The organism is Pedobacter endophyticus, assembly GCF_015679185.1.
In the GTDB taxonomy this organism is placed as follows: domain Bacteria; phylum Bacteroidota; class Bacteroidia; order Sphingobacteriales; family Sphingobacteriaceae; genus Pedobacter; species Pedobacter endophyticus.
This window is the reverse complement of the sequence record NZ_CP064939.1, coordinates 5,075,095-5,190,437: the sequence shown is the minus strand read 5'-3', so window position 1 is coordinate 5,190,437 and position 115,343 is coordinate 5,075,095. Positions and strand designations below refer to the sequence as shown.

The following is a 115,343-nucleotide window of genomic DNA, read 5'->3' as shown; positions in this document are numbered from 1 at the left end:
TTTGCCATAGCTGCGACGGATGTTTTTAATTCGGCTTTCTAAAGTTTCTTTATCTGCCTTAACTACATATTCGGTAAATTTATCTTTTGATGATAAATCGATCTCTAATGCCGGTGCTAAACCCAATTCGTAATCGAACTCGAACTCATCGGTATAATCCCATTTAAACTCACGCTCGTCGTCCATTTTTGGCAATGGTTGACCCAAAATCTCTAATTTTTGCTCAGCAATGTAGTTGGATAAGGTATCGTTTAACAAGTTGTTCACCTCTTCTACCAAAATGCTTTTACCATACATTTTTTTGATGTGAGCAGCAGGAACCATCCCTTTGCGGAAACCAGGCAGTTGTGCTTTTTTAGCCTGATCTTTGATGGCCTTCTCTACTTTTTCACTATAATCAGCCGGTTCAATTTTGATTTTTACAACAGCATTTAAGTTGCCGGTTTTTTCCTGAGTAATATTCATTTTTTTATGAGCTATGAGTATTGTGATATGAGATGTGAGACAGAAGACAGGAGAAATTTTCAATCCAATAGCTATCGAATCTATACCATGTCTCAAATCTAGTGTCTAGTATCTCAAATCTATTTTTAATCAATGTTTTCTAAAAACAAAACCGTTCCGACTTTTTAAATCGAAACGGCCTTTATCTTGTTGTGCGGAAGAAGGGACTCGAACCCCCACGCCGTGAAGCGCCAGATCCTAAGTCTGGTGCGGCTACCAATTACGCCACTTCCGCAGTTAGGATGTATTAAGGACTGCAAAGATAGAAAACAGATTGAATTATCAAAAGGGATTTGCGATAATTTCTTAATTATTTTTCGTCGTTACAGCTAAGTTGCTAATTTTTAGCGAGAAAGATTTTCGCCATAATTAATTATTTTTTGCGGTGCTACTTCATCACTACTTCGGAAACCTCAATTAAGTCGGGTCCGCCCTCTAAAGGATAACCAGAAACCTTATTGCCTCTAAGCGTTACCTGCTTATCAACCCAGGTGTCGAGGTTTAGCGAACTGCTTTTTAAGGCGTAGGGTTTTCCACCCGAGTTAATGCTATGTGTTCCATATTGGTAGGTTGTGGTGTTTAGTTTTTGCAGGTTGCCGGTTAACGATACGGCATCGCCGCCAGCGGTGTTTTGCGTGATACTGCAACTGGAAACAGCAACTACAAAGAGCGCTAGAATAGAGAATTTTTTCATGGTTTTGATTTTTAATTGCTTATTAGTTGTCCGTTGAATGAAGCCAACGGCAATGAACAGCAAAATATCAACAGCACAAAGCGAATAAAGTTCTGTTTGGAAATGAAAAATAATTACCCGTTGTCCGTTGGCTGAAGCCAACGGCAATGAAATGCAAATAGTTAAAAGAAGCTAACAAAACTTTTTTCAACAACTACCCGTTGGCTGAAGCCAACGGCAATGAAAGGCAAATAGTTAAACGAAGAAAGCTAACAAAACTTTTTTCAACAACTACCCGTTGGCTGAAGCCAACGGCAATGAAAGGCAAATAGTTAAAAGAAAAAAGCTAATAAAACCTTTTTCAACAACTATCTGTTGGCTGAAGCCAACGGCAATGAAAGGCAAATAGTTAAAAGAAAAAAGCTAATAAAACCTTTTTCAACAACTATCCGTTGGCTGAAGCCAACGGCAATGAAATGCAAATAGTTAAAAGAAGCTAACAAAACTTTTTTCAACAACTACCCGTTGGCTGAAGCCAACGGCAATGACATGCAAGAAGACTGAAGCCAACGGCAAATACAAAATCTAAAACAACAAGGTTAATATTTAATTAGGGTAACTCTGATTAGTTCTGGTCCGCCATCAACTGGATAACCTTTCACCTTTCTACCCGTAATTTCAACCTTTCGATTGAGAAATTTATCAAAATCAATACTTTCACTTTGGATAGCATAAGTTTTATCTTCAGCTTTTAGTACATGTGTACCATATTGATACGATGTCACACCAGGTTTTTCTATTACTCCAGCAATCTTCAATACACCTTTGCCAAAACTACTGCTGTTGTTAACAGCGCTGCATCCTGAAATTACAGCGATAAAGAGTGATAATATTGCGATTCTTTTCATAAAGGATTAAATTTGAATGAAGTTAGCATTAAACAACAACTAAAGAAACAAAAGACTAATGAAGTGCTTTTTTGGAATTCAAAAAAAATCCTTTCCCCCGTTGACTGAAGTCAACGGCGATGAAGCTAATAGAGGGCTTTTTGGAGCTCAAAAAAATATTGTACAGCTTTAACCAGCCTGCTCCCATACCAACTGAACATCTCGCCGTCTACCAGCAAAACCTTTGCCCCCGGAATTGCTTCTTTGATTTCGGCTATGTGTTTTTCTTTAAAGGGATAGGGCTCTGACGACAGTAAAATCAAATCGCAATTGCGCATTTTCAGTTCTTCAAGACTAATCTCGGGATACCGTTCTTGCCCAATAACGTTCGTCATCCCGTTGGTTAATAACACATCATCGATAAAAGTATTTTTACCGGCAACCATGTACGGCTTGCGCCATATTAGATAAGCCACTCGTTTATGAATGTTATTTTGAGCTGCGAGAAGTCTTAAATCGTTAAAACCAACGCCGATTAAATGGTTAAGATAGGCGGCTTCGGGCTCACGATCGACTAATGCACCTATTTGCTCAATGGTTTTAATGGCGCCATCTAAGTTGTAAATGTCGCTCATCCAAATGGGGAAATGCTCGGCAAGTTCTTCGATATCGCTTTGTGTATTTTCCTCTTTGTTGCCGATAATCAGATCAGGCTTCAAATCTTTTATTAAATCGATGTTTAGTTTTTTCGTTCCCCCAACTTTTGTGCGGGCAGCAAATTTCTCAATGGGATGAATGCAGAATTTGGTCAACCCGATCACTTCCGAATCCAGCCCCAAAGCAAATAAAAGCTCGGTTTGCGAGGGCACAACTGAGATAATTCTTTTTGGGGGGAAATTGATGGTCACTTCCCGCCCCATTTGATCGGTGAAAGATTTTTGCATTTAGCAAAGGTAGGAAAAGTCGGGAGTCCGAAGATATTGCGCATTAACCCGCAACCTCGGTTAATTACCAAATCAGGTTGTTTAATTGCTCGATTGTTCGCCATAAGTCATCCGATGAATATAGGCAGCATGTTCATATTCATCGGATGACTTGCTTGCCAGTTGCTCTTTGCTACTTGTTAATTGTTTATTTGTCATTGAGATCAAAGTCATCCGATGAATATAGGCAGCATGTTCATATTCATCGGATGACTTGCCTTGCCAATTACTCTTTGCCAATTGTTGATTTCTCCTTTCGGTCAACGCTCACATCCTCCTTAACTACGCCATCGGCAATATGCAGAATGCGATTGCCGTAGCTGGCATTTTTTTCAGAATGTGTAACCTGAATAATGGTCATGCCATCTTCCTGATTTAACTTTTTAAACAAATGCATAATTTCATCTGCCTGCGCCGATTGAAGATTGCCTGTCGGCTCATCAGCGAGAATGATTGATGGTTGCGCCGCCAAAGCCCTAGCAATGCCTACCAATTGCTGTTGGCCACCAGAAAGTTGATTAGGGAAGAGGTCTTTTTTGGCCACAATGTTGAAACGATCTAAAAGATCGGCGATTCGGCTTGCCCGTTCTGAGCCACCCACCTTTTTGTACAGCAATGGAGCTTCGATATTTTCGTAAACGGTCATTTCATCAATCAAATGGTACGCTTGAAACACAAACCCAATGTGGTTTCGATACAATTCTATGCGCTTTCGCTCGTTTAAGGTGGTTACATCTTCGCCTAAAAAGTCGTAAGTGCCGTAAGTTGGTTCTTCTAACATCCCCAAAATGTTAAGCAATGTTGATTTGCCGGCGCCCGATGGGCCCATAATGGAAACAAATTCGCCTTGTTTGATATTTGCCGTTACATGCCGTAACACATAATGCTTTACACCTTTACTGGCATAATATTTTTCGATGTTTTTAATTTCTATCATTTTAATAAGGTATGGGGTTTAGGCGTATTAATTTATATGTTATCATTGTTTTTCTAGAGGCTTAAGCTTTGAGGTGTAAGGCATAGGGTTTGGGCGTTTTAACCTCAAACCTTTTACCTTAAGCCTTTTACCCTGTTTAGCCTCTCCCCCCGCCCTTCCGATGAAAATCGGAACAGGTCCTCCTTGAAGAGAGGGGGCCGGAAGTGCTGGTTTGTTTGGTTTTGTGGTTATAAAATTAGTCTCTCCGCTCATCATCGGTTTTTTGGATAATTGTTGTATTGCTAAATTGTTGCACGGAAACTGCAAATTACCCTTTGCCAATCGCTTACTGCAACTTGCTATTTGCTCCTTGCCGCTCCTCCCCTCTGGGGAGGCTGGGTGGGGCTTCTACTCATACTTCAAAGCATCAACAGTGTTTGCGACCGCAGCTTTGTACGAGCGGACGCTAACTGTAAGTAAGGTAATCAACATCGAAATTCCCATGGCCAGCAAAAACGGCCACACGCTAATGTCGATGCGATAGGCAAAGCCCGAAAGCCATTTGGAAATAAACAGATAAGCGAGCGGCCACGCCACCAGATTGGCAATAAATACCATCACTAAAAACGATCCATTCAGCATTTTTACCAGCTCGATGGTTGAAGCGCCCAGCACTTTTCTGATGGCTACTTCGCGGGTTCTTTGTGCAGCAACGAACGATATAAGGCCGAACAGCCCGATAAAGGAGATGAAAATGATTACACCGGCGAACACCTTGAAGAGTATGCCCATTATGCGCTCGCTTTCATAATAACTGTTAATCCTTTCGCTCACAAAATGCGAGTAGAATATGCCGCCTGCAAAAGTGTTGTTCCAAATCTTGTTGATCTCTTTCATTGCCGGTGCGAGGCGTTCACTATCCATTTTTATGGCAGCTTTCCAATACTCATCTTTACCCGGAAAAATGGCCAGTCCAGAGATATTCTCCTTCAACGAAAGGTCGTGAAAATCTTTTACAACTCCAGCTATCGGAACGGTGTTTCCACTTGCATAAATTACTTTTCCGATGGCGTCTTGAGGGTTTAAAATCGACATTTTTTTCAAGAAAGTTTCGTTAACAACGCAGGCATTCGCGGTGTCGCTTTTGCGGAAAACCTTTCCGGCAATCAGCTTTAAGTCAAACAATTTGAAAAAGTGCTCATCTGCACGCATGTACCGCAGTTCAAAATCCTTATTCTTTTTACCGTTGTAAGTAAAATCGCTCGAATTGATGTTGTTCGATAACGGTTCTGACTGGCAAAAGCTGAGGTCTTTTACGCCGGGAATCCTTAACACGCGTTCGCGAAAGGTGCTATACTTATTTTTACTCAAACTATCGGACAGAACGCTCACCATAGCTACGGCACTCGGGTTGAAACCCAACGATCTGCCCCGAATATATTTCATTTGGTTAATAATTACCAGCGTTCCGATAATTAATGCAACCGTTATTGTAAACTGAACGACAACCAACACTTTGCGGAAACTTAAGCCGCTGCCATTTAACGCAATTTTATTTTTGATGGCGAGCACCGGATTAAAACCGGAGATTACGATAGCGGGATAAAAACCAGCCAGAAAGCTTACAAAAATAACTAGGACTGCCATAAACAGAAAAATGGACGGATGGCTGAACAAGCTGAATGTTATTTCATCTTTAAAAAGATTTTGCATTGGCGGAATGGCGAGCTCGGTAATAACGCAGGCAATGAGCAGGGCTATTAAACTTATGGCAAGCGTTTCGGTTAAAAATTGCGCCACCAACTGCTTCCTTTTTCCACCGATTACCTTACGCACACCAACTTCTTTTGAGCGGTTTACCGATTGGGCGGTTGCCAAATTGATAAAGTTGATGCAAGCGGTTAGTATCAGGAAGATACCAATAACGGCCAAGCCGTAAATCTGACTGCGGCTGATGTTCGAATCGGCAAAGTTATCGTACTTCTCACTAAAATGGATATCTCTTAAGGCTTGCAGTCGGTTGGTTTGGTTGCCGGCAACTTTTTCAATAGGATAATACTTCTGGTTAAAGCGGGTCATCGATTCTTGCACATCTTTGGCCGCTAAACCTTCTTTCAATAGCACATAGCTTGATGAACTCGAATTTACAGAATCCCAGTTATTGTTAAACCTGCCCGGGTAGCTTTCGTAGCTGATTACGATACCGAGCGGAAAGCTGCTGTTTTTGGGCATATCCTGTATAATTCCGGTTACCTTTAAATCGGTCGTTCTTCCCAGTCTGATCGTCTTCCCTATCGCGTCTTTTACGCTGCCAAAAAACCTGATGGCGTATGCTTTGGTCAAAACAACTGCTCCGGGCTCAGTTAATGCAAGGCTTGGGGCACTATAAATCCATTGAATATCAGAAAAGACATCGAAAAAATCGGGTTCGGCATAATAAACGGCTTCATCGCTTTTAAGCTTGTCTTTTCCACCCGCATCTTTTATACTGATCATTCCGCCTCTTTTAAAAATAGAGCCCACTTTTTCAAAGCCCGGAATCTCATTTCTGGCCGCAGCGCTAAAAGGCACAGGCACCCCGGCCGAAAAATCTTCGTAAGCATCGTACTTCCAATCGGTAACAATCCTAAAGATTCTATTCTCATTTTTGAAGCCCTCATCGAAGCTAAGCTGATACCGGATAAAAATGAAAATGAGAATACAGCTTGCCATCCCAATAGAAAGACCGAGAATATTAATGAGCGTATACACTTTGTTTTTCCAAAGGTTTCGCCAGGCTATTTTGAGGTTCAGTTTAAACATAAGGTGTAGGGTTTAGAGGTGTAGGGTTTGGGTGCATTAAACTTTTGCCCTAAAACATTGGTAATTCGCTTTAGTCTTTTCTTTTTGCTCTTTAAACTTCGGACTTCCGACTCCCGACTTCGGACTCCTTTTACTCATATTTAAGTGCATCAATTGTGTTTGCAACCGCAGCTTTGTACGAGCGGACGCTAACGGTTAACAGGGTAATTATCATCGAAATCAACATCGCCGCCAAAAAAGGCCAAACACTAATGTCGATGCGGTAGGCAAAGCCCGAAAGCCATTTGGAAATAAACAGATAAGCGAGCGGCCACGCCACCAGATTGGCAATAAATACCATCACTAAAAACGATCCATTCAGCATTTTTACCAGCTCAATGGTTGAGGCGCCCAGCACTTTTCTAATGGCCACTTCCCGGGTTCTTTGTGCGGCAACGAACGATATAAGACCAAACAGGCCGATAAAGGAGATAAAAATGATTACACCCGCGAAAACTTTAAAAAGTATACCCATAACACGTTCGGTTTCGTAATACTGTCTGATATCCTCATCCAGAAAGGTAGATTCGTAAATACTTTCCGGATAGGTGCTGTTCCAAATCTCTTCGATTTGATGCATTGCAGAGCGGATTTCCTTGCTATCTAATTTTACCCCCAGGTTGTGGTAACTATCTTTACGAGTAGTGATAATAATTGGCGAAATGGGCTCGTGTAAACTCAAGTTGTTAAAATCTTTTACTACACCAACTAATGTTCCGTTTTTGCCCCATAGTCTGATTTTTTTGCCCAGAGCATCGTTGAAATCAACTATATTGAGTTTTTTCAAAGTGGTTTCGTTTACCACAAACTCTTTAATAGTATCACTTTTAGATAAGCCCCTTCCAGCCACGAGCTTTAAACCGAAAGTGTTAAAATAGTTTTCGTCAGCAGGTTTAGTATTTACTTGAAAATTAGCGTCGACAGTGCCATCATATGAAAAATTACTTTCATTATTATTGGTAGACGATGGCGCATTCGTACAAAAACTCGTAGTCAAAACTCCGGGAATTTTATTGATTCGCTCTTGCAAAATCTGATACTTCAACTGGCTCGAACTGTCTGCAGGAACGCTAACCATGGCAACGGCCAATGGATTAAAGCCAAGTGGTTTCTCTCGCATGTAATTCATCTGCCTTAACACCACCAGGGTGCCGATAATCAACACCACAGTGATTGCAAACTGAACAACAACCAATATTTTGCGTAAACTTAAGCCGCCGGTGTTCGCAGTAATCTTGTTTTTGATGGCAAGCGCCGGGCTAAAGCCTGACATAACCATTGCAGGATAAAAACCGGCCAAAAAGCTTACCACTATAACTAATAAAATCATAAAAACGAAAATGACCGGATGTTCAATAATGCTGAAAGAAATGTCGTCACTAAATAAGCTTTTCATCCCCGGCAAGGCAATTTCTGTTAAAACACAGGCAATAAGCAACGAAAGTACGCTTATCGTCAGGGTTTCGGTTAAGAACTGAAAAATGAGCTGTTTTCTTAAGCTTCCCATCACCTTACGCACACCAACCTCTTTGCCTCTACTCACCGCTTGGGCCGTGGCCAGATTTATAAAATTGATGCAGGCCGTTAACAATAAAAACAGCCCAATGACAGCCAAACCGTAAAGTTCCTTTTTGGCCATGATCTTCCCTGCAAAATTACCAAGGTCTTCGTTGTAATGGATATCCTTTAATGCCTGTGCACGAATTTCTTCTTTAGAAATGGCATCTTTCTTAAAATATTTGGCCGAAAACGTAGCTAATAAAATCTGTACCTCATCAATAGAAACACCATCCTTTAGTAAAAAATAACACTCATCAGTTGAAGATGTAGAGCCCCATGCGGTAAAATCAGCGCTATTGTTGTTTTTAAAAGTTTGATAAGAAACAACAATATTTAATGGAAATGAACTGTTTTGAGGCATCTCCTGCAAAATTCCTGAAACGGTAAAGTCTTGGTTATTGTCGAAATTAATGATTTTGCCTAAAGCCTTTCGCCAGTCGCCAAAAAGTTTATCGGCCATATCTTTCGCCAGAACCACGGTATTGGGCTTGCTGAGCGATTGAATGGGATTGCCCTGCAGCCATTTAAAACTCATGATTTGAAAAAACTCGGGTTCTGCATAGTAAATATTCTCAGCGGTCTTAATCCGCTCCTTCCCGTTTTCATCTTTTATCTTTATAATCCCCCCATCTTGACGAATGGCACCAACTGTTTCCATTTCCTTTTTAAAGTCGTTGCGCAAGGCCGCCACCGCAGGTTTGGGTACGCCTTGCGACTGAAAGAAACCGTCGGCAGAGGTAAAATTGGTAGTGATACGGTAAATCCTGTCATCATTTTCAAAACCTTTATCAAAGCTCATTTGGTAGCGAATAAAGATGAAGATTAAGATACAGCTGGCCATCCCAATCGATAGACCGAGAATATTGATAAGCGTATATCCCTTGTTTTTCCAAAGGTTTCGCCAAGCGATTTTTAAGTTTAATTTGAACATAAGGTTTAAGGTTTGAGGTGTAGGGTTTAAGGTTTGGGCGTTTTAACTATACGCCTTTTGCTTTAAGCCTTATACCTTTTTTATTCGTGTTTAATAATCCTTTTCTAAATCATCCCAAGTTGAGAGCATTTTTTGTTTATCGTAAGCCTCTCTTGAGGTGTAGAACATAGGGTTTGGGCGCTTTAACCTTAAGCCTTTTACCTTATGCCTTACACCTTGTTTACTCATATTTAATTTCTACTGTGGTCATTGTTTTTTAAAGCATTGATAATTCGCTTTAGTCTTTGGTCTTTCTGCTTTTGCGCCTTAAACTTCGGACTTCCCGACTGCCGACTTCGGACTCCTTCTACTCATATTTCAAAGCATCAACAGGGTCGCTCACAGCGGCTTTTCTGGCTTGAATGCTTACTGTTAAAACCGCAATTATAATAGAAGCAATGGTTGCAATAAGAAAGGGAATAACCGGCATCGGTATTCGGTAAGCAAATCCATCGAGCCATTTTTTTACGATAATGTATGCAATAGGCCAACTGGCCAAATTAGCAACGATTACCAAAACGAGAAACGATTTATTTAGGAAATTAATTATTTGCAAATTGGAGGCTCCAAGCACTTTTCGCACGGCAATTTCTTTTGTTTTGCGCTTGGCTACAAAGGTTGATAAGGCAAACAAGCCAAGTAACGATAACGAAACTGAAATAATACTGAACAGGATAATCATATTCATGAAGCGTTTATTATCTTCAAGAACGTTGTCAAACGCATCGTTCATAGTAACATAACTCATCGGATAATCTGGATAAAGCCTTTTCCATTCGTCGTTTATCTTCCTTAAAACCTCAGCATTGTTTTCGCTTTCAAAGCGAACAATTAAATTATTGGTGCTCGACATGCCACCCAAATGCGTCACCTTATAAACTGTTGGCAGAACGACCTTATCAAAGCCCTCGTTATGGAAATCTTTAATTACGCCAACAATTTGGAAAGTATGTTTTTTTTTATCACTTTTTGCATCGTACGTTTTGCCGACCGGATTTTTACCAATCAACCTGGCTGCGCTTTCATTCAGCACTACCGCATTTACGGTATCTTGCTTATATTCCTTAGAAAAAAGCCTCCCCTGCATCACCTTTACGCCAAGGGCTTGCAGTGCATCCATCGTTACCGTAACAGTGTTAACTGCCAGCTGGTTGTCGTTAAAAACAATCTCTCCGGGCATGTTAAAAGCATTGCCCATTACTTGCGTCGTTGTAGCCACATATCTAACGCCAGGAATTTTTCTTAATCTTTCGGCAAATTCTTCCTGATAATTGGATCTTATATTGATGAGATTTCCGCGATCAAAACCTAAATCTTTATTGCTTATGAATTGTGTTTGGCTGTACATTACCCCTATTGCAATGATAAAAGTTATGGAAATTACAAATTGGAAAACCACCAGAACATTCCTTAGTGCTACGCCCTTTAAGCTGTTTTGGTAATTGCCTTTTAACACCGAAATCGGATTGTAATTGGAGAGAATCCACGCGGGATAAAAACCTGCGCATAAAGTAACAATTGCAAACAGCGCGAATAGCTGACCAAGCAAAGGCACTATTTGAGGGTTATGCCAGAAGCTGAGTACTACGTTGAAATTTTGATTAAAAGCCGGCAGAACCATTTCGACCATTATCACACACAAAAACAACGACACAAAGCTTTGCAATGCTGATTCCATCAAAAACTGGCTAAGTAGTTGCCTTTTATAAACGCCCAGAACTTTTTTAACGCCTACCTCTTTTGCTCTTTGTACCGATTGGGCGGTTGCCAGGTTTACGAAATTAATTACCGACACCAACAGCAAAAAAATAGAAATGCCCAAAACAGGCTTAATTTTATCTTTCCAGCTGATTTGGAGGGGCGGATTGGCATGAACGTCGCCGAGTTGCAAGGCCATTAAACCTGGCGTTTTACCATCTTTATAGTAATCGCTGAAATTTATTTTTCTCTTAACGAAACTCGCTTTTGTATGGTCGAGATATATTTTTTGTAAAGTTTTGTTTAGCATTGCAGTGTCTATCGGTCCATTCGTTCTTGCATAAACTTGACAGAAACTTTTACTGTTGATTCCATCGGGGTCTTTATCTCGAGCACCTGTCCTCATAATGGCAGAAAAACCTACCGTTTGTGGTGTTTTTGGCTCGCTTACCACCCCTGTTACGGTTAATACTTGTCCGGGGTCGTCTCTCCACAATACTACCTTCAAGGTTTTACCCAAAACGTTTGTGCTGCCAAATAATTTTAAGGCTGTGCTTTCTTTTAATACGATAGATTTCGGGGTGTTTAGGGCCGTTTGGGAACTTCCCAGCAAAAACTGATGAGGAAAAACATGAAAAAAGCTGCTGTCTGCATCTTTTATGCTTTTGATTAAAATGGGTTCCGAATGCGCTACTTTTACTGATAATCCGTTACTCCAATTCCATTCTTGATCAACCTTTGTAGCGGCAACTACTTGCGGTATATTTTCTCTTACCAAAGCGGCCATTCTGCTATCTGTATTATCCTGCCAACGCTCCTTATTGTCGGGCGTGAAAAAGTCGTGTCGTTCTCTAATTTGATATACGTTTTTTAGCTCTGGCGTCCAGCTGTCGTAATTTTCTTCGTGGTTGATATACAAAAGCATCAAAACAAATGCGGTTAAACCAAGTGCCAGTCCACCAATGTTAATGGCCGCATAGCCTTTATTTTTCCAAAGGTTTCGCAACGCGATTTTTAAGTTTAATTTGAACATATGGTATTAGGTTTGAGGTGTAGGGCTTAAGGTTTCGGCGTTTTAACTATACGCCTTTCGCTTTAAGAATTACGCCTTTTTTAACCTCTCCCCCCGCCCTCTCCTTGAAGAGAGGGAGCTAGGAAGTGGTAATCTGTTTGTTTTTGTGGTTAATAATTTGATTTCTTCGCTCGTCATTGTTTGCTTGGGTAATTGTTGTATTGCTAGATTGTTGTATTGTTAAATTGTTGCATGCAAACGGTTAATTGCCAATTGCACTTGCTATTTGCTCCTGCCACTCCTCCCCTCTGGGGAGGTTGGGTTGGGCTTTACTCATATTTCAAGGCGTCAACCGGATTGGCTTTCGCGGCTTTTAGCGATTGCAAACTCACTATTAAAGCTGTAAGAAAAAGTGTAATCAAGCCGGCCAAAGCAAATGGCAAAACCGGCATGTCGATTCTAAAAGCAAAACCATTAAGCCATTCCCTTAAAATTAAATAGGCCATTGGCCAGGCAATGATGTTGGCCAAAATGACCAGTTTTGCAAAACCCTTGTTCAACAAACCCAAAATATCAAAAAGTGATGCGCCCAACACTTTTCGGATGTTGATTTCTTTAAAGCGTCTTTGGGTATTAAAAGCTGCAATTGCGAAAATTCCCATCAACGCCAAACCGATGGTTAGCAAGGATAGAAAGCCGATGATGCTCCTCAGTTGCGTTTGCTTTGCGAGCATTTTTTCGAAAGACCTGTCGAGTAAGGTGTACTTTATCGGGAAGTTCGGCTCGAGCTTAGTCCATGCACTTTCTATTTCTGCGATAATTTGCGGTGCGTTTGTTGATGAAATATTCAACAAAACATATCTCAGCGGATTGCCTTTCATGTATTGAAAAACAATGGGCTGATAGCTCTTTTCGGGGCTGTAATGGTTAAAATCTTTCACAAGGCCAATTACCCTGGCGTTGCTTTGGCGAAACTGAACAATTTTGCCAACCGGGTTCTTTAGGTTAAAAGTCTTAGCCGCAGTTTCGGTTAAAACCAGCGAATTTAAGGTATCGGCAGGGTTCGAAGCACTGTAACCTCGCCCATCGAGCAGCTTCATCCCCATGGTTTCAAAGTAATCAACATCTACGGTAATAAAGTTCGATGAATAAGATTTCCCTTCGTTGCCATAACTGTTCCCGCCCATATCTTCGCCCGGAATATGATCTGCCCGGCTTATGCTCAACACGCCCTCGATGTTTTTAAGGGTATTTTTTATGGCTCTGAAATGCTTTTCGCCATACTCCTGCATGGCTATTGCCACTACTTGTTGCGGCTTGTAGCCCAGGTCTTTCTGCTGCATGTACCTCAACTGGCTGTTGATGATCCAAATGCCCGAGATAAACAAAACCGCGATAACGAATTGAAGTACAATTAGTCCATTTCTTATCCAATAACCGCTGTTGCTGTTGGCAAAATTTCCCTTCAACACTTTGGCCGGAATCACCCTACTAATGAGTAGCGCCGGGTATAGGCCGACAACTAAGGTGATTGCAAGTAGTAAAATTAAGATCTGACCAAAAATCAGCCTGTAATCAGACAAGTTCTCTAATTGAATAGCCGAACCAACGGTGTTGTTAAATGCGGGTAGAAACAACTCTACCATGATGATGGCGAACATGAGGCTTAACAAGCACTGTACGCCTGTTTCTAAAATGAATTGTGTACCTATCTGAAACCGTTGCGCACCCAAAACCTTTCTAACACCTGTTTCTTTAGCCCTTTTAGTGGCAATTGTAATTGATAAATTGGTAAAGTTAACGGCTGCAATAATGAGCACCAAACCCGCTACCAGGAACATTAAATACATGTATTTGCCCATCCCGTTTCCCTGAAACTCGTATTCTACGTTCAGTTTACTAAGGTGGATATTTTTGATTGGCTGCAAATAAAGTGTATTCTCTTTGATGTATTCAGCAAAGTCTGCTTTCTCCTCGTTAGGGATTTTTGCCAGCTCAATATTTAAAAGCTCGGTTCTGTTTTTGTTAAGCATCGCCTCAGTTTGTACAATACTGCTTTGAGGATTCAACTTTAAATAAGTATAAAAATTATTGCTGTAATATTCGCCGTTAACGCTTTTCTTGAACCGACGAATCAGGTTGAAATGAAAATGTGCAGGAAATCTGGCTTCATCGATTACAGCGGTGACGGTATAGGACAGGTTATTATCGAGCACAACCGCTTCGCCCACGGGATTAACGCCTTTTCCGAAAATGGTTTCGCTCATTGTTTTGCTCAAAATTAAGGTTTGAGGTTTACTCAAGGCCGTTTTCCCATCGCCGTAAACCAGTGGATAATCAAAAACCTTTAAAAAATTGCTGTCAGCAAGCACTACATCGTTTACGTAAACGCTTTTAGCTTTTGTTTTAACTAACAAGTCGCCAAACCAATAATCTTGTATCCTCGTTGAAGCTTCTACAGCAGGGATTTTTTCTTTGCTGGTAGTGGCCATATTGCCGGGACTCAAGGCAACATCCTCGGTAGCCGACTTATAATTAACCCGATAAATATGCTCAAAACCCGGGTTCCAAGCATCGTAGCTTTTCTCGTAATTGGCGTAAAGCATGGTCAAAATAAAAATGGTTAGGGCAACTGCCAACCCAACGATGCTGATAAAAGCATAGCCCTTGTTGTTCCAGAGGCTTCGCAACGCGATTTTTAAGTTTAATTTAAACATAAGGTGTAAGGTTTGAGGTGTAGGGTTAAAGGTTTGGGCGTTTTAACTATACGCCTTTCGCTTTAAGCCTTACGCCTTTGCTAGATTGTTGTATTGTTAAATTGTTGCATGCAAACGGTTAATTGCCAATTGCACTTGCTATTTGCTCCTGCCACTCCTCCCCTCTGGGGAGGTTGGGTGGGGCTTTACTCATATTTCAACGCGTCAACCGGATTGGCCTTTGCCACTTTGACCGACTGTATGCTCACCGTTAAAACAGCTATAATTACCGATAATGTGATTGCAGCTATAAAAGGCATAGCCGAAAAGGATATTCGATATTCGAAAGCCGACAGCCATTTGTTAGTGATGATATAGGCCAATGGAAAAGCGATCAGATTTGCAATGCCAACCAGCTTAATGAAGTCTTTATTTAAAAGCGTGAGAATATTTGCGGTGCTGGCACCCAGTACCTTGCGAATGCTGATTTCCTTTTTACGTTGTTCGGCCATGAAAAGTGCCAATCCCAATAAACCCAAACAAGAAATGAAGATGGCAAAGCCTCCGAACCAGTTAGAAAGTGTTCCGAGCAGTTTTTCATCTTGAAACTTTTGTTCGAAAGATTCATCAACAAATTTCCGGTTAACCGGATAATCAGGTTCAATCTGTTTAACCAACTCATCAATTTTTGCTAATGAAGTGCTTATATTTTGGTTTGGGTTTAGACGTACGATCACAACTGCGGCCCCATCAAGGTAGCTCGGATAAAAAATCATCGGCGCCACCCTCTGGTACGCACTTTCTACCACAAAATCCTTAACAACACCTACATTTATCATCTTGGTATCGCCATAGGTAATGGTTGCTCCAACCGGATTTTTTAAACGCATCATTTTCACCGCAGCCTCATTAAGCATTACCTTGTTACTGTCGTTTTTAGATGTTGCCGAGAATTCGCGTCCAATAATTAATTCGGTGCCAATCGTCTTAATAAAATCACCACCTATTCCCCTATTGTTGAAGAGTATAGACTCATTAGGGCTTTTCCCCTCCCACGAAATACTGGTTGTATTGTTACCGTTTTCGGTAATATCTTTACTAAAAGTAGTAACATCAGTTGCCGCACCTGATTTTACCAATAAGGCCTTTAGCAGTTCCAGTTTGCTATCGTCTCCCATTTTGCCTTGAACCGCAATTTGAATAAGATTAGATTTATCATATCCAATCGGCTTATTTTTAACATAGGTAAGCTGTTGATAAATTACCGATGTGCAAACAATTAAACAGGCGGCAAATACAAATTGCACCACTACTAAAACCTTGCGGACAGAAACCGAAGAGTCGGATTTTATCTTCAGTCCTTTTAAAACCTTGATGGGCTCGAACGAGGAAAGATATAATGCCGGATAACTGCCTGCTATGAATCCTGTAAATACCATTAAGCCTAAAAACGTAGCCCAAAAAACGATACTGCCGTAATCTATTTGTAATTGGATATTTAACAGGTTGTTAAAGTAGGGTAAGCTGATTTCGACAAGAATGAAAGCGAGAACTCCCGAAAGTAAAGTGATAAACGTCGATTCCAGTAAGAATTGCCCTACCAACGATTTGCGAGTGGAGCCGATGGCCTTACGGATGCCTACCTCTTTTGCCCTACGCTCTGAGCGAGCGGTAGATAAGTTCATGAAGTTTACACAAGCAATTAAAAGAATGCAAAAAGCGAGCAAAAGGAATATTTTGAGCTGTTCTATCTTTCCTCCAACTGATTTCCCGTTCTGGAAATCGCTGTATAAATGCCATTTGGTTATGGGGTGCAGTAAAGCCTCGGCCGTATTTCCACTTTGGTTCCGCTTGTAAATTCCCTCCATATCGGCATTAGCCTGGGCGAAGAAATTATTATCCTTTAATTGAACCAAGGTGAGGCACATGTTATTTCCCCAATTATTTCCTTTGGCCCAGGGATTCTTTTTTTCAAATAATTCCCAGGGCATTAAACATTCAAACACAATACTATTATTGGCAGGAATATCCTCAATTATAGCCTCTACCTTTAACAGATCTTGATTATCAAGCTTCACGGTTTTATTGATCGGGTCTTCGTCTCCAAATAGTTTTTTGGCAAATGATTCCGTCAGGATAATTGTGTTTACACCCTTTAGTGCCTGCTCTGGATTTCCCTTTGTAAACCTGTAATCCAATATTTTTGGTAGGTATTGATCAGCAAAAACCGCCCGAGCTTTTATTTTGTTCTCACCAACTGTAATCAGCATTGGATTTGGATAGGTGGAATGAGAGGCATACTTAACCCCCTGAATTTTTACGGCCACTTCCTTTGCCATCGGGTTTGGCGTCCATGCCCAGCTAAAAGTTTTCCCGTTCGCAGCTGCGTTTTGGTAAACCACATACGTTTTATCTGCATTTGTATACTGCTTATCATAGCTCCATTCGTATGAAACGTACAGTAACAAAACCATGCAACTGGCGAGGCCAATGGCAAGTCCCCCAAGGTTAATCAAGGTAAAGCCCTTGTTTTTCCAGAGGTTTCGCAACGCGATTTTAAAGTTAAGTTTAAACATAAGGTGTAAGGTTTAACATAAGGTGTAAGGTATAGGGTTTAGGGTTTGGGCGTATCAACTATACCTCTTTTACCTAAATCTTACACCTATTTTTTGTTCTTGCTATTGCACTTGTTGTTCTTGCTACTACGATTAGTCTGCTGACTCCCGACTTCGGACTCCAGACTTAAATAAGCTCCTCGTTTCTACTTTTATTTACCTTTTCAGAGATTACGTGGCCATCCTTTAGGTTTACTATTCTATGCGAAAAACTGGCATCGTGGCTCGAGTGCGTTACCATTACAATGGTCGTTCCCGCCTCGTTCAGTTCACACAGCAGCTCCATTACTTCGTTACCGTTAGAACTATCGAGGTTACCCGTAGGCTCATCGGCTAAAATTAGTTTAGGCTTTGTAACCAACGCCCTCGCAACCGCAACTCGCTGTTGTTGACCACCAGAAAGTTGTTGCGGAAAATGCCCGCTGCGATTTACAATGTTCATCCGTTCAATAATTTCATTAACCCGCGTTTTACGTTCGCCCGCAGGAACCTTGTTGTAGATTAAAGGCAACTCGATGTTTTCAAACACCGTCAACTCATCAATCAGGTTGAAGTTCTGGAAAACAAAGCCCATATTCCGCTTGCGGAAATTAGAACGCTCTCGATCGTTCAACGTTAAAAGTTCCGTATCAACAAACTTATAACTGCCCCTTTCGGGCTTATCCAATAAACCCATTACATTTAATAGCGTGGATTTTCCGCAGCCCGACGGGCCCATAATGGAAACAAACTCACCTTCTTTTACATGAAGGCTGATCCCGTTTAACGCCGTAGTTTCTACTTCTTCCGTTTTGTAGACTTTTTCAAGATTTTCTATTTTGATCATAATGCTAGTATCAAGTATTTTGTATCAAGTATTAAGACTTGAGTGTTGTTTAATTGCTTAGTGTTGTATGGTTAGTTATTGCTTCGGGACTACCGACTATTGACTTCGGACTAACGACTTATTTCAACCTGGTCATATTGATTAAACTGATCGTACGATGATGTAATTACTTCATCCCCTTTTTGCAAACCGTCTAAAATTTCGTAATACAGGTAATTCTTTCTTCCGATTTTTACATTTCTCTTGGTCGCTTTACCATTGTTTACCACAAACACCCACGAACCACCGGTACTCTGAAAAAACTGGCCCTGCGCCAAAAGCAGCGACTTGCTGTTATCAGATAATGTGAGTTTTGTTTGGAGCGATAATCCACGGCGCAAGCCATCGGGAGCTGAAGTTTTAAATACCATTTCGATTTGAAACTGGCCTGCAGTAACTTCGGGAATTACTTTGCTAACCGTTAAATTGTAAGTTTTCCCGTTGAACTCACATGTAGACGTTTGCCCTTCTTTAACCCGATTGATGTAATACTCATCTACCCCGGCCTGTAGCTTGTAACCTTGCAATACATCGATCTTCCCGATCATTTCATTAGAATTATAAGATTTACCGATAACCGGATCATAAGATGATAACTTACCCGAAACAGGCGCTTTTATCGTCATGTTCTCTATATTTTTACGGATCATTTCTAAACTCTCGTTCATCTGCGCCATCGACTCGTCGATTTGCGACAGCTGCATTTTACGACTTTGGTTCTCTTGCTTTACCGCCTGGCGAACAATCTTCAGCTTGCCCTGATAATATTCGTAATCCTGGCTTGATTTATTGAACTCTTGTAATGTGATCACTTTTTTGCTGAATAAGGCGCTATCCAACCGATATTGACGGGCAGCAGTGCGCAAACTGTTCTCCACGTCTAAAACATCTTGATTCAGCACCCTTTGGTTCTGTTCCAAATCCAGTCTCGATTTTCGCAACTGGTTTATTTGTTCAGTGGCCGCGGTTTGGCTCGAAGTATAGCTCAGCATTGCATTAGAGTTCGAAATTCGTAACAACGGCGTTCCCTTTACTACTGATGCACCATTTTCGGTAAAAATTTCGGCAACCGTTCCGCCTTCCGATGAGCTTACAATTACCGATGTTAACGGCACTACGCTTGCATTTAGCAATACTACATCCTCGAAATCGCCGTACACAACTTTGCTAATTGTTAGTTTATCGACATCAGCGCTGTATGTCTTTTTTAGCGATAAAGTGTAACCATAAATTACAACTGCTAAAAAAGCAATTACCCCACCTACCATTAATAAGGTTTTAGTGCTAAATCTCTTCTTCTCTATTTTTTTATCCATTGTTCGGTTTTACTAAGCATGATAAAGGGCGGAAATATTTACCCGTAACCTGAGGCCCCTGAATCTACAAACCTGAATAAGCCAAGCTTGTGCCAAAACACAAAATCCAATTTAAAAACCTAGTAATCAATTATATAAAAGTTTTCACTAATTTTAAATGTTCATTTTCGAACAGTTTATGTGCGGGAGCGGACAGTTTCCTTAATTTAGCATCGCTACGCTTGATATGTCTTTTCAAAAGAGGCCAGCAAGGAGTAGAAAAGGAACAACCGCACCTCACTTTGCTAAGGAGAGGTAAAGTTATGGGTTCAAACCACTTTACCAACGTTTCCCTCTCTTCAAAGGAGAGGATTGCAGAAAATAACAACCACCGCTCACTTTGATAGGGAGAGGTTTTAACGCCCAACAATGGAAAAATACGGAGATGGACTTTTTAAAGGCGCAAGCCACAAGTTGTTTGAGTTTTCGAGAGTATTAAGAAAAGGCAGCACCGATGCCGAGGATATCTTGTGGCAAGCTTTAAGAAGGAAACAGCTTGATGGTTTCAAATTTAGAAGGCAACATCCAGTGAACAAATACATCGCTGATTTTTATTGTCATGATGCTAAATTAATTATTGAAGTTGATGGAGAAATTCATAACCAAGTCGAAAATAAAGAATGCGACCAAGGACGGACTTACGAACTCGAGGAGTTGGGGATAACCGTAATTAGATTTACAAACGAACACGTTAACACCGATTTAAATGCAGTTTTGAATGAAATTAGAAGCTATTTTCAAAAATAAAAACCTCTCCCCTTTATCCCCTCTCCTCGAAGAAAGGGGGCAAAGAGCAGGAAAAGCGAGGTGGTTAAAAAACGTTCGAAATTAAAACGTTAGGTTCAAACCACTTTACCAACGTTTCCCTCTCTTCAAAGGAGAGGGACTGCACCAAAAAAAACAACCCCCGCTCACTTTGATAGGGAGAGGTTAATTTATACACCATGCTAAACACCACTGTTTTAATCATCGACGATGATGATGACATTCTTCTAAGTGCTCGCCTGTTCCTCAAACAGCAGGTAAAACAGGTAATAACCTGCAAATCGCCGAAAGAGATTAATGTTTTGTTAAGCCGAAACGAAGTTGATATCATTCTGCTCGATATGAACTACCAAAAAGGGGCGAGCGATGGCCGCGAGGGCCTTTACTGGTTGGAGCACATTTTATCTATCGATAAAGATTACGTGGTTATTTTGATGACCGCTTTTGGTAATGTAGAACTTGCGGTAAAAGCCATAAAAAATGGAGCCACCGATTTCATCTTAAAACCCTGGGAAAATGAAAAGCTATTTGCCACCATCTCTGCCGCATCAAAACTTCGCGAATCGACAACGAAAGTGCAAAAGCTCGAGAAAATCCACTCCTCTTTGCAAAAGGATATGGCCCGAGGATTTGAGCACATTGTAGGCGAGGCCGAAGGCATTAAACAACTCCAAAACGTTTTGCTTAAAGTTGCACCCACCGATGCAAATGTGCTCATTTTGGGCGAAAATGGTACTGGGAAGCAAGTGTTTGCTTATGAGATTCACGGAAATTCGCAACGCAAAAATCAGGTATTTATGCACGTCGACCTCGGCTCGTTGAATGAAAATCTTTTCGAAAGCGAATTATTTGGCTACGCCAGGGGCGCCTTTACCGATGCCAGGGAAGACAAGCCCGGCCGTTTCGAACTGGCCGATGGCGGCACAATTTTCTTAGATGAGATCGGAAACCTTACCCTACCCCTTCAAGCCAAATTATTAAGCGTTTTGCAAAACCGAACTGTAGTTCGTTTGGGCGAAAGCAAGGAAAGAAAAGTGAATGTTAGGCTAATTACGGCCACCAACATGCCTTTGAACGACATGGTGGCAAAAGGCACCTTTCGGCAAGATTTGCTCTTTAGGATTAATACCGTCGAGCTGCTGTTACCGCCACTTAGAAAACGCGGAACCGACATTTTGCTCCTGGCCAATCATTTTTTGCAAGTGTTCAACACAAAATATCATAAAGAAATCCGAAGTTTAAGCCACAAAGCCGAAGATGTACTTTTAAATTACAAATGGCCCGGAAACGTTCGCGAACTGCAACATGTACTCGAACGTGCCGTAATTATGAGCGATGGAAAAGAAATTTTGGAAGACGATTTGCAATTAAGTCCACAGCGGTTTACACAAAATATCCCCGTTATTGATGAAATGGCCCTCGAAGACATGGAAAAAATGATGGTTGAAAAAGCAATCAACAAGCACAAGGGAAACATATCAAAGGCCGCCGCAGAACTCGGCCTCACCCGTGCCGCTTTGTACAGGAGAATTGAGAAATTTGGAATTTGAGCCGAAAGCTGAAAGAATAAAGAATAAAGCTTTAGACTTTTAGCTTTTAGCTTTTAGCTTAAAAAAATGTTTTATAATCGCTTTACATTTCGTTTAATATCGAGGCTGGTCATCATTAATCTGCTGGGTTATTTGTTGTTTTACCTCATTACCAACACCCAACTCTGGTTCACTATTATTGGGGTAAGTCTCATCCTGTTGGGTTCGATAATTTCACTCTATTATTATATTAATGAAATCCGCTCAGACATCAACCGTTTCATATTGGCCGTTAAAACCCGCGATCATACCTTAAATTTCAAAAACAAAGCCACCAAGGGCAGTTTCCCCGAACTGTATCAATCCTTTGGCGAAATCCTCCAGGTGCACAAGCAAATCCGGCTCGAGCAGGAAGCCATGTTCCAGTTGATAAAAACAATTTTGGAGCAAGTTCCAGTCGGGGTAATTGTAGTGAACAATACGGCGACAGCAAAAGAAGAAATTGCCTTCTTTAACCAGGCAGCTACAAACCTTTTGGCCGTTCCGGCCTATAAATACTGGCATCGTTTAAAGCAGCACATTCCTGATTTCGGTAGCGAGGTAGAGCAAATTGCCAAGGGTGGCAAAAAGTTCCTCGAACTCAAAATACAAGAAAAACTCACCCTGTTATCAACCGAAGTCATTCCGCTCAATCTTTACGGTAAAGATTATACCATCATCAGTTTTCAAAATATTAAGGACGAAATTGAGCAGAAAGAAACCGAGGCATGGAACAGATTGATCGGCGTCATCTCTCACGAAATCTTAAATTCCATTACACCTATCAGTTCCTTATCAGATACCCTGAACAGCATGGTAACCGATAAAGAAACCCTCAATTTAGATGAAATGGAAGATTTAAAAACGGCGCTTCAAACCATTAAACGTCGCTCAACAGGGCTTTTAGATTTTGTAAAAGATTATCGCCTAATTGCCGAACTGCCTACACCAAGTCTCGAATCGCACACCATTGGAGAAATATTAAAACACATCAAAATACTGATGCAGCCCTTCGCCAGGGTAAAAAAAGTGCTACTGGATGTCGAACAAACCTCGTCGAAAATTACAGTCAAACTCGATTTAAAACTTATTGAACAAGTACTGATCAACCTGATCACCAACAGTATTTATGCCGTTGAAGATCGTGACAACCCGCACATTTCAGTTAACTATCGGTTAGAGAATACCAGGGTTTACATTGATGTAACCGACAACGGCAAGGGAATCGAACCTGCTGATCTCGAGAAAATATTCGTTCCGTTTTATACCACACGGAAAAACGGCTCCGGCATTGGCCTCACAATAAGCCGCAACATTATGAAGATGCATCGCGGCAGCATCGAAGTCGTATCCGTTCCAAACGATTATACTACTTTCTCGCTCCTATTTAATTACATTTAGCGCCATGTTAAATCGTAGCGTGTCATGATGCGTGCCGCCCCCGAGCGTAGCCGAAGGGCAAATACATGAGGCTACTTTTCTCCTAGCTTAAACCGCACCAAACCCGCGATGAAAGCATTTGTTTTCAGCGCTCAAGCAGTCGCTATAACCAACAAACCCAAACTTCTAGTCAAAGCGCATTTTAGTGAAAACCTTCGTCAATCTTTGCAGCAGCCAATATTCGAAATCTCCAACAATGAGATTCAAAGAAGAACAGCTATAAATCATTGCCTGCATCGCGTTTTCACGACCGCAGGTTAATCATTTGAATGTTTTTTTACCTAAAAAATTCAAACAAAAACGAAAATAGTCGCTTTATTTAAGTGATGACATCCGTAAAAAGCATGAAAACAGTAATAATATCGAACAGACTTCCCGTTAAAATTATTGAAGAAAATAACGAATACACCTTTATTCCGAGCGAGGGCGGCTTAGCCACCGGACTTGGCGATGTGTACAAAACAGGCAACTCCATTTGGGTTGGCTGGCCCGGAATTGAAGTTCCTGAAGATCGACAAGAAGAAGTAATCCAAAAACTGAGCGAGCTAAACCTTTACCCCGTTTTTCTAACCCAGGAGGAAATTAACCTCTATTACGAAGGTTTTTCGAACGAGGTTTTGTGGCCCGTATTTCACTATTTGGTTACTTACGCACATTACGAGCAAAGTTATTGGGACTCGTACAAATCGGTAAACGAAAAATTTGCTAAAAGCGCCATGCAGGTGCTAAACAGAAGAGACAAAATATGGATACAAGATTACCAACTACTTTTACTACCAGGTATTTTACGCGAAAAATTACCGAGCGCTACCATCGGCTTTTTTCAGCACATTCCCTTCCCCTCTTACGAAATATTTAGATTGATTCCCTGGAGAGAAGAACTGCTGAACGGCTTGATCGGCTCTGATTTGATCGGCTTCCATACCTACGATGATGTGCGGCATTTCATTAGCACGGCAACCCGGCTACTCCCCGTAAATTCATCATCAAACGTACTTAATAGCAACGAGCGGCAAATTGTGATCGAAGCTTTCCCAATGGGAATCGATTTCGACAAGTTTTCATCATTAACAACCACTAAAGAGGTACAACAAGAAATTGATTACTTTAGAAGTGGAAAAGAAGACATGAAAATCATCCTTTCTATCGACCGCTTAGATTATAGCAAGGGAATTTTGGAGCGCTTAAAAGCGTTAGAACTGCTTTTACAGATGCACCCCGAATTTATAGGTAAACTGGAGCTTTTCATGATCGTTGTGCCATCCCGCGATACCGTTCCGCAGTATAGCGAACTCCGAGATCAGATTGATCAATTTGTTGGAAACCTCAACGCCCGCTACCGATCGATGGACTGGATTCCGGTAAATTACTTTTACCGCTCTTTCCCTATAGAAGTTCTATCCGCACTGTATTCATCAGCCGATATTTGCCTGGTAACACCCATGCGTGATGGCATGAATTTGGTAAGTAAAGAATACGTAGCAAGTAGAAATAAGGAAGATGGCGTACTCATTTTGAGCGAAATGGCCGGTGCTTCTAAAGAACTAACCGAGGCATTAGTTGTAAATCCGAACAATTTAGGCGATATTATGGAGGCCATTGTTGTAGCCCTCAAAATGCCATTAGAAGAACAACAGCAACGCATGAAAGCCATGCGGGCAATTGTAGAAAAATTCAATGTGAAACATTGGGTTAACAATTTTATTTTAAGGCTTAACGAAGTGAAAGATTCTCAAAAATCATTATTAACAAAACACGCTGTAAATTCAATTAACGAAGTTATTGCCGCAAAATATGCTAAAGCCAATAACAGGGTATTATTTTTAGATTACGATGGAACACTTGTAGACTTTACCGGAAATATAGATGATGCCTCTCCAGATGCAGAACTTTACGATTTGATTGAAAACTTAACATTAGACCCTTCAAACACCGTTGTTGTTATTAGCGGCAGGAGAAATGAAACCCTCGAAAAATGGTTTGGCCATTTAAACGTAGATATGATTGCCGAACACGGAGCATGGCAAAAAGCCTACGGCGACAAATGGAACTGCCTGCCCCTGCTTACCGACCAATGGAAAAGCGAAATTAAAGCGCTTTTAGAAACTTACACCGATAGAACTCCAGGTTCTTTTATCGAAGAAAAAAGCTATTCGCTGGTTTGGCATTACCGCAAGGCCGAAGAAGGTTTGGGCGAGTTGCGGGCAAATGAAATTGTAAGCCACATGAAGATTTTAGCCGCCGATAAAGGCCTGCAACTCATGCCAGGCAATAAGGTGATAGAATTTAAAAATATTGAAGTAAACAAGGGCAAAGCCGCATTAAACTGGCTTTACAACAAAAATCCCGACTTTATTATGGCGCTAGGCGATGACCATACCGACGAAGATATTTTTAAGGCTTTGCCGGATGACGCCATAACCGTTAAAGTAGGCAATAACCTTTCAGAAGCAAAGTATTACTTAAACGACTTTAAAGAAGTTAGAAAGTTGCTTTGGAGCCTGGTTAAGGAAGAGTTTGTAACAAAAAATTAATGCCTGCTGTGGTATTTTCTTTGATGATAGCTTTCAACGCTGTCATCAAAGATCACCGACGTTCTTTTTAGAATAATGCGCTTAAGAACGGTCGTCATTTCGCTCGCAGCCGAGAAATTTTTATCTTAAAATCAAGATCTCTCCTCTAAGGGAGCTCCTATGGATCAATCGGTCGAAAGAACGATCTTTATAGTATTCACGGAAACGTCAATGGCGGGAGTGCCCTGCCCCGATTCTCACGAAAAATCCGCGACCGATATATCATCTTGTTTACCCACTCACTCGCCTCTTTTGGCATTACAGTTTTAACGTTCTGGGCCAAATAGCCTGCAGATTCTTCGCTATGCGCAGAATGACAAAACGCACAAAAAAGGCACAAAAAAATCCCGCAGATTAAAGTGAAATTACGCAGAACAAATTCAGCGTCAATTCTTTCAATCTGCAGGAAAATAACCTGTCGTGCCTATAAAAATATTGGCCTATCTAATTTGATTGCAATCCGATAAGCCGCATTCATTAAACCTACGTGACTGTAGGCCTGAGGGAAATTACCCCATTGGCTACCCGTTTTCGCATCAACATCTTCGCTGAAAAGCAACAAGTGATTACAGAACTTTATAATGTTTTCGAACTCTTTAATCGCCTCATCCGTTCTACCCACACAAGCCAAAGCCTCAACATACCAAAATGCACAAATTAAAAAGGTAGTTTTCGGTTTGCCAAAGTCGTCAGCGTGCAGATAACGGTAAAACAATCCGTCTTCAGTTTTCAGTTCATTTTCTAACGCAATTAAATGGTCTTTTGCTCTTTGCGAAGCAGGATCCAGGTAATTCATCATAATTAACTGTAACGTGCTTGCATCTAAGTGCGGGCTGTCAACAGCATTGGTATAAACTTTTCTAACCGGATCGTAACAAGCCTCAATGTGCGCCGCAGCTTTATCGATCAAAATCTGCGCCCGGGTTTCAAAGTCGACGTTACCAATTGTTTTGGCCATTTTTAATGCCGCCTGCGCACCCGCCCATTGAAACAAATTGCTGTAGCAGTGTACATTGGCTATGTTTCTGAATTCCCAGATTCCGGCATCTTTCTCATCAATTGTACGCTCAATTTTTGAAAGTACACTCTCAATCCACCGAACAGAATCACTACGTTCCGAAAATACAAAACGGTGATCGGTGTACAATGGCAGCATCGATATTAATACCTGTCCGTAAATGTCGTTTTGAATATGCTCATACGCCTGATTACCAATTCTAATTGGCTGCTCGCCTTCGTAGCCCTCTAAATGATCTAAAGTATGTTCAGTAATCTTTCGTTCCCCCGCTATTCCGTATAAAGGTTGGTAGCGCGTATCTTCGGCATGAGAAATATCAGAAAGGTAGTTGAAATACTTTTCCATTTCCTCAAAATGGCCAATGTGATTAAGCGAGGTCAATACATAGTGCGAATCGCGGAGCCAGCAATACCGATAATCCCAGTTTCTGGTACTCCCCGGAAATTCCGGCAAACTGGTTGTGCTGGCGGCAATAATTGCGCCTGTATCTTCATATTGGTGAATTTTTAAAACCAACGCCGAGCGAATTACGAACGGCTGGTAAAAGCCAGCAATAGAAGAATGTTTGATCCATAAGCGCCAATAAACAATAGTTTCACGAAGAAATCTTTCTGCCGTACTAACCACCGGCGCCTCAAGGTTTTGCCCATAAGTCATCACCAGATATTTCGGTTCATTAAGCACAAATGCCTTTTGATCTAAAATGTACGTTAACGACACATTGGTGCTTAAACGAATATTTTCGTCGCAACCCAGGTAATCAATGTGGTTACTCCCCCTACTCGATCGCATTTTACTTTTTCCGTAATCGCAAACCGGCTCACACTTTATCGTTATCCTCGAGTGCCCTTCAAGGGGTTCAATCTTTCTGATAAACATGAGCGGCTTAAAATACCGTTCGTATAAATGAAAGCGAGGCGCAAAATCGGTAATCCGGTACTTGCCTTCCGAAGTTGTGATCTCCGTTCTTAAAACGTTCGTATTTTCAATGTAATATTGGGTCGAAGTGAATTCGCCTTGCGGTAAAATCGAAAATTCTCCGCCCTTTTTCTTGTCTAAAAGGCTTCCAAAAACAAAAGGACTATCAAAACGAGGCCAGCAAAGCCAGGATATGTCTGTATTTTTATTTACATGCGCCAAAAAAGCACAATTTCCTATAATTCCAGTTTGATAAAGGTGTTGTTCGGTCATAAGTTTATTTGTGTTGTCTTTTACTAACAAGCGTAGGCCAAAAATGTTGGCGAAAAAAGAATTTTAAGGGAATTTAACGATTATAATCGTAATGCGATAACTATAATTAAACAGTCAGGAACACTCATGAGGGACATCGTACAAATTTCTCCTCCAAAGGAACTCTTATTAAGCGCTCACGTCGAAATGACAATCGCTCCAAAGTCATCGCCTGATAAATTAAACATACAAAAACTTTATCAAACAAAAAAGTCCCGAATTACTTCGAGACTTCTTTTCTTTCCTTATCGGTAGCTAAACCAATGCATTTTGCTTAACCACCATTTTTACTTTTTCAATCACGTAATCAAGTTCTTCCTTCGTTGTATATTTACTGAACGAGAACCGAACCGATGGGCGATTTGGGTCGGCCTCAATACCGTTTAAAACGTGCGAGCCAATATTAGAGCCCGACGAACATGCACTGCCGCCGGAAGCACAAATGCCATTAATATCGAGATTAAAGAGCAACATATCGGCCATATCCATCTCAGGGAAAGATACGTTTAACACCGTATAAAGGCTTTTATCAGCATCAGTTTCGCCATTAAAGCCAATTCCCGGAATTTCCGCAATCAATTGTGCTTTCAAATAATCTTTTAAATCCTGAATGTAAACCTGGTGGGCGTCCATTTCCGCATAGGCAATTTCAAGCGCCTTGGCCAGCCCAACAATACCATACACATTTTCAGTTCCGCCACGCATATTGCGCTCTTGTGCGCCACCATAAATCATCGGCGGAATTTTGATATTGCTGTTTACATACAAAAAGCCCACGCCCTTTGGCCCGTGCAGTTTGTGTGCCGCACAAACGATAAAATGCGCTTTCAATTCGCGTACGTTGTGTGGGTAATGTCCCATCGTTTGCACGGTGTCCGCATGATAAATGGCGTTGTACTTTTCGCAAATATCTCCAACCTTAGCCATATCGGTAAGTGTGCCCAACTCGTTGTTGGCATGCATAAGCGATACAAAAGAACGCTCATTGTGTTGCAACAGTTCTTCCAAATGAGCATAATCTACATTACCCTTCGCATCTATATTAACAAAGCTCAGCTTATCAATCTCACCATGTTTAAGCATCATATTTAAGGTATGCTCAACCGCATGGTGCTCAATTTTTGAAGTAATGGCGTGTTTAATTCCATAAGCTGCAATGCCGCACCGAATCGCGGTATTATCGGCCTCTGTACCTCCTGAGGTAAAGAAAATTTCTGATGGAGAAGCACCTAGCAAATTAGCGACCGTTTTACGGGCCTTTTCTACAAGGGTTCTCACCTCCCTTCCCAGCGCATGAATAGCCGATGGATTGCCAAAGTAGTTCTCCATCACATTTGTCATTTCGGCAATTACGTCCCTATCTAGGGGTGTGGTAGCCGCATTATCTAAATACACTTTTTTCATTAGCTAGTTTAATTTTAATATTTCCTTAATGTCAGAAATGATTTTATTAGCCAGGTTTTCGGCAACTGTTTCGTTTTCAGCTTCACTGTAAATCCTTATAATTGGCTCCGTGTTCGATCTGCGTAAGTGCACCCATGTTTTATCAAACTCGATCTTCAATCCGTCTATAGTACTGTAAGGCTGTGTTTTATATTTTTCTTCCACCTGTTTTAATAAATTATCGATATCCATTTCCGGTGTAAGGGTAATTTTATTTTTAGAGATGTGGTACTGTGGATAGCTGCTTCGTAGCAATGATATCGACTTTCCAAACCTGGCCAAATGCGTTAAAAACAAAGCAATACCAACCAAAGCATCTCTGCCATAATGCGCTTCAGGATAGATAATTCCGCCGTTGCCCTCGCCACCGATTATGGCGTTGGTTTCTTTCATTTTGTTAACCACATTTACCTCGCCCACAGCCGAGGCATTATATACCGAGCCCGATCTCTCTGTTACATCGCGTAAAGCACGGGTCGACGAAAGGTTCGATACCGTATTGCCAGGGGTGTTCTTCAGTACATAATCGGCAACAGCAACCAAAGTGTATTCTTCGCCGAACATCGTACCATCTTCATTTACAAAACATAAACGGTCAACATCAGGGTCGACAACAATACCCAAATCGGCACTTTGCTTCTGCACTTCTTTCGAAATCTCGGTCAGGTTTTCCGGAAGCGGCTCAGGGTTATGCGGAAAATGCCCATCGGGCGTACAGTATAGTTCTGTAACTTGGGTTACGCCCAAAGCCTTTAACAACGCAGGTATAAAAATGCCACCGGTAGAGTTCACACAATCGATAACAATCTTAAAATCGGCCTTTTTAATCGCTTCAACATCAACCAAAGGTAGCGCCAAAACTTTGTCGATGTGTTTTTGCAGGTAAGTATCGTTCTTAATTACCTTGCCTAATTTATCAACATCAGCAAATTCGAAACTTGCACTTTCTGCCAGTTCCAAAACCTCTTTTCCGTCCAAATCGCTAATAAATTCGCCCTTGTCATTTAATAACTTCAGCGCATTCCATTGCTTAGGGTTGTGGCTCGCCGTTAAAATAATTCCTCCGCCAGCCCTCTCATCAGGCACCGCAACTTCAACAGTTGGCGTAGTAGAAAGTCCTAAATCGATTACTTCGATGCCAAGGCCCTGCAAGGTGCCGATGACTAAATTGTTAACCATTTCGCCCGAAATACGTGCATCGCGACCCAAAACCAGTCGTTTATTGCCTGTTTTCTTTACCACCCAGCTACCAAAAGCCGCTGTAAATTTTACTATATCAATCGGTGTCAAGCCGTTGCCCGCTTGTCCGCCAATCGTTCCTCGTATTCCTGAAATCGATTTTATTAAAGTCACTTTTGCGTATTTATTTGAAATTCAAAAATAAGAAAAAAAACAAGATGCCGGCTGTTTTCGGGAAGCTTTAACCACTTAATTTACATTGTTTTTATATCTATTTATACCATGTATTTAATAGAAATTAAGGGCTAACAGACTTTGAAACTGCTGCTTTCGGCACTACAGTCAGAGGCAAACTGTTGTTGGCAAACTCTTGCCAATCCGGCCATCTTCCATTTTTAAACGCTGGTATTTGATATACACACCCAATAGCAAAAGGATACAAAAACACCTATCAATGCAATAATGTTGCAATAAATGAGACAGGAGATTCTACATGCAAAGTAAAAGTTTATATTTGCGCAACTGTTATGGTTTTTTTGGCTCAGCACAGTGGCAACAAATTAATGTTCAGGTTAAATTAATCTATACGTTTAAGTCAATTTTATCTAAGTTTGCAACTTTTCAAAACAAAGGCTTATTTATATGCAGCGCAAGTGGTTTCAATATTGGTTTAATTCCCCATATTATCATATTCTTTACCAGGAAAGGAACAATGCCGAAGCCGAGTTTTTTATCGATAACTTAACAAACTATCTTGATCCCGTTGTTGATGCGAAGATGCTCGATATTGCGTGCGGTAAAGGCCGACACGCTATTTACTTGAATAAAAAAGGCTTTGATGTTACAGGAATAGACTTATCGGAACAAAGCATCAAATTTGCAAAAAAGTTCGAGAATGATAAATTGCACTTCCTTGTGCACGATATGCGGCGGTTATTTTACATCAACTATTTTGATATAGCGCTAAATTTATTTACCAGTTTTGGCTACTTCGATACCGAAAAGGAACATGTAGACGCATTAAAAACTTTTAGGAAATGTTTAAAGGCCAATGGTATTTTGGTAATTGATTATTTTAATACCGAAAAAATTATCGGAAATTTAAACCATTGCGAAACGAAGTCGCTCGATGATATTACCTTCAACATTACGAAAACCGTAGTTGACGGAAAGATTATCAAAAAAATTAATTTTGAGGATAAGCACAAGGTTTACAACTTCGAAGAACGCGTTCAGGCATTTACTTTCGACAATTTTGAGCGTATGCTTACAAAAGCGGGCATGGTGGTACAAAAGGCTTTCGGTAACTATGCACTCGATGACTTTGACAAGGCCAACTCAGATCGTTTAATTTTAGTTTGCAAAAAAGCATGATAGAAAGCATCCGGCAATTTGATGTTGAGCTCTTTTTGAAGATCCATCGCGGTCTTTCAAACGGTTTTTTCGATTGGCTGATGCCCTTAATGCGAAACCGGTTCTTTTGGTCGCCGTTATACGTTTTTATTATTGTATTTTGCATCAAACAGTATAAAAAAACAGGTCTCTATATCATCGGCATGATACTCGTTACCTTTGCCATGGGCGATTCGATCTCCTCAAAACTGATCAAACCAATGGTGGGAAGAGTAAGGCCATGCAACGATTTTCATTTATCAAACGATATCATCCACCGGGTACCTTGCGGCGGCGGAATGAGTTTTCCATCATCTCATGCCACAAATCATTTCGCTATTGCGGTGTTTTTGATCTGCGTTTTTTATAGCCGTTGGAAACCGATTTTGCCAATTGGATTGTTTTGGGCAATAATTATTTGTTTTGCACAAGTTTATGTGGGCGTTCATTTTCCGGTTGATGTTACCTCCGGCGCAATACTCGGAACAATAATCGGTTTTGTTTGTTCAATGATTTTTAAAAAACTACAACCCGAATTTTAATGGAAGCTTGGAAATTTGCCGTACTTTTTTTCTGCGCTTTTTTTGGAGGCACTGCAATATTTTTGGTTAAAAGCGATAAATCGAAACTGCTCAAATTGATTCTGTCTTTTAGCGGTGCCTATCTCTTTGCCATTACCGTTTTACATTTAATTCCTGATGCGTACAGCGGCCCCGATAAAGAGCAGATCGGGATTTTTATACTCGTTGGATTTTTACTTCAGATATTTTTAGAGCAATTTTCGGAAGGGGTTGAACATGGACACATCCATAAACACCACGATGGCCATGTGTTCCCATTTGGCATTATGATAAGCCTTTGTTTGCATGCCTTTTTAGAAGGAATGCCCCTTGCAAAAGATCAGCACAATGAACTGATTTTCGGCATTTCGCTTCATCATATCCCCGCAGCCTTTGCTTTGGCCAGTATTTTAATGCAAAATCATTTCAAAAAAGGCAGCATTCTCCTATACCTTCTTATTTTCGCACTAATGGCCCCGCTCGGCTTTTATGTAAGTGTTGGACTTAGTAACGGAACAATCGGTGGAATAGACGCTTATTTTAACAAAATAATGGGCATTGTTATCGGTATCTTTTTGCACATCTCTACCACCATCCTGTTCGAATCGAGTGCAGACCACAAAATCAATATCCGGAAAACCATCGCTGTATTGCTCGGCATTGGCGTAGCGTTAATCGGTTTTTTTGCTGGCCACTAGCTCGCTGCTCAGTCTAAAAGCTTAATGCTGTAATCCACTTCATCAAAAAAGCGATACTTTTTGCTATCTTGAGCTATGGAACACATTGTAAATGAGCCTGCCGTGGCCTATAACAAACGGCGTTTCACCATCGAAGAATACCTGGAGAAAGAAAAAGCCTCCGACGAAAAGCACGAGTACTTTGAAGGAGAAATCTTTGCAATGTCTGGTGCAAGTACAGAACATAACAGAATTTTTAGTAATGTTTTTGTACAAATCGGCGTCAAACTGAGGGGAAAGCCTTGTGAACTGTTTGGCAGCGATATGCGGATGCATATTCCTAAAAATACGCTCTTTACCTATCCCGATATTTCAATCTATTGCAATGAAATCGAGCACCTCCAAACCGATGAAGACACGAGTTTAAATCCCACAGTAATTATCGAAATCCTTTCGCCATCTACGCGAGATTACGATCGAGGGAAAAAATTTAAGCTTTATCGCGACATTCCATCGTTAAAAGAATACATCTTAATCGATTCCGAATCGGTAGCTATTGAAGCCTTTTACCTTAACGAAAACCAAAACTGGGAACTGATCGAATATCAGCAACTAACAGATTCGCTGAACTTTGCTTCCATGGGTTTTACAGTTGACATAAGCGATATCTACAACAATGTTCGTTTTGATTAAACTGAAAATTTCGGTACATTGTAATTTATGGAATTCATTGTAAATGAGCCTGCCGTGGCCTATAACAAACGGCGTTTCACCATTGAAGAATACTTAGAGAAAGAAAAAGCATCCGACGAAAAGCACGAATACTTTGAGGGAGAAATCTTTGCTATGTCTGGTGCTGGCGATAAGCATAACGAAATTTTCAGTAACGTATTCATTGAAATTGGCAACAAACTGAAAGGGAAACCATGTAAGCCGTACGGTAGCGATATGCGGATGCATATTCCGGAAAATACACTGTTTACTTATCCTAATATTTCCATTTATTGTAAGCATCCGAAAAAAAGTGGTGTAGACGAGGAAACTTTTATTGAACCTACCGTAATTATCGAAATCCTCTCGCCTTCAACCAGAAAATACGATAGAAGCCGTAAATTCGACCTTTACAAAGATATTCCTTCTTTAAAAGAGTACATGCTAATCGATTCAGAATCCGTTTTTGCTGAAGCCTTTTACATTAACGAGAAACAGATTTGGCAAGTTATAGAATATAAACAGTTAAGTGATTCGCTCAACTTTGTTTCGATGGAATTTGCCATTGCCTTAAGCGATATCTACGAAGATGTTAACTTTGATTAATTTGAGAATTTTGCTAAATTGTAATTTATGGAATTCATTGTAAATGAGCCTGCCGTAGCTTACAACAAGCGGCGTTTCACCATTGAAGAATACTTAGAGAAAGAAAAAGCCTCCGGCGAAAAGCACGAATACTTTCAGGGAGAAATCTTTGCTATGTCTGGTGCTAGCGATAAGCATAACGAAATTTTCACTAATATTTTCGGAGAACTTTATGTCAAACTGAAAGGGAAACCATGTAAGCCGTACGGCAGCGATATGCGGATGCATATTCCGGAAAATACACTGTTTACTTATCCTGATATTTCCATTTATTGTAAGCATCCGAAAAAAAGTGGTGTAGACGAGGAAACTTTTGTTGAACCTACCGTAATCATCGAAATCCTCTCGCCTTCAACCAGAAAATACGATAGAAGCCGTAAATTCGACCTTTACAAAGATATTCCTTCTTTAAAAGAGTACATGCTAATCGATTCAGAATCCGTTTCTGTCGAAGCCTTTTACATTAACGAGAAACAGATTTGGCAAGTTATAGAATATAAACAGTTAAGTGATTCGCTCAACTTTGTTTCGATGGAATTTGCCATTGCCTTAAGCGATATCTACGAAGATGTTAACTTTGATTAATTTGAGAATTTTGCTAAATTGTAATTTATGGAATTCATTGTAAATGAGCCTGCCGTAGCTTACAACAAGCGGCGTTTCACCATTGAAGAATACTTAGAGAAAGAAAAAGCCTCTGACGAAAAGCACGAGTACTTTGAAGGAGAAATCTTTGCTATGTCTGGTGCAAGTACTCAACACAACTGGATTTTCTCTAATACATTTGGTGCATTGTGCCAGAAACTTAAACACAGAAACTGCTATCCCTTTGGCAGCGATATGCGGATGCATATTCCTAAAAATACGCTATTTACCTATCCCGATATTTCAATCTATTGCAATGAAATCGAGCACCTCCAAACCGATGAAGACACGAGTTTAAATCCCACAGTAATTATCGAAATCCTTTCGCCATCTACGCGAGATTACGATCGAGGGAAAAAATTTAAGCTTTATCGCGACATTCCATCGTTAAAAGAATACATCTTAATCGATTCCGAATCGGTAGCTATTGAAGCCTTTTACCTTAACGAAAACCAAAACTGGGAACTGATCGAATATCAGCAACTAACAGATTCGCTGAACTTTGTTTCCATGGGTTTTACAGTTGACATAAGCGATATCTACAACAATGTTCGTTTTGATTAAACTGAAATTGAAAACTGCCAATTAATCTATTTCTTCTCTTTCTTCTTGCCATAACCCCAAGGACAGTGCTTACACTTGTTTTTGCAACAATACCCACGCTTTAAATGATAGTTCGCTGTAAATACCATCAAGCCCGCTTCGTTAAAATAGAAGTCCTCTCCTTCTTTCATAGTAATTTTGAATTTTTGAATGAATGAATTTAAAATTAGTGAGCTTTTGGTGGACTGCCCTTCGACTCCGCTCAGGGTGACATTCTCCCTTTGATCTTTCAGTCATTCCATCATTTTATCATTCCATCATCCTATCAACCCATCATTTTCCCAATCAATCATTCTCTCATTCTATCATTCTATAACTCTATCATCCCATCATTTTCCCAATCAATCATTCTCTCATTCTATCATTTCCCAATCAATCATTCAATATTTTAACCTCCAATTGATCTTTGAAGTGCGCTTTCAGTTGTTTGCCATCGCCATGTAGCGTCCAGATTTGTTTTGGCTGCACCTCTTTTACAGTCTCTAAAATTGCGTCCCAATCGGCATGGTCCGAGATATAAAGCGAAATGCCGTTTTGTTGCTGCAGGTTCTTCCATCCTGAGGCAAAGGCACGAACTACGTTTATGGCTTTGTGGTAACTGTGAAAAACCATCGGAGGTACAATGTAAACCTGGTTTTCGTGGTTGTTCTTCATCACCTTTCGATCGTACATTTTGTAGTTACCTACGCTTATTCCATAATCTTCGTAAATTTTTACAAACGGCATGATGCTGTGGTGAAGCATCACATTTCTTGTGGGGCAATGCTCGTTTAGCAACCAAATGATACGTTGCGCCTTTCCTAACGAATAGGCGCCCAGCATGATATTTAAGCTCGTTTCGTTAAGCTTTTTAATTTCATCATCCGGCGATGGGTGCTTAGTATCAGGATTTGCAAAAGTGCTCTCGGTAATTAAAACATCCGCCTTAACAAATTCAAACGGTTCGCAGGTAGCATCCGGCTCAATTTTGTAATCGCCCGTATAGAGATATTTTACCCCCTGAAACTCCATTAAAACCTGGGCCGAACCTAAAATATGTCCTGCAGAAAAAAAAGTAATTGCTACGTCCTTTATCTTAAAAGTTTCATGGTAGGCTTTCGTATAAAAATCTACCGCCGCAAACTTGCGATAACGGTGTTTCATAAAGCTCGCTGTAGCCGCAGTACAATAAACGTTCTGACTTCCACCAATCGCGTGGTCGCCATGAGCGTGCGAAACTACCGCTTCCCTTACAGGCTGTTGTGGATCTAAATAAAAATCGCCATAAACACAATACAAACCCGTTGGCGTAATGGTAATGAAGTCGTCTAAAATCATGATCGGGATTGGTAGGGTTTACGGATAAGGCAGGATTTCATCAAGAGGGTTAATCGGTTTATTGTTTAACTGGTTAATTGCTAACTGCTAACTGTTAATTGCCAACTGTTAACTGCCAACTCCGAACTGCCAACTCCCAACTGTCAACTCCCAACTGCAACCTACCCATTGCTCATTGACAAAAACTGTTGATGCAAGGCCAAAACCTGCGCTATTATGCCATGTTGTTCATCATTTATAACAAAGTGATCGGCCAGTTTTTCTTTTTCAACATCACTAAATTGTTTATCCATCCGTGCCTTTACCTGCTCGGCAGTAACGTTGTCGCGTTCAATTACGCGGTTTAATCGTAGCTCAGTCGGGGCAGTAACCAGAATCGTTGTATCGCACATTTTATAAGAACCGCTTTCGAAAAGCAGCGCTGCTTCCTTTAACGTATAGGGAACATTCGGGTTAACTACTGCTTCCCAGGCATCAAAAGCCCTGAAAACCGCCGGGTGTACCAGTGCGTTCAACTTTGCAAGCTCCGTTTCGTTATTAAAAACAATCCCCGCAATGTGCTTATTGTTTAGTTTCCCATCTGCAAAGTAACTTTCGTTACCAAAAGCCGATTTAATACCATCAATCAACACCGCATCGCCGATCATGATGTTCTTCGCTTCAGTATCCGCATAAAAAACCGGAATCCCCAGTACTTCGAAAACCTTACAAACAGTCGTTTTCCCGCTGCCAATTCCGCCCGTTATCCCTACTTTGTACATTACTTTTCTACTATAAAATCTACTTTTGCAGGCGTAATATTCACCAGCTTACAATAATCCGGAAACTCGGTAAGCGTTACCGTAAGTTGCTTGTGGTGAAGCGTTTGCCATTCATCCGTATCAACAGTTGCCGTAATAAAGTTCTCATCTACCTGCTGGTAATTGCTCAGCGCCACCAAAAACGTAACCTTAATCTTTTTGGGGTATAGCTTAATGCTGTTATAGTTTTTGTTGTTGATAATCTTTAACGGAACCTCAACGGTTTTCTCTGTAAACTCGTCGACACCCATTTTTACCTCGACGGATGACGGATAAATACTGATATTTTTATGAACGCTGTGCTGCAAGGCAATCCGTACCGTTGCGCTCGATTGAACGTTATCCAGCTTCAGCGTGTCCGTTGGCCACGAGTTAATCTTTTTTAACTCTTCAAGCGGGCCCGCAACTTTAACAAAATTCGGGTTCAGCAAAATCTCGTTGGCTATACCGTATTGCTTTACGAAATTAACACGCTGGATTAACTTAATGGGCACCTTTTTAACCACCCGCTTAGTAAAATCGAAGTATAAAGTATCGGGCTTTATAGAAATAACTTTCTGGGTGTTCTCCTCTACCTGCTGGTTGATACTAAAGAGCTGATCAGAGCAAACAATAAAATCCTTGCTGTTCAGCTGGCTTAAACTTATAGAAATAGAGGGCGGACTGATTCTTAACCGTGCAAACAGCAGCTGCCAGCCTGTACCTTCTACCTGCAAATCTACTGTGTCTGATTGCAAAGGATAAAAAGCCCGTTTTGTTGGCGAGTTTTTAAAAACAAGTACCGTTTTGGCGCTGTAAATGTATTTATTGCTTAATGCCATAAAAAACCAAGCCGCAACCGCAAGCGCTAAGCAGGCAAGCAAGCTTAATACACGGCGTCGTTCAATTTTGGTTAATCTGATAAAGGGCATAGCTTAATCTTTTCCTCGTTGTGATACAATATGATTGCCTCAACATCGCCAAATGTAATAAAACAAAAACAGTCCCGAAAATTTTCGGGACTGTTGATCGGTATCATTAAAACAATGACTAGGCTTTTGCTGGTGCAACAACCGCTTTTGTAGCATCTAATGAAACTGCAGATTTATCGAAACGGATCTTCGCACCGCTCTCTACCTCAATTAAGAAAGTAGCTTCATTCATATCTATAATACGGCCATGAATACCAGCTGTTGTTATTACTTTATCACCTTTCTTTAATTCGGAGATTAATTTTTTATGATCTTTTGCTTTTTTTACTTGCGGACGTATCATGAAAAAATAAAATACCAGCGCAATTGCGCCCAGCATAATTAATTGTCCGTACTGCCCGAACCCGCCTGGTGCATCTAAAATTATTGTAGTAGTAGTCATTTCTTTATTATTTTGTTATTTGTTTAATGAATGATTTGTTGGTCGAACTGTTTAAACTGGTTAATCGTTTAAACTGGTTAACTGGTTAATTGTTCAAACTGGTTAATTGTCAACTGCGAACTGCCAATTGGTAATTGTCAACTGCCAAACTGAAACTATTTCTTTTCTAAAACCTCGCCAACCAAATGTACAGTGGCAATATTAGGGTTTGCGTTCGAAGTTACCGTAACCACTTTATCTTGCACCCCCATTTTACCTTCGCTATTAAAAACCACATTGATTTTTCCTTCTTTACCCGGTAAAATCGGTTCGCCGGGAATTTGCGGCACCGTACAGCCACATGTCGCCGTGGCGTTGCTAATAATTAGCGGGCTCTTTCCCGTATTTCTGAATTTAAATTCGTGCAGCACTTTTTCTCCTTGCGCAATTTTTCCGAAATCGTAAACGTCTCTTTCAAATACAATAACAGGTGCATCGCCAGGAGCAATTTGTGCCTGCGCCGTAGTATCATTACCAACCGATACCAACGTAGATGTTTCATTCGAGTTATTTGCGTTACGGCACGATGCAAATGTGAGCACCGCAATCGCCATTAGGAAAACTTTCTTCATGTTAATCTTCAATTAATCCGCGACCTATTTTCTTAATCGTGTTGTTTTTCTTTAAATCGCCTAAAATTTTGTCCAAAATACCGTTTATAAACGAATTACTTTTCGGCGTACTGTAATCTTTTGATAAGTCGAGATACTCGTTAATGGTAACCTTAACCGGAATCGACGGAAAGTTGAGCAGTTCGCAAATGGCCATCTTCATTAAAATCGTATCCATTAAGGCTATACGCTCCGATTCCCAGTTTTTAGTACGTTCCGCTATCATTTCCTGATATTTAGCATCGTTTTGAAGCGTAAACACAAATAAATCTTGTACAAACTTGCTGTCCTCAATCCAATCCGCACTTATTTCCGTAAGCTTGTTCTTAAAAGGATCATCGTTCGTAAAGTTTTTAAGCGTTTTGGCAACCATCCCTTTCATTACTTCATGATCGACCTGCCAGTTGATAAACTTCTCTTCAAAAACCTGAATAATGCCCTGGTTTTTTAAAATGATTTTTCTGAAAATGTATTTGATAATATCTTTTGATGATTCGAGGCTTTCGTTTGGATCCACAAGATAATCCGCATATTCTTTTGAAGCCTTTAAAGAGTTAAACACCGTTTTACGAATTTCCGGATCAAAGCCCCAATCTACCTTAAACTTTTTAACCGAAGCAATATACTCAGGGTTTTGTTGCATTAAAACGCTAAACTTGTTGTGTAAAAGCTTCATGTTCGGATTAATGTCATCTGCCGTTTTCAGGTGCTTGTTTGCACGTTCCGCCGCATCGTTAGCGGTGAACTCAGTAACTTCTACCAATAGCGATAGCATCCAAATGTACATTTCGTACACACTATCGATACTTTGCATTAAAGTTTTTAGGTCGCCTTTAATGTCTTTTTTGTCTGCCATGTGCCAAGCAAAAATATTTTGCAAAGCTTTAATTCTTAAGTGCCTTCTGTTTAACATGAATGTAAGAACGAGTGAGGGTTTTTAAACCTGTGTTTAATAATTAGTTAATATGATGATTTTATTTTCTTAACGTCTGCAATGCGCTTTTCGGCAATGCGGTTTGCAGCAATGTTTGTTGATATGTTTTCGGCTTTGCTTAACTTAATTACGCTTCGGGTTGCATCGTAAATGTTTTCCGTAAGCTGTACAGTACGCTTTTTACCAAAACCTGTTAACTCCGAATAGCACGAAATCAGGCCTCCCGCGTTAATTAGGTAATCCGGAGCAAACAAAATTCCTTTTTTTAATAGCAATTCGCCATCCAAAGCTTCATCCTTTAACTGGTTGTTCGCCGAACCAGCAATAATGGCGAACTTCATTTTTTGAATTGTTTGATTATTCACCGTTGCACCCATGGCGCAAGGCGCAAAAATGTCAGCATCGCAGCCAAAAATCTTATCTGCATCTATCGGTTTCGCCTTATACTTTCGGGCCACATAAGTAAGTTGCCCCTGGTTAATATCGCTAATTAATACTTCCGCATTTTCTTTTCTCAGCAAGGCCACCAAATGTTCTCCAACATTGCCAATTCCCTGTACCACAACCGTACGGCCAGCAAGCATATCGGTTCCAAAAACTTCTTTAACACTTGCTTTTATGCCCAAATAAACGCCCTGAGCAGTAAACGGTGCAGGATTGCCCGCTCCACCCAGCGATTCCGGAACTCCAGTAACGTAACTGGTTTCCATCCGGATATATTCCATATCGCGGGTGTTGGTGCCCATTTCTTCCGCAGTAATAAATTCGCCGTTAAGGTTTTTTATAAACCTGCCGTAACTGCGCATTAAGGTTTCCGTTTTATCCTTGCGAGAATCGCCGATAATAACGCCCTTTCCCCCTCCAATGTTTAAACCTGTAATTGCCGCTTTGTAAGTCATTCCCCGCGATAGCCGCAAGGCATCTTCAAGCGCTTCGTTCTCTGTAGTGTAACTCCACATTCGTGTTCCGCCCAAAGCCGGGCCCAATGTGGTATCGTGAATCGCGATAATTGCTTTTAAACCTGTATCCGGATCATTACAGAAAACCAATTTTTTATGCCCGTAAGCACTCAATTGCTCTAGAATCGATGAATCTGACGAAGAATTTGCTGGCATAATGAACGTTCGGCTAACCTGCTGCAAAAATAAAATAAAAAATGATTATTACAGCCTTTTAAACAAACTATCACAAAATTACTTCCCACTAGCTTATTAAAAAGACTAATAAACCAATGTTTCCGATCAATAAATGCTTTCGAGTTTCATATTCAATGTTGTAAAAAAAAAGCCTTTACAAATAGTTCATATTTTACATTCAAGTATAAAAATTGACTACACAGAAACATAAGCCACATAGCTTAACCCCATAAAGACCTATGTTTTCTATGTGCCTATGTGGTCGAAAATTAGCGCTTACTTTTTTTAGCCAGTACGGGCCGGGAAACATAAGCCACATAGCTTACCCCATAAAGACCTATCTTTTCAATGTGCCTATGTGGTCGAAAATTGGCACTTACCTTTTTAGCCAGTGGGTTATTCGCGTTTCGCGTTTCATCGCTTGGGGATCCTTCGTTACTCTCAGGATGACAGCTATAAAACAGTATCAACCGGAAAGCGTAGTACTACCATTGACGTTTTTGGCACCCTGCTGTTTTATAAGGCTATACATGATATAAGGCCATACATGAACGGTCGTCATCCTTCCCGAAACTTCGGGAGGGATCTTAATGCTAAGGCTTTAATCCCGAAGCTTCGGAACCGCCTGCGCGGCATGACGGCCGGCTAAAAAAAGGCACTCATATTGATTTTTGTGAAACAAATTACCCCTCCGGATGACAGCTATCTTTCCTCCCAAATCTCCTGCTTTACTAATATCTCAATAACCTCCCTCCCCCTGCGCAGCATCCTGATAAGGGTTTGCCTGCGAATAATCTACTGCCGAAACCTTATAATCCGTTGGCGCAAAGCTCTTTGCCGTACTTAACGCCATACCAAGTTCGAAACGCGTAGGATAAGGCGTTTGCAACAAGCTACCCACGGCGATATAAGGATAACTCTCCTGGTACGATTGAATTAAATTGGCACTTACCCGCCTGCTAATATATGCCCGGCTAAGCTGTCGCGGCTCCCGTAAACCCGCAGCCCCCAACAGCTCAACCGCACTCGCAACCGTTAAGTTATGAAAATTCTTTACCCGAACCGCTTTATCTTCCACTACCAGACCTTTCATTAAGCTCGGATCTTGCGTGGCCACACCCGTTGGGCAGGTATTGCTGTTACATTCCAGGGCCTGAATACAACCCAGGGCGAACATCATACCACGTGCCGTATTGCACATATCTGCACCGAGCGCAATATTTTTAACCAAATCGAAACCAGTAGCAACCTTTCCCGAAGCGATAATTTTAATGTGTTGCTTTAAGTCGAAACCATTTAAAACATCGTAAACAAAAGCAATAGCTTCCCGTAGCGGCATACCCACTGAGTTAGAAAACTCCTGCGGCGCTGCACCAGTTCCACCTTCACCCCCATCAACCGTAATAAAATCGGGATAAATCCCCGTTTCAATCATCGCCTTGCAAATCGAATAAAACTCGCTTTTGCGCCCAATACAAAGTTTAAAACCCACCGGTTTGCCGCCACTTAGTTCCCTTAGCTTTTTAACAAATTCCAGTAAACCAATTGGCGTGCTAAACGCCGAGTGTGCCGGTGGCGACAATACATCTCTGCCTTGGGGCACCAGGCGGATTCTGGCTACCTCGGCCGTTACCTTCGAGGCTGGCAGCATGCCGCCATGACCTGGTTTTGCCCCTTGCGACAACTTTATTTCGACCATTTTAACCTGTTCCGTTGTGGCCCTTTCCGCAAACGCATCGAAGTTAAATGTGCCATCATCGTGCCTACAGCCAAAATAACCCGTTCCAATCTGCCAAATCAAATCTCCTCCAGGTTTACGGTGGTAATCGCTTATGCCTCCCTCACCCGTATTGTGTGCAAAGTTGCCCAGTTTGGCGCCTCCATTTAAGGCTAAAATTGCGTTTTGGCTAAGCGAACCAAAGCTCATGGCAGAAATGTTATAAATACTGGCCGAATAAGGCTGCTTGCATTCAGGCCCTCCAACCAACACCCGCGGGTCTGAATTTAATTCGTGGTGAGAAATTGCAGCAATACTGTGGCTCAGCCATTCGTAACCACTATCGTAAACATTTAATTGCGTTCCAAACGGAATGGTATCATTATCTTTTTTTGCCCTTTGGTAAATCAGCGACCTGTTTAAACGATTGTACGGCGTTCCATTCGTATCGCTCTCCACAAAATATTGATAAACTTTTGGCCGCAACTCCTCCATAAAATAGCGCAACCGTCCAAATACCGGATAATTACGAACAATACTGTGTTTAGGCTGATATAAATCGTAAATCCCTAAAAGGACAAAAGGACCAGTGAAAACAAAAGTCCACCATAAAAAAGGGTGATATAAACCCAACATAATAGTTAAGGCCACTAAGAATGCAGCGATGGCAATGAAAGCTTTTCTCATGATAATGGGTAGCGTATGTTTTGTTTTACAAAGATTAAGATTAATAAACAATCGACACCATTAAATTGTTATTTTTACACAATGTTAATTAAGATTTATCCCGAAAACCCTAACCAGCGAGCCATTCAACAAGTTGTTGAGGTATTAAGAAAAGGTGGTTTAATTATCTATCCTACCGATACCATTTACGGTTTGGGTTGTGATATTACCAATCCAAAAGCGATTGAAAAAATTGCCCGTATTCGCGGGATAAAACCCGAAAAGGCAAACTTCTCTTTCATCTGTCACGATTTGAGTCATATTTCTGATTTTATCAAACCGATAGACAATACTACCTTCAGGATTTTAAAAAAGGCACTGCCCGGTCCCTTTACCTTTATTTTTAATGCCAATAATAATGTACCCAAATTATTAAGCTCCAATAAAAAAACCGTCGGTATTCGTGTTCCCGATAACAATATTGCCCGCTGCATCGTAAAAGAACTCGGCAACCCGATCCTCTCTACCTCTATAAAAGACGACGACGAACTAATTGAATACTCTACCGATCCCGAGTTGATTCACGAGAAATACGAAAGTCTGGTCGATTTAGTAATTGACGGCGGTTATGGCGATAACGAAGCTTCGACGGTAATCGACTGCACGGAAGGGACGTTCGAAATTGTGCGTGAAGGAAAAGGAAGTATCGAAGATTTTTTATAGGCGGATAACCTGCTTTTTTAAGGCAACATCCGCTATTGCTGGCATTTATTTCGCCACTACATCCAAATTTATCTTTCCCATTTGCTAAAATTTGAAAAGTTTCTATCTTTGAGGCCTCTCGGGATGTAGCGTAGCCAGGTATCGCGTCAGCATGGGGTGCTGGAGGTCGGAGGTTCGAATCCTCTCATCCCGACTTTTTTTTAATTTGATAGTCTCCTGGATTATAGTTGAGCCACGAACTTGCGTGAGCAACACGGCGCTTTCTCCGTTTTTTGATCTTATAAATTCGATATCATAAAAGGCTCATTTCATAAGATACATCATTAGCGCAATTGCGCTCCCAGCACAAGCCAACACCTGCCGCCATACTCACCATTTCAATAACAAAATTTAAATCATCGTATTTACGCTTCAATAAGCCGCATTAACCGTCTTCTTTATACTTTATGCCCTAGTATAGCACAGCAACCTCCGCAATCAGCGGTATACCAACAGCGACTTCGAAGTAAACATCAGCGATAATATCAGCTTAACCCCATAATAGAAAGTGTTTTACAGGTTTGTTCAGCTTGTTGCGACCGCTCGATGGGCGCCCGTTGACATTTGTTGAATCTTTTAACCGTCACTTTTTCGCCATACAACCTCTGGTTTTGGGCTTTTATTGCCTTTCCTAATGTGGTTTGATATTTTTGCCCGGATGGCAAAGGTGATTAATTTAGAAGTATTTCAGCGTTTCTTTCGTTCGGGCCAGGTTGGCGGTTGTTTATTATTAATCTGTGTTGTAATTTCCTTATTAATCGCAAACACAGCCTCAAAAGACGGTTTTGAAACTTTTCTGCAAACTACAATCGGCTTTGGCAACCTCAATTACAGCGTATTGGCATGGATAAACGACGCCTTGATGTCGATCTTTTTCCTTCTGGTTGGCCTCGAAATTAAGCGTGAATTTGTAGAGGGCGAATTGTCATCTGTTAAGCGCATAGCCCTCCCTGTTATTGCCGCTCTGGGCGGAATGCTGGTGCCAGCAATCATCTACTGGATGCTTAACAAAGGCAGCGCAACATCAAGCGGCTGGGGGATCCCGATGGCCACAGACATTGCATTTGCACTCACCATCATTGCATTGCTCGGTAAAAGCGTACCACCCAGCTTAAAGATTTTTCTGGCCGCTCTGGCAATTGTCGACGACTTCGGCGCCATACTCGTTATTGCCATATTTTATACCAGCAAAATCCATTTTGAGTACCTCGCATTAGCCGCGGTAACCTTAATGTTGCTCGCCACCTTAAATTACTTCCATGTAAAAAAGCTGGTTTATTACCTTGTTCCCGGCGTATTTTTGTGGTACTTCTTTCACCATTCTGGCATTCATGCAACAATTGCCGGCGTACTGTTGGCGTTCACCATTCCAACCAATGAAACCGATATCCCATCTCCGTTAGAAACCCTCGAGCACTCCTTAACCGTGCCTGTTAACTACATTATTATGCCCGTATTCGCCTTAGCCAACACCAATATCACTTTCGAAAAAGAGATGTTCGCGGGCCTGGTTTCGCCACTTGGCCTCGGCATTATTGCCGGCCTCTTATTGGGAAAAACCATTGGTATAACTTTTTTTAGTTGGTTAGCCGTCAAATTTAAACTCGCTAACCTGCCCAGAGGAGCCAGCTGGAAACACATGCTCGGCGTGGGCATGCTCGCCGGAATCGGCTTTACCATGTCGATTTTTATTGCCTTATTATCCTTTAGCGATGCGTTGTATGTTTTAGAGGCCAAGTTCGCCATATTAACGGCATCGATTTTATCCGGAGTGATTGGGTCCGTTTTCTTGAAATCCGTTAAAACTAAAAGTAAATCCTTCAAATCCGTAACAGCCTGAGTACGAAAGTTGAGGTGCACAGAGAACTTTTCTAATTGGCGTTCAATGGCATTTAACAATAAATAAAAAAGCTCCTCTTTGCAAAGGAGCAGTAAAATAACACGGTAAAGTCGACGTATAATCTTACGTTTTAGGTCGTATGACAAAGATTTGAACAAGTGTTACATCCGTTGATCTTTTTGTAGGGATGTTCTTTTTTCGCTTTATTGACCGCAGGTTCGCAAGAACTAAAACTGCCCAGATCATCGTAATTTTGCGCAAGAAAGAAAACACATCCCGCTTCATGAACTTCGTAATCTCCGTTTGCTTGTTGGTTCAAATTCAATCTGTAAATAGCCATAATGTTCGATTTTAAAGGTTTAACATTCCTCAAACCTATGCAATTCGATAGCGGAATAGCTACGGAAAACCGTAGTGATCAACAAATCACTACCGACTGTTCCTCAAGCCTCACAAAAAACGTAGCACTAAAACAACGCAGCTTTCTACCCTTTCCGTGCTTTCCGCGTTTCCGTGGCAATTAGAAGCACTAAAACAACGCAACTTTCTACCCTTTCCGTGCTTTTCCGTTTCCGTGGCAAAACCTGCATCAAAACCTCCGGCGCTTTTGCATGGCCCACCAGTGTTTTTCGTTAAACTTTCTATAAAATTTCCATTAAGCGAACAAAACACTCCTAAAAAGTTGTGCGAAAACCATATCTTCATTTCCAACTAACCATCTGTAAACCTCAAATAAACACATGTATGTCTAAAACATTTGAAACCGGCCTGGCAAAGAACGTGGCCAATTTTGAAACGCTTATCTCCTATGTTGTCGGTTATGGCCCAGCCTATAACCCTAGCAACGCAGCCATTCAGCTATCCAGTTTACAGGCCAAGGCAGAAACAGCCAAAGCAGCAATGGCCACCACAAACGAACTATTGGCCAGTTACACTACAGCAGTAGCCGCCCGTAAGGTAGCTTTTGAGCCCTTAAGTAAATTGAGTACACGGATTTTTAATTCGCTGAAAGCAACTACGGCAACCCAGGCCAATATTGATAATGCAGAAAGCAACCACCGAAAGCTGCAAGGACGAAGAGCATCGGCAGTGCTTACCGAAGCAGAAAAAGAAAGCCTAACAGCAGAGGGTAAAACAGCCAACCAGATCTCGGCATCGCAGCGCAGTTTCGACAACCAATTAGAAACGCTCGACAAACAAATTAAGTTATTGAGTACCATTTCGGCCTATAATCCCAATGAAACCGAATTACAACTAACAAGCCTTAGGAATTTATACAATGATCTGCTTCAGAAGAACAGGCAAGTAATTAATGATGAGGCCGCCCTAAGCAGTGGCCGAATTGCCCGCGACAAGGAAATTGACGGTGAAACTAGCGGAATGATTTCATTGGCCCTAACGGCAAAAGACTATACAAAATCATTGTTCGGCCAAAGTTCTCAAGAATTCAAGCAAATTTCGGGCTTATCGTTTAGCAGACCGAAAATTTAACTTCATAAAAAGAATCATCCCTATTCTTTATAATTTAAAGAGCCACAAACAAAATATCTTCTGCCATTTAACCATAATAGCGGCATGCAATTCGTAAACCGCTTATTTTCTTGCAACAAACAAGTAATGCTTTGCACTAACATTCTAGTTGGTTGCACTGGCATTCCAGTTGGTTGCACTGGCATTCTAGTTGGTTGCACTGGCATTCCAGTTGGTTGCACTGGCATTCCAGTTGGTTGCACTGGCATTCCAGTTCGTTGCACTGGCATTCCAATTGGTTGCACTGGCATTCCAGTTGGTTGCACTGGCATTCCAGTTCGTTGCACTGACATTCTAGTTGGTTGCACTGACATTCCAGTTGGTTGCACTGGCATTCCAGTTCGTTGCACTGACATTTCAGTTGGTTGCACTGGCACTCAGGTTCATTGCACTGGCACACCGGAGGCTTACTTGTACACAATGTGTAATTTTCATCGGCACCAAACGTATCAATCAGTAACCTAGATGCACTTCTCTTATAGATTGCTTCGTACCTCGCAATGACGACCTTTGGAGAATAACTAAAACGCCCGGTTCTGCACCCTGCAATCCGGCCTAGGAGATGATTTTCGAGATAAAACGTTAAAGCTTCTGCACAAACTTTCATACCCACAAAAACAAGACAGCGCGTCCTCCCGACATTTTCTGTCGGGGCTTGCGCTGCCGCCATAAAAGCTCTGACGAATTTATCCGACATCAGATCCAAGCCTTGGGTTTTTGTTACTTTTGGGCTAAGCCAAAAGTAAACAGCCCCTCGGTGGCCAGCCGAGGCAAGCCTGAGAGGGGGGAATTGGAGCAAATCGCCAGAACAATCATAAAGCAGAATTTGACGCCCTAAACCTCTCCCTATTAGTGTCGGTGGGTTTTGCGCTGTCTGTACATCCCTCTCCTTGAGGAGAGGGAAAGCAGGAACACTGCTGTTAACCCAGAGCGCTCATAGGGAGAGGTTGTAAAAGCAAGCCGAATCCGAGCGACCGGATGACGAACGATGAAAACGATCTCTAGAACATACCCGGTTCTGCACCTTGCAATCCGGCCTAGGAGATGATGGAAGGGGAAATCGTTAAAGCTTCTGCACAAACTTTCATACCCCACAAACAAGGCAGCGCGTCCTCCCGACATTTTCTGTCGGGGCTTGCGCTGCCGCCATAAAAGCTTTGACGAATTTATCCGACATCAGGTCCAAGCCTTGGGTTTTGTTACTTTTGGGCTAAGCCAAAAGTAAACAGCCCTTCGGTGGCCAACCGAGGCAAGCCTGAGAGGGGGGAATTGGAGCAAATCGCCAGAACAATCATAAAGCAGAATTTGACGCCCTAAACCTCTCCCTATTAATGTCGGTGGGTTTTGCGCTGTCTGTACATCCCTCTCCTTGAGGAGAGGGAAAGTAGGAACACTGCTGTTAACCCAAACGCTCATAGGGAGAGGTTGTAAAAGCAAGCCGACTCCAAGCGACCGAATGACGACCTGTAGCGTGCTACCGTCGAAAGGACGATCTATGATGAAAAAAAAACTTAGCCCACCCGGTTCTGCACCCTGCAATCCGGCCTAGGAGATGATGGAAGGGGAAATCGTTAAAGCTTCTGCACAAACTTTCATACACCACAAGCAAGGCAGCGCGTCCTCCCGACATTTTCTGTCGGGGCTTGCGCTGCCGCCATAAAAGCTTTGACGAATTTATCCGACATCAGATCCAAGCCTTGGGTTTTTGTTACTTTTGGGCTAAGCCAAAAGTAAACAGCCCTTCGGTGGCCAACCGAGGCAAGGATGAGCTGGGGAAATTGGAGCAGAGATATGGCCAATGCATTAAGATCCCCGCCTGCGCGGGGATGACGATCTATCAATGGATGTATCAAACTCGCCCGGTTCTGCACCCTGCAATCCGGCCTAGGAGATGATGTTCGAGATAAAACGTTAAAGCTTCTGCACAAACTTTCATACCTCAGAAAACAAGGCAGCGCGTCCTCCCGACATTTTCTGTCGGGGCTTGCGCTGCCGCCATAAAAGCTTTGACGAATTTATCCGACATCAGATCCAAGCCTTGGGTTTTTGTTACTTTTGGGCTAAGCCAAAAGTAAACAGCCCTTCGGTGGCCAACCGAGGCAAGGATGAGCTGGGGAAATTGGAGCAGAGATATGGCCAATGCATTAAGATCCCCGCCTGCGCGGGGATGACGATCTATCAATGGATGTATCAAACACGCCCGGTTCTGCACCTTGCAATCCGGCCTAGGAGATGATGTTCGAGATAAAACGTTAAAGCTTCTGCACAAACTTTCATACACCACAAGCAAGGCAGCGCGTCCTCCCGACATTTTCTGTCGGGGCTTGCGCTGCCGCCATAAAAGCTTTGACGAATTTATCCGACATCAGATCCAAGCCTTGATTTTTGGTTACCTTTTTATCAAGAAAAAGGTAAGAGCCCTTCGGTGGCCAACCGAGGCAAGCCTGAGCGGGGGAATTGGAGCAAATCGGGCGTAGCCCTGGCATTAAGATCCCCGCCTGCGCGGGGATGACGATCTATCAATGGATGTATCATACTCGCCCGGTTCTGCACCTTGCAATCCGGCCTAGGAGATGATGTTCGAGATAAAACGTTAAAGCTTCTGCACAAACTTTCATACCTCAGAAAACAAGGCAGCGCGTCCTCCCGACATTTTCTGTCGGGGCTTGCGCTGCCGCCATAAAAGCTTTGACGAATTTATCCGACATCAGATCCAAGCCTTGGGTTTTTGTTACTTTTGGGCTAAGCCAAAAGTAAACAGCCCCTCGGTGGCCAACCGAGGCAAGGATAAGAGGGGGCGCCCGTGTTTAAAAGATTTCTCCGCTACGGTCGAAAGGACGATCTATCAAACTCGCCCGGTTCTGCACCCTGCTACCCTTCCCCTTCAAGGGGGAAGGTGCCCACCGGGCGGATGGGGGTCACCTGCCCCCCAACGACCTATACAAACCTACCACCGCATTCAGCTGTTCCGTTTTAATCGTGGCCAATTCCAGTTCACTTTGCAGCAAGTTCCCCTGAGCCGTAATCACCTCCAAATAATTTGCCATACCGCTTTTAAACAACAAACTTGCATTCTTCGAAGCCTGTTGCAAAGTTTGCGCCCGCTTTTCGGCGATACTATACTGCGCTTTCAGTTTCTCTACCTTGGTCAGCTCATCCGACACCTCGCCAACAGCATTTAATACCGACTGACGAAACGCAATCACTGTCTTTTCCCGATCGATCTTCGCCAACTCCAGACTCGATTTCAATTGTCCCCGCTGGAAGATCGGTTGCGTTATACCGCCCGAAACCAAACCGAACAAAGACGCAGGAACATTAAACCAGTTGCTTGCTTTAAACGAATTTACCCCACCGCTCGCCGTAATTACTAACGACGGGTACAAACTGGCTTTTGCCACGCCCACCCTTGCGTTCGCTACATCCAACGCCAATTCGGCCGACTTAATATCGGGCCTGCGACTTAACAAGGCCGAAGGGAAACCCGCTTTCAAATCCTGCGGAATCACCATTTTATCCAATCGACTGTCCCGATTAATCGCCTGCGGCAACGTACCGATCAACACGCTTAACGCATTCTCTTGCAAGGTAACCGACTGTTCCAAACGCGGAATCAATTGCGCCGCATTCAGCTGTTGCGCCTCAGCTTGTTGAATGGCCAACGATGTTACCTGACCCGCATCAAACTGTAAATGTATAATCCGTAAAGTGCTGTCATTTAACCGCAAATTCTTTTTCGCTATTTCCAGTTGCGCATCCAGCATTAACAAATTATAATAACCTTGAGCCACATTCGCAACCAAACGTGTTTGAACCGCCTTACGGGCTTCCTCCGTTTGTAAAAAACTAGCCAAAGCACCCGCTTTCTGATTGCGGATCTTCCCCCAGATATCAGCCTCCCAAAACACGCCCAAATTAGCGCTGTAATCCTCAATATGTGTCGAACCCGTAAACTGATTTAAGCTTAAGCCGTTCAAACTATTGTCAGATGGGCGGCTCGAACTTGCTGCAACCTGCAACTTTAACTCTGGCAAATAACCCAACTTCGATTGCTTAAACAACACCTCCGCAGCATCAATATTCTTCAATGCAATCTGCATATCGTAATTTTTCACCAACGCCGTGTCAATCAGATTTTGGACAGTAAGATCGCTGATAAATTGCTTAAAGGGCAAATCGCCAATGCTCGACGAGTCAGTCGGCGCAGTGTTTCTGAACATTCTTGGCGCCAGATTTTCTGGCAATGATAAATCTTTCGAAACCGAACATCCGCCCCAGATTAACGCAAGGAGCACGATGGAAAAAATATTAAACCGTTTCATAAACTGTATGATTTTTTATAGGTTCTTCCTCATGATAATTAGGAACAACCTCTTGTGATTCTCTTGAAAATTTCTCTTGGATGGCCTGGAAGATAACAAACAGTACAGGGATGATAAAAAGACCCAAAATTACTCCCGAAATCATTCCCCCCGCCGCACCAATACTAATCGAGTGATTACCCTGAGCCGAAGGACCCGTGGCGCCCATCATCGGAACTAAGCCCACAATAAAGGCAAGTGAAGTCATAATAATTGGGCGCAACCTCGATTTTGCCGCTTCCAGTGCCGAAGCAACCAGCGGTTGTCCGCCCCTGCGGCGCTGCACCGCAAACTCCACAATTAAGATCGCATTTTTAGCAAGCAGACCAATCAACATAATCAGCGCTACCTGAACATAAATATTGTTTTCGATACCAGTTAAGCCAATCGCTACAAATACACCAAATATTCCCGCAGGGATAGATAAGATTACCGCCAAAGGCAAAATGTAACTCTCATACTGCGCCGATAGCAAGAAGTAAATAAATACCAAACACAATAAAAAGATTACCGTCGATTGGCCACCCGAAGAAATCTCCTCACGCGTTTGCCCCGAAAACTCATAACTATAACCCGCAGGCAACTGCTTCTCTGCAACTTCCTCAATCGCTTTAATCGCATCGCCTGAACTGAAACCGGGTTTCGGAATGGCGTTGATAGAAATTGAGTTGAACAGGTTATATCTCGATGCCGTTTCAGAACCATAAATACGCGTCAATTTAACCAGCGTATTAATCGGAACCATTTCGCCCCTGCTGCTCTTTACAAAAACCCGATCAATAGTAGATGGATCGGCCCGGTCCTGAACATCAGCCTGAACCACCACACGATAATATTTACCAAAACGGTTAAAATCAGAAGCCTGTGCACTACCAAAATACGTCTGCATCGTTTGCAGGATGTCCTTTACATTTACCCCCAACTGATCCGCCTTTTCATCGTTAATATCCAATTGCAACTGCGGATAATCAGCCTTGAAGCTCGTAAACGCAACCGCAATTTCAGGGCGCTTCATTAACTCGCCAATAAACTGCTGAGAAACACCGCTAAACTTATCCAGCTTACCCCCCGTTTTATCCTGCAACACCATATCCAAAGCCTCAACATTACTGAAACCCGGTACCGTAGGAAAACTGAACACAAAGAAACTGCCCCCAGAAATAGCGCCCAGTTTCCCGCGAACCTGATTCATGATCTCCTCGATATTTTTTACTGCACCACGTTCTGCATTTGGCTTTAACAGAACGAAAACAACTGCCGACGATGGGCTGGTAGAGTTAGTCAACAGGTTGAAGCCCGAAACCGCAGTTACATCCCGCGACGCATCAAGCTTGCTCAATACATCCTCAGCCTGCGTAATTACCTTCTGCGTTCCATCCAGCGAAGTACCCGATGGCGTGTTCACTGCAATTGCGATAAAGCCCTGATCTTCAGTTGGGATAAATCCCGCTGGTGTAGTTTTCACCATAAAAACCGTAGCCAGCGTAATTAAAGCCAATCCGCCCATGCTTAACCATTTATGACGAACCAAAAACTTTAAGCCACCCACATAACGATTCGTTAACGAATTGAAACTGTGGTTAAACCCATTGAAGAATCGCTGTTTGAAGTTTGGTTTCTCCACAGGTTTTTCGCTATCATTCGAATGATTATCCTTTAAAAATAACGCTGCAAGCGCCGGACTCAAAGTCAATGCATTAACCGCCGAAATAACGATGGCGATGGCCATGGTAAACGCAAACTGACGATAGAAAACGCCTGTTGAGCCTTCCATAAAGCCAACCGGCAAGAACACCGCAGCCATAACCAGCGTAATCGAGATAATGGCACCCGTAATTTCATGCATCGCCTCATGCGTAGCCGCCTTTGGCCCCAGGTGTTTGTGCTCCATTTTGGCATGCACCGCTTCAACAACAACAATTGCATCATCAACCACGATACCAATCGCCAAAATCAAGGCAAATAGCGTCAACAGATTGATAGAGAAACCAAATAGCTGCATAAAGAAGAACGTGCCCAAAATAGCTACCGGAACCGCAATTGCCGGAATTAAAGTCGACCGGAAATCTTGTAGGAACAAAAACACCACAATGAAAACTAAGATAAAGGCTTCAATTAAGGTGTGCTCAACCTGCTCTATAGATTGATCTAAAGAAACTTTTGTACTGTAGAAAATATTCTTCTTTATACCCGCCGGAAAACTCTTTTCGGATTTCTCCATCAGTTTGTTAATCGCCACCTGAATATCGTTCGAGTTAGAACCAGCCAGCTGAATAATACCGATAACAATGCCCTTTTTACCATTTAAACGGGTAATGCTGTTATAAGAATAAGCACCAAGTTCAATCCTTGCCACATCTTTCAAGTGGAGGATAGAACCATCCGCATTGGCACGTATAGCAATGTTCTCATACTCCTCCGGTTTAGTTAATTTACCTTTATACTTAATTACATATTCGAAAACCTCTTTACTCTTCTCGCCAAATTTACCCGGCGCAGCCTCCAGGCTTTTGTCTTGAATCGCTTTCATGATCTCGTTTGGCGTAACCTGATAAGTAGCCATCTGCGTTGGATTTAGCCAAACACGCATCGAATAATCTTTTACCCCCCCAAAAATAGCTGCCGAGCCTACCCCCGGAATACGTTTAATTTCGGGAATGATATTAATCTGCGCATAATTGGCCACAAAAGTCTGGTCGTACTTCGACTCATCATCCGTGTACAAGCCAATCGCCATAATGAAACTGTTTTGCTGCTTCGCCGTGGTTACCCCTTGTTGCACAACTTCGGCAGGTAACTGACTGGTAGCCTGAGCAACACGATTTTGAACATTAACCGCCGCCTGATCAGCATTGGTGCCCAATTTGAAGAAAACAGTAATCGCCAACGAACCATCGTTACTGGCCGTAGAGCTCATATAAGTCATGTTTTCTACACCATTTATTGATTCTTCGAGCGATGGAGCAACCGATCTTAAAACGGTTTCCGCATTAGCACCCGGGTAAACTGCCGTTACCAAAACAGATGGCGGTGCAATATCAGGGAATTGTTGCAGAGGCAACTTCGTAAGGCCAAGTACACCGAGTATCACCAACAAAATGGAGATTACCGTTGCCAGTACGGGCCTTTGTATAAATATCTTGAACATTTTTTTTAATTATTGAAGCCCAACCCAATGAGCCATTTTTAACTTTCTTTCTTTCGTATTTGCGTTTTAGTACTTCGCCTTTTTAACACATAGGCACATTAGAACACACTAGTTCGAGGCGCTTTAAGGTTTGGTCGTTTAGCTTTAGTCTTTGAGCTTTGCGCTTTGTCTTCGGACTTTCGGACTTTCCGACTCTTTACTCTTTAAGCTCTTTAACCACATAGGCACATTAGAACACATTAGTGTTGAGGCGCTTAAGCTTTGGTCGTTTAGCTCTAGTCTTTGAGCTTTGGTCTTTCAGCTTTGCGCTTTATCTTCGGACTCCAGACTCACGACTCCGAACTCCAAACTCCAAACTCCCTACTCCCTACTCTTTCAACTTTAACACCGCTGCTTTGTCGGTCGCTTTTTCTGGTTGGATCACCTGTCCTTCCTGCAAACGGTCTAAACCGCTCAATACGATTTGATCGCCAGATTTTACGCCGTCTTTAATCAGGTAATTGTTGCCAGATTTACCGATAACCGTGATGGGCATTTTGCTCACTTTATTACCTTTATTTACTGCGAAAACGAAAACTTTATCCTGCATTTCTACGGTGGCCGACTGAGGAATTAAAATCGCATCATCATGTTGCAGGCCCAAACGAATCTTTCCCGTATTGCCAGAGCGCAATGTGCCGCTGGCGTTAGGGAAACTCGCCCTCAAAGTAATTGCGCCGGTGTTTTTATCAAACTGACCATCAATCATATCAATCTTGCCCTTTACAGCGTAAATAGAATTATCGGCCAACACCAACTCAACTGCAGGTAAATGTTTAATACGATCGGCAGGGCTTTTACCAGGATAATTCGCATTGAAACTATTGAAGTCATTTTCGCCCAAAGCGAAATAAACATGCACTTCGTGAATATCAGATAACTGCGTTAAGGCCTCTTGATCCGTAGGCGAAACAAGACTTCCCTGCTTTTTCGGAATACGGCCAATGTAACCGCTTACTTTTGCCTTTACATTGGTGTAGCCAAGGTTAATCTGTGCCGATGCTACACTTGCCCTTGCTTGCTCGGCATTGGCCTGAGCAATTTTGTAAGCTGTTTTTGCAGTTTTTAGTTGAAAATCAGAAACTACCTTGTTTTGCACCAATGGCGTTAGCTTATCTACTTCAAGTTGCGCATTTAAGATAGCAGCCTCGGCAGCGTGTAAACTTGCTTTAGCGTTGTTCAATGCTTCTCTAAAAGGATTTTCGTTGATCTTAAAAAGTGTTTGACCGGCTGTAACGTACGCACCCTCGTTAACAAGAACGCTTTGTAAATATCCTCCAACCTGTGGACGGATATCAATATCAATAGCTCCGTGAATAGATGCAGGATATTCAACAAATGTGGTTTCAGAACTCTCGTTTACCATGCTCACAGGGAGAACCGGCGGCGGTGGCGCCGCTGCAGATTGATCTGGTGCCGATTTGCAGCCAACAATTGTAGCAGCAAGTAAAGAAATAATTAACAGTGACTTAACATTATTAAATTGCTTAACACTGTTAAGTAAAATAAAAAGGCGATGGATAGCATTCATATGGATTTGATTTTAATGGGATTTAAAGTGTATAAATGATTTAACAGTGTTAAATCGTTGAATAAAAAAAAGGTTAACTGTTAATAGATAATGTAATGCCCTTAATGGCATCTTTTAAAATTTGATGATTAAGTTCATCCGTAGTTCTTCCATTTGGACGAACAAGGTTTATAGAAATCAGGCCGTGGATGATCGACCAATACGTGTAATATTTCATGCAGATATCATCTTCAGACACAGGCTTTTTCTTAAATAGGGATTCGATTACGTCGCCCAGCATCGCTGAAACGGTTTCTGCTTCGGTCATTGATTTTTTAACCGTGCAACATACCATGTCTACGCCGTACATCAGTTGATAAAATTCTTTGTGTGCGAAAGCGAAGTTCCAATAAGCCACCCACATCGCCTCCATTTTATCTTCAGGCGAATCGTGTTTATCGCGGGCCTCGCGGATGGCCTTAGCTAAAATTTGATAGCCTCGTCGGGTGAGTTCCAGTAAAATGCCCTCTTTGTTCGGAAAGTATTCGTAAATAATGGGTGCAGTGTACTCAATCTGATCGGCAATTTTACGCATACTCAGAGCCTGCCAACCGTCTGTTTGAACAATGTTCAAGGCCGCATCCAGAATACTGGTTCTGGTTTCTTCTTTTAAACGTAGAATTCTTTCTTTACTTCCCATCACTGGATTTATTAAGTGTAAATAATTTAACACCGTTAAGCAAATGTAGAACCATTTCAGAAAACAAGAATCATTTGATTGTCAAATGAAATTTATTTAGCCATGAATTACTCATTATCAGTACATTATCGAAAAAAGGTTGTACTATAGCTGTACTTCTTTTAAGAGATTGCTTCGTAGCTCGCTACAGGTAGCCCCCTTGGGGCAATCACGATTTATGGCATTAAAGTACTAAACCGTCTTGTTCTGCCCCTGCTCTCCGGCCTAGGAGATGATGTTCGAGATAAAACGTTAAAGCTTCTGCACAAACCTTCATATTCCACAAAACAAGGCAGCGCGTCCTCCCGACATTTTCTGTCGGGGCTTGCGCTGCCGCCATAAAAGCTTTGACGAATTTATCCGACATCAGATCCAAGCCTTGATTTTTGTTTCTTTTGGTTTAAGCCAAAAGAAAATAGCCCTTCGGCGGCCAGCCGAGGCAAGCCCGTGCGGGGGAAGTTGGAGCAAAATCGGGTGTAGCCTTGGCATTAAGATCCCCGCCTGCGCGGGGATGACGACCTATCAATGGATGTATGAAACACGCTGAGCTCTGCACCCTGCTTTCTGGCATAGGAGATGATGTTCGAGATAAAACGTTAAAGCTTCTGCAAAAACCTTCATACTCCCCAAAACAAGGCAGCGCGTCCTCCCGACATTTTCTGTCGGGGCTTGCGCTGCCGCCATAAAAGCTTTGACGAATTTATCCGACATCAGATCCAAGCCTTGAACTTTTGTTTCTTTTGGTTCAAGCCAAAAGAAAATAGCCCTTCGGTGGCCAACCGAGGCAAGGATGAGCGGAGGAAGTTGGAGCAAAATCGGGTGTAGCCCTGGCATTAAGATCCCCGCCTGCGCAGGGATGACGACCTATCAATTTTATCAAGAAAAAGGTAAGAGCCCTTCGGTGGCCAACCGAGGCAAGCCTGAGCGGGGGAAGTTGGAGCAAAATCGGGTGTAGCCCTGGCATTAAGATCCCCGCCTGCGCGGGGATGACGACCTATCAATGGATGTATGAAACACGCTGAGCTCTGCACCCTGCTCTCCGGCCTAGGAGATGATGTTCGAGATAAAACGTTAAAGCCTCTGCACAAACTTTCATACCTCACAAAACAAGACAGCGCGTCCCCCCGACATTTTCTGTCTGGGCTTGCGCTGCCGCCATAAAAGCTTTGACGAATTTATCCGACATCAGATCCAAGCCTTGATTTTTGGTTACCTTTTTATCAAGAAAAAGGTAAGAGCCCCTCGGTGGCCAACCGAGGCGAGGATGAGCGTGGGAAATTGGAGCAAATCGGTGTAGCCCCAGCATTAAGATCCCCGCCTGCGCGGGGATGACGACCTATCAATGGATGTATGAAACGCCCAGCTCAGCACCCTGCTCTCCGGCCTAGGAGATGATGTTCGAGATAAAACGTTAAAGCGTCTGCACCAACTTTCATACCCCACAAAAACAAGACAGCGCGTCCTCCCGACATTTTCTGTCGGGGCTTGCGCTGCCGCCATAAAAGCTTTGACGAATTTATCGGACATCAGATCCAAGCCTTGGGTTTTTGGTTACCTTTTTATCAAGAAAAAGGTAAGAGCCCTTCGGTGGCCAGCCGAGGGAAGTTGGAGCGGGGGAAATTGGAGCAAAATCGGGTGTAGCCCTGGCATTAAGATCCCCGCCTGCGCGGGGATGACGATCTATCAATGGATGTATCAAACTCGCCCGGTTCTGCACCCTGCTCTCCGGCCTAGGAGATGATGTTCGAGATAAAACGTTAAAGCTTCTGCAAAAACTTTCATAGCTCAAAAAACAAGGCAACGCGTCCTCCCGACTTTTTCTGTCGGGGCTTGCGCTGCCGCCATAAAAGCTTTGACGAATTTATCCGACATCAGATCCAAGCCTTGATTTTTGGTTACCTTTTTATCAAGAAAAAGGTAAGAGCCCTTCGGTGGCCAACCGAGGCAAGCCTGAGCGGGGGAAATTGGAGTAAAATCGGGTGTAGCCCTGGCATAAATCCCGTACGTACGGGACCGCCTGCGCGGGGATGACGACCTATCAATGGATGTATGAAACACGCCCAGCTCTGCACCCTGCTCTCCGACCTAGGAGATGATGTTCGAGATAAAACGTTAAAGCTTCTGCAAAAACTTTCATACCTCAAAAAACAAGGTAACGCGTCCTCCCGACATTTTCTGTCGGGGCTTGCGCTGCCGCCTTTAAAGCTTTGACGAATTTATCCGACATCAGATCCAAGCCTTGAACTTTTGTTTCTTTTGGTTCAAGCCAAAAGAAAATAGCCTGTCCGGCCAGGACAAACAAAAAAGTCGTAGCGGGACGCTACGACTAGTATATAGATCTCCCAGTATATAGATCTTTCCCAGCTAATATCCTTAAAAGATTTCTCCGCTACGGTCGAAAGGACGATCCTTCTTCTTTCCGTCATCTCGACTGGAGCGTAGCGAAACGGAGAGATCTTCTTTCTCAGCTATTATCCTTAAAAGACTTCTCCTCCGTAGGAGCTCCTGTGGAGCGCTACGGTCGAAAGGACGACGCTTTGGTAAAAAACTATTTAAAGTTTTTCATGAAACCACTCACACTTTCCTCAATATCTCCATCAGCAATGGCCTTAACGAACGCAGTGCCAATAATAGCTCCATTTGCATAAGAACAGGCTTTATCAAAAGTTTGTTTGTCGCTGATTCCGAAACCGATCATCGTTGGATTTTTCAGGTTCATGTTCTTAATCCTGCTGAAATAAGTCTCCGTCGTATCGCCAACTTCGAGGTTTTTTCCGGTCGTTGCCGATGACGAAAGCAAGTAAATAAAGCCGTTGGTTAATCCGTCAATTTTCCGGATGCGTTCATCGGCAGTCTGAGGCGTAATCAAAAATACGTTGCTTAAATTGTGCTGTTCGAAGCAGTCTTTATAAAACTCCTCATATTCTACCATCGGCAAATCAGGTACAATGCATCCATCGACACCCACTTCGGCACAGGCTTTACAAAAATTCTCTACGCCGAACTGCAATACGGGGTTTACGTAGCCCATCAACAGAACGGGAATGGTTACGTTCTTGCGTAAATCTTTCAATTGCTCAAAAAGCAAGTTCAAAGTCATGCCCTGATCTAAAGATTGCTTACTACTGGCCTGTATCACCGGACCATCAGCCACGGGATCTGAATAAGGGAAGCCGATTTCGAGCATATCCGCTCCCGATCGCTCTAGCGCTTCCGCAATTTGTATCGTATCGCCAGTATTTGGATAACCGGCTGTGTAATAAATTGATAATATATTTTTCTTCTTTTCGAAGAGTTGTTTGATTCTGTTCATTGTTCAGCTTTCCGTCATTGCGAGGAACGAAGCAATCTTTAAAGTAGATTGCTTCGTTCCTCGCAATGACGACTTTTCTTATAAGTTAAAATATTTAATATACGTGTCCAAATCCTTATCGCCCCTACCCGATAAGCAAACCACTACATTTTCGCCACCTTTAAATTCCATTTTTTCGAGATAGGCCAAGGCATGGGCACTCTCTATCGCGGGGATAATTCCCTCTAATTTTGTGCAAAGCAAACCGGCATCCAAGCTTTCCTCGTCGGTAATGGAAACGTATTGCCCGCGACCGGTTTTAAACAAATGCGCATGTTGAGGGCCAATTCCCGGGTAATCCAATCCTGCGGATACCGAATGCGGTTCAACCACTTGCCCATCTTCGGTTTGCATCAAAATACTTCTGCTACCATGCAAAACGCCTTCTTTACCCAGATACGTTGTTGCTGCCGATAGGCCGCTCGACACGCCTTTCCCAGCGGCCTCAACGGCAATAAGCTTCACATTCTCATCATCCATGAAATGGTAAAACATGCCCATAGCGTTGCTGCCACCGCCTACGCAAGCTAAAACATAATCGGGCTGGTCGCTGCCGGTTTGCTCCAACAATTGTTTTTTGGTTTCCTCTGAAATAATAGATTGAAAAATCGCCACCATATCAGGATAAGGATGCGGCCCGACCACCGAGCCAATAATGTAATGCGTATCAACGGGGTTGTTAATCCAATCTCGCATGGCCTCGTTTGTAGCATCTTTTAGTGTTTTACTCCCCGAACTTGCCGGAACCACTTTTGCGCCCAACATTTTCATGCGGGCAACATTTGGCGCTTGTCGCTCAATATCTACCTCCCCCATGTAAATTACACATTCTAAGTTGCGTAAAGCGCAAACGGTTGCGGTGGCCACACCATGCTGACCGGCACCTGTTTCGGCGATGATCCTTTTTTTGCCCAGCTTTTCGGCCAGCAAAATTTGTCCGATGGTGTTGTTAATTTTATGCGCACCTGTATGATTTAAATCTTCCCTTTTTAGAAAGATATTAGCGCCGTAACGCTCCGAATACCGTTTAGCCAGATACAATGGCGACGGGCGGCCGACGTAGTCTTTTAATAGTTGATGAAATTCCTTTTGGAAATCGGCATCATCAATAATCTTTAAATAGTTTTGACGTAATTCTTCTACGTTTGGATACAACATCTCTGGGATGTAAGCTCCTCCAAAATCGCCGTAATATCCTTTTTCGTTTACCTTGTATTTCATATATTCTTATCAAAATCCGTCGGTTGAAACCGACGGCAATGAATTGTTCCTAATTTAATCATAATTGAAATCATGAATTATGTCTTTCAATTAATTTTATGCCATGTTTTCTGTCATTCTGAATGCAATGAAGAATCTGAACCCAATTAGCAATAAACATCATTAGGCAGTGCTTCTTTAAGCAACAGCTTCGTAGGCTAGGGATTCTTCGCTACGCTCAGAATGACAGCTTAAATTTTCGTTGCTTCTATAAACTCATTTATCTTATCCACATCCTTTACACCTGGCTTAATTTCAAACCGGCTGTTGACGTCTAATGCGTATAAACGAGGATCGTTAATCTTCGCTATTGCCTCTGTATGTTCCAAATCTATTCCACCACTTAAAAAGTAAGGCTTATGTAAACTATAGCCGGCCAAAATTTTCCAATCAAAGGTTTTTCCCGACCCACCATGTGCTTTGGTTTTGGTATCGAACAAAAAGTAATCAACCGAATCCACATAAGCATTTAGCAAAGCGAAATCAAAATCTTCATCCACGCCGAAAGCCTTAATCACCTCTAAATTGTTAAAATCAGTTTTCAATTCCCTGCAATATTCGGGCGCTTCCTTTCCATGTAACTGAACAGCTTTTAACTGATATTGATTTACTTTTTTCTTAACCGTTTCAATATCTTCATCAACAAAAACGCCAACGGTCTTAATTTCTGCAGGAATATACTTAATCAGTTCGGCCGATACATCACTGATAAACCTGGGCGATTGATCATAAAAAATGAAGCCTAAATAGTTGGGGCGCAAAGCCGCAACCGCAGCAATATTCGCCGCGAGCTTCATTCCGCATACCTTTACTTTTAAGTCTTTCATTAGGCGACCAATTTTTTGAAGCTTTCTAAGGCTTTTTTGCTCATTAGCGATTCTTCGGCCTCATAAAAGCAATCGGCAAAAGTAGCTGTTGGTTTTATGGTTTTGATGGCCAATGCCGAGTTACAAAGCACTACATTGTTCTGTACATCGGTTGCATCGCCGTTCAACACATCGATAAATATTTTTGCAGATGACTCTACGGTATCGCCACCTTTGATCTCATTTACATCTACCTTTTCGAAACCCATATCGCCCAGTGTTAATATGCTCTCGCCTTTGTTGTTGAAGGTTTTTACATCGCAGGTAAGCGAAATTTCGTCGTAACCTTCAAGCGCATGTACAATGGTATAGTTTTTCGTGGTATCTTGATAGAGGTAATTGTACACCCGAGCCAATTCGAGACTAAAAACGCCTACCATTTGATATTTCGGCTGAGATGGGTTTACCATTGGACCGAGCATATTAAAAAACGTTTTCACACCCAGATCCTTACGGATCGGCGCAACAATTTTCATTGCGGGATTAAATAGTGGTGCATGCAAAAAGCAAATTCCGGCGGTATCAAGGTTTCGTTTTAGTGTATCTTGATCGTTGGTAAATTGATAGCCCAGATATTCCATCACATTTGATGACCCGCAGCCCGACGAAACGCCATAGTTACCATGTTTTGCCACCTTATGACCAGCGCCGGCCACTACAAACGACGAAAGAGTTGAAATATTGAAAGTGTCTTTTCCATCGCCACCGGTTCCACAAAGATCAATTAGCTCGAAGTCGGAAAAATCTACCTTTACGCCTAAATCCAGCATTGCATCGCGAAAACCCTGAAGCTCATGAACGGTAATGTTGCGCATGGCGTAAGCAGTGATAAAGGCCGCAATTTGCGAAGAATTAAATTCGCCCTGCGAGATAGAGATCAGGATGTTTTTTGCTTCTTCCCTGCTAAAGCTCTTATTTTCGAATAGATGGTTTAATATTTGTTTCATGTTGATTTGTGTGTTGCCATTTGTAGCTATCGCCTTAATTCAAAATCGTTTTGCAAGATTCCGAATTTTATTAAGCATAATGATAGCACATAAAAAAAAGGATTGCTTTTTGGGCAATCCTTTTCATCGTTTTATAAAATATTTTAAAATATATAACAATAGAACTTGCCTAACGAATTTCGTTATGCCACCACCAATTGTTATTTAAGTTTTTAATTATCATGTTTATACAGCAAATATTGATATACTTTTTTATAATTCCAAAATGTTTCTAAAAATATATTGCATTTTATCAAAACCGGCTATCCGCTGATCGCGATTTGAATCTCGTCTATTCATGCTGGATTTTGAGTCCAGACCTCAAAAAATCGGGTCGCAAAACTCTATTAACAGAAAACATCTACCTTAACAGTTTGCCCGCTCTCAGCCTGTTTAATGCTCTTGTTCAGCGCTTGTTTATTATCTTCAGATCTGCTCAAGTACGCGGTTTCATCTTCTTTTGCCTCCTTAAAAGAAACGTCCAAAGCCTTAAGTAAGGCTCTGATAGCTGATAACTGCTTTCTGTTTTTCGGTTGTACAATCAGTGTTTCCATATTATCAAATTTACCAATTTAAATTAAACGAACCTAACACGATCTTTTTGTTATATGACTCCTATCGATTGCTGGATTTTAAATCCAAAGCGCAAAATCGGGATTGCAGATCTCGATTAACGAGACTATATATGCATATTAAAATAAAGCCCCTTGTTTTCACAAGGGGCAGTCTTAATTCTTTAATTAAATCAATTAATACTCAAAAGTCAAACTAGTCTAACTTGGAACAATTTGCACATTTAGGTTTGCCACCTGTTCCAGATCGCAGATTCTCTTTTTCAATGTTGTTACCTTCTGTACACTTTGTGTTGTCATGGTGAACATTTGCTTTGATAGAATGAAATGCTGCTGTTTTTGCCATAATAATTTATTTTAATTAATGAGATACAAAAAAGCTTAAATAAATACTTCTTTTTATACGGCTAACCGTATGTCTGTACGTTTTCTTTCGAAAACTTAATTATCAAGAATAAATTAATAGGCGAAACTCCACTGGTCGGGAACTGCGATCTTATCCTATTTACGACCGGACTTCGGACTTCCTACCTCCTACCCTTTTATCAACGGATTTTTTTCTTTTGCAAACAAATCGAACACCTTTTTATCAACAAAGGCCGGAAATAACTTATTCATCCAAACCGCTAATTTTCCTTGTCCTGTCATAATCAGCGTGCGTTTGCGTTTCTCAATACCGTCGGCTATGATGCTGGCAACCTCCTCCGATGTCATCATTTTACCTTCATCCATACTGGTTTCACCGTGGGCCATTCCATCTTTGGCCAACGCGGTTACACGGATGTTCGACGCTGTAAAGCCCGGGCAGGCCACCAATACATTCACTCCCGTTTTTAAAAGCTCTGTACGCAGCGATTCCATGAAACCATTCATGGCAAATTTCGATGCTGAATAACCGGTTCTGCCCGGTAAACCGCGGTACCCGGCAATAGATGAAATTCCAACTACCGTTCCCTTGGTTTTCAAGATCTCGGGCAATGCGTATTTGGTGCAGTAAACCGTTCCCCAGAAATTCACATCCATCAGATTTTTTATCACCGATAAATCAAGGTCGTTAAACAGGGCACGCATAGATAAACCTGCATTATTAACGAGGATATCGATTTTTTGAAAGGAAACCAACGCTTGTTTGATGATCAATTCACAATCGGCCTCTTTGCTTACGTCGGCCTGAACGGCGACAGCCCTTATGCCATATTTTTTTTCGAGATCGGCCGTAATTTCACAAAGGGTAACATACTGACGGGCAGCCAAAACAAGGTTTGCGCCACGTTTGGCAAATTCCTCAGCGCAAGCCTTTCCTATTCCGCTCGATGCGCCCGTGATGATTATAACTTTATCTTTCATTCGAAAATGGTTAATTGACTGAATTGTTTAATTGCTGAATTGCTAATTGGCTCACTTGTTCAATTGCTTATTGCCCATTGCCTATTGCTATTTGCTTATCAGTCATTGCAAATATTGTGTCGCTTCCGCAACTTTGTCTGTATTGATAATGTCTGCGCCCAAATCGTGCAACAATTTCCAGCAAGCCTCGGTGTCTGGTGCGCCCCAAAACCGAAACGGCTTGTCTACTTTATGGGCATCATCAATCAAAGCTTTTAGTTTAACCTCATCCGCCTCCGGGATTTCGCCCACACCTTTCCATTTGGAATGTAGGGCAAAGTTATCGCTAATCATGGTTATTTTACTTAAATCGGCGGCGGCATAACCAACGTTTGGCAAGCCATCAAAACTTACTTCTTTAAAAGTGTGGAAAGTTGAGTCTGGAGGTCGGTTGCCACTAATCACAATTGATACCATTTGGTTTCCCTTAACGAAGTATTTTTGATACGGCTTTAAGGCTTTTAACAAAACAGGATAAGTCAAATCCCAACTATCCTTGAAATCGATCATTAACTGGAAACTGTAAAACTTTTCTGTTTTGGATAGCGCCGCAATCGGCTCTAAATACAGCTTCTGCAGCGTATTTCCTTCTTTTATCTCTTTCCTGCTATGGGCCACGATCAGCGAATCGCCAACTACAAAAACATCGGCCTCAATAGAAAATGCACGGTGCGCACTCGCATCGTAAAAAGGTTTTTGGTGGGTATAATCGTTATGTGAGTGAATTTTTACTTGTGCCCGGCCAGCAATGCTCAACAGCATCAATGCGACTAAAAGATAAACTTGTTTGGCCATTATTTCATCATTGCGGTTTCGTAAGGTACGCGGGTAACAATCGAGCGACCGAGTGTAATTTCATCGGTATATTCTAACTCGCCGCCAAAGGCAATGCCACGGGCAATTGTAGTTACTGCAACATTAAAATCCTTTAACCTTTTATAAAGATAGAACAGCGTAGTATCGCCCTCCATATTTGGGCTCAGGGCTAAAATTACTTCTTTTATATTCCCTGTCGCAACCCGTTGCACCAAACCGTCGATAAATAAATCGGCCGGCCCTACCCCATCCATCGGCGAAATTAAGCCACCCAGAACGTGGTAAACGCCAAAATATTGACCTGTATTTTCAATGGCCATTACATCGCGTGTATCTTCAACCACACAAATGGTTTCTTTATCACGTTTATGCGAAGTACAGATTTCGCAAATCGGGTGATCGGAGATATTGTAACAAATGCTACAGTTTTTGATTTCCTTTTTTAGTTTAATCAAAGTATTTCCAAACTGGTTAACTTCTTCCTGCTCTTTATTTAAGAGGTGTAAAACCAACCTTAAAGCGGTTTTTTGGCCTACACCCGGCAATTTTGAGAATTCGTTTACTGCATCTTCAAGCAGCTTGGATGAAAAATTCATAATACAAAAATATGGAAAATGTTCATTAGTTCATTAAGATGTTCGTTAGTTCATTTGTTTGGGTGCTCTGGCTAATAAACTAATGACAAATGAACGAATGAGCCCTTGACATTAATCGGTAATTTCTTACATTTAGCAGCTTAAAACAAAACTATGTCACCAACCATTTTACTGCTATTTATAATTGGCTATTTTTTAGTGTTGATTATTATTTCATTTGCAACCTCCAAAAAAACATCAGACAACTCTACATTTTTTACCGCCAATAAAAACTCTAAATGGTATTTGGTGGCCTTTGGGATGATTGGAACGGCACTTTCTGGTGTCACCTTTATCTCGGTGCCCGGCGAAGTTGGTGCGCCCGGCGGAAACCAGTTTCAATATTTTCAGTTCGTTTTAGGTAACGCCGTGGGTTTTATCATCATTGCAACGGTTTTGCTGCCATTGTATTACCGAATGAACCTGACTTCGATTTATAGTTACATTGAGCAGCGCCTTGGGCATTACAGCTATAAAACCGCTGCATCCATCTTTTTATTAAGCCGAACGTTAGGTTCTGCAACCCGATTATATTTAGTTGTAATTGTTTTACAACGATTTATCTTCGATAATTATGGCATTCCATTTTGGTTAACTGTGCTGATTTCGCTGGCACTGATATGGTTGTACACCTTTAAAGGCGGTTTAAAAACGATCATCATCACCGACACTTTACAAACGTTTTTCCTGGTTTTATCCGTTTTCTTAACGATTTATTTTATCTGTAGCAGTTTAAACCTGAACATTCCGGACGCGTTTGAAACGGTTAAAAACAGCAGTTACTCCAAAGTATTTTTCTTTGAGGATTTCTTTACGAACAAATTCAACTTTAGCAAACAGTTTATTGGAGGTATTTTTGTTACCATCGCGATGACGGGCTTGGATCAAGATTTAATGCAAAAAAACTTGAGTATGAGCACCATTAAAGAAGCTCAGAAAAACATGTTTACGTTTACAGGTGTTTTTGTGATATTAAACGTGTTCTTTTTGAGTGTGGGCGCTTTGTTATATATTTTTGCAGCTAAAAACGGGATCGATATTCCTTTAGACCACATTACAGGCAAACCGAGAACGGATTTGTTGTTCCCCGAAATTGCGTTAAACAGCCTGGGCGCAGTACCTGCCATTATTTTTATGCTGGGTTTAACTGCTGCAACTTTTGCCACAACAGATTCAGCGCTTACGGCATTAACAACTTCTTTTTGTGTAGATTTTTTGGGTATGGCAAAAAAGGAAAAGGCACACGATGCCAATGCCGTAAAAAAACGCCACACGGTTCATATCGTGTTCTCGATTTTGATGTTTTTGGTAATTATTGTAATTAATGCCCTTAACAGTTCGTCGGTAGTAAGTTTAATTTTTACGATTGCCTCATATACTTATGGGCCTCTTTTGGGGCTTTACAGTTTTGGTTTATTTGTAAAAAAACGTGGGTTGCACGACAAACTGGTACCGATAGTTTGCATATTATCGCCTATTTTATGTTACTTGCTTGCAACGTTTTCTGAAACATTATTGGGCGGATATGTTTTTAGTGTTGAGTTGATATTAATTAACGGCTTAATCACGTTTATTGGTCTGCTTTTCATCAGCAAAAAAACTGATGCCCAAACCAGATTTTAACATTAGGATTTATTTTATATGACAAGTGAAGAAAAAATTAGAAGTGCATTCGAAAATAAAGATTGGCAGGAGATTAAGGTAACCGACTCCTGGCAGATATTTAAAATAATGGCCGAGTTTGTGGATGGTTTTGAGAAGCTGGCAAAAATTGGCCCTTGCGTTACCATTTATGGCTCTGCCCGTACCGCCGAAACGAACCGGTACTACCAACTGGCGGAACAATGCGGCAAACTGTTAACCGATCGTGGTTATGGTGTGATAACTGGTGGAGGCCCCGGTATTATGGAAGCGGGAAACAAGGGCGCCCATACCAACGGCGGAAAATCTGTTGGTTTAAATATTGAGCTGCCGTTTGAGCAGTTTCACAATAAGTACATCGATCATAATAAGCTGCTTGAGTTCGATTACTTTTTCGTTCGCAAGGTAATGTTCATGAAATATAGTCAGGGTTTTGTGGTTTTACCGGGTGGCTTTGGTACCATGGATGAACTTTTTGAGGCGCTAACACTGATCCAAACCGGTAAAATTGCCCGTTTCCCTATTGTATTACTCGGAAAGGATTATTGGGGCGGTTTAATCGATTGGATTAAAGGCACAATGTTGCAGAAAGAGCATAACATACACGAAGAAGATTTGAATCTGTTTCGTCTTGTAGATACCGCGGAAGAAGCTGCCGAGCATATTTTTAGGTTCTATGATAAATATGTGCTTAAACCTAACTTTTAGAGCAGGATTAGCCGATTTTCAGGATTAGCAAGATTGAAACTGATTCACACATTCAGTCATTCAACCATTGAATCATTCAACATTTAATCTCTCTTATTTAAATAAGCGTTTGTTTAAGCAAGGCGCTTTTTTATTCTGTAGACTTGTTTTAACGATTGGCTTTTACGGCAGTCTAAATTTCAAAACCACCTTTTAAATGATTTCGAAAACACTAAACTGGAGAAAAAGCCTGTTTGACAGTAATTATCATGTATTTGATGATGCGCTGCTCAAATTTTCGATCAGTTTCAGTGCATTAAAAAATTCGGCGATTGCTACCACCCAGCAAGGCGTTTACATTTTAAGGAGCGAGGGTTATTCAAATCCTGAAACCAAGGTAATTAACAACAAAAACGAGGTAATAGCAATAATTAAATACGATTGGTTGGGCTTTAAGGCAAGAATATCATTTGTTTCGGGTGAGCAGTTCGATTGGACATTTCAAAACAGCTGGTTAAGCCGATGGTCTCTTAACAACCATGCCGATAAGCAGCTTATCTACAATTCATCGACAGGAACGGGTTTAATCCACACCAATACAGACGATGATTTGTTGATTTTGATTGGTTTGTTTACCCGAGAATATTTTATGCGAATACTTTTTGCCTTTATTGTTATCCTATTTTTATTATTTACAAGCAGAAGTATCTTTTAATCCGATAGCGAAAAAAGTTCAAATGGTTTATTAATACCTGGTTGGGGCATACACAATAAAAATATACAGTCATCCTGATTTTTAGTTTTCTAGTGAAAAAATCACTATGGCGTGACGTTTTCAAGGCGGTCGTCATTCCCGCGCAGGCGGTCCCGTATGTAGCTATCGTGTGGACACATTTCCTTTCAACTCATCGTCATTCCCGCGCAGGCGGGAATCTGAATGCAAGGCACCCAATTATTGTGCATTAAGATCCCCAGTCAAGCTGAGGATGACGACCGTTCTTGGATAACTCCATAAAATTTTATCGTTATTTGAGTGTTCTAGTTTGAAACGACGTTTCAAAGATGTGTCCACACGATAGGTATGTACGGGACTAAAGCGAGCGCATTAGCGTTAAGAATCCCAATTAAATTGGGAATAACGACCGTTCGCAGTTGGCGTTCCGTCCATTTGGCCCCTACCTCGTCCTAGCGTCTCGCTACGACAAAAAAGAACATTTTGGATGAACACTTAGATAACACAAGGGTTGCTTTGTGCTGGTAATTGAATGGTTCAGTGATCATTCTAAAACAGATTCTTTCGCTATGCCACCATTGACGATTGGCTTATCCCAAAACGTCGTTAATTCGCTGCGTTGGTCTGGCAATTACGGCTTTATCGCCCCATACCACAATGGGCCTTTCGATAAGAATCGGATTTTCAACCATCGCGTCAATCCATTCCGCATCGGTTAAATTTTGGCCTTTATAGCGCTCGATATAAATCTTTTCACTCTTACGGATTAAATCGAGCGGGCCAATATTCAGCTTCTCAATCAATTTCTCGAGCGTGGTTTTATCGGGCGGGGTTTCCAAATAATAAATCACTTCGAAATCCTTTCCGCTGTTTTCTAACGCTTGTAACGCCTGACGGCTTTTCGTACATCTGTTGTTATGGTAAATCTGAATCATTTTTCGCTTTAGCTAAAGTCCACTAACACCGCCGCTTACTACCAGTTTCATGGCATCGGCAGCGCTCATTTTTAAATCCTGTACCTTATCTTTTTTAACAATACAAAGCTGTCCGGCGAAAGAGTAAGATAACGGAAAATAAACGGCCACCTCTTCGGGAAGGCCGAGTTTTGTGAGATCGCTTTGCGTAAGAAACCCGATTTTTTTCAAATCGCCCTCAACCTCTACCAAAACGGGGTGGTTAAACTTCTTTTCATCGCCAACAAAAGCCTCAGTTAAATCTTTTATCGATGAGTAAATGAAGTTGAGCAATGGTAACCGCTTCATCATCCGCTGAAACCAGCTGTACATTGGCTCTGTAACCAAATTGGTTACAAAAATTCCAGTGATTAAAATGATGGTCAAAACTGTTAACAGACCCAATCCGGGAATGTTCCTGCTTTCGCCGGTTTTAGGATTTACGCCTAAGATGTTGTTCACATTCAGCCAGCTATCTACCGTTGTAACCGCCCAAATAACAATGAAAATACTCACCGCAATGGGGATCACAACCAATAAACCTTTAATAAAATAGTTTAAAATGGATTTGCTGACCTTATTCATGCTGCAAACTTATTCAAAAAAACTTGTTTAGTTGGGTAATTGCTGAATTGTTTAATTACCTTATTGATTAATTGGTTAAACTGGTTAATTGCTCAATTGTTATTGGCCATTGATTTTTGGTCATTGATTAATTGGATGTTGGGTATTGATTATTGGTTATTGTGCCATCTATCTCTGCGCCCTGCCCAATGAACTAATGAACCAATTTATTCATAAAAATAAATCCGTTTTACCCTTTGCGATACGTTGGTCAGGATTTCGTACGGGATAGTACCAATTTGTTCGGCCAGCTGCGCAATCGTACGTTCATGATTGAAAACAATAGCCTCATCGCCCGGTTTTACGTCAATCCCCGTCACATCCAACATCGTCATATCCATACAAATAGAACCAATTGTAGGCACTAAATGTCCGTTAACAATCATTTTGCCCACGCCATTTCCAAAGGAACGATTATAACCGTCGGCGTAACCGATTTTAACCGTAGCAATGGTACCGCCGTTGGGCAACACCCCTCTCCTGCTATAGCCGACTGTTTCACCGCTGGTTAACGCTTTCACCTGGGTTACGGTTGTTTTCAGGGCCATTGTGGTTTGAAGCCCGCGATTGTCGGTCAGCACCGAGTCGAAGCCGTACAGACCAATTCCCAAACGCACCATATCTAGCTGAGCACCTGGCCAGCGACTAATGCCCGAAGTATTGGCTATATGCAATAACGGTTGATAGCCCAAAACATCTATCAGCTGATTTGAAATGATGGTAAACTTATTGATTTGCGCCTGTGTAAAACCATCGTGCTCTGCTTCGCCACTGGCTACAAGATGCGAAAAAATGCTTTGAACCTTTAATTGTTTCGCATTTGTTAGTATCGGCAAGAGCTGGTCAATTTCAGCATCATCGAAGCCTAAACGATGCATGCCGCTGTCGATTTTTATATGGATAGGATAGTCAAAATCATAATCTGAAAGGGCCGAATTAAAACTATGAAGGATTTCGAGGCTGTAAATTTCGGGCTCGAGCCTGTATTTTATAATGGCATCAAAAGCAGATTGCTCAGGACTCATGACCATAATTGGCAGGCTAATACCTGCCTTGCGCAAAGCAATGCCCTCATCGGCATAAGCAACAGCCAAATAATCAACTTTATGAAATTGCAGTAAATTGGCGACCTCGAAACTCCCGCTTCCATACGAAAAAGCCTTTACCATTGCCATAATTTTAACGCCGGGCTTTATTTTTGAACGATAAAACTGCAAATTGTTAACCATCGCATTCAGGTTAATTTCGAGCACCGTATCGTGAATTTTCTGGGTAAGCAGCTTACTGATTTTGGCAAACTCGAAGCGCCGGGCCCCTTTTACCAAAATGGTTTCCTGATTGAAATGCAATGCCGGAAAATTCCTGATGAAAGCGCTGGTGTCTTCAAAAAATGCTTTCTCGATGTTGAAAAGGTGGGCAAAATTTGAAATATGTTTTCCAATGCCTATCAATCGGTCGACCTTTTTTTGCGCCAACAATGCGGCAATTTCGGTATATAAATGCAGGTCATCCCGTCCGGTTTCAAATAATTCTGATAAAATTACCGTTTTCTTGGGATGCTGGTTTTGCTGATTGAGAAAATCGAGGGCAATGGCGAGCGAAGAAATATCGGCACTGTACGAATCGTCGATAACCGAGCACTGATTAATACCAGTTTTAAGTTCCAGGCGCATACTTACGGGGCTTAATCTTTCGAGCCGTTCATCGGCTTGTTCGGGCGAGTAGCCTAGCGCAAGTAAGGTTGCCCAACAAATCATACCATTTTCTATCGAGGCACGATCTTTAAATGGCAACATGCATTCGATCTCTCTATCCAGGTAAATCGCTCTCAAATAACAGTTTTGCGCTATGGGTTCAACAGCAATAATGCGCAGATCGGCGCCCCGCGTGCTGCTCCAGCTAAAGCGCTTTTTTCCGGGTAAATCTCTGAAGTTGAAATCAGTAACATAGTCCGGAGAATAAACAAACAGTTCAGCATCTTTAAACAGCTTAAGTTTCTCTTTTAGCTTTTCCTTTTTCGAGTGAAAACCTTCGGCATGCGCTTCGCCAATATTGGTCAACACCCCAATTTGAGGTTGAATAATATCTGCAAGCGTTTCCATTTCGTTTACTCCTGAAATGCCCGCCTCAAAAATCCCCAGCGTATTTTCGGACTGAATCTGCCATACAGACAACGGAACGCCAATTTGTGAGTTATAGCTTTTGGGGCTTCGAACAATATTTTCATCGGCGGCTAAAAGTTGGTACAGCCATTCTTTTACAATCGTTTTTCCATTACTTCCGGTTATTCCGATGGTTTTTAAATTATATTGACTGCGATGATATCCTGCGAGTTGTTGTAAGGCCATCAAAGCATTCGAAACGATTAAGATATTGCAATCAGGATATTTATGAGCATATTTATGCTCGGTGATTACAAAATTCCGAATCCCCCTGATGTAAGCGTCTTCGATAAAGTCGTGCCCGTTTCTGTGCGATGACAAGGCAAAGAACAAAGAATTTTCTGGAATCAAGATCGAGCGGCTATCAATTACCAAATATTGAACAACGCGCTGTTCATCAACTAATTTAGCATCGGCATTTAATATTTCTGCAACTTTTAAAACGGTGTATGTCGGGTTCTGCATCAGATTTATTCCAGAAAAATAAGGTATTCGTTTATATTTTTACGAATTTCAGGATTTAATTATGAAAAGCGGTAACACGGATTCAACAATATTAGATAAAAAGCAGGCGTTGGCAAAGGCCGAGCATTTTTGTGCTTATCAAGAACGTTCGCAAAAAGAGGTGCGCTATAAGTTGGTAGAATGGGGCATGCGTGGCGATGAACTGGAAGAGGTTTTAAGCGAACTTATTGTCAATAATTTTTTAAATGAGGAACGTTTCGCCAAACAGTATGCTTCGGGTAAGTTCGGTATAAAAAAATGGGGACGGATCAAAATTAAACAGGGTCTGAAGCTCAAGGGCGTTCCGGATAGGATTTTACAAAAAGCACTGTATAGCCTCGATGACGACGATTATATGGAAACTTTGCAAACCCTGGCGCTCAAAAAGGCTGGCGTGATGCAAGAATCGAACCCGATAAAGAAAAAAATGAAGCTGGTGGCTTACCTTCAGGGAAGAGGATTTGAAACTGATTTAATTTTACTTGCACTGAAAGCCAGCAATTTAAATTAATTATTAAATTTTAAATAAAAAATCTCTTGACAGAAATAGAAATCTGTCTATATTTGCATCACCAAATCAAAACGACACAATAGTTTTGTAAATGCGAAAGTAGCTCAGTTGGTAGAGCACGACCTTGCCAAGGTCGGGGTCGCGAGTTCGAATCTCGTCTTTCGCTCTAAATGCCTTTCCTACCGAAAGGCATTTATTTTAAAACATTATTCACCCGAGGATTCGGGATCGACTAATGCTCGGGTGGTGGAACTGGTAGACACGCAGGACTTAAAATCCTGTGCTTTCAAAGGCGTGCGGGTTCGATTCCCGCCCCGAGTACAAATGGGAATTGCTCCCAACAAAAAAGGGTTGCTCCAAAAAGAGCAACCCTTTTTTTGTTGAATTATGCATTGCATTGAAGACCTTCATTTATTTAAAACTATATCCGTATCCCAAGGTCGCCGTCATATCGTTGGTTTTGCCCTTGCTCACCAGGTTTCTGTTTTGATTCATTAAGCTGAAGTTGAGGTTATGTTTTTTCAATACCACATACGATGCATTGGCCCTTATGTTTAATACGCTACTCTGCCTTACCCCCAACGAATTACTCAGGTTGTAGGAGGTTGAGAACCCTGTAACCAATGTTTTTTTTAAGAACTTTGCGTTTACCGACAAAGTAGGACCCATGGTAAGGAAATCGTTCTTCCCGATGGTATTATAACTCGTATTATAGGCAAGCGTAAAACCCATCCCCTGCTTTATTAGGACCACATTGTACGCTGCGGCAAGATTATAGAATTGTGAAGCATTTCCATTGGCCACAATGCCGCCCTGCTGGTCTGTGGCGTCTTGAAAGCTCAGATTTAGGTTGAGCGCCTGCGTTTGTTTTTCATTCTTTCTGGTCATCCAGTTTACGTTGGCATTGGCATTTTGCGAGATCTGAATATAGTTCAGCGTGTCGATGTTCTGAAACTGCGAGGCTTGATTGATGTAATCAAACTGGGGCCGCATGTTCATATAGGTTTGAAAATTGGAGTAACTTACAGTGGTCTGCACCTTTTCGCTCGGATTATAGCCCAAATTGGCCGACCCCACAAACCTCCGCGTTCCCGATGCCTTGTTGTGATCGAGGTCATCTCGTTGAAAGCCCACATTTACGGCTATGTTCGCCTTATCTTTTAAGAAAACCTGTGACATATTTACGGTAATATTCTCAAGGTCGCTGTTGAAGTAATAGGCACCGAGGGTTTGGTAGCCGGGCGCCACCCTCTCGTAGCCCACGCCCAGGGTACTTTTTTTATAGCTATAGTTTAATTGCGACTTGAAGGCGTTGTAATAAGCGGTGGAGGCATTCCCCTTTGATAACAGGTTTAGATAGTTTCTCCTCCCTGCCTTCTCACTGGTATCCCTGAGATCGCGGGTAAGCCCGCTCGTGGCGAACTCTGTAGATAGCTCCAGCCCCTTCATTGGCTTCACCCTTGCCTCCCAGCTCATCACCAGATTGGATTGCGGAAAGATCAATAGGCTGTCGGGCCTGTTTACCAGTGAGCTTATTTCGTCCTTTGCCCTAAATACGGTCAAACCGACCATGTATTTCGTCTTTTCAAAACCCACTTTCGCCCCGTAACCCATCCTTTTGTAGCCCGGCTGTGCGTTGTTAACCATCGGGTCGTATTCCACCGCCTTGTTCAGCCGGCCATACATAGCGCTAACCTTCCATGGGCCGTCGGGAGTTAGGTCGAAGCCGAGCCCCCTGAACTGGTGGCCATTGAGGGTATAGGGCGAGAATGTCATCGAGACATCGCCAATATGCCCAGATATCCACTTATAGGTGGGGTTTAGGCTCAATCGGTTGGGCAGCGTCGGGTAGCTAAAGCCATGGCCGCTATTGGTCAGGTTAAAGCTGAAAGGGAGGTTGATTTGCCCGAACAAGTTCGCATTTACGCTGCCCTGCAAAAAGTAGGTAAAGGGACTACGCATGGTGGCGCCGTTTCCGGCAAACATGACACTATTGGCATTGATCCCGCCACTTACCCGAATGGGCTTTGCCTTGCCAATCCCTTTTAAGCTTTCTATATTGATGTTCTGTGCCTTCGAGCTAAAGCTGAAAGCTAAAAGCGAAAAGACTAAAGCAAGGGTGAGCTTAAAACTGAAAGACCAAAGCTGAGAGCTGAAAGTAGAAAGAACAGGGCGCAAGTTGAGACATAGCGCTGAACCCCTCATTCTAAGCTTTAAACCATGTTCTTTTTGGCTGAAATAATGTATTATGTTCATAATAGAGCGATTAGGGGTTAGGGTGTTTTTTGTACCTTGATATCGATCACGATATAGGATTGGCTACCGTTGGCCATGTATTGCTTGATCTTGATGGCGCCCTTTCTGCCATCGGCGGTTTGGTAAAGGACTATTCGGGGTACGGCAGCATTGGTAAATTGCTTTTTGCCCGCGGCACTTGGGTTGATCGTGTAATCCTTAAAGGCAATGCCATTGGTTATGCCTTCAAAATCGGCACTGGTCATTATGCTTCCACATGCACAGTTTTCCTGAACATTGACGACCTTATTGCTCATGGCCTGCGGAATGGCGTTAAAAGTATAGGCAGCTGCCGAATCGGGCGAGAGGAACTTGTTATAGGCAAAGTTCTGGTTGAGGCCAAAGTATACGATATCGATATATTTTCCATTGCTGCTCAAATCATCACCCTTTTTAAATGTTTTACGTAAACTGGTCGAAAAGAAGCTTCCGATGGTGCCGTGTGCGGTATTCACCCCCAGCTTGATATCGGTAAAAGTGCGCAGATTTTTATTTGGCAAAACGGTAATGCTGCGCTCAACCTTTTTAGTCTCCTTACCATTGTTCGCACTTAACGTAACGGTGTAGGTTCCGGCGTCGTTAAAATGTATGCTTGGGCTTGTGGCGGTTGTATTGGCAATGGTTCCGCCTGTAGTGGTCCAGGTGTACGTTAACCCGCTAATAGTTGTATTTTGTAGGGTCGCAGTTAATGGTGCCTCCATATCGTTGTCGGCAAATGAGGGAACGATATCAAAGCCCGGGGCAAGGGCAGGCGCTACATGGATCTTCTTTGTTTTGGTAAAGGTGGCCCTGCCATTGCCCACGGTAAGGGTAATGTTATGGAAGCCGGTATCCACAAAATTGACCGTGGGTGGTTGTTGAATTTCTGAACTTGCAGGCGTACCGCCCTCAAACGTCCATTTATATGTACTTGCCCCGATGGTCTTATTGGTAACTTTTACCTGCACGGGAGAAAAATCGTTGGTTTGGATAACGGCATCAAAATTTGCAGTTACTGCGCTATCAAGCTGTATGGTTACCTCTTTTACGCTCTCATTATCGTCGTTCCAGGCCCTCAATTTCACTTTGTAGGTTCCAGCCTGATCGAACTGTACTATTCCGGGCTCTTTTTTGTTGGAGCTGGCAGGGCTGCCTCCTTCAAATGTCCATTCATAGTTTTGTGCGCCGGTACTGGTGTTTACGAAGCTTATCCTTACGGGAACGGTAAAGTTCTGATCAATGATCTCGTAATTGAAGCCGGCCTTCGATTCTATAACTGTCTCCTTTTTGCATCCCGCCCAGATCAAAAGCAAGGCAATAGCGAAAATGGCAAGCCCATTACGGAAAGGATATTGCTGAAATGTAGTTTCTTTTTTCATATTTATAATGCGTTATTCTATTTCTTTTGAGGCTGGCCAAAATTGGCCTGCAGGGTAAACCTTAAGGTATTTGCCAGAGGGCTCTTGCTGGTGCTCCCTGCGAGGTAGGAAAAATCGATATTGAAGATATTATACTTAAAGCCGGCGCCCAAGGTCAGGTATCGGCTGTTTCCCTTTTGCGGGTCTTGGTAATTGTATCCTGCCCTGAGGGCAAACTTTTGCTGATAGCTGTACTCGAAACCTGTAGAAATACCGATTTCCCTCATCTCCTCGCCAAAGCCACCAGGTGCATCGGCAAAGGAGCCAAATATGCCGGCGGGTACCGAGCGGTTGGGGTCTTTACCGCTGGTAATGTTGCCATCGGCATCGTAAATGGGTTGCGTGGGTGCCATGAGCTTGTGGAGGTCGAGGGCGAAGCTCAATCTGCTATCATTATCGGGCAATAAGGTAACCGCTGTGCCGATCTTAAAATTGGCGGGCAGGAAATAGGCAGGCCCCTCGGTGCTGTAGCTTACCTTGGTGCCAATGTTGGACAAGTTTATCCCCGCCGACCATATGGCAGCGGTGCTGAAAAGCGAGACCTCCCTTTTATAGATCGCAGAAACATCGGCAGCCAGCGCCTTGCCCGCCTGTGCCTGTCCACCGTTTGAGAATTGGCCGCTGTACAGATTGCTGTAAATGAAGCGCAGCGTTCCGCCCATGGCAAAATCGGGCCCCATGTTTCGGCTGTAGCCCACATCTAATGCCAGTTCGTTCGGGTTGTAGGTACCGAGGCTTTGAAACTGGCTATCGGTAAATTGTATTGCCCCAAGGGAGAAATAGCGAAACGATGCGGCAATGGTGTTCTTATCGCTGAGGCGATAATATCCGCTTAGGTAGCCGAGGCTCATATCGGGCACCAATGTTTTTAGCCAGGGGCTATAGGATAGTGACACTCCAGAGCAGCCCGTTGGCAAAAAGGCCAGTGCGGCCATGTTAATGGCGGGAGCATCGGCCCCAGCATCCAGTGCTACGCCTGCATTGCCCATGGCGCCTGCCCTGGCCTGCGGGGTAATGAGCAGGAAGGGAACTGCGGTAACAATGTTGCTCTGCCGCGTTCCGTCTGTCTGTACGCCCGAAACAGTTTGGGCACAGAGGGGCATTACCGCTAAAAGCAGTGCCGCTGTCAATAATCCGTATTTTACTCCATTCATTTATCCCTTTTTAATTTACACGGCGCCAGCCGTGCCTATCCGCTAGCTTAGGGATGCTCGCTAACGGTTCTATCCATTGCCTGTGGGATGTGCAAATGGACTTATTTCCTTGTCAGATATTTAGGGATCTATCTGGCAATTTGTTGTTGCTAAATCAGGGATGATTTAGTTTACGCTTTGTTTATTCGTATGTGTTTTAGTGTCGGTTCAGTTCCTTCTTGAAACAAAGACTGAAGTTTCCAAATTCTGCGTAATGAAGCTTCTTTTAAAATCATTAGGCTCGAACCCTAAATCCAATTATCTTGTGCTAAATGTTATAAATTGGCTCGTTTTTATCTAATACTTCCTTAAAATCGACAATAAAATCATTCATTTTTTTATAAGTTTCATCCTGATTTGAGTTCTCAATATATCTACCCGTGTAATAACTAAATAAGAGGTTAATGTAATCATCGTATTTTGGGTTGTTACACAGTTTATAAATCAATGCCTTTGAAAGCACTCCTTCATGGATGTAATTCTGCACTTCCATTTGCGGAACAGTATCTAAAAACTTATCCAAAACCCTCAAATCGCTCCATTTTTCAAAAAAGGGTTCGGCTACATTATGCACATAATCATTTAAGTCATTCAATCAATCACATCCTGTTCTGTTTCTATTGTTTTGGGATAAGATGGGTTTAACGTTTGTTTAAACATCTCGGGTTCGATCGTTTTTAACCAAATAGTTCTATTATTTTCTTCTGAAAAATCTTCTATAATTCCATGTTTCACCAGTAAAGGATTTAAAACCTCTTCGACTTGTTTGAAGTATACAGTAGTATTAAATTGGCTATAACTATTTTTACTATCAATCCATACGCCTACATTATAAACAAAGTTTATCGTCTTCCTAATGATTGTTACAGGTATACCGTTGTATCCTTCCTCTTCGGCATAATAGTACCCTTCCGGTATTATAGCATCTGCTATTCTTTTTAACTTCTGTATGATTTTAGATTGTTCCATCACTCCCTATAGTTTATGTCTTATCAATGTTCTGAATACTTCTTATTTATAATTAAGTATTGGAAAACGTCTTTTAAAGATACACTTATTAAAACGTCATTTAAACATTGTAAATAGGTTCGGTTTTATCTAACACTTCTTTAAAATCAATCATAAAGCCATGTTTTCGTTTTATGGCGATATCTCCGTTAGGATTTTCCTTAAACCTGTTTATAGCAAACGAATACATCAGATCCATGTATTCGTTATATTTTGGATTGTTACATAATCTATAAATAAGCAGCTTTGAATATACCCCGTACCCCCCTAAATAGTTATGTACCTCCATCTGCGGAACGGTTTCCAAAAACTTATCAAGCACTCGCAAATCGCTCCATTTCTCGAAAAATGGCTCAGCTACATTTTTCGTATAATTATTTAAATCATTCAATAAATCAATCACATCCTGCTCTGTTTCTATTGTTTTGGGATAAGATGGGTTTAACGTTTGCCGAAATAATTCGGACTCAATTGTTCTAAAATTTAATGTATAAGTTAACCCACCGTCTACCGTATCAAAAATCTTATGTTTTTTCAATAGAGGTTGGATAATGGTTTCTACTTCTAAGAGTGTTAAAAATGTACTAAATTGTTTATATGAATTATTGCTTATAAAAACGCCTATTTCCGATGAAATTTTATCAGTTTTAGCTAATAAAGAAATACCTAATCCGTTTTCTTGTACTACTTTTAACAAATACCCGTCAATTGCAGGTTGACTTTTAATTAATTTTATTATTTCTATTTGATCCATCATTCTTTGAATTTGACATCTTCCATTTTTATTATTTTCCCAAAGGTACCACTAGCATCACTAATACTCTTATACACATCTTTTCTATATAATCTAATTTCAGAACCCTGTCTTATCATTTCAGCACCAGCCTTATCTAAATTAAGGTTTGTACTTCTTACTTTCATCAAAATATATTCATCAGGATTATCCCTGAAGAAATTGATTATTTCCATTTTTTGGTTCTTAGACCAAGCAGTACCCGCGTTGAGTTTGCTGTCGTTGTAAATTACTTTTGTATAATCTAATGAACCATCTATAGCATAGATCTGTTTCACGAAGCCATTGTCCATAATCACCATATTGCCCTTTGGCCCCATTACGTATAGTTGATTTACCTGTGTAGTATTAGTTAAGTCTGCACCAATATTGGTTAAGTCAGTTCTAATCCTCGGATTCATGTATGCTTCAAACTTATTTCCCTTGATAATATTCTCGAGCCAGGCTTTATCCTTTAATACGCTTGCATCCTCGGCTGCTTCGGCAATGGCTTTTTCCTTGGCCGTTTTTAGCAGATCGGGATCGGCTATTTTCCGTTCGAGTACCTTAATGGCATCATCAATGCTCTCTACGCCATCTATAATTACTGCCTTACCCGATTCTTTTACAACGCTTTGTACCTCATCACCACTTTTGATGATGATTTTTTCCGATTCTGAAATAATAGTGCCAACATCATCCGCTTTGGAGAGCAGATTGACCACCTCTTCGGTACGCCCAAGGGTACTAATTGTTTTCAGCCTCGCTACTAACGCACTGCCCTTTGCTATAGCATATTCTCCCGCCGTAAACACAATAGGCACCACCATAACGGTTATCTGTCCGTAGCGGTAGGCGCAGATATCGCCTGTTTGGCCGTTTGAAAATTTATAGGTATCGCAATCGGTGAAGTAGAACGAAGAGAATTGCTTGGCAACCTTTACAATGGTGTTGGCCAGTTTGACCTTGGTGCGCAATCCTGGCGGCAACAACCGTTGGATAAGCACTGCATTATCGATTGTTTTGCCAGATCGGACATCCTGAAAAGTCTGTTTGGTATCGTGATAAAACTCCTCATAGCTTTTTACGGTTGCTGTTGCAGCCTCACCGCCCATTTTTACCAATCCCTTTACCAGTTCTTTTACATCTACCGTGGCGATGATCTCGTGGAGCCCGCCCGCTACAAATTTTGCGGTAGCGCTTGCGTTTTGAACGCTTTCCTCGTTGGTGGCACAGTACAGAATGCCAAACATACCGCGATAGGCTACGACGTTGATCTCTTGCAGCGCCTGGTCAAAGCTTGGTGCTACCTTATAAAGAGGATCATTGTGCAGTTCATCAAGCCCGTCGTTAACGTACTTGTCTATACATGCATCTGTAGTGGCCTCGGGCAGTGCATCGCTAAGCCACTTGGGTATCGAAAGCTTATATTGTAGGTTTAGCTTTTGGTTTTGCTCGTTGTAGGTAACAATAAATTTGTTGGCCGCCTTGTCGTTTTCGGCCTCGGCCTTTTGGGTCGCATAGTTTGGATTGCCTGTATTTAACAGGTAAACCTTTAGGGCCGTTTCAAGTCCGTTGTCGATTCCGGTGATCGTTTTATCGAGACTGTTTTTTTGGCCTGCGGTAAAAGGCGACTTGCCGTCCTTGCCTGTAGAATAGTCAACAAATAGAACATTGCTGCCCGCTCCCTGTCCATCCCCTGTCTTGCCACAACCTAAAACTCCTGCGTAAACTGGTTTGCTGAGATCTGTTTGATTAAGGTATTTGTCTACATATTTTTGCAGGCCAGCAAGGTCCTCGTTGCCAATAAGGGTTTTGACCTCTTTATAAAGGGTGCGGATGTATCTTCTATCCTTACAGTCCTTACTGTTGTTTACCAATAACCAGATTACGCTTTCATCTGTAGCTGCAAACTTTGAAGCAACATAGTCCTTGCCCTGATTGGTTTGGTATGGCTTATCCTTTTCCCTCCAGTAATAATATTCTTCTGTGTTGTCTTTATTGATCGAAACAAATCCGCCTACAAATGGGTCGGCCGTTGGCGTAGCATCAGACAATATTTGATTGGTGTTGGTACTGATCAATTTGAAGTCTGGTGATAGCCCAAAGCCGCCCGCAAGCATCGCATCCTCATCCCCCTCAAATACCCCGATCACAATTCCCGGCGCATGTATCGCGTCCCATTGAAACTTGGTGAGGCCAGCCCCCGGCGGATAGTTCATCATGTTGCCGACCAGATCGCTTGCACTGAAACCGTACTTCTTAAAAGTATGTTCCAGCTTAAATACGCCATGGCCAATTTCGTGGGCTGCGGTATTTCCGTCAGCACCGCTAAATAGATAGCCAAACTGCTTGCCCCGTGGCATATCGCCCGCAAGGTTTGCCGTACTGTCTGAGCTGTTCAGCATAAAGAGCACAGCCTCATCCTTTGAAAGGCTTGGGTTGGCTGACTTATACGCATTGATTAAAGCTTTCATTTCAGCGGTTTGCGTGGCCAAAAATCCACTGCCGCTTACTGCTAGCTTATTATCTTTGTTGAGGTCCCAATCGGTATTTACGAAGTTGTTGGCCTCCCTTACTGTAAAGCTTAGCCCTATTGGGTTATAGGTCTTGTTCAGCTGCTCGGTAATTTCATTCTTATTGAGCGTTGTGCCGTTAACCGGCACCAACGCAACCTTAACCGTTTGGGGCTGGTAAGATGCGATGAAGAGTTTTCCGAGGGTTTGGTATTTTCCATTGGCCAGTGGGTAAACCGCATAAAGCTCTTGTGCATCATTGGCGGGGCCACCGACTATTGTAATCTCATAGATTCCATCCTGTAGTTTTGTGGTCTGTAGCTTGCTTCCCTTGCCCGTTATAAACTGTACGCTATCGGCCTTTAGCTTATCATCGTTAAGCTTTACTGTGGCTTTTACCAAATCGGTCTTACCGGGCAATATGGCCTTGGCACTTACGAAATAGTTATCGCTCAGCTTTTGGTAAACGTCGCTAAACACCTTGCTCTTGGCGTACACATTCTGATATTCATCAAAGGCAAACAACTGTTTCGGATGGGGCTGAAAGGTTACCACGCCCTGGTTCGCAGCAAGGGTGTTCAGCTCAGCAGGACTCATCTTCAACGGTATATTCTCGCTCACCTTGGTAACCTTTCGGTTGCCGTCGGTGCCTTGCTCTACCTTGTGTTTTTATTATTTCAAAGAACTTATCATTTTTAAAGAATGATGAAACTTAGATTTCAAAAACTATGAATTCTGAATATTGCTAAGAGGACTTTTTAAAAACCCAACTTTAAAGTCTTCGTAAAGTAAAAATAGTTCAGACAAAATTTCAGTCAACTCATCTTCTGAAGTATAAACAGGAATAGGAAATTCTTTTCGACTAAATGAATTGTCTAATTTCTCGCAAATAGAATCAAATCTATGATCAGGCCCTATATAAATACCTCTATTTTTAACATAAAGCATTGGTTCAACAATTCCATTTTTCAATGAAAATTGATAAATAAAAACAATATTATTTAACTTTTCCTCTATCTTATAAAATTCTTCTTTTTTAAAATATTTTATTTGATACTCAAATTTCGACAGAACCCTATTAAACATCTCTATATTATTTCCGTTTAAAGAATTTTTAAAATCATTATGCCTCAAACTTATTTCTTTAAATTTTCTTACAAAATTTATTCGTTCATAAATATTTACTAGTTCCATGTTATTCTTCCAAATATTTAATTTTTACTTTATAATCTGTTGCTAATTTCTTTAATTTATTACTGCTTTCAAAAAACGATTTATTAGATGATGGTATTTCTAGAGATTAATCTCCCAAAACATGTGTCCATCAATGCCGTTGAAAGCAATTGTGAGTTGATTTAGATTCTTTACTCGATTTTTTGGGAAAATAAATTTAAAAAATCGACATGAAGCTCAATAAGTATTTGAACAATTACTTTAAGATCCCGTTCGCTCGTACTTATTGGTGATAAATACTGGATTTGATTTTTTATGTCAGGATTAATTTCCCTAATATAACTTCTAAAACCTCCGTAAATCCTAATACTGTTATTTTCGTTCCAATATAATTCAGAACAATCTATAATACCATGTTTATATGGTAAAATAAAACGTAAGCGAAAATACTTATAATCATATTCTTTGAAGAAAATGGATTCTTTAGGTACAGATTCCATCGAAAATCCGATTTCGTTTAGAACTTTATTTAAATCACTATTCTTTACATTTTTGCAGTTGTCATAATCTTTAAATCTATTACATAGTTGAATGTATCTTTCTTCAAAAGAAATTTCTAGTAACGAATCTTTGATGATATTCTTAATTATTATATTGTCCATAAATAATAAATTCGTGTTTGAAGTCTTCATAAAGATTAAAAGCTTCAGTTAATATTATTTTTAAGTCATTGTAATCCCTAAAACTTGGAAGAAATATTTTTCGCTCATTATTAATTCCCGCTAAATATTCAATTTCGTCACTGATATTGCCAAATACGCCACCCATTATCAAGGCATCTGTTTTAACATCACTTACGCCAATAATTAGTTCGACCAATCCATACTTTAAACAGGTGTTTAAGTAAAACTTTTTATCACTTATTATTTCTTCTATTTCAAAAAAATTTTCTTTTTTATGATATTTGGCATTATATCCAATTTCATTCAAAATATTTAAAACCTCATTCTTGGAATAAGATTCAAAAGTATTTTCAAATCGGAATGATTCACTTAATAGTTTATATCTGTTATAGAAGTTTATACTTTTATAGATATATAATTGACTTTCCTTTGTTAGCTCCATTTTTCTATTATTCTATCATAGAGCGGCCTAATTTTACAGTACCGAAATAATTTTTTGCAAAATGCAGGCATGCCGAATCTAAGCTGAGTTTCGGAACTCTGTCCTTAAATCTTGATATAGGGAAAGCAGCTCCTCTACTATGCACTCTAACTCTTGTTCACTACAATATTTTGGTAAATTATATTTTTTTCTATCGAATTCCTTATCAATTTGTTCTGCGATAAAATCAAAACGACCACTTGGTTTAAGAAAATCATCTTCTGTTTCAATATATATAAGTGCTTCAACTAAACCTCCCTTTAAAATAAGATTAAGATTAAATTTATAATCGGCAATAAAATTTTCAAGCTTAAAAAAAGATTCCTTTTTATTATACGTATAATTGATATTTAACTTATCAAACATTTTTTTATATAAAAGAATATTATCTCCACGCATTCTATTATTAAAGTCATTATATTTTTCACAAATAGACCTATACTTTCTTACAAAATCGCTTTTTATATATATATCAATCACCGTCATATTTATTCATCTAAGTATTTTATTGTAACATTATATTTTTTTGCCAAGTCTTTAAATTTTTGACTTCCTTCAAAAAACAATTTGTTTGAGGTAGGAATTTCTAAAAAATATTCACCTTCTAACACCTTATTTTCAAATCCTTTACCATATTTCAGAGACTTAATAGCTTTCCCTTTTTGATATTTCATTGTCAGTTCTTTTAAATAATTTTCGAAAGTTTCAGATTTTATTTTACTTAAAGTCGTCGCTTTACGAGATACAATTTCTTTGCCAGGGATATAGGAATCTAATCTTTTTCCATCTACTAAGTTAACTTCATTAAATTGATATACCAATCTACCCTTATCATTAAAATCATTACCTCTTTTAAACAACACTTTTATTTCATCCCAAGAAAGCTTTCTACCTTTGCTAACAGCAATATCATTTACTTCATTGGTTAGGTCTTCAACAAGTTCCTTATCAAAATCTCCTTTTTCAATAGCTTCTTTTAATGATTTTTTGGCAAGGCCATCTGCTCCATCAAGTTGCTTTATCAGCACATCGTCTACCTCTGAAATTATTTCTTTGCCAACTTTCTCAACGCCGTCATCTATATTGCCTGCTACTTTTTTTATTCCACCTACGCCAATAATTACACTAACCAGTTGTACGGCGTCTTTACCTACCGTATGGTTAAGGATGTAAGGCTTGTTGCTAGTGTAGTTGGCTTTCTTCTCTTCGTAGAACTTTACAGAGGCGTCTTTTATGCTCTCCAATGAAATATTCTTTACACTAGTCCACAGTGCTGTTCTTATCTTTTCCTTTGTAGCAACATCATAGCCCAGCTTAATCAATTGTGGATATTCAGTTACTTCTTCTATTACTCCATCGCCCACACCGGTAAATAGGGCAGGCATCCTAACGGTAGAGGTTTTATGGCTAACCTCGTCCTCATTCCAATAGTCCTTTGGCAAAGCCGCTTCTTCCCATACGTTGCTTCCCAAATCGCCAATGGTTCTCACCCATTCTGCACCGTTCATATCCTTTACATAGAAACCGCTGGTATCCGATACGGACTGTGTTTTTTTACCATTTGGTCCATCTAGCTCGTTCAGCTTCTCGGTGGCCAGTTCGCTCATCTGCTTTTCAAAGGCGGCAGCTTTCTGTTCGATCTTGGGGTTTTTGGCTAGGTTAGGGTCAAGCTTAACCTCGGCAGTCCACTTATTGGTTTCCTTATCAAATTTTGCCTTTGCGGTGTACTTTCCGGGCGAGTTTATCTCGAACGGCTCGGTGTTCTTTTTCTGTGGCTTAATCTTGCAAGGGCTCTTTGCCGTTACCGTTGCCACGATGTTTCCATTCGTATCGTACTCGAAGTCATGGGCTTTTCCGCTCAAATATTTCGAGTCGATTTGGTCGGCTGTAACGTCAAGCTCGCCCTCTATAAGCTGATATTTGTTCTCATTAGTGGTTTCATCGGTAAAGCCGTGTATATAAGTTAGTATTTGCTTACCAGTAGGGTAAGTGTTGTTATCTAGGTAGGCTTCTCCAAACGTGCCGCCGATAACCTTATGGTAGCCGCTAAAATTGCTGCCAACAATATCCCTTGGCTTAAATGCGTAATAATCGCCGTTTGGTAATGCGAACCCATAAAGGGCACCATTTACAAATGAGGTGTAATCCACACAGTAAAAGAATATTTTTGAATCTGTGGGCAGCGTAAATATCTTATTGGCTGGACTTAAAAATGTTGTCGCCTTGGTAAGCTTATAGCTATGGGCAGTCTCTTCAAGGCCTAATGATTTTTCCCTTTCCCTGGCTTTTTCGGCATATTCCTTGATCTTGGTGGCCTTGGCTATTTTCTCCTTAAAGCAATCTACGTCCCTATAATCGAGGAACAGGTTATAAGGACCTTTTTTGGGCTTTATCTCATTGCCGTCGCAATCCTTATCGCCAGCAAGTCCGGCATAACCTTCTGCCTTACTCTTTTGTTCTTCCTTCAGTTCCTTTTTTTCTGCATCGGTCAAGTATGGGCTTTGCGCAAGCGCATCGTATGCCTTGTCCTCCTCTGCATTTCTTTCTGCTGCTGCTTTTTTATCGGCGGCAGTACCTTTGTATTGGTCTGTAAATTCCTCTCTTTTCTTAATCAGGTTGATTATTCCAGCAACGAGTCCTTTTAAATCATCATAAATCTCTTTTACAGCCGCAATCTGCTTCTCGTTCGGATCATAGGTCGTTTCAATCACCCCCGCAAACAGCTGCCTTTCGGTATTTACCTGTATGCCCGAAAAGCGCACCTTTACGTTTGCCTGCCCCAGCATGGGGATGGTAACATAACCTTCCCCCTCCCAACCTCCCCCAGAGGGGGAGACGCGAGTAATCTTTACCGGGAAGCTGCCCGCCATAATCAAATCTCCCTGGTTTAAGGCTTGTATCGGCGTGCGGTTGGCAATGGCAATCTCCGGACTGATCATCCCGCAGTTTACCGTCCGCGTATCGTTCGGGTTGCCGCTGATCTCCAGCGTCAGGATATCCGAATAGGTTGTCTGGTCGGTGCCGATGCCAATATTGCCTGCCACACAGCTGCTGCCCACGCGGTATTCGTAGGTCGTGCCGGGCTTGAGGTCGTATAGCACGGCCCTGTTCTCGAGCGTATTTACGCTATACCATTTCGAACCGCTGAGGCTGCGCTCGCGGTATTGCAGGGTGTAGCCGCCTGCGGGCGTTCCGTTATTGGTGGGGTCGGGCGTCCAGCTGATGGTTACCCGGCCACTGGTTACACTGGAGTTGATGGCGAGCGGTGGCCTGCAATCGCTCTGGTAGGTAAACCAGTAGATCTCGCTAAAGCCGTTATTGCGGTAGCTGTCGAGCTGCTCGCCCATAGGCGAGGTGCTTACGGCCCGTACCCGCCAGGCGTAGCGCTTGCCGGGGATGAGCTGTGGCTCGGCAGGGCCCATTAATAACGTGGTTGGCCTAACGGTTACCTGATAGAGCGGCTGGGTGCTGTGAAAGGCGGCCTCGGGGGCAATGCCGGTATCCCAAAGCTCCTTTAGGGTAAACTCGTACTCGGTATTAAAGGCGCCATTGGGGCTGCCGAGGTTGCGGGGCGTCCATTGGAAGATAATGTTCTGCACCTCCCTGCTGGCAATGCTTTCGCCCTTTACAGGGATGTTGAGCAGTGGCGGGTCGCTCAGGGTAATGTAGGCCATGCTACAGCTCTTGCGGCTGAGCACCTGCCCGGTGTATACCTCTATGGCCTCAAAGCAGAAGGAGTAAAAGCCCTCGGGCAGCTTACTGTTCTGGGCGTACATGGATCGGGTGATGCCGGAGAAGTTGAGGTTGTCTACATTGAAGTAGGGTGCAAGGTCGCCGAGGCTGATGCGCTGGGGGATGCCTGCATCGAGGGTAATGGTTGGGTAGTAAACGCCGTCCTTGCTTTGGAGCTTGGCATTTTGCCCCTCGATGTACATGCGCAGGCGCACGCTCAGCACGGGCTTTTGCAGATCGGTATTGGTGAGCACGATGGCCAGCCGCTCGGTGGTGCCGTTGTAGTAATCGCTGGTGTTTAACGAGTAGGGCGGTACGAGCACGGGGGTTACCTGTACGGGGTAGATTTGGGCTTGGCCATTTAAACCAAGGGCCAAAAGGCCGAATATCGTGATGAGGTAGAAGGCGAAAGGCTTAAGGTTTAAGGTAAAACCCATAGCCTGAAAATGCAACGCCAGCCTTCCCAAAAGGGATGCCTTTTGCATATTTTCAGGGGCCACATTTCTTTTTTGCAACTGGCTTAAGCATCCGGACTGCGGGCTCCCAACTCCAGACTCTGTACTCCCAACTACAAACTTATTCTTGTCTCTTTTAATCATATCTCAATATCCTATTGCGAGGATTGATGTACTCGCACTTTTTATTTCATCTAACAGATTGCTTACCGAAAAATCGGCACAGGTCGGCTCGCTTTAGTCCAGCCTCGCATCCGATAACTATCGGATGACGATCCATGAAGCGGGTTAAGCAACCAGACATCGGCCTTTGCGGACGCCCGACTCTTATTGTATTAAGACCTTGTAAACCATGTTCCCCTTTGGCGTCTCCAATATCATCACATAAACCCCGGTAGATAGCGTGAGGTAATAGGGCAGGTTATAAGTGCTGCTGCCGCTTTCCTCCCTGGTATTGATTAGTTGCCCGGTGATGGTATTGAGCAGGCGCAGCTTGATGTTCGATACGTCCTGTAGCTCGACCTTTGCGTAAAAATTGCCGTTGCTCGGGTTTGGTGCCACAATGAACGATCGGATAAAAGGATCTTTCGTCGTTCCCGGATCGTTGAACGAGGTACCCTCGATTACGGTAATCTGCTTGGTGAACACCTTGAAGCAATCGCCCACCGTAGCCTTAAGGCCAATGGTGTAGGTGCCTGTTGCCGAGAAGCTGAGCTGCAGGTTGTCGTCGGTTTTAGAAAGCACCTTGATATTGGCATCATCGGGTATCAGCCACGCTACCGATTGTGGCCTTGGGCTGCTGATGTTCACCAGATTGATCTTTTCGTTCTTAAAGGTTTGCGTGGTTACCACAAATTCCGAGGCGATGACAGCATTACTTTTCCTGATCTCGATGGTATCACGACCCACGCAGCCAATAGCATTGATGGCCTCAACGTAATATATCCCTGTTTCGCTCAAAGTCACCTTGGCCGTGTTGGCGTTAAGGCCATTGGCGCCTGTCCATTTATAGGTCATGCCATTTGCAATGGTAGCATCCGCCTGATGCACCTGATCTGTACAGAGCGTAACATCAGGTCCGAGGTCTACCTTTACAGCGGTTGGCTGGGTCAGGTTATAGGTAATCGTTTTGCTACAGCCCTTGCTTTCTGATAGGGTTAGCGTATAGGTTCCGGCAACAAGATTGCTCAAATCTTTGGTGGTTGCCCCATTGCTCCATTGGTATTGGTAAGGTGGCGTTCCGCCCGTTATGGTATGGCTAATCGCTCCATCATTACTGCCAAAACAGGTTGGGTTCTTAACTGTGCTCGTGGTAATCTCCAGTGGATTTGGTGCAGCCACGTTTACCTGCGATTGTACCTGGCAGCCATGGCCATCGGTCACAAAGACAAGATAGTTTCCGTCAGTCAGCTTGTTGATATTGGCGGTAGTGTCGCCATTGCTCCATTCGATGCGATAGGGCAGCGTACCGCCCGTTATGGCAACGCTTGCCGTTCCATTACTGTCACCGCTACAGACCAGCCCGGTTGATGAGGTCGATATCGCCAACGCCATGGGCTCGGTCAAATTAAAGGGAACGGACTCCTTACTGATGTTGTTCTTATCGGTAATCCTTACCTTATATGTTCCGGCATTGGCATTAACGAGGATGCTATCGGTTTGCGCAATAGTGGTGTAGCTGCCGTTTGCCTCGTTAAACCATTCATACTTATACTTCATTCCCGGAATAATAATGCCACCCGTCGCCCTTGCATAAAGCTTTCCATCGGCATCGCCCTTACAGGAGACATATCGCTGCTCCTCAATCTCCACCTTTAATGGTGGTGGCTGTTTTAGGGTAATCGTGTCTATAACGATACAGCTTGAGGCATTTGCCTGTTGCGCCAGGGTGTAATTGCTGTCGGTTACCTGTAGAATATATTTTCCATCGGGCACATTGTTCAAGGTGGTCTTGAACGGACCCGTCGTATTGGTAAAGCTGCTGAGTACGTTACCGTCGATATCCGTCCACCTGGTATTATAGCTCCCCGCATTTGGTGTTCCACCTGTGAGAGTGATCTCTGCACGGCCATCGCTTGCACCAAAGAACGTGGGGTTTGTCAGTTCCCTATTATCAATCTTGAGTGCCTCATTGGGCTGCGTTATGGTGATGGTTTCCACTACCTCTGCACCGTTGGCATCTTTTTCATAACAGCTGTTTACATCTGCTACACGAAGGGTATAGGTTCCAATGTCGAGATTGCTCAGCTGATGTTCGTTTGCAGATGCAAAGGCGAGCGTGGTGTAATCTGCATCGGTGTCCTTTTTGTATAAAAGCTTGTAATCGCCATTGGCCCCTGTTGCCTTGATAGTGATGGTTCCGTCCTTGCCGTTGTAGCAATAGACATCCCGCTTGGCAACCGTAAAATCCAGCGCCGTGGGCTGGTTCAGGGTGAATGCCGCTGACTCTTTGCTGATGTTGTTCTTATCGGTGATCCGTACCTTATAGGTTCCGGTGCCTACTGCCATGAGGATGCTATCGGTTTGCGTAAGGGCCGTAAAAGTACCGTTGCTCTCCTTAAGCCATTCGTAAACATATTTTTGTTCTGGTATCTCGATCCCGCCATCTCCCCGGGCATATAGCTCGCCATTGGTTTCGTTGTTACAGACGATGCTCTTTTGTTTCTCGATCGAAATGCTCAGTGCCCTGGGCTGTGTGAGGGTAAAAGTATCGATAACGATGCAGCCGGCCGCATTGGCCGTTTGCGCCAAGGGGTAATTGCTGTCGGTAACCCTTAAGATGTACTTCCCATCGCCAATGTTGTTCAACGTTGTTTTAAATGGGTTGTTGCTATTGGTAAAGCTGGAGAGTGCGTTTCCGCTAATATCTGTCCACTGTACGGTATAATTCCCTGCATCGGGCGTTCCCCCAACAATAATGGCCTGTATGCTGCCATCGGTATAACCAAAGGCGGTTGGGTTTGTGGCCTTGCTAAAATCAATCCGCAGGGCTTCGTCAGGTTGGGTAATAATGGCCGTTGATATGACCTCGCTTCCCGTTCCGTCCTTTTTAAAGCATCCCTTTTTATCCACCACGCGAACCTGATAGGTACCCACATCCAGTCCTGATAGTATATGCTGCCCTGCCGAGGCAAAGGCTATTTCTGTATAGTTGGCATCGCCGTCTTTTTTGTAGAGGACCTTGTAATTCCCATTGCCACCGCTGGCATTGATAGTGATGGTGCCGTCCTTGCCGTTATAACAATAAATATCACGCTTTGCAATATTAAAATCTACGGCCGTTGGACCAGAGAAACTAAAATTGGCCTTATGGGTATTCGATTCGGTATAGGTGCTTATTCCGTTGTACTTTCCCAGCATGTCTACCTTATAGGATCCCGGAGGCAGTGCTGCTGGCGATGTGATCTTGTTGCCGGATTCAAATGCGGTAATGTTGTTGATATTCATTACGGGATCGCCATTGCTGGCATCTGAGATGGTCAGGTTTAAGGTTTCGCCTGTAAGGAGCGGCCGATCAAATTGTAATGAAAAGCCGCCATCTTCTGTTCCGAAACAACTGTTCGGCATGGGGGTTACAGAAGTGATGTGGGGAGCAGATTGACGGGGAATAGTTGTTATGATCGATGAATATAGGTTGTTACAATATTTTAACCTGAAGAATATATTCTTATTGCCATACAGCGTACTGAAATCAGGGCCTAAAAGTTCCTCTCCGGTGAATGATATGGTACTCTTTCCATTGGTATTTAAGGCAGCTGGCATATCCTGCCATGTTCCCGTTCCTACCTGGTACTGCCAAGCGTAATCAGTGGTCTTAAAGCCCAAGGTAGCTTTCAATGTCAGCTTGTCCGCATTAGGAAAAAGTGATCCGGAGCTGGGGCTTATAATACTGATTACGGGATTAATGTCGAGCGTGATTCTTGTCTGCCAGTATTTGGCATAGTTTTCACCAGCTGCAGAGCCCTCATCGTAATAATTGTGGCAGTGGCCCGCTCCAAAGGTCTTGCTAACATCCTGGTGCGAAGTATTGCCTCCACATCCCCCAATTGTCCTTCTCCACTGCCTGGACGTGTTTACCCTCAATGCGTTTACTGTCTTATTGGCCGGGAAATGTAAAGTCGCCTCAAAATGACTGTATCCATACCGGGGAATATTATTTAGATCGATGTAGGGCATGATAGCGGTTTCTGAGCCATCGGTAAACCTTAGCCATATTTGAATTTTATTATCACAGCCATCACCATAATTATCTGAACTTGGCGCTATCTCCAACTTTATGCTTGCTTTGTATTCTTGTGCGCTTGCCATTAAGCCACACAGCAATAAGATAAACGTTGCTAAAACTTTTCTCATAACCTAATATTTTACCGTTACCGTTTTCATTTCACTATAGGCGCCACTTTGTAGCACCGCCATTACCCCATATTCATAACTGGTATTGATCTTGGGCTCCGCATCAAACAGTCCTTTTTCCTTTGCGTCCAGTACCTTCCAAAGGCTTAAGGTTCCACCAACCTGCGTTCGGTAAACCTGATAATTCTTTACATCGGGCAGATTATCGTCCCATACAATTTCAATGCGGCGCTCATCAATGTGCGGATAGGCATACAGCCTGGTCAGCGTCAATTTATCCGTTGCAGCTGCCGATGTTTGTATCCTTAGTATCTCCGATCTTGTTTTCAGCTTTCCAAGGTTTACCACTTCGATTGCGTACTCATAATCCTGTTCGGGTTTCAGGTTTTCATCCGTGTAAGTGTTTGTTGTATCGGTAAAGGTCTTTACCACAACCCAAGCGCTATCGGGGTGTGCCCGTCTAAGAATGCTGTGACTGGTTACATCGTCATCGCTGCTGTTTATCCAGTTGAGCAATACTTTCCCATCTGCTGCTTTATATTTTGTAATCACCGCCGGCGTTGGCGGAATAACCGATGGTTTCTTAAGCTCCACCAGTTCGGAGATCTTCGACTGGTTAAATCGCTTATCGAGGGCGCTGATGCCATACCAAGCCTTTTTATTGGTCATCTTCAAGCTCAATACATCCTTATAACTGTTTACGTACCAAACCGAATCGATCAATGGTACGGCTTCCTCGCCCTTGCTCAATGCCCTAAATATCTTGTAGCCTAATAGATCTGATTCCTTGTTGGCATCCCAGCTTAAGCTGACCTTGCCGTTGGTGTCGATCTTTGCGATAAGCCCCGTGGGCACTGCAGGCGGAACGGAGTCTATCGGCTGTACAAGCACGGGAAAGGATGTTCTGCCCTCGCCCTCTTTTGCAATCGCGGTCAGGGTAAAGTAGTTTGAACCATCCAGCTTATCGTAGCTCAGACTTCTTTTTTCCGGGGAAATATTGTTCATTACCTCTAAGTAAGGGCCTGCGGATGTGATGGCCTTGTTGAGGGCAAAGCTGCTGATTTGCTCATTTCCCGCTGCGTCAAATTCCCATTCCAAATGCAGTACGCCCTTTTCATCGATGATGTTCTTTCTGATGTTTGGAACATAGGCCAACAGGCTTTTTCCCTTTCCTTCAACCACGTCGGTATATGGACTTAGCTCGCCAAAGGGGTTTATGCCCGCAATGCGATATTGATACTTGGTCATGTTGTTGTTGAGCGAATCGATATAGTACATTCTTTTTGAGCCTGCGCCATCTTTTTCGTTCAGATTGGTTATCGGTAGCTCACTCACCTTTGTAAAGGTTGCCCCGCCATCGGTAGATCGTTCGATGTAATAAGCGTTGTAATAGCTCTTCAGGCGGGCATAGTCCCAACTCAGGATCACGCTCTTATCACCAAAGCTCGCGGCCACCTCGTCTATCTTCGGCAGTGGCTCGTAATCCTCCATTCCGATATAGGCTCCGGCCGAATCGAGCTTTAACAGGTTGGACGGGATGGCGGACTTAATGCGGTAAAAATATTTTTCATTTTTTTTGATATCGGTATCGGTATAGCCCCAACCGGCCATCTTTGCCCCGGCGAAGCTCATATCGGCCGCATAGAGCGAAAACCCAAACCGTTGCTCAAGGTCCTGTGATTGTGCCATAATATTGGCCACGCCGTTTGACGCCGTTCCGCTCACGTCAAACTTCTCCCCGTAAATGGCCTGTGCAATTACGGCTGCATAGTTGTCGGCCTTGGCCAATTTCTCCCACTCGGCTAGTGGTTTTGGTTTTAAGGCCGTGGCGATGAGTTTGCGCTCAGGCCGGGCGAGCATCTGTTTGTCGCTTAATACAGTGAAGCGCTCGATGTTGAAGCCGTATTTGTTCGAAAGCTTCCAGGCCTGGGCATCGCCGACGCCCCAACGGACGTTAATCAGGTTGTCCTTTTTTGACGCCCGGGCCATTACCAAGATCTCTGATTTTGGCTTTTTTTCCTGTGTTGGTTTTTGCTGCGCCAACGCGGGAACTGCAAAAAAGCATATCAGGCAAAGGGTAAAAGTTAATTTTGTCATATTCATCCCATTAGGTATACATTAAGCTGTTGCAAATGCAAACAGCATTTAAAATAGTTTTTACTGTGCCTCAGGGATGATCACACAGTTTTGGAACATTATCGGTTCCTTGTTTTATTCAACTTATTAAGGGATGTAAGTTGTTTGTTTGATGGTTTTACAATTAGTTCAGGTAATAATAAGCCTGCATAAAAAAACGGAGTTCGTCAATTCTATCCTCCTTTTCAGCCAGCATAATCTGGCCAGCAATAAATGCGGGCAGAATAATCTTTATTTTCCCGCCAAATCTATTGTTCTGTTGGGATATTCTTTAGACCAAGAATATCCCATTATTTCTTTTTTGAAGGTAAATCCATCAATAGAGATTTGCTTGAAACTTTGGTCTAATTCCTTTTTATTAAAAGCCATAACTTAATTCATTTTACTAATTCCCCTTATTATATCTCCATTTGCACCATCATGCACTTTGTACCACTGCTTTGTATCTGAAAAATTTAGACTTTGCCCACTATTTAAAAATTTACCTGGCGTAGTTGCAGATTCGATATTAACACTTCTCACAGTAACGTATTTTTAGTAAAAGCTGTTGCTTGTGGCGTTGTTAATGGAGTGGTACTATTTAATTTGTTTCAAATCATCATGAAAAAGCTCGTCATACTTGTTAAGCAATATTGGATATCTAACATTTTCATCAACATTTTCTGAGAGAATAGTTCTGAATTCTACTAAACGCTTCCTAAAATTTGGATGGTCTGCAAGTTTCATTATCAAAATAGTTTTTGGGTATAATATTGATCCCTGTATAAAGGGCACAATTTCAATTGGTCTTTTATCAGCTAAAAAATCAGCTATTTCGTTTATTGTTGTGAATCGAGATAAAAACGGTTTCACACCCTTTTCTAAAATATCTTCAATAACATTTCTTACAACATTGAAAGTCTTCTCCGAATTGATCTCTGTCTCCAATTTTTCATAATCAACACCATGTAAATCTTGAAATACTTTGCCAAATGTACTTTCACACTCCTCTCCGAAACCATTTTGTTTTAAAATATTTTCTACTTCGGCAAAATAAATATCTACCGAAACACCCTTTACTACCGCCGAATGAGGAAAATATTGATTATAGCCAATAGCGATAGTCAATATCTTATCGGCTTCTTCTTTTACAAATCTAACCGAACCAAAACCTCCTTTATAATTAAAATTTTTGGGTTTAAGTTGAAGAATAAGATCTTCGAAATTCTCTTTATTAAATACCATAAGATTAAAGCTTTATTATTCCACTAATTATATCACCATTTGCACCATCATGGACTTTATAGAATTGCTTGGAATTTTTAAAATTAATTAAAGTTCCTGGGTTCAATTTTAGTCCTGTTCCCAATTCCGGAAACTTATCTAAACTTCTAACTGTAAAAGATGTTTTAGTAAAAGCCATTGCTTGCGGTATAGTTAAAGGCGTAGTATCACTCAATTTATTTTCAATTACCAAAATATCTACAATATCGCCATCAATATTTCTTTTCACAAACAATTGATCAGCTACAAAGTAATTATCTCCATCGTATTTGAGTTGTACTTGGCTATACATATCATAATCATCTAAGTTTTTGCCAAAATCCGTCTGGAACTTTTGTTTCAATTCTAAATATTTAGCTGAGCTTCGATTTTTAAAGGTAGCCAAACACACATCAGTTTCAAATCCTTTTCCTTTTGCCGTGATGTCCTTGAAAAATTCTCTCTTGCTCCATTTTTCCCAACGGCTACCACCTGTTTTTTGAAGTTCCCAACTGTAAGCCGGGTCATCTTTAAGTTTCTGCCAAACATCAAAAAGGTCATCGGGATTCTCCTTAACCAAAGCTTTTATCTCAACACCGTACGTTTTATGCAATAAATCTGCATCCAGCTTTGCAAAATAATCTGCCTCCAAATTATCCAATTTAGATAATAATTTTGCATCCGCTACGTCATCCAAGCTATTAACCCATGATTTGAGGTTTGGAAAATTTTTAAATTTCGCAAATAAACTTGCTTTACCAGTCAAGCCCTTGCCAAACAACCGCTTCCCAATATCATCAAAAGTACTTCTACTTTTGGTAGCTAAATACTCTAAAGCGTCTATAATACTTTTTCCTGCCTTGGTTTCGCCTGTACCAATTAATAAAGTTGCAATATTCGAAACAATCTTACCATGCTCGTACCACTAGCTTTCAGCTTGCTAATTTTGAATTAAATTTAGATTCATGTCGATACATTCATCAAATAGGATTTCAACAATAATAAATTAAGTATTCTGATTTTGTATCGATTCAATTATGTTCCAATCAATATCCGAAAATCTGTCTCCCTCTTCAAGTATTTTAAATCTTTGCTGCTCCAAATTCAGATTGTCATCGCCGTAATAGTATATATAGTCATTTCTGAATTTATTAAACCAGTAAAAACGGTTGTAATAAATATTCAACAAGTTTTCATTCTCAAATCGATTTGGAAACATGGTTAACAACAAATATTTCTCCAACGGTTCTTTTATTCTTACATCGCAAAGAAGTTCATCATTCATATTTGCCTGCGAGAAATCATTTTGATGTCTTGCTGTCTCAAAGATTCCATTCTCTATTATTTTCATTCTTTAAAATATTTGACCTCAATATTTACATTTCTTTCACTAAAAAATTTGGTTAGTTGCTCAACGGCGGTTTTATCTGTAACAAGCCATTCAATTCTTAATCCATTAGCCTTGGCAGCACCTGCCTGTTCTATTGCCTCTTTTAAAATATTCTCTCTCAAAAACTCTGGCTTATCATAAACTCTATAAATAGAATTGTTTGGAGTTAAAACACATTTGCCATCTTGCAAAGCATCTTTCATAACTTGTATTTCGAATTGGACATTATTTCGATTTTAACTTGGTATTTGGATTTTCCTTTCGCCAAGCACTATAATAAATTTACCTTGGCTTTTTTATATCTTCTAATGAAAAGTGTAATGATTTCAAATCAGCTTCTTTTAACTCACTAAGGTCTTGTTTTATTTCAAATACTCTTTCCTCTATATTTGCCATTTTCCTATCTAGAAAAAGCTCATTTATGACATTAACTTCTTTATAAAATACATCGTTAACATAAATAGAACATTCGTAATCTCCTATTCTTATGTTGTTTAATCCTTTAATTGATAATGCCGTAGCATCACTCAAATAAAAAATATTTGTAATTTCTAGCTTTCTTTTGTTTTTCATAATTAATAAACTTAAAGCCCTAAATCTTTTAAACGTTTCAATATTGCTATGTCTTTATCACTCAGTCCTAACATCTTTTGATGTCTAATCATAAAATCTTTAACATGAGCTTCTGCATTATATCTCCCTAAATCATCAATAATGCCTAGTTTATGTTGAGTACCATGTAAAAATTCTTCTAAAATAGCAGCCTTACTCGGGTTTTCTCTTAAAATAATGCTGGCCATATCTTCACCCCCTACACTTGCTTCAGCGCTGAAATATTCAAGCATTCTTAATTCTTCTGAACCATCTTTTGCGATAACAACTCGCCTTTTTTTCGATACAGCAGCAATCAACTCATCAGATGCTTTTTCTATCCCCATTAATTCATCTGAAGAATTCAAGAAACCTTGTTTTAGTGAAGATAGTTTTAGTAATTGTTTATCATTTACTGACCATATTTTCTTAACTGCTTTACCTATACCCAACAACCGCTTCCCAATATCATCAAAAGTGCCCTTACCTTTGGTAGCTAAATACTCTAAAGCTTCTATAATACTCTTTCCCGCCTTGGTTTCGCCTGTACCAATTAATAAAGTTGCAATATTCGAAACAATCTTACCATGCTCGTAACGCTGTTCATCACTAGTACCGTTTAGTTGCTCAAAGTAATTGTTTAACTGTTTGGCTATGGTGTTAATTGCCTTTTCTAGCCGTTCTTGGTTGCTAATAATTTCATACAGGTTATTAATTACCTTTTCCGTTTCATTCCTTATTAATTCCTGTTCCTTACATTCTTTTATTTTGGCCAGTTTGTTTGGTATGGTTAAGTTATCCCACCATGCACTAAAACCGCTATCCTTTTTTGCTTGTATTAATTGAGCTTTTAACTTGGCAATGGTTAGTTTGTCGCTTTTGATACCCTTACACTCCATATAACCTATGCTGTAGGCGTAAGTAATATCGTCCATATTCTGCCTCAAATCATTCAGGGTGGTCCCCAAATGGGCCAGGTCATAAACCTGAATGTACAAGCCATCTAATACGCCTGCTGTATATGGCCTATCGAGGAAGGTATACTGCTTGCTTTCTGATGTATTGGCATTTTTCCAAAAACAATAGGGAACAATACCAGCATCCTTATAAGGTTTCCAATTATCTTTGGAGCATTCATCATAAAACTGATATATTTTATACAGCTTATACAAAAGCTCTCCGTAACCTTTACTATTATATAGTGTGACGAAAGAACTGAACTGTTTTTCTTCCATTGCAGCAGCATCGGCTTTTAAGGCCGCTGATGTTTTTGATAGCGCCTCCTTGAATGGCGTATTATCCTTAACGCTGGCACCACCTGCTGAATTTATGTAGGTAGGTATAGATTCATTCAGCTTGGTAACCATTTCAGCAGATTTTGTCAAACTATCTTTCTGTACTGTAAGTGATGCCAATTGTTGCTGTAAATCTTTTAGTTCTGATGCAGAGACTACATCCTTTTCTAAAAGCTTATCTATTTTGTCGCTTGTAGTGATTAGTTTTTTTACTACATCAGCAAGTGCCTTAATACTTTCCTCTATTTCTTTAGTGTCTACAATCTGCGTTTCCTTAACATCATAGGTCGTTTCAATCACCCCCGCAAACAGCTGCCTTTCGGTATTTACCTGTATGCCCGAAAAGCGCACCTTTACGTTTGCCTGCCCCAGCATAGGGATGGTAACATAACCTTCCCCCTCCCAACCTCCCCCAGAGGGGGAGACGCGAGTAATCTTTACGGGGAAGCTACCTGCCATAATCAGGTCGCCTTGGTTTAAGGCTTGTATCGGGGTGCGGTTGGCAATGGCAATCTCCGGGCTGATCATCCCGCAGTTCACCGTCCGGGTATCGTTCGGGTCGCCGCTGATCTCAAGGGTGAGGATATCCGAATAGGTTGTCTGGTCGGTACCGATGCCGATATTGCCTGGCACACAGCTGCTGCCCACGCGGTATTCGTAGGTCGTGCCGGGCTTGAGGTCGTAAAGCACGGCCCTGTTCTCGAGCGTATTTACACTGTACCATTTTGAGGCGCTCAAAGTCCGTTCGCGGTATTGCAGGGTATAGCCGCCTGCGGGCGTTCCGTTATTGGTGGGGTCGGGCGTCCAGCTGATGGTTACCCGGCCACTGGTTACACTGGAGTTGATGGCGAGCGGTGGCCTGCAATCGCTCTGGTAGGTAAACCAGTAGATCTCGCTAAAGCCGTTATTGCGGTAGCTGTCGAGCTGCTCGCCCATAGGCGAGGTGCTTACGGCCCGTACCCGCCAGGCGTAGCGCTTGCCGGGGATGAGCTGTGGCTCGGCAGGGCCCATTAATAACGTGGTTGGCCTAACGGTTACCTGATAGAGCGGCTGGGTGCTGTGAAAGGCGGCCTCGGGGGCAATGCCGGTATCCCAAAGCTCCTTTAGGGTAAACTCGTACTCGGTATTAAAGGCGCCATTGGGGCTGCCGAGGTTGCGGGGCGTCCATTGGAAGATAATGTTCTGCACCTCCCTGCTGGCAATGCTTTCGCCCTTTACAGGGATGTTGAGCAGTGGCGGGTCGCTCAGGGTAATGTAGGCCATGCTACAGCTCTTGCGGCTGAGCACCTGCCCGGTGTATACCTCTATGGCCTCAAAGCAGAAGGAGTAAAAGCCCTCGGGCAGCTTACTGTTCTGGGCGTACATGGATCGGGTGATGCCGGAGAAGTTGAGGTTGTCTACATTGAAGTAGGGTGCAAGGTCGCCGAGGCTGATGCGCTGGGGGATGCCTGCATCGAGGGTAATGGTTGGGTAGTAAACGCCGTCCTTGCTTTGGAGCTTGGCATTTTGCCCCTCGATGTACATGCGCAGGCGCACGCTCAGCACGGGCTTTTGCAGATCGGTATTGGTGAGCACGATGGCCAGCCGCTCGGTGGTGCCGTTGTAGTAATCGCTGGTGTTTAACGAGTAGGGCGGTACGAGCACGGGGGTTACCTGTACGGGGTAGATTTGGGCTGAAGAGCTTAAAGCTGAAAGCAGAAAGACCAAAGTAAGGTAGAAGGCGAAAGGCTTAAGGTTTAAGGTAAAACCCATAGCCTGAAAATGCAACGCCAGCCTTCCCAAAAGGGATGCCTTTTGCATATTTTCAGGGGCCACATTTCTTTTTTGCAACTGGCTTAAACATCCGGACTGCGGACTGCGGACTCCAGACTCCGGACTTTTTTTCAGCTCAGTCTTAAGACTTCGTACTCCCAACCTCCGACATCTTGCATTATAATCTTCCATTGCCTTACTGTTAATTGTTAAATTATTTAAATACCTCGTCCACGGCTTGCAGAACGTGGTCTACCACGTCGTTTGCCCCGCAGGTGGGGTAGGGTAACGTGGTGTACCACGTCGTTTACCCCGTTTGCGGGGTTGGGTAACGTGGTTAATGGGTTAGCGAACGTGGTGTGCCACGTATACCGACGTGGTAAACGGGTAGTATAACGTGCTGTACCACGTTCTACCAGGTGGTTAATGGATTGTTGAACGTAGTTCACCACGTATACCAACGTGGTCGACGGAGTGTTGAACGTGGTCGACCACGTTTTAAGCCGCTCTACCCCGGCCCTCGGGCTTCCTTGATCCATATTTTCCTTAGTTATCCGTACCTACTTATTTAATAGGATTGTTATAGTTCACTACGGCGCTGGTTCCCGCACTTCCATTCGGAAGCATAAACCTGTACTGAACCCTGTAATTTCCCTCACGCATAAAGGGAAAGTGGCCGTTGATCAGCCATTCGTACTGTTGTTGTTGCGGCGTGCCGAGGAAACGGTTTACCACCTGACTTTGCAGTTCTTGAAAATCGGCCTTGTAGATACGTGGCAAATCGTAGATGTAGGGCAGCCTTTGGTTTACCGACTGGGTATTGAAGTTCCCCTGCTCTACATTGGCCTGATAGCTGAGCAGTATCGGCAATGCCCTTACCGGTGCAAGCCCCAGTTGAGCGGTATCCCGATCGAGGGTAATATCCCCGGCAATAGGATATTTTTCATAATTAAGCGGCTTAATATCCTGCTGATAATAATTATTATCCAGCAAGGCAATTGGCCGGAGCAACGGCTTACTGGCCGTGTAGGCAGTTCCCGTTATTTCGGCAAGATCAAAGGCCTCGTATTGGGCAACCGTTTTCCGCAGATCGATTACATCCGATGATACCTTGCCAAAAAGATCCTGCACGGGAGTGATCGCGGCCATTTTTTCCCTAAAGGTGGCAAAAGCACTACTATGGAAGTTATAGCCCAGCAACACCTTGCCTCCGTCTGAGCGGATCACATCTTGTGCCTGTTTATTGGTAATTTCGGTCACGTCGCCCTCCGCCGTGGTGCTTTTCTGTGTAGTGGTGGTGCTTCCAGTAGTGCTTCCCTGCGATTTGCTTACCAGCACGAAGCTATAGCTGCTGTTGGCCTCCACTTTCGGCAGGTCGAACCTTAATTGCACCCGTGCCGAATCGTATTGATAGGTAACGGGGAGTGCGTTACCATTTTCTTTTTTAAATGCCAGTTCTTGTTTAAAGCCCTTCGCATTAAACAGGTAACTCTGCCCGCGTTTTAACTGGACATAGCCCGAGCTGCTTTCGGCGGTATAAAAGTTTCGTTGATCTACCACCGGCCAGCTATAGGCGATATTGGTTAATGGTATCGTTTCCGGTGCGGTGCCAGTCTTAAAGTCAATGCTTTTCTCTTCCTCGGCCTTTTTGCCGTCCATATAAACCGTTTGCCAGTTGCCGCCAACCAACTGCACAAAGCTTACCTTGGCATAGGCCTTTATGGCTGTGTTTGGTGGCAGAATCTCGGTCGATAAGAACGATACCGCATCCTTTCCGGCGTTCCATTCCAGTTTGCCCGGAATTTGCTTACCATTACTGGTGAGCTCAAATTTTTCGAGCTTGATCCTAAAGGTCTTCGAACCGTTCTCATCCATGATCGGAATATCGCGTTCCACAGGGAAGTTAAGTGCAACTTGTGGCGCTGCAAATACATCAACATTGTCGGGGGTCTTTGGCGACATATCGGCAATTACGTTGATGCCCACTGGGCTTTCCTGTCCGCCGTTTACGATCTTACATTCATCGCCCAGCTGTACCTTGAAGTTTGCCCTGCCCTTGATGAGCCCGCCGAGTACATTATACTGCACGCCGAGATAGCCCCTAAACCACGACGGATTGGGGAGCTTTGCCTGTAACAGCGCAGCAACCCCGGCTTTGATGATCGGGATGCGGGTCTTTAAGAACCAGAGGTTCACCTTGATGCCCAATTCTCCCTGTAAATACGCATAGGCCTGTGCATTGGCGTACCAGCCGCGGATTCCAATGGGATCTGAACTGCCCTCGCAGTGCGCATCGGGATATTGTTTCAACATTAAATCGAAGCCTACCCCGGCCTTAAAGTTGGCATAAAGAATAAGAAAGGTAATATCTCCGGTACTGATTGCCAGGCGTGAGCCAAGGGCAAAGCCCTTACCATCGCCAAGGGCATTCAGGTCACGCATGTAGTCAAGCTGACGGATATCGAGGCCGAGGATATCGGCTACCTCGCGAGGTGGTGGCGGCGATCCCGGTATCTTCGTGCCGATCATGAAATAACTTTCCGTTTTAAGACTAAAGCTGCCCAGCCCAAATTGGATGCCTATGGGATCGGTTGGCGTGCCCATATATACATACCATTCCTTTGGTGCAAAGTGCAGCACGGCATATCCCGCTCGGTTATTAGCTCCAACGCCCCTTAGCAGGCCCTTGGCGGCATTGATGTAAATATCGAAGTTGGCATGAAAGGTACTGTTTGCAAAATCATAGCTGATGCCCAGGTAGGCCGCCAGCCCCTCGGCAAAATCGACCTTGTTGGGTACCGTCCTTGCCGCCTTTTGGGGGTCTTCAATAACGAGTTTCTTGATATTATCGAGCTTTTCGATTTTTAGTGCATCCGACAAGCCTTCCAGCTGCCCGGCAATATCATCTTGAACGCCCTTCAGTACACCTGCAGCTTCATCCAATGCATCGCCTACGATCGGGATCTTACCCATAAACTTCGCACTTCCAAAAAGGCCGATGTAGCTCAGACCTCCGTTCCGGTTAAAGGCCATCTCAAACTCTACCATGCCATCGCATACCTCATCCTTGGTAATATTGAATAGTAGCCCTGCCTTTACGCCGAGGCCCATCGCTAAATCTGGCTTATACTCTGGCATGAGACTCTTAGAATCGGAGCTTGCGTTTTGGTAAATCTTACTCATTCGGTAGTAAATGCCCCCTACAAAGCCCTTGATATTGATCGGCGTTGGCGGCGCAATGGGAAAGCCGGTACCGAAGCTTGCCTTGCCGTCTACAAACCAGTAGCGAAAATCTTTTCGGCCAAAGATGGCCCTTACCTGCACCTCGGCCTTGCCAAGTGCCTCAAAAGTGGCCCGGATTCCGCCGCCGAAGCCATCGCCATAAATGGGGTCGTTATCCAGGATGTTGAGCTCGCCATCAAGTTTAACCTTTCCGATGTTTACGTTGTTGAGCCTGATGGAGCTTAGCCCCAGCTTCCTAAACTTCCATTTCTGGAGGCCGTCCCGCTGCTCAAAGCCCGAGGTAAATACCAGCCGGGTATCGGCCTTGAAGCCTGCATCCATCAACGTAACCTTGAGCCCGAAAGAGAGGCTCGTTTCCGCTTGCGTAGAGGTTAGTGCAATGCTATCGATAGATACCGGGAAATTGGCAACGCTCAGCTCGCCATTATACCCAAAATACTCGACCGTTAAATAGGGCGCAACGGTCTTTAACCGAAGCCCCTTAAATTCAATGCCCTTAAAATTGGCCAGTGGCTTGGCCGTTGAGTCGCCCTCCTTTCTCCTGGCCATAATGTCCATCCGGCCGTATAGGTTGGCTTCTGGCAGAAACTTATCGTCCTGCACCAGCAACTTTACATAAGAGTTCTTATCCAGTGTTACCCTTGCCTGCCAAAGGCTAAAGTCGAGCTTATCCTTGGGCGCTACGGTAAGCCAGTATTTATTATCGCCCGTAATTACGGCCTCATACCTTAACGAATCGGAGTCCTTTTCGCTCACGGGCAAGCCTATGTTCCCCCTGAAGCCCGCCCCAACCAGTGTATTGGCCTCAAGGTCGATGTTGAACTCGTCTACCGAAAACTTCCAGCCCGATGCTGAGCCCTCGCTATAGGGCAGGATGTTCTTTCCGTAAAAACTGCCGCTTACCCCGTTATTATCGATGATCAGGTTGTTGGAGCCGAAGCTGATCCGCTCCTTACTGTTCCGCTTGGCAAAGGCCCTCGGCAGCATCACGTCGAGGTTTTGGATATAGAGGCCCCGCCACATGCCCGGGCTCGGGAAAGGCATGTACCTTGCCTCATAACCTCGGGGAAACAACACGTTGGGGCTGTTACGCCTATCGCTGAGGTCGATGGTTGCGTTGGCCACGGTAAACACAACATCTTTCAGCTTGGCAATCTGGAACTTTGGCAGGTTAACGTTCACCAAAATATCGTTCCAATCGGAAACAACTGTACTAAATGAACCCGTTACCTTTTTTGTCGAATCCGCTATCTGATCCCCATTTGGGTCGCAGGGAATCAACAGTTTTCTAGGAAAGATAACATCGGCCGCAAGCCCCATTTCCTTAAAGCCCTTACAGTCCATGGTAATATAGGTCAGGTTGTCGAGTGCTTGTCCATTGTTAAGATCGAGCCCTCCCTTAAGTACCACTTTGCCATTACCACCGTTAAAATCTATCGGGATATCGCCCAGCAGCACCAGTTTGGCATCGCCGACTATTCCGCCCTCGTACGAGAGCTTTAGCCCACTGATGCCAAAGAACAGCTCCCTGGGGTTTTGCGGAATTTCTACCTTGGCATAAACCGTCAGTTCTGCATAGGTGGGGTGAAATACCGCACTACTAATGGCAATTTTATAGGTGATATTATTCAGGGTTCGTTTTAACCCAACGGGAAGCTCGTTCAGGTCGGCAGGCGTCAGGAAATCGGAATAGTGATTGTTCTGATCCAGTGCGGCCACAGCGTTTATGGCATAGGCCCTAACCTTTACGTTGTCTGGATTTTGAACAGATTGTGCACAGCAAAGTGTGGCGTGGAGGCAGAACAGGATGCAAGATAGAACGCTTACAAAATAGGTAGGTTTTAAGATCACGGGCGTTAATTCTTAATTGTTTATATTAATCTCAATACTGAGAAACACCCAAGTAATAGCAGATAAATATTAAATAGCTAGCACAGAAGCGTTCCCAGGTAACATTGGGATGTGTATATAACAATTAGGATAACAGTGATTTAGTAAGGCAATATACTTTTATTATTTGGATATTCCTATAAGTTGAAATGATGCTGTCTACGCATGAAAGAATAGCATGTGAACCCTAGCTACGGCATTTACCGCGAGGCAAATAGATCTTTATGTTCACATTTAAACGAAAATTAAGAAAACTAAGCCACTGATATAAAAAAAGAGCCACCATAAGGCAGCTCTTAAAGGCAACTATTGATGCGCATCTCTCCGCTCAACCTGTTATTTTATTTCTATCTGGCGGCTTTGGATTTTAGCCTCCTCGCGTTTGGGAATGTTGATGCATAGCACGCCGTTTTCGTATTTGGCGTCGATGCCGTTATCATCTGCCGAATCTGGCAGCGTAAACGAACGTACAAACGAGTTATAACTGAATTCACGTTTATTAAAACTTCGCTCTTGCAGGTCGTTTTGCGCACTTTGTTCTGCCGAAATGCTCAGCACATCGCGTTCCAGCGAAATCTTAAAATCCTCTTTTTTCAAGCCTGGCGCAGCCAATTCTACATGGTAATGATCTTGACTTTCGCTAATGTTCGCAGCCGGAACCCGGCTCATTAATCGGTCTGAAAAAAAGGTGTCGTTGAAAATGGAATCAAATACATCGTTGAATCCAGTCATTAAACCGTTCTTTTTGTTGTCGCGGTTGGGATTAAATTTAACCAGTGTCATAGGTCTTTCCTCCTTAAATTGATTTTTTAACGATTAAAACTTACAATTAATTAAACTTTTGAACTCACGTTCCGATAACTTATTACCAATAGGATGCCAAACCAAAAAAGCGACGCAAAAACCGATGATAGCGCTGCTTAAACTGAAAATTTTTCATAAACCGTGAAATTTTATCAGCAAAAAAATGTCAAAAATTCATTTGACCGATGCGTTTACTGGTTAAACATTAGGGCTTTTATTCCCTAGCTAAGCTTTTCCTTTTGTAGTTTGTAATAACAACACCGGTTATAATTAAAACTGTAGCCAATATCAAATCCAGATCAACGTGTTCATTCAATACCAGCCAACCCAAAAATATTGCGATGATTGTGTTGAAATAAGTCAAAATGGAAACTTCGGATGCCGAGACTTTTTTAAGCGCATAATGATAACAGAAATAACCTAATACAGAGCCGAATACTGCGAGATAAACCGCAGCGAAAATACTTTCTGCTTTCCACAAACTTACATTTGCCTTACCCGAAAAAACAACGGCCAAACCCAACTGAACCAACGCCGAAAATGAAAATTGATAAAAGAGGTTTAAAAAGATGTATTGAGGTTTTGCGCTGTGTTTTTTCGAGTAAATGGTTCCAATTGTCCAGCCCGAAACCGCAACCACCAACGATAAAATTCCATTGCGGTAGCCCGGTTCGAGCAGATCGCCTATTCCCTCTCTAAAAATAAACACAATCCCCAAAAAGCCGATAAATACCCCAATGAAGCCTTTTGCACTTGGTTTTTGAATGCCGAGAAACACGCAGCCCAAAAATACCAGTAAGGGCGATGTGGCGTTTATTAATGATGTTAGGCCACTCGGAATTGTTTTTTCGGCCACGGTAGTCATTCCATTTGCAATAACAACCATTAACAGCGAAAGCAGGAGCTGCCGTTTCAACGCCGGCCAGCCAATCCACTTTAGCTCTCCTTGCTTAACCAGTATCGCTAAAATAATTAGTGAGGCAATGGTTTGACGGATGGCAGTTACATACCAGGGCGGAATACTTTTTACCGCAATGCGGATGCCCAGATAGGTGGTTCCCCAAATCAGGGCCACGCCAATTAGGGCGATTATTAACTTTAAGTCTATTTTGGCGCTCATCGGCGCTATATTTCGGTTAACCACGGGATAAAAACTAACGACAGATTTTTTAATTAAGGGCTTTAAGCGCTTTTTTTATATCGATAACAAACTAATGTTGAGGCCGACGAAATCGATCAATGAGTTTGCGTGCATTTAATCCGCAAAATCACATTTCATTTGGTTCAATCTCCGTAAAAAGATACTCACGAACACATGTAGGCTTGTTAGTGGGCAACCTGCGCTGTCATTCGGTACGAACAAGGGCTATTAAAGCAACCTGGCCTCAGCCAAAATACCTTCCATTTGTTTTTGTAGCTTCAGCGCCTCTTCACGGGCCTTTTCGGCGAAATCCTCTCCGCTGCCAGCGTAAATTATTGCCCTTGAGGAGTTGATCAATAATCCGCATTGCGAATTAAGCCCATACTTACAAACCTCGTTTAAATCGCCGCCTTGTGCACCTACGCCGGGCACCAAAAGAAAATGATTTGGCGCCAGCTTACGCACATCGGCAAAAGCAGCACCGCGGGTGGCACCCACAACGTACATCATTTGCTCATCGGTAGCCCATTCTTGAGCGGTTTTCAACACTTTTTCGAAAAGCTTCTCCCCGCCTATTTCCTGCAATTGAAAATCGGCATGACCGGGGTTTGATGTCAACGCCAAAACAATTACCCATTTATTATCAAAGGTTAAAAAAGGCTTAACCGAATCGCTGCCCATGTAAGGGGCCACGGTAACGGAATCGAAACTCATTTCTGACGATTCTTCATTAAAAAAAGTTTCGGCATACATGGCCGAGGTATTTCCAATGTCGCCACGTTTGGCATCGGCGATAGAAAAAATATCTTTGGGAATATACTTCCAGGTTTCAATTAGAGTTTCCCAACCCTTTTTGCCGTAGCACTCGTAAAAAGCGGTGTTGGGCTTATAAGCTACACACAAATCTTTCGTTGCATCGATAATCTGCTTATTAAATTCCAAAATCGGATTTTCGTATTTAAGCAGGTGCTGAGGAATTTTATCCAACGAAGAATCTAATCCCACACATAGAAAGGAACGTTTTTTTTGTATCTGCTCAAAAAGTTGCTGTTTAGTCATATGAAGCCTTATTTACTGCAAATATGGGGTTTTTTAAGTTTTTAGAATAACTAAAAACACCGCACAATATATTTTTTTGTAAACATTTTAAACTTTTTCCTTGTGGATTCCGTTTCAAATACATACAATTGCAACATAATTCTCAATCGTTTATCTGAATATCCCAGAAAAATCTATCAAGACTTGTTTTTTGTTACCATTTTTTGAAAGCGAATTGTCGCCTTTATTCAGCTTGTAAACAGTATGAAACCATTTTGAGTGCCTTATAATGATAAACTCATTCAGTTTTATGCCATAAGAATTTACACACAATGAAACCGCCAGCCTACACGAATTAAATATTTTTAGGCCATGCAAATTTATGACAGGAAGACAGCTGTTATAAAACAATTAAAAAATTTCTTGAAACATATATATTTAGAATGTTTAGCAAAACAGAATTAAATGATAAGCTCACACCAGAACTTCGTGAGCTAGCAAAAAGCTATGGCATCGAGGGTGCCGATTCCCTAAGAAAAATTGACCTTGTTGAGGTTCTTTTACACCAGCAAGAAATTATAAATGCCGCTAAAACAGGTTCAGATCCTTATGCCGACACTGAGCCTGTTGAAGTAGCTCCACCGGCAAAAACCAAAGCTGCAAAGGCACAAAAAGCCCCTAAAGCGGCCGCGGCTTCGGCCACCGTAGATAAACCGGTTAAAAAAAGAGCAAGGTTAAACAAAGAAGAAGCGGCAACTCCGGTTGAGCGGAAAAGAGATTCGGTAACCTTGTTTGATGAGCCCCAGCACCAACAGCCATCGGAAAAACAACCCGACAGGATTTTTGAAACAGAGGAAGTAAGCACCAAACCAATTTCGGAACTTATTGAAGAAAGTGCCGAAGTTGTAGCTCCGGCACCAAAACGACAAGACCAAAAAGAAAAACAAGAAAAAGCTCAACGCGATGACAGTCGCCAGCAAAAACAACCTGGTGGCGGCAATCACCATAAAAACGAAAACAGCTATTCCAACCTCGATTTTGATAACGTAATTACAAATGAGGGTGTTCTCGAAATTATGCCCGACGGTTATGGTTTCTTACGGTCGGCCGATTATAACTACCTTACCTCTCCTGATGATATTTACGTATCTCAATCGCAAATAAAACTTTTCGGCTTAAAAACCGGCGATACTGTAAAAGGTAGCATCCGCCCACCAAAAGAAGGAGAAAAATATTTTCCATTGGTTCGGGTAGAAACCATTAACGGCAGAATCCCTGCTGAGGTTCGCGATCGGGTTCCTTTTGATTATTTAACCCCACTTTTCCCAACTGAAAGATTAAATCTTTTTACTGATACGAATAATTATTCTACGCGTATCATGGATCTTTTTACTCCGATAGGAAAAGGCCAACGTGGTTTAATTGTAGCGCAGCCAAAAACGGGTAAAACCAATTTACTTAAAGAAGTGGCCAATGCAATTGCAAAAAACCACCCCGAAGTTTACCTGATCATTCTTTTAATTGATGAGCGCCCTGAGGAGGTTACCGATATGGCCCGCAGTGTAAGAGCTGAGGTAATTGCCTCAACCTTTGATGAGCCAGCCGAGCGTCACGTTAAAATAGCCAACATTGTGTTAGAAAAATCTAAACGTTTGGTAGAAAGCGGACACGATGTGGTGATTTTATTAGATTCGATTACACGTTTGGCCAGGGCTTACAATACAACTGCTCCGGCATCAGGTAAAATCTTATCGGGTGGTGTTGATGCCAACGCCCTGCACAAACCAAAACGTTTCTTCGGTGCGGCCCGAAATATCGAAAACGGAGGTTCGTTAACCATTCTTGCAACCGCATTAACCGATACAGGTTCGAAAATGGATGAGGTTATTTTCGAAGAATTTAAAGGTACAGGTAACATGGAGTTACAATTAGACCGTAAATTATCGAACAAACGCATCTTCCCTGCAATTGACATCACTGCATCGAGTACCCGCCGCGACGATTTGTTACACGACAGAGATACCTTGCAACGTGTTTGGATTTTACGCAACCACCTTGCAGATATGAACAGTCAGGAAGCCATGGAATTTGTACAGGCGCAAATTAGAGGCACGAAAGATAACGACGAATTTTTGATTTCGATGAACAGCTAAGTAAGCTGAAAGGTAGAAGGTGTAAGGGTTTAAGGTTTCCTGTTCGATGCTTTAAGTCTTACACCTTTATCACTTGAGTACGATAATAAATGCCCTCTTTTTGGATTTCATCGACGATCTGACTTGAACGGTCGATCATTAAGGCGGGATTGACAAGCATGAAAGATGCTGAAATAAACGGCGCAGCCCTCTTGAATACCATTAAAAATATAAACTTGTTATGAAAAATTCAGCATGACGGATTGGCTTAACGTTATCTTTAAAACAGCCATTTTGCTGAAATAATAGTCGAACTGAGGCTTATAGGCGTATTGCAGCCAACCTTAAACCCCAAAACCTTAAACCCTAAACCTTAAACCTTATACCCTAAACCCTATGAAAAGGCATATTCCTAAC

Annotated in this window: 88 protein-coding genes and 4 tRNA genes (2 of these 92 only partly in view); 23 read left to right on the top strand and 69 right to left on the bottom strand. The window is 42.3% G+C overall.

Going from position 1 to position 115,343, the window contains the following annotated elements; translation table 11 throughout:
• The 14 genes from tig to IZT61_RS21065 form a co-directional block, all read right to left on the bottom strand.
• Positions 1 to 465, bottom strand: partial view of a trigger factor gene (gene tig / locus IZT61_RS21130; protein ID WP_196098977.1) — the beginning only. Its footprint begins 885 nt before the window's first position; only the first 465 of its 1,350 coding nucleotides appear in the window; its start codon is at positions 463 to 465; the stop codon falls past the left edge of the window.
• A 192-nt stretch (positions 466 to 657) separates the two neighbouring features.
• Positions 658 to 739, bottom strand: a tRNA-Leu gene (locus IZT61_RS21125).
• Positions 740 to 892: 153 nt separating this feature from the next.
• Positions 893 to 1,198, bottom strand: a complete 306-nt coding sequence (locus IZT61_RS21120) for a hypothetical protein (protein ID WP_196098976.1) — start codon at positions 1,196 to 1,198, stop codon at positions 893 to 895.
• Between the two features lie 578 nt (positions 1,199 to 1,776).
• Positions 1,777 to 2,085: a hypothetical protein gene (locus IZT61_RS21115; protein ID WP_196098975.1), complete on the bottom strand. Its 309-nt coding sequence runs from the start codon at positions 2,083 to 2,085 to the stop codon at positions 1,777 to 1,779.
• Positions 2,086 to 2,210: 125 nt separating this feature from the next.
• Positions 2,211 to 3,008 carry a helical backbone metal receptor gene (locus IZT61_RS21110; RefSeq protein ID WP_196098974.1) on the bottom strand — a complete coding sequence of 266 codons (798 nt, stop codon included), beginning with the start codon at positions 3,006 to 3,008 and terminating at the stop codon, positions 2,211 to 2,213.
• Positions 3,009 to 3,273: 265 nt separating this feature from the next.
• Complete coding sequence (locus IZT61_RS21105; RefSeq protein ID WP_196098973.1) at positions 3,274 to 3,984, bottom strand: ABC transporter ATP-binding protein; 711 nt, start codon at positions 3,982 to 3,984, stop codon at positions 3,274 to 3,276.
• Positions 3,985 to 4,371: 387 nt separating this feature from the next.
• Positions 4,372 to 6,765, bottom strand: a complete 2,394-nt coding sequence (locus tag IZT61_RS21100) for an ABC transporter permease (RefSeq protein WP_196098972.1) — start codon at positions 6,763 to 6,765, stop codon at positions 4,372 to 4,374.
• 130 nt (positions 6,766 to 6,895) lie between these two features.
• Entirely contained in the window at positions 6,896 to 9,295 is a 2,400-nt protein-coding gene (locus IZT61_RS21095; protein WP_196098971.1) for an ABC transporter permease, read from the bottom strand.
• Between the two features lie 90 nt (positions 9,296 to 9,385).
• Positions 9,386 to 9,523 (bottom strand): hypothetical protein, encoded by a 138-nt coding sequence (locus IZT61_RS21090; RefSeq protein ID WP_196098970.1) that lies wholly within the window; start codon positions 9,521 to 9,523, stop codon positions 9,386 to 9,388.
• Between the two features lie 118 nt (positions 9,524 to 9,641).
• Positions 9,642 to 12,065 carry an ABC transporter permease gene (locus IZT61_RS21085; protein WP_196098969.1) on the bottom strand — a complete coding sequence of 808 codons (2,424 nt, stop codon included), beginning with the start codon at positions 12,063 to 12,065 and terminating at the stop codon, positions 9,642 to 9,644.
• A gap of 308 nt (positions 12,066 to 12,373) precedes the next feature.
• The gene (locus IZT61_RS21080) at positions 12,374 to 14,761 is read right to left on the bottom strand and encodes an ABC transporter permease (RefSeq protein WP_196098968.1); all 2,388 of its coding nucleotides are present in this window, start codon (positions 14,759 to 14,761) and stop codon (positions 12,374 to 12,376) included.
• Positions 14,762 to 14,946: 185 nt separating this feature from the next.
• Complete coding sequence (locus IZT61_RS21075; RefSeq protein WP_196098967.1) at positions 14,947 to 17,316, bottom strand: ABC transporter permease; 2,370 nt, start codon at positions 17,314 to 17,316, stop codon at positions 14,947 to 14,949.
• A 166-nt stretch (positions 17,317 to 17,482) separates the two neighbouring features.
• Complete coding sequence (locus IZT61_RS21070; RefSeq protein WP_196098966.1) at positions 17,483 to 18,181, bottom strand: ABC transporter ATP-binding protein; 699 nt, start codon at positions 18,179 to 18,181, stop codon at positions 17,483 to 17,485.
• Between the two features lie 110 nt (positions 18,182 to 18,291).
• The gene (locus IZT61_RS21065; RefSeq protein WP_196098965.1) at positions 18,292 to 19,536 is read right to left on the bottom strand and encodes an efflux RND transporter periplasmic adaptor subunit; all 1,245 of its coding nucleotides are present in this window, start codon (positions 19,534 to 19,536) and stop codon (positions 18,292 to 18,294) included.
• A gap of 408 nt (positions 19,537 to 19,944) precedes the next feature.
• Between IZT61_RS21065 and IZT61_RS21060 the strand changes: the two genes are divergently transcribed.
• The 4 genes from IZT61_RS21060 (at position 19,945) to IZT61_RS21045 (ending at position 25,882) form a co-directional block, all read left to right on the top strand.
• Positions 19,945 to 20,322 (top strand): endonuclease domain-containing protein, encoded by a 378-nt coding sequence (locus tag IZT61_RS21060; protein ID WP_196098964.1) that lies wholly within the window; start codon positions 19,945 to 19,947, stop codon positions 20,320 to 20,322.
• Between the two features lie 197 nt (positions 20,323 to 20,519).
• Positions 20,520 to 21,890, top strand: a complete 1,371-nt coding sequence (locus tag IZT61_RS21055; protein ID WP_196098963.1) for a sigma-54-dependent transcriptional regulator — start codon at positions 20,520 to 20,522, stop codon at positions 21,888 to 21,890.
• A 66-nt stretch (positions 21,891 to 21,956) separates the two neighbouring features.
• A complete protein-coding gene (locus IZT61_RS21050; protein WP_196098962.1) occupies positions 21,957 to 23,309 on the top strand; it encodes a sensor histidine kinase in 1,353 nt (450 codons plus the stop codon).
• A gap of 383 nt (positions 23,310 to 23,692) precedes the next feature.
• Entirely contained in the window at positions 23,693 to 25,882 is a 2,190-nt protein-coding gene (locus IZT61_RS21045) for a bifunctional alpha,alpha-trehalose-phosphate synthase (UDP-forming)/trehalose-phosphatase (protein WP_230383789.1), read from the top strand.
• Positions 25,883 to 26,345: 463 nt separating this feature from the next.
• On the opposite strand, the gene IZT61_RS21040 is transcribed toward IZT61_RS21045, so the two are convergent.
• The 3 genes from IZT61_RS21040 to glmM form a co-directional block, all read right to left on the bottom strand.
• On the bottom strand, positions 26,346 to 28,130 hold the full coding sequence (locus IZT61_RS21040) for a glycoside hydrolase family 15 protein (protein WP_196098960.1): 1,785 nt from the start codon (positions 28,128 to 28,130) through the stop codon (positions 26,346 to 26,348).
• Between the two features lie 294 nt (positions 28,131 to 28,424).
• Positions 28,425 to 29,573 (bottom strand): cysteine desulfurase family protein, encoded by a 1,149-nt coding sequence (locus IZT61_RS21035; RefSeq protein WP_196098959.1) that lies wholly within the window; start codon positions 29,571 to 29,573, stop codon positions 28,425 to 28,427.
• Positions 29,574 to 29,576: 3 nt separating this feature from the next.
• On the bottom strand, positions 29,577 to 30,965 hold the full coding sequence (glmM, locus tag IZT61_RS21030) for a phosphoglucosamine mutase (protein WP_196098958.1): 1,389 nt from the start codon (positions 30,963 to 30,965) through the stop codon (positions 29,577 to 29,579).
• A 468-nt stretch (positions 30,966 to 31,433) separates the two neighbouring features.
• Here glmM and IZT61_RS21025 point away from each other — a divergent pair, with 468 nt between their 5' ends.
• The 7 genes from IZT61_RS21025 to IZT61_RS20995 all read left to right on the top strand — a co-directional run bounded on the left by IZT61_RS21025 (position 31,434) and on the right by IZT61_RS20995 (position 35,985).
• The gene (locus IZT61_RS21025) at positions 31,434 to 32,165 is read left to right on the top strand and encodes a class I SAM-dependent methyltransferase (protein ID WP_196098957.1); all 732 of its coding nucleotides are present in this window, start codon (positions 31,434 to 31,436) and stop codon (positions 32,163 to 32,165) included.
• Positions 32,162 to 32,725, top strand: coding sequence for a phosphatase PAP2 family protein (locus tag IZT61_RS21020; protein ID WP_196098956.1), 564 nt, complete (start codon positions 32,162 to 32,164; stop codon positions 32,723 to 32,725). The genes IZT61_RS21025 and IZT61_RS21020 overlap by 4 nt, the downstream gene beginning before the upstream one ends.
• Positions 32,725 to 33,441 (top strand): ZIP family metal transporter, encoded by a 717-nt coding sequence (locus IZT61_RS21015; RefSeq protein ID WP_196098955.1) that lies wholly within the window; start codon positions 32,725 to 32,727, stop codon positions 33,439 to 33,441. The genes IZT61_RS21020 and IZT61_RS21015 overlap by 1 nt, the downstream gene beginning before the upstream one ends.
• Before the next feature lie 75 nt (positions 33,442 to 33,516).
• Positions 33,517 to 34,113, top strand: a complete 597-nt coding sequence (locus tag IZT61_RS21010) for a Uma2 family endonuclease (protein WP_196098954.1) — start codon at positions 33,517 to 33,519, stop codon at positions 34,111 to 34,113.
• A 27-nt stretch (positions 34,114 to 34,140) separates the two neighbouring features.
• Positions 34,141 to 34,737: a Uma2 family endonuclease gene (locus tag IZT61_RS21005; RefSeq protein ID WP_196098953.1), complete on the top strand. Its 597-nt coding sequence runs from the start codon at positions 34,141 to 34,143 to the stop codon at positions 34,735 to 34,737.
• A 27-nt stretch (positions 34,738 to 34,764) separates the two neighbouring features.
• Positions 34,765 to 35,361 (top strand): Uma2 family endonuclease, encoded by a 597-nt coding sequence (locus tag IZT61_RS21000; RefSeq protein WP_196098952.1) that lies wholly within the window; start codon positions 34,765 to 34,767, stop codon positions 35,359 to 35,361.
• A gap of 27 nt (positions 35,362 to 35,388) precedes the next feature.
• Positions 35,389 to 35,985: a Uma2 family endonuclease gene (locus IZT61_RS20995; RefSeq protein ID WP_196098951.1), complete on the top strand. Its 597-nt coding sequence runs from the start codon at positions 35,389 to 35,391 to the stop codon at positions 35,983 to 35,985.
• Between the two features lie 26 nt (positions 35,986 to 36,011).
• Here the strand turns inward: IZT61_RS20995 and IZT61_RS20990 are convergent, their stop codons facing one another.
• The 9 genes from IZT61_RS20990 to IZT61_RS20950 all read right to left on the bottom strand — a co-directional run bounded on the left by IZT61_RS20990 (position 36,012) and on the right by IZT61_RS20950 (position 44,618).
• A complete protein-coding gene (locus tag IZT61_RS20990; protein WP_230383967.1) occupies positions 36,012 to 36,113 on the bottom strand; it encodes a DUF5522 domain-containing protein in 102 nt (33 codons plus the stop codon).
• Between the two features lie 283 nt (positions 36,114 to 36,396).
• Entirely contained in the window at positions 36,397 to 37,341 is a 945-nt protein-coding gene (locus IZT61_RS20985) for an exonuclease (protein WP_196098949.1), read from the bottom strand.
• 161 nt (positions 37,342 to 37,502) lie between these two features.
• Complete coding sequence (coaE, locus tag IZT61_RS20980; protein WP_196098948.1) at positions 37,503 to 38,102, bottom strand: dephospho-CoA kinase; 600 nt, start codon at positions 38,100 to 38,102, stop codon at positions 37,503 to 37,505.
• Positions 38,102 to 39,052: a YbbR-like domain-containing protein gene (locus IZT61_RS20975; RefSeq protein ID WP_230383788.1), complete on the bottom strand. Its 951-nt coding sequence runs from the start codon at positions 39,050 to 39,052 to the stop codon at positions 38,102 to 38,104. Before IZT61_RS20975 ends, coaE begins: the two co-directional genes overlap by 1 nt.
• Positions 39,053 to 39,170: 118 nt before the next feature.
• Positions 39,171 to 39,494, bottom strand: coding sequence for a preprotein translocase subunit YajC (gene yajC / locus IZT61_RS20970; RefSeq protein ID WP_196098947.1), 324 nt, complete (start codon positions 39,492 to 39,494; stop codon positions 39,171 to 39,173).
• Between the two features lie 155 nt (positions 39,495 to 39,649).
• The gene (locus tag IZT61_RS20965; protein WP_196098946.1) at positions 39,650 to 40,105 is read right to left on the bottom strand and encodes a DUF1573 domain-containing protein; all 456 of its coding nucleotides are present in this window, start codon (positions 40,103 to 40,105) and stop codon (positions 39,650 to 39,652) included.
• 1 nt (position 40,106) lies between these two features.
• Positions 40,107 to 41,057, bottom strand: coding sequence for a transcription antitermination factor NusB (gene nusB / locus IZT61_RS20960; protein ID WP_196098945.1), 951 nt, complete (start codon positions 41,055 to 41,057; stop codon positions 40,107 to 40,109).
• A 47-nt stretch (positions 41,058 to 41,104) separates the two neighbouring features.
• Positions 41,105 to 42,193, bottom strand: a complete 1,089-nt coding sequence (locus tag IZT61_RS20955) for a Glu/Leu/Phe/Val family dehydrogenase (RefSeq protein WP_196098944.1) — start codon at positions 42,191 to 42,193, stop codon at positions 41,105 to 41,107.
• A 760-nt stretch (positions 42,194 to 42,953) separates the two neighbouring features.
• A complete protein-coding gene (locus IZT61_RS20950) occupies positions 42,954 to 44,618 on the bottom strand; it encodes an FMN-binding glutamate synthase family protein (RefSeq protein ID WP_196098943.1) in 1,665 nt (554 codons plus the stop codon).
• 81 nt (positions 44,619 to 44,699) lie between these two features.
• Between IZT61_RS20950 and IZT61_RS20945 the strand changes: the two genes are divergently transcribed.
• The 3 genes from IZT61_RS20945 to nhaA all read left to right on the top strand — a co-directional run bounded on the left by IZT61_RS20945 (position 44,700) and on the right by nhaA (position 47,199).
• On the top strand, positions 44,700 to 45,320 hold the full coding sequence (locus tag IZT61_RS20945; RefSeq protein ID WP_196098942.1) for an L-threonylcarbamoyladenylate synthase: 621 nt from the start codon (positions 44,700 to 44,702) through the stop codon (positions 45,318 to 45,320).
• Between the two features lie 119 nt (positions 45,321 to 45,439).
• A tRNA-Pro gene (locus tag IZT61_RS20940) sits at positions 45,440 to 45,513 on the top strand.
• Positions 45,514 to 46,017: 504 nt separating this feature from the next.
• On the top strand, positions 46,018 to 47,199 hold the full coding sequence (nhaA, locus tag IZT61_RS20935; protein WP_196101381.1) for a Na+/H+ antiporter NhaA: 1,182 nt from the start codon (positions 46,018 to 46,020) through the stop codon (positions 47,197 to 47,199).
• Positions 47,200 to 47,329: 130 nt separating this feature from the next.
• Here the strand turns inward: nhaA and IZT61_RS20930 are convergent, their stop codons facing one another.
• Complete coding sequence (locus IZT61_RS20930; RefSeq protein ID WP_196098941.1) at positions 47,330 to 47,539, bottom strand: hypothetical protein; 210 nt, start codon at positions 47,537 to 47,539, stop codon at positions 47,330 to 47,332.
• 404 nt (positions 47,540 to 47,943) lie between these two features.
• On the opposite strand from IZT61_RS20930, the gene IZT61_RS20925 reads away from it, so the two are divergent.
• Positions 47,944 to 48,690: a hypothetical protein gene (locus IZT61_RS20925; protein WP_196098940.1), complete on the top strand. Its 747-nt coding sequence runs from the start codon at positions 47,944 to 47,946 to the stop codon at positions 48,688 to 48,690.
• 2,957 nt (positions 48,691 to 51,647) lie between these two features.
• Here IZT61_RS20925 and IZT61_RS20920 read toward each other — a convergent pair.
• From IZT61_RS20920 to recR, 13 genes are all read right to left on the bottom strand, one after another.
• Positions 51,648 to 53,051 (bottom strand): TolC family protein, encoded by a 1,404-nt coding sequence (locus IZT61_RS20920; RefSeq protein ID WP_196098939.1) that lies wholly within the window; start codon positions 53,049 to 53,051, stop codon positions 51,648 to 51,650.
• Positions 53,038 to 56,238 (bottom strand): efflux RND transporter permease subunit, encoded by a 3,201-nt coding sequence (locus IZT61_RS20915; protein WP_196098938.1) that lies wholly within the window; start codon positions 56,236 to 56,238, stop codon positions 53,038 to 53,040. Before IZT61_RS20915 ends, IZT61_RS20920 begins: the two co-directional genes overlap by 14 nt.
• Positions 56,239 to 56,605: 367 nt before the next feature.
• The gene (locus tag IZT61_RS20910; protein ID WP_196098937.1) at positions 56,606 to 57,808 is read right to left on the bottom strand and encodes an efflux RND transporter periplasmic adaptor subunit; all 1,203 of its coding nucleotides are present in this window, start codon (positions 57,806 to 57,808) and stop codon (positions 56,606 to 56,608) included.
• Positions 57,809 to 57,881: 73 nt separating this feature from the next.
• Entirely contained in the window at positions 57,882 to 58,487 is a 606-nt protein-coding gene (locus tag IZT61_RS20905; RefSeq protein ID WP_196098936.1) for a TetR/AcrR family transcriptional regulator, read from the bottom strand.
• 2,587 nt (positions 58,488 to 61,074) lie between these two features.
• A complete protein-coding gene (gene trpA, locus IZT61_RS20900; protein ID WP_196098935.1) occupies positions 61,075 to 61,839 on the bottom strand; it encodes a tryptophan synthase subunit alpha in 765 nt (254 codons plus the stop codon).
• Positions 61,840 to 61,917: 78 nt separating this feature from the next.
• Complete coding sequence (gene trpB, locus IZT61_RS20895) at positions 61,918 to 63,099, bottom strand: tryptophan synthase subunit beta (protein WP_196098934.1); 1,182 nt, start codon at positions 63,097 to 63,099, stop codon at positions 61,918 to 61,920.
• Between the two features lie 230 nt (positions 63,100 to 63,329).
• The gene (locus IZT61_RS20890; RefSeq protein WP_196098933.1) at positions 63,330 to 63,965 is read right to left on the bottom strand and encodes a phosphoribosylanthranilate isomerase; all 636 of its coding nucleotides are present in this window, start codon (positions 63,963 to 63,965) and stop codon (positions 63,330 to 63,332) included.
• Positions 63,965 to 64,951, bottom strand: coding sequence for an anthranilate phosphoribosyltransferase (trpD, locus tag IZT61_RS20885; RefSeq protein ID WP_196098932.1), 987 nt, complete (start codon positions 64,949 to 64,951; stop codon positions 63,965 to 63,967). The genes IZT61_RS20890 and trpD overlap by 1 nt, the downstream gene beginning before the upstream one ends.
• 386 nt (positions 64,952 to 65,337) lie before the next feature.
• Complete coding sequence (locus tag IZT61_RS20880) at positions 65,338 to 65,544, bottom strand: DUF2683 family protein (protein WP_196098931.1); 207 nt, start codon at positions 65,542 to 65,544, stop codon at positions 65,338 to 65,340.
• Between the two features lie 214 nt (positions 65,545 to 65,758).
• Positions 65,759 to 65,908 (bottom strand): hypothetical protein, encoded by a 150-nt coding sequence (locus tag IZT61_RS20875; protein WP_196098930.1) that lies wholly within the window; start codon positions 65,906 to 65,908, stop codon positions 65,759 to 65,761.
• A 188-nt stretch (positions 65,909 to 66,096) separates the two neighbouring features.
• Positions 66,097 to 66,909: an SDR family oxidoreductase gene (locus IZT61_RS20870; protein ID WP_196098929.1), complete on the bottom strand. Its 813-nt coding sequence runs from the start codon at positions 66,907 to 66,909 to the stop codon at positions 66,097 to 66,099.
• A gap of 102 nt (positions 66,910 to 67,011) precedes the next feature.
• Complete coding sequence (locus tag IZT61_RS20865; protein WP_196098928.1) at positions 67,012 to 67,743, bottom strand: PI-PLC domain-containing protein; 732 nt, start codon at positions 67,741 to 67,743, stop codon at positions 67,012 to 67,014.
• On the bottom strand, positions 67,743 to 68,360 hold the full coding sequence (gene recR / locus IZT61_RS20860; protein WP_196098927.1) for a recombination mediator RecR: 618 nt from the start codon (positions 68,358 to 68,360) through the stop codon (positions 67,743 to 67,745). The genes IZT61_RS20865 and recR overlap by 1 nt, the downstream gene beginning before the upstream one ends.
• A gap of 153 nt (positions 68,361 to 68,513) precedes the next feature.
• Here recR and IZT61_RS20855 point away from each other — a divergent pair, with 153 nt between their 5' ends.
• From IZT61_RS20855 to IZT61_RS20845, 3 genes are all read left to right on the top strand, one after another.
• Positions 68,514 to 70,022 (top strand): sodium:solute symporter, encoded by a 1,509-nt coding sequence (locus IZT61_RS20855; RefSeq protein ID WP_196098926.1) that lies wholly within the window; start codon positions 68,514 to 68,516, stop codon positions 70,020 to 70,022.
• Between the two features lie 18 nt (positions 70,023 to 70,040).
• The gene (locus IZT61_RS20850; RefSeq protein ID WP_196098925.1) at positions 70,041 to 70,748 is read left to right on the top strand and encodes an LOG family protein; all 708 of its coding nucleotides are present in this window, start codon (positions 70,041 to 70,043) and stop codon (positions 70,746 to 70,748) included.
• A gap of 196 nt (positions 70,749 to 70,944) precedes the next feature.
• Entirely contained in the window at positions 70,945 to 71,442 is a 498-nt protein-coding gene (locus IZT61_RS20845) for a hypothetical protein (protein ID WP_196098924.1), read from the top strand.
• Positions 71,443 to 72,050: 608 nt separating this feature from the next.
• On the opposite strand, the gene arsC is transcribed toward IZT61_RS20845, so the two are convergent.
• From arsC to IZT61_RS20830, 3 genes are all read right to left on the bottom strand, one after another.
• Positions 72,051 to 72,395: an arsenate reductase (glutaredoxin) gene (gene arsC, locus IZT61_RS20840; RefSeq protein WP_196098923.1), complete on the bottom strand. Its 345-nt coding sequence runs from the start codon at positions 72,393 to 72,395 to the stop codon at positions 72,051 to 72,053.
• A 12-nt stretch (positions 72,396 to 72,407) separates the two neighbouring features.
• Positions 72,408 to 72,998, bottom strand: a complete 591-nt coding sequence (locus IZT61_RS20835; RefSeq protein WP_196098922.1) for a DUF502 domain-containing protein — start codon at positions 72,996 to 72,998, stop codon at positions 72,408 to 72,410.
• A 206-nt stretch (positions 72,999 to 73,204) separates the two neighbouring features.
• A complete protein-coding gene (locus IZT61_RS20830; protein ID WP_196098921.1) occupies positions 73,205 to 75,664 on the bottom strand; it encodes a bifunctional UDP-N-acetylmuramoyl-tripeptide:D-alanyl-D-alanine ligase/alanine racemase in 2,460 nt (819 codons plus the stop codon).
• Between the two features lie 61 nt (positions 75,665 to 75,725).
• Here IZT61_RS20830 and IZT61_RS20825 point away from each other — a divergent pair, with 61 nt between their 5' ends.
• The 3 genes from IZT61_RS20825 (at position 75,726) to IZT61_RS20815 (ending at position 76,535) form a co-directional block, all read left to right on the top strand.
• Positions 75,726 to 76,214: a regulatory protein RecX gene (locus IZT61_RS20825; RefSeq protein ID WP_196098920.1), complete on the top strand. Its 489-nt coding sequence runs from the start codon at positions 75,726 to 75,728 to the stop codon at positions 76,212 to 76,214.
• A 93-nt stretch (positions 76,215 to 76,307) separates the two neighbouring features.
• A tRNA-Gly gene (locus IZT61_RS20820) sits at positions 76,308 to 76,380 on the top strand.
• Between the two features lie 71 nt (positions 76,381 to 76,451).
• Positions 76,452 to 76,535: transfer RNA gene (locus IZT61_RS20815), tRNA-Leu, on the top strand.
• 90 nt (positions 76,536 to 76,625) lie between these two features.
• On the opposite strand, the gene IZT61_RS20810 is transcribed toward IZT61_RS20815, so the two are convergent.
• From IZT61_RS20810 to pyrF, 26 genes are all read right to left on the bottom strand, one after another.
• Positions 76,626 to 78,470, bottom strand: coding sequence for a TonB-dependent receptor (locus IZT61_RS20810; RefSeq protein ID WP_196098919.1), 1,845 nt, complete (start codon positions 78,468 to 78,470; stop codon positions 76,626 to 76,628).
• 17 nt (positions 78,471 to 78,487) lie between these two features.
• Positions 78,488 to 79,867 (bottom strand): PKD domain-containing protein, encoded by a 1,380-nt coding sequence (locus tag IZT61_RS20805; protein WP_196098918.1) that lies wholly within the window; start codon positions 79,865 to 79,867, stop codon positions 78,488 to 78,490.
• Positions 79,868 to 79,884: 17 nt separating this feature from the next.
• Positions 79,885 to 81,060: a type IX secretion system outer membrane channel protein PorV gene (porV, locus tag IZT61_RS20800; protein WP_196098917.1), complete on the bottom strand. Its 1,176-nt coding sequence runs from the start codon at positions 81,058 to 81,060 to the stop codon at positions 79,885 to 79,887.
• Positions 81,061 to 81,367: 307 nt separating this feature from the next.
• A complete protein-coding gene (locus IZT61_RS20795) occupies positions 81,368 to 81,694 on the bottom strand; it encodes a hypothetical protein (RefSeq protein ID WP_196098916.1) in 327 nt (108 codons plus the stop codon).
• Positions 81,691 to 82,068, bottom strand: a complete 378-nt coding sequence (locus IZT61_RS20790) for a hypothetical protein (RefSeq protein ID WP_196098915.1) — start codon at positions 82,066 to 82,068, stop codon at positions 81,691 to 81,693. The genes IZT61_RS20795 and IZT61_RS20790 overlap by 4 nt, the downstream gene beginning before the upstream one ends.
• 100 nt (positions 82,069 to 82,168) lie before the next feature.
• The gene (locus IZT61_RS20785; protein ID WP_196098914.1) at positions 82,169 to 82,864 is read right to left on the bottom strand and encodes a hypothetical protein; all 696 of its coding nucleotides are present in this window, start codon (positions 82,862 to 82,864) and stop codon (positions 82,169 to 82,171) included.
• The gene (locus IZT61_RS20780) at positions 82,861 to 86,016 is read right to left on the bottom strand and encodes a hypothetical protein (RefSeq protein WP_196098913.1); all 3,156 of its coding nucleotides are present in this window, start codon (positions 86,014 to 86,016) and stop codon (positions 82,861 to 82,863) included. Before IZT61_RS20780 ends, IZT61_RS20785 begins: the two co-directional genes overlap by 4 nt.
• A 105-nt stretch (positions 86,017 to 86,121) precedes the next feature.
• Complete coding sequence (locus tag IZT61_RS20775; protein WP_196098912.1) at positions 86,122 to 86,589, bottom strand: hypothetical protein; 468 nt, start codon at positions 86,587 to 86,589, stop codon at positions 86,122 to 86,124.
• Between the two features lie 170 nt (positions 86,590 to 86,759).
• Entirely contained in the window at positions 86,760 to 87,230 is a 471-nt protein-coding gene (locus IZT61_RS20770; RefSeq protein ID WP_196098911.1) for a hypothetical protein, read from the bottom strand.
• Entirely contained in the window at positions 87,211 to 87,693 is a 483-nt protein-coding gene (locus IZT61_RS20765; RefSeq protein ID WP_196098910.1) for a hypothetical protein, read from the bottom strand. Before IZT61_RS20765 ends, IZT61_RS20770 begins: the two co-directional genes overlap by 20 nt.
• Positions 87,694 to 87,771: 78 nt before the next feature.
• The gene (locus tag IZT61_RS20760; protein ID WP_196098909.1) at positions 87,772 to 88,218 is read right to left on the bottom strand and encodes a hypothetical protein; all 447 of its coding nucleotides are present in this window, start codon (positions 88,216 to 88,218) and stop codon (positions 87,772 to 87,774) included.
• Positions 88,219 to 88,220: 2 nt separating this feature from the next.
• The gene (locus IZT61_RS20755) at positions 88,221 to 92,063 is read right to left on the bottom strand and encodes a fibronectin type III domain-containing protein (RefSeq protein WP_196098908.1); all 3,843 of its coding nucleotides are present in this window, start codon (positions 92,061 to 92,063) and stop codon (positions 88,221 to 88,223) included.
• A 183-nt stretch (positions 92,064 to 92,246) separates the two neighbouring features.
• Positions 92,247 to 96,272 (bottom strand): T9SS type A sorting domain-containing protein, encoded by a 4,026-nt coding sequence (locus IZT61_RS20750; protein ID WP_196098907.1) that lies wholly within the window; start codon positions 96,270 to 96,272, stop codon positions 92,247 to 92,249.
• Positions 96,273 to 96,275: 3 nt separating this feature from the next.
• On the bottom strand, positions 96,276 to 98,375 hold the full coding sequence (locus IZT61_RS20745) for a fibronectin type III domain-containing protein (protein ID WP_196098906.1): 2,100 nt from the start codon (positions 98,373 to 98,375) through the stop codon (positions 96,276 to 96,278).
• 264 nt (positions 98,376 to 98,639) lie between these two features.
• On the bottom strand, positions 98,640 to 98,777 hold the full coding sequence (locus tag IZT61_RS20740; RefSeq protein ID WP_196098905.1) for a hypothetical protein: 138 nt from the start codon (positions 98,775 to 98,777) through the stop codon (positions 98,640 to 98,642).
• A gap of 207 nt (positions 98,778 to 98,984) precedes the next feature.
• On the bottom strand, positions 98,985 to 99,632 hold the full coding sequence (locus IZT61_RS20735) for a hypothetical protein (protein ID WP_196098904.1): 648 nt from the start codon (positions 99,630 to 99,632) through the stop codon (positions 98,985 to 98,987).
• A gap of 4 nt (positions 99,633 to 99,636) precedes the next feature.
• On the bottom strand, positions 99,637 to 100,416 hold the full coding sequence (locus IZT61_RS20730; protein WP_196098903.1) for a hypothetical protein: 780 nt from the start codon (positions 100,414 to 100,416) through the stop codon (positions 99,637 to 99,639).
• A gap of 240 nt (positions 100,417 to 100,656) precedes the next feature.
• The gene (locus tag IZT61_RS20725) at positions 100,657 to 101,001 is read right to left on the bottom strand and encodes a hypothetical protein (RefSeq protein ID WP_196098902.1); all 345 of its coding nucleotides are present in this window, start codon (positions 100,999 to 101,001) and stop codon (positions 100,657 to 100,659) included.
• The gene (locus tag IZT61_RS20720; RefSeq protein WP_196098901.1) at positions 100,998 to 101,243 is read right to left on the bottom strand and encodes a hypothetical protein; all 246 of its coding nucleotides are present in this window, start codon (positions 101,241 to 101,243) and stop codon (positions 100,998 to 101,000) included. The genes IZT61_RS20725 and IZT61_RS20720 overlap by 4 nt, the downstream gene beginning before the upstream one ends.
• A gap of 79 nt (positions 101,244 to 101,322) precedes the next feature.
• Positions 101,323 to 101,613, bottom strand: coding sequence for a hypothetical protein (locus tag IZT61_RS20715; RefSeq protein WP_196098900.1), 291 nt, complete (start codon positions 101,611 to 101,613; stop codon positions 101,323 to 101,325).
• Positions 101,614 to 101,624: 11 nt separating this feature from the next.
• The gene (locus IZT61_RS20710; RefSeq protein ID WP_196098899.1) at positions 101,625 to 104,726 is read right to left on the bottom strand and encodes a fibronectin type III domain-containing protein; all 3,102 of its coding nucleotides are present in this window, start codon (positions 104,724 to 104,726) and stop codon (positions 101,625 to 101,627) included.
• 170 nt (positions 104,727 to 104,896) lie between these two features.
• Positions 104,897 to 105,217 carry a hypothetical protein gene (locus IZT61_RS20705; protein ID WP_196098898.1) on the bottom strand — a complete coding sequence of 107 codons (321 nt, stop codon included), beginning with the start codon at positions 105,215 to 105,217 and terminating at the stop codon, positions 104,897 to 104,899.
• A 25-nt stretch (positions 105,218 to 105,242) separates the two neighbouring features.
• Positions 105,243 to 109,772, bottom strand: coding sequence for a hypothetical protein (locus IZT61_RS20700; RefSeq protein WP_196098897.1), 4,530 nt, complete (start codon positions 109,770 to 109,772; stop codon positions 105,243 to 105,245).
• A 375-nt stretch (positions 109,773 to 110,147) separates the two neighbouring features.
• Positions 110,148 to 110,594 carry an Hsp20/alpha crystallin family protein gene (locus IZT61_RS20695; protein WP_196098896.1) on the bottom strand — a complete coding sequence of 149 codons (447 nt, stop codon included), beginning with the start codon at positions 110,592 to 110,594 and terminating at the stop codon, positions 110,148 to 110,150.
• Between the two features lie 235 nt (positions 110,595 to 110,829).
• A complete protein-coding gene (locus IZT61_RS20690; protein ID WP_196098895.1) occupies positions 110,830 to 111,735 on the bottom strand; it encodes a DMT family transporter in 906 nt (301 codons plus the stop codon).
• A gap of 249 nt (positions 111,736 to 111,984) precedes the next feature.
• On the bottom strand, positions 111,985 to 112,815 hold the full coding sequence (pyrF, locus tag IZT61_RS20685) for an orotidine-5'-phosphate decarboxylase (protein WP_196098894.1): 831 nt from the start codon (positions 112,813 to 112,815) through the stop codon (positions 111,985 to 111,987).
• A 422-nt stretch (positions 112,816 to 113,237) separates the two neighbouring features.
• Between pyrF and rho the strand changes: the two genes are divergently transcribed.
• Together rho and pssA are read left to right on the top strand one after the other, a co-directional pair.
• Entirely contained in the window at positions 113,238 to 114,947 is a 1,710-nt protein-coding gene (gene rho, locus IZT61_RS20680) for a transcription termination factor Rho (protein ID WP_196098893.1), read from the top strand.
• 375 nt (positions 114,948 to 115,322) lie between these two features.
• Positions 115,323 to 115,343, top strand: partial view of a CDP-diacylglycerol--serine O-phosphatidyltransferase gene (gene pssA, locus IZT61_RS20675; RefSeq protein ID WP_196098892.1) — the beginning only. The gene runs 678 nt beyond the window's last position; only the first 21 of its 699 coding nucleotides appear in the window; its start codon is at positions 115,323 to 115,325; its stop codon lies off the right edge, out of view.

Coding starts and splice junctions, on each gene's coding strand:
- IZT61_RS21120 (WP_196098976.1), bottom strand. CDS start 1,198: ATGAAAAAATTCTCTATTCTAGCGCTCTTTGTAGTTGCTGTTTCCAGT.
- IZT61_RS21115 (WP_196098975.1), bottom strand. CDS start 2,085: ATGAAAAGAATCGCAATATTATCACTCTTTATCGCTGTAATTTCAGGA.
- IZT61_RS21110 (WP_196098974.1), bottom strand. CDS start 3,008: ATGCAAAAATCTTTCACCGATCAAATGGGGCGGGAAGTGACCATCAAT.
- IZT61_RS21105 (WP_196098973.1), bottom strand. CDS start 3,984: ATGATAGAAATTAAAAACATCGAAAAATATTATGCCAGTAAAGGTGTA.
- IZT61_RS21100 (WP_196098972.1), bottom strand. CDS start 6,765: ATGTTTAAACTGAACCTCAAAATAGCCTGGCGAAACCTTTGGAAAAAC.
- IZT61_RS21095 (WP_196098971.1), bottom strand. CDS start 9,295: ATGTTCAAATTAAACTTAAAAATCGCTTGGCGAAACCTTTGGAAAAAC.
- IZT61_RS21090 (WP_196098970.1), bottom strand. CDS start 9,523: ATGAGTAAACAAGGTGTAAGGCATAAGGTAAAAGGCTTAAGGTTAAAG.
- IZT61_RS21085 (WP_196098969.1), bottom strand. CDS start 12,065: ATGTTCAAATTAAACTTAAAAATCGCGTTGCGAAACCTTTGGAAAAAT.
- IZT61_RS21080 (WP_196098968.1), bottom strand. CDS start 14,761: ATGTTTAAATTAAACTTAAAAATCGCGTTGCGAAGCCTCTGGAACAAC.
- IZT61_RS21075 (WP_196098967.1), bottom strand. CDS start 17,316: ATGTTTAAACTTAACTTTAAAATCGCGTTGCGAAACCTCTGGAAAAAC.
- IZT61_RS21070 (WP_196098966.1), bottom strand. CDS start 18,181: ATGATCAAAATAGAAAATCTTGAAAAAGTCTACAAAACGGAAGAAGTA.
- IZT61_RS21065 (WP_196098965.1), bottom strand. CDS start 19,536: ATGGATAAAAAAATAGAGAAGAAGAGATTTAGCACTAAAACCTTATTA.
- IZT61_RS21060 (WP_196098964.1), top strand. CDS start 19,945: ATGGAAAAATACGGAGATGGACTTTTTAAAGGCGCAAGCCACAAGTTG.
- IZT61_RS21055 (WP_196098963.1), top strand. CDS start 20,520: ATGCTAAACACCACTGTTTTAATCATCGACGATGATGATGACATTCTT.
- IZT61_RS21050 (WP_196098962.1), top strand. CDS start 21,957: ATGTTTTATAATCGCTTTACATTTCGTTTAATATCGAGGCTGGTCATC.
- IZT61_RS21045 (WP_230383789.1), top strand. CDS start 23,693: ATGAAAACAGTAATAATATCGAACAGACTTCCCGTTAAAATTATTGAA.
- IZT61_RS21040 (WP_196098960.1), bottom strand. CDS start 28,130: ATGACCGAACAACACCTTTATCAAACTGGAATTATAGGAAATTGTGCT.
- IZT61_RS21035 (WP_196098959.1), bottom strand. CDS start 29,573: ATGAAAAAAGTGTATTTAGATAATGCGGCTACCACACCCCTAGATAGG.
- IZT61_RS21025 (WP_196098957.1), top strand. CDS start 31,434: ATGCAGCGCAAGTGGTTTCAATATTGGTTTAATTCCCCATATTATCAT.
- IZT61_RS21020 (WP_196098956.1), top strand. CDS start 32,162: ATGATAGAAAGCATCCGGCAATTTGATGTTGAGCTCTTTTTGAAGATC.
- IZT61_RS21015 (WP_196098955.1), top strand. CDS start 32,725: ATGGAAGCTTGGAAATTTGCCGTACTTTTTTTCTGCGCTTTTTTTGGA.
- IZT61_RS21010 (WP_196098954.1), top strand. CDS start 33,517: ATGGAACACATTGTAAATGAGCCTGCCGTGGCCTATAACAAACGGCGT.
- IZT61_RS21005 (WP_196098953.1), top strand. CDS start 34,141: ATGGAATTCATTGTAAATGAGCCTGCCGTGGCCTATAACAAACGGCGT.
- IZT61_RS21000 (WP_196098952.1), top strand. CDS start 34,765: ATGGAATTCATTGTAAATGAGCCTGCCGTAGCTTACAACAAGCGGCGT.
- IZT61_RS20995 (WP_196098951.1), top strand. CDS start 35,389: ATGGAATTCATTGTAAATGAGCCTGCCGTAGCTTACAACAAGCGGCGT.
- IZT61_RS20990 (WP_230383967.1), bottom strand. CDS start 36,113: ATGGTATTTACAGCGAACTATCATTTAAAGCGTGGGTATTGTTGCAAA.
- IZT61_RS20985 (WP_196098949.1), bottom strand. CDS start 37,341: ATGATTTTAGACGACTTCATTACCATTACGCCAACGGGTTTGTATTGT.
- coaE (WP_196098948.1), bottom strand. CDS start 38,102: ATGTACAAAGTAGGGATAACGGGCGGAATTGGCAGCGGGAAAACGACT.
- IZT61_RS20975 (WP_230383788.1), bottom strand. CDS start 39,052: ATGCCCTTTATCAGATTAACCAAAATTGAACGACGCCGTGTATTAAGC.
- yajC (WP_196098947.1), bottom strand. CDS start 39,494: ATGACTACTACTACAATAATTTTAGATGCACCAGGCGGGTTCGGGCAG.
- IZT61_RS20965 (WP_196098946.1), bottom strand. CDS start 40,105: ATGAAGAAAGTTTTCCTAATGGCGATTGCGGTGCTCACATTTGCATCG.
- nusB (WP_196098945.1), bottom strand. CDS start 41,057: ATGTTAAACAGAAGGCACTTAAGAATTAAAGCTTTGCAAAATATTTTT.
- IZT61_RS20955 (WP_196098944.1), bottom strand. CDS start 42,193: ATGCCAGCAAATTCTTCGTCAGATTCATCGATTCTAGAGCAATTGAGT.
- IZT61_RS20950 (WP_196098943.1), bottom strand. CDS start 44,618: ATGAGAAAAGCTTTCATTGCCATCGCTGCATTCTTAGTGGCCTTAACT.
- IZT61_RS20945 (WP_196098942.1), top strand. CDS start 44,700: ATGTTAATTAAGATTTATCCCGAAAACCCTAACCAGCGAGCCATTCAA.
- nhaA (WP_196101381.1), top strand. CDS start 46,018: ATGGCAAAGGTGATTAATTTAGAAGTATTTCAGCGTTTCTTTCGTTCG.
- IZT61_RS20930 (WP_196098941.1), bottom strand. CDS start 47,539: ATGGCTATTTACAGATTGAATTTGAACCAACAAGCAAACGGAGATTAC.
- IZT61_RS20925 (WP_196098940.1), top strand. CDS start 47,944: ATGTCTAAAACATTTGAAACCGGCCTGGCAAAGAACGTGGCCAATTTT.
- IZT61_RS20920 (WP_196098939.1), bottom strand. CDS start 53,051: ATGAAACGGTTTAATATTTTTTCCATCGTGCTCCTTGCGTTAATCTGG.
- IZT61_RS20915 (WP_196098938.1), bottom strand. CDS start 56,238: ATGTTCAAGATATTTATACAAAGGCCCGTACTGGCAACGGTAATCTCC.
- IZT61_RS20910 (WP_196098937.1), bottom strand. CDS start 57,808: ATGAATGCTATCCATCGCCTTTTTATTTTACTTAACAGTGTTAAGCAA.
- IZT61_RS20905 (WP_196098936.1), bottom strand. CDS start 58,487: ATGGGAAGTAAAGAAAGAATTCTACGTTTAAAAGAAGAAACCAGAACC.
- trpA (WP_196098935.1), bottom strand. CDS start 61,839: ATGAACAGAATCAAACAACTCTTCGAAAAGAAGAAAAATATATTATCA.
- trpB (WP_196098934.1), bottom strand. CDS start 63,099: ATGAAATACAAGGTAAACGAAAAAGGATATTACGGCGATTTTGGAGGA.
- IZT61_RS20890 (WP_196098933.1), bottom strand. CDS start 63,965: ATGAAAGACTTAAAAGTAAAGGTATGCGGAATGAAGCTCGCGGCGAAT.
- trpD (WP_196098932.1), bottom strand. CDS start 64,951: ATGAAACAAATATTAAACCATCTATTCGAAAATAAGAGCTTTAGCAGG.
- IZT61_RS20880 (WP_196098931.1), bottom strand. CDS start 65,544: ATGGAAACACTGATTGTACAACCGAAAAACAGAAAGCAGTTATCAGCT.
- IZT61_RS20875 (WP_196098930.1), bottom strand. CDS start 65,908: ATGGCAAAAACAGCAGCATTTCATTCTATCAAAGCAAATGTTCACCAT.
- IZT61_RS20870 (WP_196098929.1), bottom strand. CDS start 66,909: ATGAAAGATAAAGTTATAATCATCACGGGCGCATCGAGCGGAATAGGA.
- IZT61_RS20865 (WP_196098928.1), bottom strand. CDS start 67,743: ATGGCCAAACAAGTTTATCTTTTAGTCGCATTGATGCTGTTGAGCATT.
- recR (WP_196098927.1), bottom strand. CDS start 68,360: ATGAATTTTTCATCCAAGCTGCTTGAAGATGCAGTAAACGAATTCTCA.
- IZT61_RS20855 (WP_196098926.1), top strand. CDS start 68,514: ATGTCACCAACCATTTTACTGCTATTTATAATTGGCTATTTTTTAGTG.
- IZT61_RS20850 (WP_196098925.1), top strand. CDS start 70,041: ATGACAAGTGAAGAAAAAATTAGAAGTGCATTCGAAAATAAAGATTGG.
- IZT61_RS20845 (WP_196098924.1), top strand. CDS start 70,945: ATGATTTCGAAAACACTAAACTGGAGAAAAAGCCTGTTTGACAGTAAT.
- arsC (WP_196098923.1), bottom strand. CDS start 72,395: ATGATTCAGATTTACCATAACAACAGATGTACGAAAAGCCGTCAGGCG.
- IZT61_RS20835 (WP_196098922.1), bottom strand. CDS start 72,998: ATGAATAAGGTCAGCAAATCCATTTTAAACTATTTTATTAAAGGTTTA.
- IZT61_RS20830 (WP_196098921.1), bottom strand. CDS start 75,664: ATGCAGAACCCGACATACACCGTTTTAAAAGTTGCAGAAATATTAAAT.
- IZT61_RS20825 (WP_196098920.1), top strand. CDS start 75,726: ATGAAAAGCGGTAACACGGATTCAACAATATTAGATAAAAAGCAGGCG.
- IZT61_RS20810 (WP_196098919.1), bottom strand. CDS start 78,470: ATGAACATAATACATTATTTCAGCCAAAAAGAACATGGTTTAAAGCTT.
- IZT61_RS20805 (WP_196098918.1), bottom strand. CDS start 79,867: ATGAAAAAAGAAACTACATTTCAGCAATATCCTTTCCGTAATGGGCTT.
- porV (WP_196098917.1), bottom strand. CDS start 81,060: ATGAATGGAGTAAAATACGGATTATTGACAGCGGCACTGCTTTTAGCG.
- IZT61_RS20790 (WP_196098915.1), bottom strand. CDS start 82,068: ATGGAACAATCTAAAATCATACAGAAGTTAAAAAGAATAGCAGATGCT.
- IZT61_RS20785 (WP_196098914.1), bottom strand. CDS start 82,864: ATGATGGATCAAATAGAAATAATAAAATTAATTAAAAGTCAACCTGCA.
- IZT61_RS20775 (WP_196098912.1), bottom strand. CDS start 86,589: ATGGAACTAGTAAATATTTATGAACGAATAAATTTTGTAAGAAAATTT.
- IZT61_RS20770 (WP_196098911.1), bottom strand. CDS start 87,230: ATGGACAATATAATAATTAAGAATATCATCAAAGATTCGTTACTAGAA.
- IZT61_RS20765 (WP_196098910.1), bottom strand. CDS start 87,693: ATGGAGCTAACAAAGGAAAGTCAATTATATATCTATAAAAGTATAAAC.
- IZT61_RS20760 (WP_196098909.1), bottom strand. CDS start 88,218: ATGACGGTGATTGATATATATATAAAAAGCGATTTTGTAAGAAAGTAT.
- IZT61_RS20755 (WP_196098908.1), bottom strand. CDS start 92,063: ATGATTAAAAGAGACAAGAATAAGTTTGTAGTTGGGAGTACAGAGTCT.
- IZT61_RS20750 (WP_196098907.1), bottom strand. CDS start 96,272: ATGAGAAAAGTTTTAGCAACGTTTATCTTATTGCTGTGTGGCTTAATG.
- IZT61_RS20745 (WP_196098906.1), bottom strand. CDS start 98,375: ATGAATATGACAAAATTAACTTTTACCCTTTGCCTGATATGCTTTTTT.
- IZT61_RS20740 (WP_196098905.1), bottom strand. CDS start 98,777: ATGGCTTTTAATAAAAAGGAATTAGACCAAAGTTTCAAGCAAATCTCT.
- IZT61_RS20735 (WP_196098904.1), bottom strand. CDS start 99,632: ATGGTATTTAATAAAGAGAATTTCGAAGATCTTATTCTTCAACTTAAA.
- IZT61_RS20725 (WP_196098902.1), bottom strand. CDS start 101,001: ATGAAAATAATAGAGAATGGAATCTTTGAGACAGCAAGACATCAAAAT.
- IZT61_RS20720 (WP_196098901.1), bottom strand. CDS start 101,243: ATGAAAGATGCTTTGCAAGATGGCAAATGTGTTTTAACTCCAAACAAT.
- IZT61_RS20715 (WP_196098900.1), bottom strand. CDS start 101,613: ATGAAAAACAAAAGAAAGCTAGAAATTACAAATATTTTTTATTTGAGT.
- IZT61_RS20710 (WP_196098899.1), bottom strand. CDS start 104,726: ATGCAAAAGGCATCCCTTTTGGGAAGGCTGGCGTTGCATTTTCAGGCT.
- IZT61_RS20705 (WP_196098898.1), bottom strand. CDS start 105,217: ATGGATCAAGGAAGCCCGAGGGCCGGGGTAGAGCGGCTTAAAACGTGG.
- IZT61_RS20695 (WP_196098896.1), bottom strand. CDS start 110,594: ATGACACTGGTTAAATTTAATCCCAACCGCGACAACAAAAAGAACGGT.
- IZT61_RS20690 (WP_196098895.1), bottom strand. CDS start 111,735: ATGAGCGCCAAAATAGACTTAAAGTTAATAATCGCCCTAATTGGCGTG.
- pyrF (WP_196098894.1), bottom strand. CDS start 112,815: ATGACTAAACAGCAACTTTTTGAGCAGATACAAAAAAAACGTTCCTTT.
- rho (WP_196098893.1), top strand. CDS start 113,238: ATGTTTAGCAAAACAGAATTAAATGATAAGCTCACACCAGAACTTCGT.